The following is a 115,343-nucleotide window of genomic DNA, read 5'->3' on the forward strand; positions in this document are numbered from 1 at the left end:
GCGTGTGCTGACATGGCCGTGGACAGGAGTCCATCCGTCGGCGACGACAAGGTCCACCGTGGTCGCCAGGTCGGCGTAGTCCCCGAGCGTCTCGATGGCTTCGGGGGAGGGCTCGCGGTCCCAGAAGCCCTCACCGATCAGTACGCGTCCCCCGGGTGCCAGATGAGTGCGTGCCGCCGCGAGAGTGGGCAGCAGGCCGCCGAAGGCGTGCGTGGCCCCGACACTGAGCACCAGGTCGAAAGAGTGCGGGGAGGTGAAGCCTTCGGCTTCCTGGTGGTGGAGTACGAGGCGATCCTCGACGCCGAGGCGGATCGCGGCCTGGCGGGCGTCCGCCAGGGAGTCCTCGGAGACGTCGACGCCCTCGGCGTACAGCTGAGGGTCTGCGGCGAGAGCGCGCAGAAGCCATTCCCCGCCGCCGCAACCAAGGTCGAGTACACGCTTGCTGCCGGGCGGCAGGCCGCGTTCCAGAAGCCGGCGTACGGAGTCGTCGTCGACGGGCGACTTGATCGGGTGGTCGGCGTGGGCGAGCTTGGATATCTGTTCATGATTCACCGGCGCAGCCTGGCAGTGCCGGTTGGTGCTCGCATCTCATTTTCGGCGGGGAGGAGCCTGGTGACGTGAGGCCGCCTTGCGGGCGAGGATCTGCAGCCCCGCCGATTCATGGCCGTTCATGGTGTTCACGGTGGTCCGTCGGGTGTCGACCGTCTCGAATTCGGCGAGCAGGGAGGTGAACCAGTCGGTCGCGTGGTGGCGGCAGACCGCGCCGTCGCTGGTCTCGAACACCCCGTAGGTGCCGTACTGTTCGGCGAATCGCGCGTAGCGCTCGCGGTTGCGCCGGTCGTCCTGAAGCGGCAGGTCGCTGAGGTAGAGCAGTGCGCCGGGCTTGAGTACGCGGTGCAGCTCGCCGATCAGGCGCCGCTGGGCTTCGTCGCCGGGGATGCAGGTCAGCACCGCGAAGAGCACGACCACGTCGACGCTCGCGTCCGCCCAGGCCAGTGTCGGCGGTGTGTCCAGCACCGCGAAGCGCATCGCGGGGTGCAGGCCGCGGGCCCGGGTGATCATCCCTGGCGATGTATCGACGCCGGAGAGATTGCCGAAGCCCTGCTGTTCCAGCTCTTCGAGGGTTCGTCCGTAGCCGCAGCCGTAGTCGAGGATCGCGGCGCTTCGGCCCACGCCGTCCAGCCACGGTGTGTGCAGCGGGTGCGTGAACCGTTTCGTCGCCGCGGCGGCGTCCCAGTAGGCGGTCTGGCTGTCGAGGTCGGACATGGCGGATCCTTCCATCGGCGTTTCGGGGAGGAGGGTCACGCTGCCATGTACTCGGTGTGTTCCACCAGGTAGTCGCCCCCGGGGCACGACACCTCCATCCGCCGGCCCGTTCGCGCAGCCTGTTACGCGGTGGCCCGTCGCGCGTACACCTCGATCTCGATCTTCATACGGGGATCGAAAAGTTCGCACATCAGCATCGTGGCGGCCGGCCGGACCTCGCCGAAGCAGCGGCGCAGGACCGGCCAGCAGGGCTCGAAGTCCTCGCGGTCGGGCAGCAGATACCGCACCCGCACGACATCGGCGAAGCCGCACTGCGCCTCGGCCAGCGCGGCCTCGATATTGCGCAGGCACTGCGCGGTCTGCTCCACCACGTCGTCGGAGATGGTCATGGTGGCGTAGTCGAAACCGGTCGTCCCGGACACGTGAACCCAGTCGCCGTCGACCACGGCACGGGCATAGCCGATCTGCTCCTCGAACGTCGAGCCGCTGAGGATCGCACGTCGCTCTGTCATGCGCGGAACGCTAAGCAACCAGCGCGGATACGTCTAATACTGCAACAGGCATGACCTGATATCTCTAGGCGTATGGAGCGCCCCGAACTTCCCCTGCAGCAGCTGCACGCCTTCATCGTGCTCGCCGAGGAACTCCACTTCGGCCACGCGGCCGCCCTTCTGGGCATCGCACAACCGCCCCTGAGCCAGCAGATCCGCCGCCTGGAGGACAAGGTCGGCCACCCGCTCTTCCATCGCGAACCGGGACGCGTCACCCTCACCCCGGCGGGCCGGCGACTGCTGCCCGCGGCCCGGCGAGCCCTCGCCGACCTCGCGGACGGCCTCGCCGCGGCCCGGGACATGGGCAGCGGTCGGGCCGGCCGTTTGCGGATCGGCTTCGCCGCCTCCCTCGCCCTGACCGTCCTGCCCGGCGTGCTGCGAACCTTCCGGGAGCGGTTCCCCGCCGTGCACCTGGACATCCACGAGATGACCACCGCACCGCAACTCGCGGCCCTGCACGACAAGACCATCGACATCGGCCTGCTGCGCGAGCCGCCCACCGACGAAACACAGCTCGGCTTCAAGACCGTACTCACTGAGCCCTTCGTGGCCGTGCTGCCCTCCGCGCATCCGCTCGCGGCCCAGCGGACCATCCGGGTAGGGCAGTTGGCGGACTCGCCCTTCGTGCTGCTGCCCCGTCACGCCGGCCCGCGGCTGCACGACCAGATCGTCGGCTTGTGCACCGCGTCGGGCTTCACGCCCCGGGTGGCCCAGCACGCCGTGGAGTGGCAGACCGTCTGCGCCCTGGTGGAAACCGGCCTGGGCGTCTCCCTCGCCCCGGCGAGCATCCGGCGCATCCGCCTCAAAGGCATCGCCTTCCGCGGGATCGAGCCCAGCACCGCCCGCACCCGAGTCGCCGTCGCCTGGCGCAAGAACGACCCAAGCCCCCTGGTCGCAAGCCTTTTGGCGACGGTCAGTCAAGATCCGCCGAAGAGGCCCTAGCCGGCACGGTGCCGGCGTTCTCCGTTGGGCACGGCTGACAACCGGGGGCCGCGGCGAAGAGGACAGCGGGGCGGGCGCTCTCGGTCAGTGCCTCCCGGCTCGGGCCAGGGCGTCCTCGGCCTGCGCGGCCAGGGCGGCGACGAGGTCCGCTGCATGGGGGAGGTCGGTGATGAGGTCGACCGCCTCGCCGGCCCATACGGGCAGCGGGGGAACCTCGCCTCGTGCCACGTCGTCCTGGTAGGCCTGTTGCACCTGGGGATCCGCGGCGAGTTCCGCTTCCCGGCCCCGCCATTGGTCAAGGTAGCGATGGCCCAGGGTGCGAGCGGTGTACCGCGCGGGCCACTGGGAGCCGCGGGCGATGTCGAGGACACGGTTTCGCTCCGTGTCCTGCCCGCGTCCCTCGACGATCGCGGTGGTGATCGCCGGGTGGACCACGGCTTCGGCCGTGGCCTGGAAGCGGGTGCCGATGACCGCCCCCGCCGCACCCAGGGCCAGGGCGGCGGCCACGCCGCGGCCGTCGGCGATCCCGCCGGCCGCCAGCACCGGAACGGGTGCCGCCAGGTCCACCACCAACGGCACGAACGGCAAGGTGGACCGTCCGTGCCGGGAGCCGTGTCCACCGCTCTCTGTGCCCTGCGCCACGATGAAGTCGGCGCCCAGGTCCCCCGCCTGCCTGGCCTCCTCCAGGTCGGTGACCTGAAGGATCAGTGCCGCGCCCGCCCGGCGGATGCGCTCGGCGAAAGGGCTCGGGTCCCCGAAGGACAACATCACCGCCCTGGGGCCGTGCTCCAGTACCCGCTCGACCGCGCCGACGTCGATCGCCCAGGTCCACAAGCCGACACCCCAGGGGCCCGTGGTGCCCTTCGCCACGATGGGCACCTCTCGGGCCAGCCAGTCCGCGTCCCCGTTCCCGGAGCCCAGCAACCCGAGCCCCCCGCCGCGCGAGACGGCCGCCGCCAGTTCACCACCGGCCGAACCACCCATCGGCGCCAGCGCGATCGGATGCCGCACACCGAACAGCTTCGTAAACGCCGTCGACAACGTCATGACCGTCATCATGTCCCGGGCCACCACTGAAGGTCAGCCCCCGGTTATCCTGCCTCGTCCTGAACAAGCCAGGGAGGTCCCCCACCATGAGCAGCACCACATCGTCCTTTCCCGAGCGGATCGAGCTCTCGGGAGAGGGTCTCGTCCTCCGCGACTGGACGGAGGCGGACCTGGCCGCGATGCCGGAGCTGTTCGACCATCCCGACATCGCGTACTGGACGCCGATCGTCTCCCCCTTCGACGACGCGGCCGCCCGCGCACGGCTGGACCGGGACCGGCAGCTGCGGGCGGAGGGCACGACCATCCTGCTCGCCATCACCGTCGACGGCGGCGCACCGCTCGGCGAGGTGATGCTGCGGCGTGCCCCCGAGGGCACGGAGCTCGGCTACGCGGTCGGCCCGGCGCACCGCGGCCAGGGGCTGGCGGCGCGGGCGGTGCGGGTGATGGCCGCGTACGCCTTCGAGCAGCTGGGCGTGCGTCAGGTGATCCTGGAGCTGGAAGCCGAGAACGCCGCCAGCGTCGCCGTGGCCACCAAGGCGGGCTTCCACCTGCTCGACGTGCCGCTGATCACGGGTGAGGAGAAGGGCCGGCCCTACGCCCTGCAGACGTGGGGCCGGAACCGCCCCTGACCCTCAGCCTCCACCACGAGCACCCGATCGCACGCTCACCCCAGGCCCATGACCGCCGGCTTCAGGAGGAACAGACCGGCCCCGGATCCTCCCGGCTTGTGTCCTACAGGGCTATGCCGATTGTGTCCTACGGGGCTATGCCGACGCCGTCGATGCGGCTCCAGGCCTTCTCCTGTGCCGTGGTCAAGGCCGGCCAGCCGAGTCCGCCCGGGCGGGCGGCGACACGGGAGGCGTACGGCGAGGGGTGGAAGCCCGGGTCGTAGAAGCATCCCGTGCCGTAGGCGCGGTCGAACGTGGCGCAGGACGCCGCGATCGACCGCGGGTTCGGCTTCCTTCCGGTGCGGACCCATGTGTCCAGAGCGGAGAGGGAGTTGGCGTACTCGGAGTCGCTCAGTTGGCTGTGGTCGTGTTCCTCGGTGAATGTCTGCACGAGGTACTTGTCCCGGTGGGCGCCCTGAAGGGTGGCACGGTAGGCCGCCTCGTGCTCGACGAACGCCGTCGGGTCGTCGATCGCGTGCAGGGTGAGCACCGGGAGGGCGATTTTGCCCGTGAGGTCGCTGTCGTAGGACAGGTCCCGGACCGCGGTCGGATCGGCGGAGAACCGCTCGACTCCGGCGTTGAGCGCCTCGTCGTCGTGCGATCCGGCGTACGACACCCCCTGATTGCCGAACGGGTTACGGCCGCCGAGGCGGTTGTGGACCAGGTCGCGGAACGTGAAGGTGGCGAAGCGCAGATGGGACTCCAGGGTGCGCTCCGGGATTCTCGTCACGGCGAGGATGTCGTCGAGGTTGCGCTGCTGCTGCGTCGTGCGGTCCTCACGGGCGGAGGCGTAGCCGGTGCACTCCTGGAGGCGGGCACGCAGGCCGTTGGTCGTCAGAGTGGAGTCGGCCCGCAGTCCTTGCCACAGCGGGTACTGAGGTTCGGTGGGCCGGGGGAGGTTGTGGCAGTAGTACTGGTAGACCACCCGCAGGTCGACGCGGTAGTCGTAGCCGCGGGAGCCGCCGGCCAGGACTCCGTTGGTGAGCAGCGCCCCGTCGTAGGGGCCGTTCTTTCCGCCGTAGAGTTCCACGACCTTGGCCGCGACGTTTCCGCCCCAGGACTGGCCGTGCACATACGTCCGCTTCGGGCTGCCGAACTCGGAGACGAACAGACGGCGCACGTTCTCGGTGTCGGCGGCGGCCATCCGCGTGCCGTAGCCGCCGCGGCGGTAGGACGAACCGGCCCAGGCATAGCCCTGGTCGACCATGACTGCCCACCGCCCCAGGTCGTCGAGGCTGCGCTCGGGGTCAGAGCCGTCGCCCAGGTCGGGGCCGCCGTGGGCGTGCACGATGAGCGATCCGTTCCAGTGCTTGGGAACGGCGATCGCGTAGTAGGCGCCGTTGGAGTCCCTACCGGTGTAGCAATTCGCCTTTTCGACGAGATCGACCGGGCACGGGGCGGTTGTGGGGCGTTGAGAGTCCGTCGCAGCAGGTGTTGCGGCAGCCGTCGTTGCAGCCGTCGCGGCAGGCGTCGCGCCTGTGAGCGCAGCGACGACGAGGCTCGCCGCACCGACGGCCAAAACCGTGCGAAATCCCTTACGGAGTCTTGTGCCTGTGTGCTGGGGTGGTTTCCGCCTGATCAAGGTCTTGCTCCTTGCTTTCGTCGGCGCATCCTCGCGCCGCGATGCTAGGAACAGGCGTGCCGTTGGACCATGGTTCGATCACTTCTGTTCATAGTGTTCGCCGTCCTCGGCAACGGGTGTGCCTGAGGCCGTTGACGCCGATCACATGCCGGGAATCACCCGCCGTCGGATTCGAGGATGCCGGTGGTGCGGAGCGCGTCCCCGGTGTCGAGGCCGAGGCGGGCCGACCAAGCCAGGGCCTCGTCGAGCGGGGCGTCGTCGTCGGCCAGGCGGGCGGCAGCGAGGGTGGGCGGCACCTTGCCGTCGTCCAGCAGGACGGTCCACTGCCGTGCGGTGAGGGACAGGTATCGCAGGTCGGGCAGGTCGGCGAGGACGGTCAAGTCGCGGACGTCGGCCCTGGAGAGGTCCAGCCCGCGCAGGTTCGGGACGGTGCGCAGCGGGGCGATGTCGAGAGGGCCGGTGGTCCCCAGATCCAGAGAGGTGAGATCGCGGTGGCCTTCGAGCGGGGTGAGGTCACCGCCGTCCAGGGTCACGCGCAGCGACTCGATGGGCAGTGTGCGAATCGGCGCCAGGTCGGCTGTGGCGCAGCGGTTGAGGTGCAGCAGGCGCAGGTTCGGTCCGGCGATGAGCGGGGTGAGATCGACCGGGCCGACGGCGCCGTTGACGTGGATGGCCTGAAGGGTGGGCGGGATCTCGTCGGGGATCTCGCCGATGATCCTGTGGGGGCCAAATCTGCGGGCGGGCTCCAGCAGGGAGATGTAGTCGCCGTCCTCCTCGTGGGCTCCCTGCTCCAGCAACTCCAGGTAGTGGCCGAGCAGCGAGGTCACCGAGTCGGCGACGTGGGCCGGACCGTCGTGGTAGTCGCGGCCGATACAGATGACCTGCCCGGGGCGGCCGTTCCGGGCAGGGGACAGGTCCACCGCCAGATAGTTGCCGTCCTCGCCGGTGCCGAAGGGCAGCCAGGCAGGGTGCCCGCCGCAGCGCCGGACGGTGCCGGGCGGGTCGGGGTCGAAGACGATCGATTTCCAGGCCAACTCCCAGCCGTACCAGACCGGTTCGCGCTGGGCGGCGTGGATGGCGACCATGGCCTCCAGCGCCAGCCAGGCGTGGCGTCCGAACAGGTACCGCTGTTCGTAGTCGATGCCGTCGCCGTCGGCGATCATGTACAGCGCCCGCAGATCGGCGGGCAGCGGTCGGCCGATGCGGCGTTCGGCCTGGTCGAGGGCCGCTGCGGACGCGGGCGGCGGCAGTTGCTCGGGCCGCCCCAGGATTGCGGCTCGCCGCCTCATGTACTCCCGGAACCGCGCCACCGCCAGCTCGGGATCGCCCTCCGGAGCGGCCGTACCCTCCTCATGCTCGCAACCGGGCTGGGGGAGCCGGTAGTCGGTGTCCAGGACGGCCTGGAAACCGCCGTCCCGTCCGCGCAGGCTGGTGATCGCGTCCGTGGTCGCGACCAGTCCGTACTCGCCGGACGGCCGGCACTCGATCTCCATGCTGGTCCGCTCCCAGCCCCGGACCTTCCTCAACGCCTCCGCCAGGTTGCCCAGTTCCGTGAAGGGGCTGGGCACCGGGCTGCGCCACAGGGGTGTGCCGGGGACGGTGTAGCCGCCGGACACCGAGACTCCGCCCCGGCCCGCCGTGCTGGTCAGTATCGCCCGCGTCCAGCCTGCCGGCGCGCTCGCGATGATCCCCTCGGCGATCCGCCGCGCGGCCCGCTCAACCATGTGATGCCCCCGTCTTGTCGATGCTGCCGGTCATCATGGCAGTGGGCACTGACAGGGCTGATAGGCCACCGTTTCTGGACCGGCGCGCGCTCCAGGGTCAGCTGATGAACACACACGCGCACCCCATAAACGGGGCCCCGGACCGTGGCGTGGCCGGCACCGTGCGGCGCCGGCCACGCGGGAACCTACGGACGGTCAGCCATCGCTACCGCTTGCCCGGCTGCGCTGGCGCAGCGAGATCTGGTTGCCGTCCGGATCCACCGCCTCGATGCGGACGCCGAACGCGTAGTCCTCCGGTTCGGGCCGGTCGAATGTCACACCGCGGTCGCGAAGCACCGTGAAGTCCTTCCTCAGATCGTCCGATTCCAGGAAGACCGCACCAAGCCCGGTGCCCGGCTCCACTTCGGCCGACTGCCCCGAGGCGGCAGGGCGAGGCCAAAGGATGATCTCGAGTGAACTGCCAGGGACGCCTATGGTCAGGAAGCGTCCTTCAGGACCCGGATGGTCGACGCGCTTCTCCAGGCCGAGCTGATCCGTATAGAACGTCAGCGCGCGGTCTTGATCGGTGACATGCAGCGTCACATACATGATGTTTGTCAGCATCGTGTTGTCCCGTCCATCTAGGGGGTCGTGTTGCTTCGTCACTTCACTGACGGACCCCGACGGGAGAATGTGACGGATGGACGGGAAGACACTGCGGGTCGACGGCTGCGAGGAGCGCCGGACCCGCAGAGAAAATCGCTTCGAGTGCCGTGGCGGTTGCCTCTAGCGTGACCTGATGACAACTCAGGTGATCGTGTTGAACGGCGGGTCCAGCTCGGGCAAGTCCGGGATCGTCCGGTGTCTGCAGGCGGTACTGCGGGATCCGTGGCTTGCCGCCGCGGTCGACTCGCTGATTGAGGCGATGCCCGCTTCCCTGCAGACATCGGACGCAGGAATCGAATTCGCCGCGGATGGCGGTGTGAATGTCGGATCGGCGTTCCGGGCGCTGGAAGCAGCGTGGATGGAGGGGGTTGCCGCGATGGCCCGTGCAGGTGCCCGGGTCATCGTCGATGACGTCTTCCTCGGCGGAGCCACGTCCCAGGAGCGGTGGCAGAAGGCTTTGGGCGGACTGGACGTGCTGTGGGTTGGCGTCAGGTGCGAGAGTACGGTCGCCGCGGGCCGCGAGATCGCCCGCGGGGATCGGGGCCAGGGAATGGCCGCATCGCAGGCGGAGATGGTTCACCGGGGCGTGGTCTACGACCTGGAGGTGGACACCACGCACACGGAGTCCCTGGACTGTGCGCAGGCTATCGCCGCCCAAGTCAAGTGATCGAAAGCCCGACTGTCGGCCGTGAGGGTTCGCAGGGTTGGTCAGGCCTGCGCCTGGCCGCCACGCACCCTGGACATCGGCGAGGACGTCTCACCGCCCGCCCTTCCTGTCACGCAGCCAGCCCTCGAATTCAACGGCGACGATGCGCTCGTCATGCACGCCGACCGCGTAGTCGGACGCCAGCCAGACGATGGGCGGGCCCATCACCGTGGGCTCCAGGAACTCCCGGCCCTCGGGCATGGTGTCGAGGGGGAGCATCCCCGTTACGGTCGGGCCCCCGGGCAGGAGCAGGTTGACGGTGATGCCCGTGTCGCGCAGGTCGGCGGCCATGATCCGGGACAGCGACTCGCTGCCGGCACGCGACGGCCCGTAGGGGACGAACCCGGCCCGGTGCATGGTCGAATCACTCACCGAGATGTTGACGATGCGGCCGCCGCCGGCGGCCAACATGCGCGGCGTGACCTCGCGGGCCACCAGGAAGTAGCCGGTCAGATTGGTCTCGATCACCGCACGGAAGCCGTCGACCGGCACCTCCCAGAAGCCCTGCGGGTGCGTCATGAAGCGCGGGTTGACGGTGCGCATGCCGATCCCGGCGTTGTTCACCAGCATGTCGATGCGCCGAGCCGCGACCACGCCTGGTCGACCGCCCTGGCCACCGATGACTCGTCTCGCACGTCCATCTCGATGCCGACCGCCCCCGGCAGTTCGGCGGCGGCCGAGCTCGCGCGCCGGCCGGATCGGCCGGTCAGCGCGACCGTCGCTCCCGCCGTGGCCAGGGCGGAGGCCATCGCGAGTCCCAGTCCGCTCGTCCCGCCGGTCACCAGCACCTTCATCGGATACCCCAGTCCCACGAACGGCCCCCTCGCGCTCGCCGACCGTGGTCGTCGGCCGCGTTGAAGCACTCATGACCGCGACGCTAGGCCTTGGAGAACGCTCGAAGTCAAGCGCTCAAGAAGTGACCGTGCACGGCATGGCTGGTTTCGTCGACGCCCCCTTCCTCACCTGCGGGTCAAGCACTACTGCTTGACGATGTACAAGGCGGGGTCCAGATCGATCGAGAGGGAACACATGCGATGACTCATACGGGGAGCACCGGCGAGAGCGATCTGAGGATCACCAAACCCGAGGAGCGGGCCGCCTCCAGCCAGGAGGAAATGACTTCGTTCGACGAGATCTACGACCAGCCGGACCCCAGAGACTTCTTTCGCGTCCTGGGCCGCTGGGACTACCAGACGCCTCAGCACGCCCAGGGGGTGTTCCGCCGCATGGCCGCAGCCCGCGCGCGAACCGCCCGCGCCACCGACCCGGTCACAGTGCTGGACATCTGCTGCTCGTACGGCATCAACGCGGCCCTCCTCAACCACGATCTGACGCTGGAAGACCTGTATGCCCACTACACGTCCCCTCAGGCAGCAGCGCTCACCACGGCTGAGCTGATCAAGTGGGACCGGGCCTACTACGCAGCACATCGACGTCCCGACGCGGTCCGAGTGATCGGACTCGACACAGCTGCGAACGCCATCGACTACGCGCTCGCCGTCGGTCTGCTGGACGAGGGCTTCGCCGAGAACCTGGAAGTGGCTTCTCCCACCGCTGCCTTCCGGCGCGCCGCGCAGCCCACACGGCTGATCACCATCACGGGCGGAGTCAGCTTCCTGTCCCCCCGCACCTTCCAGCCGCTCCTTGCCGCCGCCCAGCGACAGGTGTGGGTCGCGGCGTTCGTTCTGCGTACGGGCTCCTACCAGCCCATCGCCGACGGGCTGACGCCCTACGGTCTGATCACCGAGAAGGCGGCTGCCCCGACGTACCCGCAACGCCGCTTCACGAGCGCGCGCGAGCAGCGGCATGCCATTAACGCGGTGACCGCCGCCGGCGAGGATCCTTGTGGGAAGGAGACCGCAGGTTACTTCCACACCGCGGTACACCTGTCACGGCCCACGAACGACGCCACAGCCCACCCGCTCGCCACCTTTCTGCGAGATGTCTGAGACCGGTGCGCGTAAGCGCGGACGAGCGGCGCTCGGCCAGTGTGAGCATCGTTGTCGGGTCGCGCGCCGCCCGTGTCGTTATCATCTGATTGAGGAGCAATCCATACTTTTGCCTTGATAGTGCAGCTTTCCTCCCGGGGTGGTCGATGTCCCGCAAGCGCCCGACGGGCGACGGTGACGAGCTGCTGGCCAGACTCGGGTGGCTGACCGCTCAGGCGCGTGAACGCGCGGAGTTCCAGCGCTCACAGGTCGAGCTGGCCATCGAGCTGCAACGCGGCATGCTGCCGGTAGACATGCCGACCGCACCCGGGTTCGACGTGGCCGTCCAGTACGCGCCGGCCTGCTACGGCCTCAATGTGGGCGGAGACTGGTACGACGCCTTCAAGCTGCCCGATGAACGCATCGGTCTCTCCATCGGCGACGTTCAGGGGCACAACATCGAGGCGGCCGCGTTCATGGGTCAGGTCCGGGTCGGCCTGCGCGCGCTCGCCTCCGTCACGAGCGAGCCGGGAGAACTCCTCGCCCGGACGAACGAACTCCTGCTGTCGATCGGCGCCGGGCTCTTCGCCACCTGCACGTTCATGCGGCTCGACCCGTCCACTGGAGTGCTGGAGAGCGCGCGGGCCGGACACATCCCTTGTGTCTGGGCGACGGCGGACGGAAAATCCGGCATCGCCGAGGACGAAGGAGGGCCGCCGCTCGGCATCCAGGTGGGCATGGAGTACCCGGTGACCCGGTACCGGCTCACCACGGGCGGAGTGTTCGTGCTGCTGACCGATGGTGTGGTGGAGGGGCCTTCGGTGAGTGTCGACGAGGGGCTCGACCAGGTGGTACGGCTCGCGGGTATCGCCGCCGTGGCGGGTATGTCGGCAAGCTCGCTCGCCGCCGCGGTGATCAAGGGTGCCGAGCGCGTGGGACACGAGGACGACGCGGCCGTACTGGTGGTCGGCCACGACGCGGCCGGCCGTCAACCGTAGGGCCGGACGCCACTCTCGCCTCGCCGACATGATGGCGTAGGTGTCTGATGGCTGCTGTGGTGGCTACACCTGAGCTGCGCCGACCGGTCGTCGTCGCTCTCCAGACGCTGGCGGTCGCGGCCTGCTATTACGCGGCGGGGCGGCTGGGACTCCTGCGGCAGCTCGTTGTCGAGGGCGCGGTGTTCACGCCCATCTGGCCGCCCACGGGCGTGGCGGTGGCCAGTCTGTTGATCTTCGGGATCCGTTGCTGGCCCGGGATCGCAATCGGTGCCCTCCTCGTCATCCTGTCCCTCACCTCGTTCGAGCCCTCCGCGATCGGCATCGTCGCGGGCAATACCGTCGCCCCGGTCTGCGCGTATCTCATGCTGCGCAAGGTGGGGTTCCGTATGGAGCTCGACCGCTTGCGCGATGGCGTCGCACTGGTGTTCCTGGGTGCCCTGGTCAGCATGCTGATCAGCGCGACCGTTGGCGTCGGCCTTCTGGTCCTCACGGGCAAGCTCGCCGCGGACGGCTTCTGGACGGTCTGGTTGGGATGGTGGGTGGGCGACGCGATGGGTGTCCTGATCGTCGCCCCCGTGCTTCTCATGCTGTACGTGGCACGCCGGCCTCTGAACCTGTCGCGATGGAAGGAGGCGACGGCGATGACTCTGGTGGCCGGCGTCCTCGTGCCGCTGGCCACGCACAGTCCGATCAGTCTGCTGTTCCTCGTCTATCCGCTGCTGATCTGGGCGGCACTGCGTTTCCCGCATACGGGCAGCGTGCTGTGCGCCCTCTTCGCCTCCGTCATGGCCACCATCGCGGCCACGGACGGCGTCGGCCCGTTCGCCCGGCTGAGTGACGTCGAGGTGATGATGAAGCTCCAGGCCTTCAACGGATCCATGGCCCTGACCGCGCTGCTCCTCTCCGCCGTGATCACTGAGCAGCGCAATACAAGACGCTCAGTGGAACTGGCCTGCCAAGAGCTGGTGGAAGTCCTGGAACACCTCGGGAATCCATCGGCCACGCCGCCGCCTGCGGCCGACGACGGCCGACGGCGACAGTACGGAACGCAGTGAGGCGCTCCCGTCCTCACGCAGCAGTCTCCGCGGCTGTCCCGCGGAGGGCGGCCCGGCGCGGTTGTGCCGAGAGCGCCTCCCGGCGCGCCTGGAGTCATCCTCCCCGCACACGGCCGCGGCGTTCGCTGAGGAAAGATGAGACCACAAACGAAGAAAAACCGATGTGGAGGTGCGGGCACATGCAGCACGAGCGAGCGGGCAGTCCGGCAGGCCCCGAGGATCTCGTCGACATCGCCCGGTTGGTCACCGCGTACTACGCGCTCCACCCCGACCCGGCAGAGCCCGGCCAGCGCGTCGCCTTCGGCACGTCCGGACACCGCGGGTCGTCACTGGCGACCGCGTTCAACGAGGACCACATCGCCGCGACAAGCCAGGCCATCTGCGAGTACCGCGACAGCCAGGGCATCGACGGCCCCCTCTTCCTGGGCGCCGACACCCATGCGCTGTCGGAGCCCGCGAAAGTCACTGCCCTGGAGGTGTTCGCGGCCAACGAGGTGTCGGTGCTGCTCGACAGCGCGGACGGCTACACGCCCACTCCGGCGGTTTCGCACGCCATTCTCGCCCACAACCGCGGACGGTCCTCGGGCCTCGCGGACGGGGTCGTGGTCACCCCGTCCCACAACCCGCCCGCCGACGGTGGCTTCAAGTACAACCCGCCGAACGGCGGCCCGGCAGGCTCCGAGGCGACCTCCTGGATCCAGGACCGGGCCAACGAACTCATCGCGGCCGGCCTCAAGGACGTACGGCGCATTCCCTACGCCAGGGCGCTGACCGCCCCCGGCACCGGCCGCTACGACTTCCTCGGCAGCTACGTGGCCGACCTGCCGAACGTGCTGGACCTGGACGCGATCCGCGCGGCCGGGGTACGCATCGGCGCGGACCCCCTGGGCGGGGCCTCGGTCGCCTACTGGGGACGGATCGCCGAACAGCATGCGCTCGACCTGACCGTGGTCAACCCGCTCACCGACCCCACCTGGCGATTCATGACGCTGGACTGGGACGGCAAGATCCGCATGGACTGTTCGTCGCCCTATGCCATGGCCTCGCTCATCGAGCAGCGCGACCGCTTCCAGATCGCCACGGGCAACGACGCCGACGCCGACCGCCACGGGATCGTCACACCGGACGCCGGGCTCATGAACCCCAACCACTACCTCGCCGCCGCCATCTCCTACCTGTACTCCCACCGGGAGCAGTGGCCCGCGGACACGGGGATCGGCAAGACGCTCGTGTCGTCCGGGATGATCGACCGGGTCGCCGCCGACCTGGGCCGTCGACTGGTCGAAGTGCCCGTGGGATTCAAGTGGTTCGTGGACGGGCTGGTCAGCGGCTCACTCGGGTTCGGCGGCGAGGAGTCGGCCGGCGCGTCGTTCCTGCGCCGCGACGGCTCGGTGTGGACCACCGACAAGGACGGCATCATCCTGGCCCTGCTCGCCTCCGAGATCACCGCGGTGACCGGGAAGACGCCGTCGGAGCACTACGCCACACTGACCGAACGCTTCGGCGAGCCCGCGTACGAGCGCATCGACGCCCCGGCCTCCCGCGAGGAGAAAGCCCTCCTCGCGAAGCTCTCGCCCGCACAGGTCACCACGGACACCCTTGCCGGAGAAGCGGTCACCGCGGTCCTCACCGAGGCTCCGGGCAACGGCGCGCCCATCGGCGGCATCAAGGTGACCACCGCCAACGCGTGGTTCGCGGCCCGCCCGTCGGGCACCGAGGACGTCTACAAGATCTACGCCGAGTCCTTCCTCGGAACCGATCACCTCCGCCAGGTACAGGAGGAGGCGAAAGCCGTGGTCTCGGCGGCATTGGGCGGCTGACACACGCGCGCGATCGACGACGTGTCGCACAGCGCGCTCGGTGTGCGGCGTCAGAGCCATTCCTGAGTGGGCCGACGAGGGCTGGTTCCGGTAGCAGCCCTCGTCCGCCACAGGAATGGATTCGCGCCTTCGTGGGCGAGGTCGAGAACCCGGGTGCGGGTTCCGCCCACACGACCGATGAGTTCCGCCTCGCCGCGTCGTCTGCATGTTGGGAACGTTCCCCTCCGCGCCTGCGGGAGGCCTGAGATGAGATGACAAGGAGCGTGCACACCGTGGACCAGGAGAACGTGAGCGCCACCCTGACTGTCACTGCGCCCGCCGAGAAGGTGTTCGCGGTGCTGGCGGACCCGACGATCCATTCCGCGATCGATGGCACCGGCTGGGTTCAGGAATCTGTCGACCGGACGCCGCTGACCGAGGTGGGGCAGATTTTCCGGATGGACATGTACCACGCCAACCATCCAAACGGTGACTACCAGGTGGTCAACAAGGTCCAGATGTTCGATCCGCCGCGTGCCATTGGCTGGCTGACGGGGCAGCAGCAGGGCGACGGTCACCTGGAGTTCGGCGGCTGGATCTGGCGTTACGACCTTGCGCCGCTCGGTCCGTCCGAGACCGAGGTCACGCTCACCTACGACTGGTCGGCGGTGCCGCAGTTCATCCGCGAGCGCGGCATCCAGTTCCCTCCGTTCGGCCCTGACCATCTCACCAACTCGTTGCACCACCTTGCCGAACTTGTTTCCGGTAGGTGATGTCGTCGCCCAACATGACCACTCAGTGCCGGAGACCTCTGACGCAGACGATGCCGGCTGGCGTCCGCTTTGATCTGACCGACGCTCAGTGGGCGGTGCTCGGACCGTTGCTGCCGGTCGGGGCGGGACCGGGGCGGCGGCCCGTTCACCTGCGGCGGCATTTGGTCGACACGGCGCGCTGGCGGGTGCGGGTCGGTGCGCCCTGGCGGGACGTGCTCGAACGCTACGGTTCCTGGCTATGCGTGTCCACGCACTACAAGCAACGTCACGCGGTCGAGTGCGGGATCAACAACTCAAGCGACACCGCCCGTTAGCCACGAGGTACGACAAGCTCGCCGTCCGCTACGAGGCCACCGTGCAGATCGCCGCCATCAATGACGATCAGCACGGCACCGGCGGTCCGCCGGAGGTGACCATGCTTGGTGCGGGTCGTGTCCGGTGCGCTGTACGACGGCGTTGAGCCGGACTGTTTGTGTCCTCTTCAGGGGCGCAGTACAGCGGCGGCCGCGCGCAGGAGCGCGGACACAGGTGGTCTCACCCACCGGGTGAGGTCACGTGGCAAGGCGGGGTCCAGCTCGATGGTCACTCGGACGTATCGGGTGTGCAGCTGAGTGACCTTGGTGTGGCGGGAAGCGGCGGCGACGTCCGGTTCGCGCTGCAATGCGGCTCGGTAGGTGTCCTTGCGCTGATTCACATCTTGTCCTGACGCTTGATGAGTTCGTCTGCGAGGTCCATGTACGCCGAGCCTTTGACCTCGACCGGGCTGCCGAACGACTGGGAGTACAAGTCGAGCCGTGGGATATGGGTGGACAACACGTCGAAGCCTCGCTCGGTGAGAGCTTCGCGGGCGTCGGCGTCGGGACCCGTGCGCGTGGCCTCGGGACGGTTTGTGCGGTTCAGCAGGACAGTGGCGCGGGCCGGCTGGGCGCGCAGGGACTGTACGTCGCCCATCTCGCGCCCAATAGGTGCCATGCGATCCAGCTCGATGGGGGCCGGGGTCACCGGCACGATCCACTCGCTCGCGTACCGCATGATGCTCCGGGCGATGTGGGCGTGGTCCTCCAGCTGCGGGGCGTCGAACACGACGGCCTGCCTGTTGCCGAGGAAGTCGTTGACGCGCCGGTGCACGTCGCCCACAGGAAGGGCGATCACGGGAAACGGGAAGCCACCTGCCAGTTCGCTCCAACGCAGCGCGGAGGACGCGGGGTCGCTGTCCACGAGTAGCGGTGAGAAGCCCGATTCGTGAAGCGCGTGAGCCAACCAGACCGCGCTGGTCGTCTTGCCCACTCCGGGTTTCAGGTTCACAAAGGCATGGCTCATCGACACAAGAGGCGACGTTAATGGTCGCGAGCGGCCGGCTGCCGTCGGCGCGGGGCACACAGTCCCATCGTTCACCCGGCGGCGCCGGCGAATCATTCGTATGGGCCAATGGGGACGTCACGAGTCCGCTCACGTGGCGATTCCGCGGCACGGCCACCCCCGCCCCCCCAGCCTCAGGCGTCGCGGGCTCGCCCTGCGTTGCTCGTTCGGCAGGAGACGTTCCAAACTCCCAAGCCTGGCTGGAGGTGCTCGATTCGTTGGAGCCAGGCGCGGCAGGGGAGGGGGACTTAGAGGGTCCGGGCCACGAGGAGGGCGACGTCGTCGTGGTCGTCGGGGTGGCGCAGGCCGTACAGCAGGAGGTCGCAGGTCTCTTCGAGCGGTCGTTGGGGCTCGTCGAGGAAGGTGAGAAGCACGTTCAGGCGGTCGTCGATGGGGTGTTGCCGGGTCTCGACAAGGCCGTCGGTGTAGAGGACCAGCAGGTCACCGGGGCCGAGGTCCAGCGTCGTGGTCTCGAAGGTGATGCCGCCGACGCCGAGCGGGGCTCCGGCGGGCAGGTCGAGCAGTGCGGGGGCCTGGCCGGGGCGGGCCAGGGCGGGTGGCATGTGTCCTGCGTTGGCGATGCGGCACTGCCTTGTGTGGGGGTCGTACACGGCGTAGAGGCAGGTGACGATGTAGTGCTCCAGGTCGCAGGTGATTTTGTCCAGGTGCTGGAGCACTGCGTCCGGGGCGAGGTCGAGGTCTGCGTAGGCGCACGTGGCGGTGCGCAGCCGGCCCATGGTGGCGGCGGCGTCGATGCCGTTGCCCATGACGTCGCCGACGACCAGCGCGGTCTTGTCGTCGGTCAGCGGGATGACGTCGTACCAGTCGCCGCCGACCTCGCTGGTGGCCTGGGCGGGCTGGTAGCGGGAGGCGAGCTCCAGGCCTGTCTGGTGCGGCGGGTGGTCGGGCAGCAGGCTGCGCTGGAGGGTGAGGGCGGTGTTGCGCACGCTCTGGAACCAGCGGGCGTTGTCGATGGCCACGGCGGCGCGGCTGGCGAGCTCAGTGGCCAGCACGACGTCGTCGTCGTCGAACGGGAGCGGGTTGCGGGTGCGCTTGAGGTCGAGGGCGCCGAGCACCTCGCCGTGGGCGATGAGCGGTACGGCGAGATAGGAGTGGACGCCGGCGCGGGCCAGGAGCGTGGTGGCCTCGTCATCGCGGGCGATGCGCCGCAGATCGTGGTTGCCGACGTGTCGTACCAGGACCGGTCGGCCGGTGTGGACGCACAGGGTGACCAGGCGGTCGCCGTCGTAGGCGGCGAGGTCACCGGGAGCGTCGGCGGCGTGCAGGGCCACGGTGGGATGGGCCGCTTTGAGGGCGACCGCGCGGAAGAGCTCCGGGCCGTTGTCCGGTTTGCGTGCGCGGCGGCAAGCCAGTGCCGAGTCGAGAATGTCCACGGCGACCACGTCGGCGAGTTCGGGGGTGGCGATCTCGGCCAGTTCGTGGGCGGTCTGCTCCACCTCCAATGTGGTGCCGACGCGGGTGGAGGCGTCGGCGATGAGGGCCAGGCGGCGTCGGGCCCGGTCGGCCTCGATGGCCGCGCGGTGCCGCTCGGTGACGTCGACGACCGAGGTGGCGGCGCCCAGGACTCGCCCGCCCGGGTCCTCCATCCGGTAGAAGGACAGGGACCAGGCGTGGTCGTGGTCGGGGTCGGTCGGGGGGCGGCCCACGTGGTACTGGTCGAGCAGGGGGGTGCCGGTGGTGAGTACCTGGCGCAGGGCGGACTCGATGGTCTCGACGTCGGTGAAGGGCAGGGTCTCCCTCAGATGGCGGCCGATGTGGTCTTCGGCGGGTATGCCGTCGATGCGCTCCAGCGCGGGATTGACCAGGAGATAGCGCAGGTCGGGGTCCAGGAGGGCGAGGCCGATCGGGGACTGGTTGATCAGCCTCTCGGACAGGGCCAGGTCGGTCTCGACGCGCTGGAGCAGGTTGTGGTCGGCCGCGATGCCGAGGGCGTAGACATCCCCGAGATCGTCCAGCAGCCGCATGTTGCGGAACTCCATCAGGCGCGTGCTGCCGTCCTTGTGCCGGATGGGGAAGGCGCCGGCCCAGCTCCGGCCGGTCGCCATCACCTCCGCGAACAGACTCTGGACGGCCTGCAGGTGCTCCGGGTGTATGAACAGTCGCGCTGCGTACTCGCCCAGGGCCTCTTCCGCGGTGTAGCCGAAGAGCTCCTCGGCCTGCGGGGTCCAGAACACGATGCGCCCGCTGGTGTCGAGGACCACCGCGGCAATGCTCAGCACATCCAGCAGACCGATCCGCCGGGACGGCTCGGTGCCCGACTCGTCGGCGCTGGACGGGAAGGATTCGGCTGTCATCCCAGATCCTCCTCCACCAGCCGGCAGGACATGCCGGCCTCCGCCGGCAAGGCCGCACGCTCGGGTTCTGAATACCCGTGCTTCCATGCTGCCCCTTGCCTTGCGTAACGGCAGCGCGCTGGCATGTCCAAGCCGAGGCAAGTAGGCGCGACGCCGGCTGGCGACTCCTGCGTGGCCGAACCGCTGCTGCTCGCCGGTGAGGGCCCTTCGCCTGTGGTCCGCTACGGCTCGGGCCCTGTCTGCTCCTGGGGCGTGCTTGACGGCAAAACCGGTGCCGTACCCCGCTGTCGGTCGACGGGGAGGCCAGCGGCACGTCCCGGGCGGCCGGTCCGTCCGGGACGCCCGGGGGCCGGGCCGGGCACCGTTGACCCTGCGGGTATTCGGCCGTTCTCCCGGATCTCCTGCCGCCTGCCGTCATGACGGCAGCACGACGACGTGGATTGTCTCGGGCCGGTCGCAGGTCCCCTGAGTGTGTGCGGATGCGTGTGTGCGGACGTGTGCGGGCATCGGCCAGGCCGGCGGGCCCCCGCAGCCCGCTGGGGCCGTGCACATCGGCCGGACAAGCAGGAACATAGTCGTGTAGAGGATGGGATCGATGGATTCTGTGCGAAAAGGCTCCGATGCGCCCACGCCCGCAGGACCGGGCGACTTCCTCGACGCGTCCACCGACGCGGCAGCGGTGGTGTCCGCGGGCGGTGTCGTGGTCGGCTGGACACGGGGCGCAGAAGCACTTCTCGGTTACCCCGCGCCCGAGGTCGTGGGCAGCTCCGCCGCCCGTCTACTGGCGATGCCCGGGGATCCGGCACGCGTGGCCGGCGTCGCGGAACGCTGCCGCGCCGGAATGGGGTGGAGCGGCCTCATCCCCGTACGGCACCGCGACGGCGACCGTATCGAAGTCGACCTGCGGGTGTCCGCGTCCTTCCGCCTCGGCGGAGACGAGTGTTTTCTGATCTCGGCACGGGAGCGGAGGCCGCAATGGGCCATGGGCCAGTCCGTCCTCGACGGCTTCCTGACGCGCTCGCCGGTCGGCATGGCGGTGATGGACCTGCAGCTGCGCTACGTATGGCTGAACGACACGCTGGAACGCTTGGGCGGTGTGCCCCGCGAGCAGCGGCTGGGGCGTCGTCTGAGCGAGCTGTTGCCGGGGCTGCAAGCGGACACCATCGAGGGACTGATGCGCAAGGTCCTGGAGACCGGAGTCCCGGTGAGCGACTACGAGTACGTGGGATGGAGTTGGGCCGATCCGCACCGCCAACGCGCCTACTCCACTTCCTTCTTCCCCCTGGTGGACGCCGAGAACTCCATCACCGGGGTCTGCTACATGGTCCTGGACGTCACCGAGCGGTGGAACGCCCGCCAGCTCCTGACACTGGTCAACGAAGCAGGGGCCAGCATCGGCAGGTCGCTCGATGTGATGCGGACTGCTCAGGAACTGGCCGACTTCGCTGTTCCCCGCTTCGCGGACTTCGTCATCGTTGATCTCCTGGAACCTGTCCTCAGCACCGAGGGACACGGAACGTGGCTGACCGACGCGGGACCTGCCCCCGCCAGGCCGGTGATGCGCCGCGCCGGATTGAGCTCAGTGCGAACGGGCTCGCCAGAGGCAGTGGCGCGGATCGGGGACAGGGTGTACTTCCTTCCTCCGCCGCACGGCCTGGACCTGCTCATCAACGGCGAACCGATCCTCATCCCGGTCCTCGACCCGGACGACGTACTGTGGATCGCGGAACAGCCCGCCAGGGTGGCAAGCATCCGCGAATTCGGACTGCACTCCCTCATCTCCGTGCCGATGCGGGCGCGCAACACCGCCCTCGGCCTCACCACGTTCGCACGGTCGGTCAATCCCGTCTCGTTTCAGCCGGACGACGTCCTGTTGGCCCGAGAGCTCGTGGCGCGAGCAGCGCTGTGCGTCGACAACGCTCGCCGCTACACCCGGGAACACACGGCAGCGGTCACCCTTCAGCGCAGTCTGCTGCCGCACGCCCTGACAGGCGGATCAGCACTGGAGGTGGCTTCCTCCTATCTGCCGGCGGACGCGACAGGCGGGGTCGGCGGCGACTGGTTCGACGTGATCCCGCTGTCCGGCGCCCGGGTCGGCCTCGTCGTCGGCGATGTGGTCGGCCACGGCATCACTGCGGCAGCGACCATGGGCCGACTGCGCACGGCGGTCCAGACCCTCGCCGACATGGAGATGCCTCCCGACGAATTGCTGGCTCACCTCGACGACCTCGTGCTTCGGCTGAGTGAGGAGGAGACCGGTGGCGAGGCGGCCGGCAAGAGTCCGACGACCTTCCTCGGAGCAACCTGCCTGTACGCCGTCTACGATCCGGTCACAAGGCGTTGCACGATGGCCCGGGCCGGACATCCGCCCCTGTCGTCGTCGACCCCGACGGGCACGTCCACTTCCCCGAGCCCCCTGCCGGACCTCCGCTCGGGCTGGGCGGGATGGCGTTCGAAGCCACCGAGATCGAGCTCGCCGAGAACAGCCTGTTCGGTCTCTACACCGACGGTCTCATCCAGGGAACCGGCGACGACATGGAGCTGGGCATGTCCCGACTGGGCGACGTGCTGTCCCAGCCCGAATCCGACCTCGGAACACTGTGTACGTCAGCGGTGCAGCAGCTGGTGCCCACGCCTCAACCCGACGACATCGCCCTGCTCCTGACCCGCACGCACGCCCTGGGCGCCGATCACGTCGTCTCGTGGGACGTGCCTTTGCTCCCGGCCGCCGTCGGTGAAGTCCGAGCCCAGGCGACCCGCCAGGTGGAAGCCTGGGGTCTTGGGGAACTGGCCATGACGACCGAACTCATCGTGAGCGAGCTGGTCACGAACGCGATTCGCTACGCCGCACCGCCCATACGGCTACGACTGCTTCGCGACGCCCGCTTGACCTGCGAGGTCGCCGACGCCAGCAGCACCGCCCCTCGGCTGCGGCATGCCCGCAGCATGGACGAAGGCGGCCGTGGCCTCTTCCTGGTAGCCCAGCTCTCCCACCGCTGGGGTGCTCGGTACACGGCTGGAGGAAAGGTCATCTGGTCCGAGCAGGAGATCCCGTGACCGGGACGAGCCGGTGCCGAGGCCCGGAGTCGATGGGGAGGACGTCAAGCCTGCGTCGCTCAAAGGATCCCGCGTCCGCGTTCTCGATCTGGCCCGTGGCGGCATTTTGCCAGGACGGCGGGCAGGCGTCAGGCGGCCCTCCCGTCTGCCTGACGACTCACGCGTCGCGCCGCCTCAAAGGTCGTTTTCGTTACGCAGCATGGACGGCTGTCGTCGGCCAGACCGCTGCGGTGGTGGGGTGGTCAGTCGCCTGAGTATGTCGGGTGCAGCGCTGGCTGCCCTCGCCTCTGCTGCGGTCGAGGGTGGAACATGGGAGATGAGCGACCAAGGGAGGCCCACAATGAAGACCGGAGCCTCGGATTTCGACGAGGGGCTGTATTCGCACACACCCTCCCAGGCTGAGGGAGAGCGCGACGAACCGGCCGAGCGTTCGGCCATGGAGCAGCACCCGGACGTCCCCAGGACCGAGCCGTCCCAGGCGGAGGGCGAGCGAGTGGACGACGCGAGGACCGCATAACCGCAGTGAGCCGGACCGGGCGGCCATAGGTCCGGCCCACCGCTGCCCGGGCGACGGCCAGGTACTCGGCACCGGGCTCCATGCGGGGCAGCAGATCCGCCGGAGCGCGTCGTCCCGGCCCGGCACGGCCTGCCGCCGATAAACGATCAATGCGCTGTGCACGCGGAAGAACCTCATTGAGATGGTCCTCAAGCTTGTCGAGCCTGCCCAGCCGCGGGATAGGTTCTGGGGCACCATGACCGACCACCACACCTACGGCGCCGGCACGGGCACCCACACCGTCGGCGAGCTGGTCCGACTCGTCAGTGACCGCCTCGGGCTGGTCTTCACCGAGCGCGACAGCTATTTCCGAGGCGCCTACCACCGGGCCAGCAGCCCCGACGGGCTGATCGAGATCCGCGGCCGCAGTCGCGGCTCGGCGGATCTCGGCGGAGGAGGCGCAGGCCGCGCTGCAGGAATCGCCACGCCCCAGGTCCGTCCCCGGACACAGCTGGACCTGTGCTCGCAGCCGCCGTGGGCGGGGCTCGAGGGGCCGACCGAGATGACGTACCCGCGGCCGGTACCGGGGTTCGGCCCCTACTCGCAGGCGCCGTGGCACGTGCAAGGCGTCCCCGTCCTCGCCACCGGCAGGCGACCCCGCGTCCTGCGAGCTCTCGTCTCCTCTTGCCTCGTGCTGGGCAGCGCTGCTGCGACTGCCGCGGTGTTGGCTCCGCGGAACGGACCCGAAAGCCTCTCGAAGCTCGGCTGACCAATCGCTGCCACGGGTCACCCTGGCCTGCACCGAACTTCCAGTCAACGATCTAGGGGGCCCCGCTCGGGGACGATGCCTACGGCGTGCCGGGAAGCCGGACCGTGACGAGGAGACCGCCGGCGGGGCGGGGGACGAGGTCGAGGGTTCCGTCGTGGGCGCGGACGATGCTGTGCACGATGGCCAGGCCGAGGCCGGCGCCGGCGTGCTCGTCCCTGCGTACGCGTTCCGTTCCGCGCTGGAAGGGTTCGGTGAGGGTCGGTACCAGTTCCGGTGGGAGCCGTCGGCCCGTGTTCTCGACCCGCAGCACGCTCGCGTCGCCGTGCGTCTCGGTGTGGACCGTCACGGTGCCGCCGGCGGGGAGGTTGTGGACGATGGCGTTCTGGACGAGGTTCGTCACCATCCGCAGTATGAGTTCCGCGGAGCCGCTGGTCTGTGTTGTCTCGCCGGTGACGTCGAGCGTGATCCGGCGCTGTTCGGCGAGGGGAAGCAGCGTTTCGGCGGCTTCTTCGGCGATGAGGGAGAGGTCGACGCGCTCGCGGGTGAAGGTTCCGCGGTCGCCGCGGCTGAGCAGCAGGAGGGCCTCGGTGAGGTCGATCGCCCGTGTGTTGACAGCGTGCAGGCGTTCGATGAGTTCGCCCCGGTCCCGCGTGGGGTCCTTGCGGGCGACGTCGAGGAGCGTCCGTGAGATCGCCAGCGGGGTGCGCAGTTCGTGGGAGGCGTTCGCGGCGAACCTCTGCTGCTCGGCGACGTGGGACTCGAGTTGTTCGAGCATCGAGTCGAACGCGTCGGAGAGTTCACGGAATTCGTCCTGGCGGCCCTTCATGTGGATCCGGTGGGACAGCGACCCGTTCCCGGCCATCCGCGCCGCATCCGTGATCTGTGTGAGCGGTGCGAGCATCCGGCCGGCGAGGATCCATCCGCCGACGAGGCCGAACACGAGCAGGAAGGCCATCGCCACGGCCGCGGCGGGGGCGAAGGTGTGCACAAGGAGGTAGCGGTTGGGCGAGATCCCGAGAAGGCCTTGGGAGTTGTCGGGTACGTAGCGCAGCAGGAACATCCACACCACGGCCAGCAGGAGGGCGCCGGCGACGGCGAGGAACCCGGCGTAGCTGAGGGTGAGTCTCAGTCGGGCGCTGAGCCCTGGGCGTCTATGCATGCATACTGCCGGGGTTGGTGGTGTCCCTGCCGGGGGCGATGGTGTCCGTACCGGTGTCGATCCGGTAGCCGACGCCCGGCACCGTGGCGATGATCCAGGGTTCGCCGAGCCGTTTACGCAGGGCGGAGACGGTGATGCGCACGGCGTTGGTGAGGGGGTCGGCGTTCTCGTCCCAGGCCCGTTCCAGCAGCTCTTCGGCGCTGACGACCCCGCCCTCGGCGGCGACGAGGACTTCCAGCACGGCGAACTGTTTGCGGGTGAGCGCGACGTAGCGTCCGTCGCGGAAGACCTCCCGGCGGAAGGGGTCCAGCCGCAGGCCCGCGATCTCGCGGACCGGGGGCCTGACGTACGCGCGTCTGCGGTCGAGTGCCCTCAGCCGCATGACGAGCTCCCTCAGCTCGAACGGCTTGGTGAGGTAGTCGTCGGCGCCGAGCTCGAACCCGGAAGCCTTGTCGTCGATCCGGTCGGCAGCGGTGAGCATGAGGATCGGGGTGCCGCTGCCGGAGGCGACGATGTGCCGGGCGACCTCGTCGCCGGAGGGGCCGGGGATGTCGCGGTCGAGGACCGCGAGGTCGTAGGAGTTGACGCTGAGCAGTTCCAGGGCGGAGTCGCCGTCGCCGGCGATATCGGCGGCGATCGCCTCCAGCCGCAGACCGTCCCGGACGGCTTCGGCCAGGTAGGGCTCGTCCTCCACGATCAGTACGCGCATGTCAGAAGCCTAAGCGGCACAACTTATCGCCGACGTATGCAAAGACGTGTGCACACCGGACACGCGACTCAGCCTGCCGGTGCCGGCGCGGGGCGAGGCTGGTCCGACGGCGCTTGTGCCGTAGTGCGCCACCAGCGGCGCGACGCCAGCGCGGCCAGCACGGCACCGACGGCGTTGACGAGTACGTCGTCCACGGAGGACACCCGGTCCAGCCGCAGGACGTACTGTGCGGTTTCGACCAGGACCGAGCAGCCCGTCCCGAGGGTCAGGATCCGCGGCACGGACGCCAGCGCCGCGAACCGCATCGGGGCGAAGAACCCCAGCGACGCGAAGACCAGCAGGTTGCCGACGATCCCGAGCGGCCCCATCGTGACCAGGTCCCGCAGCGGTACCAGGCTCACCCGGGCGGGGACGATGCCGGCCCCGGCGCCCGGCATCATGGTCAGCCACAGGAATGGCACCGTCCCGTGGACCATGCCCACCTCGGCCAGCGACATCCGCCACGGCGATGTGACGCCGGCGGCACGCCGACGGTGCGCCAGAACCCACACCACCAGCGCGGCCAACGGCAGCGCGACCAACGTCATGAGCACCACACCGTTGAACGTGTCGAAGCAGCCGTGCCACCGCCCGGCCATGCACCTCGGAGCGGACATCATGAGCGGCCCCCGCACGACGAACGCGGCGCTCGCCACGCCGAAGAACGCCAGGCTGAGAAGCACGATCCTGCGCGTGCGGCGGGGCGGTGCAGGCAGGGATGCGTCGTGGTTCATGCCCCCATTGGAGACGGAGGGCCGTTGCGGTGGCGTATGCGATTTTCGATACGCCCGCGATACACGGAATCCCCGGCATCAAGGAACTCGCGCAAGCCTGCGGTGAGTTGGTCCCGCCGCCGGTGATCGCGACAGCCCAGCTACTTCCCCCGGGAGGCCCCGGTGCTGCAGTCGGCGATGTCTCCACTGCGCGCGGCCACCACCAGAGCAACTACCAGAGACACGGACCAGATGAGGAGGTGAACTGAAGGCGGGTAGCTCGTGAGGGAGTAGCCGTCTCCGACCAGGAAAGCGACGGACAGCGCCACGAGCGGCAAGCCCGCGGTGAGCGCCGCGAGGAGCCCCCGCAACAGCGGGCGTGTGAGCAGCCAACGGGGCGCGATCGCCAATACGAACCCGGTGGCGGTGCCCAGCGCAAGGCCTACCGCCATGCTGCCGAGTACGGCGAGGGCGCCCACAGAGACCAGCGCCCGCACGGTTCCCCATTGGCCCCCGACCAAGAAGACGAACGCACCCACAAGACACCCAGAACCCATGATTCCCGCGGGCCATGCCCCGATCCACGCACCCATGCGCATACCCCGCCGGACCATGGTTTGGGCCGTCATGTGTGACCTCCCCTGCGGGTGGATGTTCGACGTTACTGGCCTTGCCCGCCCTCATGTCCCGCCGTCCGGCCCGGCCTCACCACCGGCCGCGGCAGCAGATGCCCCTCTCGCGGCAGCCCCTGCAGCCGGGATGGATGCGTGGCCAGTCGGCGGAACTGAGGCAGGTGTCACGCGTGCTGCGTGTGTTCCTGGAGGCGAGGGAAGAGCGGGTGGGCGGTCGGCAGACTCCCGTCGACCGGCGTGACCTGCTGCGCGATCCGTGTGGCGGCATCGGGGATGAAGGGCCGTAGTTCGTCGGCGAGCACGCGGCACGCGGTGACCAGCGTGGCGAGCACCGCGTCGAGTTGACTGGTTGCCACGTCCTCGCCCTGCCGCTCTGCTCGGGCCAACTCCCAGGGCCGCGCGGTGTCGATACATCGGTTGGCCTCCTCCACAATGCCCCAGGCCGCACTGATGGCTCGGCGGAAGTCGAAGTCGGCCAGAGCGGCATCGATCAGGCCGGGAGCCTTCTGGCACACGTCCACCAGCGTCGCCACAGCAGGCTGACCGGCATCGGGAGAGGGAACCGCACCGCTGCGGTAGCGGTGGACCATCGTCACGATGCGGTGGACCAGGTTGCCGAGCCCTCCGGCGAAGTCCGCGTCGGCACGCGCGGTCAGCCGGTCCGTGGTGAAGTCGGCGTCCCCGACCCGAGGAACGTCGCGCAGCAGCCACCAGCGCACCGCGTCGGTGCCATAGACCGCGGCCAGAGAGACCGGGTCGACGGTGGTCCCGCCGGACTTGCTGATCTTGCGGCCGCCGACGGTGAGGTAGTCGTGTACCAGGATGTCGGTGGGCAGCGGCAGTCCGGCCGACAGCAGCATGGCCGGCCAGTACACCGCGTGGAAGCGCACCACTCCCTTACCGACCAGGTGGATGCGGCGCTCGCCGGCCACCCACCACTCGCCGTACGCGACGTCGCCACTGCCGTATCCGAGGCTCGTCACGTAGTTGCCCAGCGCGTCCCACCACACATAGACGACCTGGCTGGGGTCGTCGGGCACAGGGATGCCCCAGCCCCGGGCGCGGCTGTGGGAGCGGGAGACGGAGAAGTCGTGCAGGCCGCCGGCGATCAGGGCGAGGACTTCGTTACGGCGGGCCGCGGGCTCGATGCGCAGGCTGCCGCCCGAGATCAGCTCGTGAAGCCGGTCGGCGTAGCGGGACAGCCGGAAGAACCAGTTCTCCTCCGCCACGTGCTGAGGCTCGGTGCCGTGCTCGGCGCACCGCCCGTCGACCAGTTCGTCCAGGGTGTAGAACTGCTCGCAGCCGACGCAGTACAGGCCCTCGTACTCCTTGCGGTACAGGTCGCCCGCCGCGGCGCACTGGCGCCACAGCCGTTCCACCCCGACGCGGTGGCGGGGGTCGCTGCTGGTGCGGATGAAGTCGTCGAGCGACAGAGCCAGCGGGCCGCGTAGGGCAGCGAACGCATTCGCGTTGCGGTCGACCAGCGACCGCACGTCGACACCCTCGGCTTCGGCGGCCAGGACGTTCTTCAGGGAGTTGTCGTCGGTTCCGCTGAGCAGCCGGACGTGATCGCCTCGGTGGCGCCGGTGGCGGGCCAGCGTGTCAGCCTGAACGAGCTCAAGGGCGAAGCCCAGGTGCGGGCGCGCGTTGACGTACGGGATGGTCGTGGTGATGTAGTGACGTGGTGTGCTCATCGGTCCTCCAACCGGGTACCGAGGCCCGGTCCGCACAACACGTCGAGGCCCCGTCCCGGGGCCTCGGATTCGGTACGCGTCCGTGCTCAGCAGCCCCGTTGGAGGGGCATCATCCGGTGCTGAGGCGAAAGCGTGATCATGAGGCCGATGCTAGCAACAGGGGCCGGCGCCGAGCATGCGCTTTTCCCGCCCCTCTCGCAGCAGCCGCCTGAAGACGGTTCTGGGTGCGGAGTTGTTCATGCCTGGCGGGCGTGGTCACGCGCCGGCGTGAAGGTAAGCCGCCCATAGGGACGGGGTGCGGATCCTGTTGAGGTCGTCGGGTAGGTCGAGGCCGTCTCGGACAGCCCGAATGGCGTAATGCAGAGCGTAGGCGGCCCGCCCGGCGTCGAGGATGCCCTGGTCGTTCTTGAGATGGGTGTAGAAGGCGTCGGCGATGGTGGCGGCGATCTGGTCGTTGATTTCCCACAAGGTCCCGATGACATGAGGGAAGCCGGCAAGCTGGAAGGCCGAGGCCAGGTGAATGGACTCGTCGAGCAACCTGGTCGCCTCGATGGTTGCGGTGCGGCAGGCGGACAGATAAGCCAGCTGCGCCCGGCCGAGACGGATCGGAGCGAGGCTCGCGACAGTGAATGGATCGTTGTCGTGATCGTGGAGCAGCAGCAGGCTCTTTGACGGGTCGGCAGGGTGGCTGGCGCCGTGGCAGGCGAAGTGTGCGATGGGACAGCCAGGCAGCTGCGCCAGGACGTTGGACTTGGTCGGAAGAGGCACCGAGATCTCTGCGGGATCGCTGTCCGGGTCGGGTTCGCGCAGCAGCACCACCTCGGGCAGGTGCTTGTGCAGCATGCTGACTTCGGCGGGTACGTAACGCAGGCGGCCGTGGTGGGCGAGGTGAGGCGTGGTGGGCATGGCCACGACGAGCGCCCGGGTCGACTCCGGGGGTGCGGAGGTCGCCTGTTGGCGGGAGTAGCGCAGGGCGCGCACGGTGGGGGTGTAGGACGAGACGACCCGGTCCAGGACGGTGCGTCGTTCCGGGGCGTCGGCCGGGTCGGTGTGGTAGCCGGCGGCGTGGACAGGCAGAAGGCCCAACAGGCCGCCTGGCGCCCACCACACTCGGGGCCAGGTGCCGCTCCCCGGGTGTCGGTGGTGGTGACCCAGCACGGTCAATACCGGTCCGGTGGCCACGTCCCACAGCCATTGGAGGATCTGGGTCAGCGTGGCTTGGGCCTCGCGTCGTTGAGTCGCGCTTGTACCTGAGACTGCGGAGTGCACGGCTTGATGGAAGGCGTTGATGCGGTCGATCAGGGCGGCATGACCTAGTTCGGGCAGCGGGACGGCGTTGATGCCATCCGAGGTGAGCAGCAGGGCGTCGCTGCGGTAGGGACTGACGTTGAACACCACTACGGGGCCCTGGTCTGTCTGTGTGAGGAGTTCGTCGGTGCTGGGCGGGAGCCCGAACGAGCTGAATTCGTCGTCGGCTCGGATTTCGTTCAAGGTGGCGGCAAACTCGCGAGCCAGCCGGAGCCGGTCCTGTCCGATGCGGTCCTGACCGCTTAGCAAGGTGTCGACGCTCCCGTTCGACATGCCGGTAGGAGCGTTGGCCTCCGCAGGGTGGTCGAGCCGGTTGCGCAGCTCGACAAACCGCGCAGCCAGCGAGGGGTGTTGCTGCTGGAGGTCGGTGAGGTCGCTGCGGGTGTCCAGAGCCTGGCTCAACAGGACTGCTCGGCCCGTCTCCAGCAGGCTCAACGCCCGTGCCACGCGTTCCCTTTCGCTCCTTCGCGGATCGGCCAGGGCCAGCGCGGCGGCGTCACCGGCCAGGCCTGCGTACCCGCCGAGCTCAAACTGTTGGTCGTCGCGGTCCAGTTGGCGCGGGGCCACCTCGGGTAGCAGTCGCACTGCGGCCTCCAGGAGATCTGCCGCCCGCCCAGGGTCGGACTCTGCGAGCAGGGCAGCCGCCGCCCCAGCCGCCGAGATGCGCTGCGACGGCGTCGCCGCGTCGGACTCCCACGCCCTCACAAACACGGACACGGCTGCGCCTCGGTCCGCCTCTTCCCCCGTATGCGCGAACCGGGCCTCCAACGCACGGCCCAGGTTGTGCAGATATTTCAGCCGGTCGTGGTGGTCGGCGGGGACGAGCTCGACCGCGGCCCGGAGACTGTCGATTGCCGCATCCAAATCCACCGCATCCTGTGTGCGCTCATATGTGGCCTTCAGCGCGTTGCCCAGACTGGTCAGATAGATGGCCCGGTAAGGGAGGTCGGCGGGAGTTGCGTCAACTGCCTCCCGGAACATACCGACCACCGCGTCCAGATCCGCTGCCGCCCCCGTCTTCCGGAATCGGGCCTGGAGCGCGTTTCCCAAGTCGTTCAGATGCGACGCCCGGTCGGGGTGACCTGCGGGGGTGGCGGTGACGGCCTCCCGGCAGGCCGTGATGGCCGCGTCCAAGTCTGCCTGGGCCCCCGTGCGTTGAAACCGGACCAGAAGAGCCCTCCCCAGAAAGTCCAAGTGCCCCGCTCGGTGAGGGTCGTCGCCGGGTGTGCCCTCGACCGCGGCCCGGAGAGCGCCGACCGCCGCATTCAAGTCCGCTATGGATCCCACGCTGTCGAACCGGACCCGCAGTGCGTTTCCCAAGTAGGCCAGCATGCCTGCGTGGTCGCGGCTGTTCGCTGGGGCGGCTTCGGCCGCCGTCCGGAACATGTCGATCGCTGTATCCAAGACCGCCGTATCCCCGGTGCGCTCAAAACGCGAGACGTGCAACACGCCCCCGAGGAAGGTGGATGCCACCCAGCGCGGGTTGTCCACTGGGGTGGCCTCGGCCGCAGCCCGGAACGCCTCGATCGCCGCACTCATATCTGCCAACTGCCCAGTGCGCTCAAATCTCGCCCGCAGCACTCCCCCCAGATTCAACATATTGACAGCACGGTCGGGGTGGTCGGCGGGGGTGACGTCCAGAATCCGCTGCCACAAATAGACGGCTGCGGAGATCAGGTCCGGGTCAGTGGATGCCGCTATCTGCCGGCGAAGGTCTACGGCGACGGGCACCGCGGCCTCGGCCAGGAGCGGCAGCAACGGTTCGGGCAGATCATCGGCGCCGGCCATGAAACACGGTGTGAGCATCCCCACCGCGATGCTCAAGTCCGCCTGATCTTCACCTGTGGGCAGCGCCTGGTACCGGAACCAGTAAAGCCAGCCGAGCACATGGCAAGCTTCGAGGTCTTGCTCATCGTGCCGGAACGTTGCGACAAGCCGTCGCGCCTCAGTGAGTGCCTTCGGTTCTACCGCCAGAGACAAGTCGCCCGTTTCTGCCACCCGTTGCAGTCGAGCGCGCACCGCGGCAAGTCTCTTCTGGCGGGCCGCCTGAGCTCTTCTCTCGCTGCTCACACTTGGTGATCGTAGTATGACGATCTGTCTGTGTGGCCCTCAACGACTGTCGTTTGTCGATGAGTTCGGATGCCACCCGAGGGACTGTGTGCCCGTGAATGTCGGCGAGTTTCGATGTCACTCAGGTGCGCGAATACTGCTCCATCACGGGCGACGGAGCCTCACGGACAGGAAGGACGGCTGGTTGTGGGTCTCGTCATAGCGACGAGGGTCAACCAGTCGGGCATTCTGCGGCTGGTGCCGCCTGCAATACGTCTCTTAGTGTGGCGCTCAGCCGCGAGGCGCGGGTAACTCGTGCGCGGGGTGTAGCGGCAGAGGTGGAGGACCGTCCGGTCCTTCCGGCTCGCGTGACGCGGCGGCGCGGCTTTACAAGCCTGTTTCGGGCGCACCGAGACGCACCCGCCCGGTCGCGGTAGTTGGTGGCGCTTGCCCGGGCTGTCACGGGGGGAAACGCTCCGGGCGGAAGTCCGCAAGCAGCTTATCTCTCTTCCCGCTGAGGATCTCCGAAGCAAGCAGTCGGCCGATTACCGGCCCGAGCGTGATGCCGCTGTGGGAGACGGCCTCGTAGTAGCCCGGCACAGACGGCACCGCTCCCACCGAGGGGAATCCGTCGGCTGGGATGGGCCGGTTGGCCACCCGTGTCTGTGTGATGCGGGAGTTGCCGAGTTCGGGCACGACGTGCCGCGCCGATTCGTGGAGCATCCGTGCGAGTTCCGCTGGTTCTTCACCTGTGTCGATGCGTGCGTCGATCTCGCGGCTGTGGAGGACCACCGAAGCGTCTCCGTCAGGACGGATCTCGATGTGAGGCGCGTGCATGGCCCGGTGAACCGGGACCTGAGCACAGCCGACCCGGGTGACGGCGCCGGGTTCCCGGCGCATCGGCAACTGCCGTGCGATGAGCCCGGCGACGTGGGAGGCGCTGGGGCCTGCTGCGTTCACGACGATATCTACGTCGAGACAGCTCCCATCGGACAGAGCAACTGACCGGATGCTCCCGTCGGCACCGGTGCCGATGTCACAGACCGCGATGCCGGACCGGTGCTCGGCGCCGGATGCAACGGCCTGGCCGACCAGGCGGCCGACGAGATGACGTCCGTGCACCCAGGCTTCGTCGGGGTAGAACACGACGGGAACCTCGTCGGGCATCGTGAGAGCGGGTTCGAGGCGGCGGCGCACCTCGGCCCCCGTGCACACCTCGACCCGGTAGTCCCAGCTTTCCAGCAGTCCGGCTGTTTTAAGGAGTTTCGCCTCCGCCGCGGGATCGTCTGCCCAGCGCAGGTGGCCGTTGGGATACCACCATGAGTCCGGCCCGATGGTCTCGGCAAGCTCACGGTGCGCTGCCATGCCCGCGACGTTCAGGTCGAAGTAGGACTTGCGCGCGGTCTTGTTGCTGGCGTTGACCCACGAGAAAGACCAGTTGGTGACGCCTTCGCCCGGCTGGCCTGCGTCGATGAAGACCACCTTGGCGCCGTGCCGGGACAGGTTCCAGCCCACACTGGCTCCGAGGATGCCCACTCCGATGACAGCAACACGTTCAGGCCGCTTCACGGACCCGATCCTCACGAACGTCCCCTTCCCAGATCACGGGCGAACTCCCGTCTCCAGCATGCACGCACGCGAATCGGCTAGCACTATGAACGGGACAGGCAAAGGCTCCGGAGCCGGGTGCCGAAGCGGCGGGCGCGGTGCCGGCCTGGTGTCGTTGAAGCGCACTCCTACTCCCTTCGCGATGACGGGAGCCGGGGCGTGCCCTGCCTACTGGTCGCGGAAGGCAGAGAGGATGGGCCAGTCGGCGATGAGGTTCCCGAGTCGCCACATCAAGGCATCGAGTTCTCCGCGCATCTCCTCCAGGCGAGCCTTGTTGGGGAAGTCGCGGGCGTTGAGGAGCACGGCCCAGCAGCGGTTGTCGGCGGTGCTGACCAGGAGGGCCATCGTGCCCGGGAGGTCGCCGTCGTGCCAGCGGGTTCCCGCGTCGTTGATGTGCCAGCCCTTGGCGTATCGGACTTGAGTGCCATCGGGGGCGTGCGCGGTGGTGCGTGTGAACATGGTGGCCAGGGAGTCAGGCGAGAGGATGTTCCCTACCTCCGGGAACCCGTCGACGTGCACCAGGAAACGGACCAGATCCTCCGCGGTGGCCAGCCAGCCGCCATGTGCGTCCATCCGGGAGATGCGGAAAGCGTAGGGGGTGATGTTGGTGCTGGGATGCTCGGTGTAGACGACCTCGTCGGGGCGCCGGTCGCCGAGGGTGTCGCCGGCCAGCTGCATGTCCGTGATGCCGCAGGGTTGAAGTACCAGCTCGCGTACGGCCTGCTCGTAGGACTGGCCGGTCCGGGCCTCGATGACACGACCGAGCACGCAGTAGCCGAAGTTGAGGTAATCGTGGACCTCACCCGGAGGGCGGGTGAGCGGGGCGTTGAGGGTGCCGTCGGCCTGGCGCCCCAGCATCCAGTCGATCAGTTCGTGCTGACCCAGCTCAAGATGACCGAACATCGGATCCTGGCCCGCCGCCCAGCCACTCGTGTGCTCCAGCAGGTTCTGAACCGTGATGCGCAACACGTCGCTCTCGTAGGGCTGGGTGCCGAACGTGGTGCCCAGCAGTGCGCCGGGTCCGAACACCGGGTCTGTCAGAGCCAGTTGGCCCCGCTCGATGAGCCGAAAGACGGCGACGGCGGTCAACGGCTTGGACACGCTCGCGATCCGGAACAGCGACGTGGGGCGGACGGGAACGGCCGTGTTGGACTCGACCACGCCGAACCCGCGAGAGAGGACCAGGCGGCCGCGCTCGGCACGCGCCACGGCCGCACCGGGTACCTGGTACTTGGTCATGAACGGCTTCATCAGGTCGTCCAGCGACGCCTCCTCCGAGTCGGTGAGGTACGTCTTGCGCCAGATCCCGGCGTACTGCGTCAGCGGACTCCCCAGCACGTTGAAGGCGCGCATCCGCGCCGGCCGGAAGCCACGGGCCAACAGAGCGTCGTGCTCCACACTGAACGCGTCCTGCCACAGCCCTACCCGCACCTGGCTGTTGGCATCGCCGCGCTGCCAGATCCCCGTGTACCGCGCCTCGCCGAAAATGTCGTATCCGGTCAGCGCAGTCAGCATGTAGCCCGCCGGTTCCCAATCATGACGCCGCAGCTCCAGCAAACCCTCCGACATCAGGTGCTCGACGAGTCGCGCGGAGGGCGCCGCCGGCTGCCACAGTGCCGCGAAGGCGAGCCGGCCGTCCGGCGCCATGTAGGCCGACACGTCGTACGGCAGAAAGCCGCGCGAGGACAACTCGTCGTTCACCGCCTGGAACTCGTCGAGGCTCAGGCCGTGCCGAGCGATGAGCGGCGGTACCGAAGCGGCTGTCGCCCACAAGGAGGTGAAACGGGGACCGTCGTCGGTCCCGTAGGCGCTGACGGTGAGCGGAATGTATCCCTGCGGAACGAGCTCGTCGAAGAGCGCACTGTAGGCCTCGCCCGTCAGGCCGGGCAGCACCCGCCACGCGTACGGAACTGGGGACTGCTCCCAGATGGACGCGTGCCGGTCCATGTCGTTCACGGTGTACCCGGTCACATCCAGCGGATAGAACCCCTGGGCTCGCAGCGTCGCGCTCTCCGCCTCGTGCTCGACCAGCGACAAACCGCGCAGGACCCTCAACGCCGGATTCCGCTCCGCCATACCCGCACGCTATGGCCCCCGATCCGTTCGCGCCTCACCAGATGTGTATCCGAGGGAATGGCTCGCGAGCGGCGCCTGGGTCCCGCAGCGTTGTCGGGCGATTGCGGCCATTGGGCGCCGGGCGGACCGGTGGTGTTCTCCAGGGAGGGTGGTGTGGGGTCACTCTGCAGCCCGAGGAGCAAGTCAACGCTTGACGCGTCCGCGGACGGCGAGGACGGCCAGGCCGAGTAGCACGGGTTCGAAGTGGCGGGAGGCCATCTCGGTGTAGGTGCCGGCCGTAGCCAGGTCCTGGCCTGAGGAGCGGAAGATTACCGAGTTCACGACCACTCGTAGGCCCTTCTCGAACCCTGGGTCGAGACGCGCTCGTGCAGCGGGCCATCGGGGTTGGCAGGCTCGGGGCGTTGGCGGTCAGCCAGATGCCCTGACCCGTCACTTTCCCGGTTGGCTCCGGTTTCGTCACTGCGGCCGTGTAGGCCTGACGCCTACCTCGCTGCCCTTGCCCCCGGCAGCGACGTCGACCACCGGGGCACCATGGTCGATACTTCCCTCCCTACGACTCCTAACAAAAGGAGGCTTCTGAACGCATACGTAGCAGTCGGGCCCGCGCAGCCTCACATTCGGGATCTCAGCACGTCGACCTCACAGCCCGGCGCGAACGGGTCGAAGCCGTGCTCGATCAGCCAGCGAACCACCAGCAGGCTTCGCAACGACCACCACGCGTGGATCACGTCGAGGTCGATGTCGGTGCCATAGCCGACGATGACGTCGTCGAGGTGCTCCTCGTGTCCGAGCGTGAAGGTGGCGAGGTCGTACAGGGCATCCCCCTGGCCCGCCTCGGACCAGTCGATGATGCCGGTGACCTCGTCGCCGTCGACGAAGACGTGCGCGATCTGCAGGTCGCCGTGCGTGAACGCCGGAGTCCACGGCCGGAGCGCGGCCTCGGCGACCTGGCGGTTGCGGGTGACCAGGTCGGCGGGCAGGACGCCGTTCGTCACGAGCAACTCGCACTCGTCGTCGAGTTCCGCCGCCAGCGCGACGACGCTCCGGCCGGCCCGGCCCGGCAGGGGCGGCAGGGGCGCTTCGTGTAGCTTTCGGATGGCGGCGCCCGCCGCGGCCCACGCCGCCGGCGACCCGGTCGACGGCCCGCCGAGGCGCCCAAGCGTCGTCCCCGGGAGTGCAGCCATCGCGAGCACGGGCGGCTTGCGCCACAGGACCTCCGGGGTCGGGACCGGCGCGAGGGACATCGCCTCGACCTCGACGTCGATGCGCGCCTGATCGGCGTCCACCTTCAAGAACACGTCACCGACGCGCAGAGTCGCGCGCTCGGAATGGGCGACGACGACTTTGACCTCATCCATGGGCGACCAGTATCCCGGGGATGATCGCCGACGTCGCCGGGTTTATCGCGTGCGATTACACGGCTGACCGCGTCCCGCTACCCGGCGGCCTCGTGCACGACACCTGCCTCTGACCAGGTCAGGCCCACCACTTTTGTTAGGAGTCCTTACCGCCTGCTGGACCCGCACGTGACCCCGCGACCGGATCTGTGAGCGCCAGGGCATCCCGGTCCTCGCCGACCGTGCCTACACGGGAGCCGGCCCGGGGGTGACGACAACCCTCAGACGCCCGCAGGGCCGCGACTCACCCCAATGCGGCGAACCGTCAACCGTGCACTGTCCGCGGCACGCGCACCGGTCGAGCGGGGTGTGGCCCGTCTGAAGTCCTGACGCCAGACGCAGGTAGTTTCGTTTGGATCAGCTGGTCGTTGGTCCGGGTGTGCTGTTGGCTGATGCGCAGTGGGCGCGGATTGAGCCGTTGCTCCCGGACCGGACGCCGAAGCGGGGTGGCCGCTGGCGGGACCATCGTGAGGTGATCGACGCGATCGCCTTCAAGTTTCAGACTGGTACCCAGTGGGTTCATTTGCCGGAGAAGTATGGCAACTGGCGAGGTGTCTACAACCGGCTGCGGATGTGGGCCGTCGATGGCACCTGGGAGCGGGTGCTCACCGCCCTGATGGCCCAGGCCGACGCGGACGAGGACCTGAGCTGGGCCGTTTCGGTGGATTCCACGATCGTGCGGGCTCACCAGCACGCGGCCGGGGCCCGCAAAAGGGGGCCCCGGCCGGCGAGCCGGACGACCGGTGATCCCCGTCCCGGTCGACCAGCGACGTCACCGGCTGCGCCGGGGCAGGCGGGGTGGCAGGCCACCGGCCTTCGACCGCGAGACCTGCAAGCAGCGCAACACCGTCGAGCGGTGCATCAACCGCCTGAAGCAATGGCGCGGCATCGCCACCCGTTACGAGAAGACCGCGACCATCTGCCTGGCCGGACTCCACGTCGCGGGCATCTCAGGTCCGCTCGGTGATCCAAACGAAACCGCTTAGTAGCTGTCGTAGCTGGGCTTACCGTTCGGCCGGTAGACGCCGACGATGGTGCCGCCCTTCGTCGTCGAGACGCTGACCGGCTCCAGCGCGGTGGGGATCGCTCCGTCGGCGAACAGCCGCTTGCCGGTGCCGATGATCACCGGATGGATGGTCAGCCGGTACTCGTCGACGAGGCCGTGCTGCATGAGGGTCTGGGCGAGGTCGCCGCTGCCGACGACGTTGATGTTGCCGCCGTCGGACGCCTTCAGCTTGCGTACGGCATCGACGATGTCGCCCTCCAGCAGCGTGGAGTTCTGCCACTCGACGGACGTCAGGGTCCGGGACGCCACGTACTTGTGCATGCTGTTCATCCGATTGGTGAACGGGTTGTCGGGATCGGCGGTCGGCCAGTACGCCGCGAAGATCTCGTACGTCTTGCGGCCGAGCAGCATCGCGTCGGAGTGCTCGTACCAACCGGCGATGGCCGTGCCGACCTCGTCGTCGGCCACCGGTTTCTGCCAGCCGCCGTGCTCGAAGCCGCTCTCAGCGTCCTCGTCCGGACCGCCTGGCGCCTGCATGACGCCGTCCAGCGTCAGGAACGTGCAAACGATGATCTCGCGCATGGTGCGCTCCCTTCGTCGACGGGTAGACCGCACAACCGCCGGAAACTCATCGGCGGGACTTCCGCGGCGCAGCACACCTAGAGGTACCGACTCCACCCGCAGGCCCGATCCGCAGATCTTGGCTGCCTGAGAAACGCGCGCCGCAGACGACCAGACGGGGAGGCTGCGCCTGCCGTCCGCCGCCAAAGGCGCGGGACCACCGCCACCCTCTCGGACAAACCGGAGCGCGGCCCGTCTCATTCCGTCAGGAGCTCTGAGCAGGGGTCCTTCCTTCGGTCTCGCGTCGGGCTCTACGCTCGGGCGGCGGGCTCCGTAAAGCCGGAACCGAGCGGCTGTACAACCGGGGGAAGTCGTGGACGTGCCGATGCTGATCCTGCTGGGTGCGGCGGGGGGTGCACCGCGTGGGCTTCTTGACGCTTACAACCGGTTTCTGGACTGGCAGTCGGACCGTCGTGCCCACCGGCGGCTACCCGTCCGGCGAGAGAGCGAACCGCCTCGGTTCCAGGACTACTGCTGCTCACCGCAACGCGCAACGGGGCCTCACTCGAATCCGGACCCTATGACGAGGACGACATGGGCGCGGAGGTGGCCCGGGCCAGGGAAGCCTGGAGCGAGGCCCTCCTGGAGCGTGGCATCCTGCCGTTCCTGCAGGAAGCGCTCGCCGACCCGAGTCCGAGAGGTGCGATTGCTTTGGATGGGAACAGAGATGCTGTACGCCTTCGGGGCCTGACCGACCTTCAGGAATGGCTGGCGCGGCAAGGGATTCCGCATGAGTCGTGGGGTGCTGGCGGCAGCAAGTCGGTGCGGCACCTGTGGAACGAGATCTCGTCGGGTGAGTCGACGTTGTCGGAGAACCCGCCGCTGCGTCAGGTCGCGGTCGTCAGCCTGAACATCCAGGTAGGCGGCAAGCAGCTCACCGAAGCCAGGCAACTCATGGCCGACGGCGCCGTGCGCGAGCGGAACTCGCCACCCACCGAGAAGATGAAGCCGGGCGAGACCGTCACCGCCGCCGCGCTGCGGTGCGTGGTCGAGGAACTCAGGGTTGATGAATCGGCTGTCGCCATCGCCCCGGAGCCCGCGTCAGTGGCCGTCGAGGAGCTTGAATCGCCCTCTTATCCCGGCCTGCCGTCCAGCTACCGTCTCTACACCATTGCCGCACAGGTACGCGGCCTTCCACTGACGAGCTTCACGACGGAAGAGGCCCCCAGTGGCAGCGACGCAACTGTGACCACCCATTACTGGGAGTGGCGCTAAGGTCCGTCGTCAAACGTTTTCAGCTGGTTGAGCCACGTGATGACGCTGGGCTGGGGATCGCCGGCCACGGCCGCGGCGGCCGCACTGGCGAGTTGCTCCAGCACCGCGAGCTCGTACTCGAGATCGGCGCGCATCGTGCCCGTGTCGAAGTCGGCAGCCGGGCGGTGGCGGAAGTCCCGGCCTGGCGCCTGCAGGCCGGGCAGGGGGTGTGCGCCGCCGAGGTAGTGGTCGACGAGTGTGTTGTGGTCCAGCTCCTCGCCGTCCTCGCCGCTTGGCCCGGTGGGGGAGTCCAGCAGCTGGCGGATCTGCTTCTTGAGCGTTTGAGCAGACCCATGCGCAGCACGCCGAGCAGCAGGGGCAGTCGGCGCGGCTCGTCGGGACCGACGCGCGGACAGGTGGTCGCCTTGTAGGTCGCCAGCCGCAGGGTGTTGATCCGCGGCGTCGGCCCGCGGGGCTCCTGTGGTGAGGCGTGCCGAGCCGGGACAGGTGATCGCGGAACGCTATCGGCTGGACGAAGTACTGGGCAGTGGCGGCTTCGGGCGCGTCTGGCGCGCACGGGATGAAGTCCTGGGCGTCGACGTCGCGATCAAGGAGGTGTGGCTGCCGGAACCGATGAGCGATACCGAGGCCGCTGAGCGGCGGGTGCGCGCCGAACGCGAAGCCCACCACGCCGCCAAACTCCGCGATCACCCCAACATCGTCGCCGTCCACGACCTCGTCTTCGAAGACGGCGTCCCCTGGACAGTCATGCGCCTGGTGACAGGCACCCCTCTGGACCAGCGCCTGAAGGACGGCCCGCTCCCCACCGGCGGGACGGTCGGCATCGCCCGCGCTCTCCTGTCCGCTCTTGAAGCTGTCCACGGCGCCGGCATCGTGCACCGTGACGTCAAACCCGCCAACGTCCTCCTTGCCGACGGCGGGCAGATCCTGCTCACCGACTTCGGGATCGCCGCCCACGAGACCGACACACGCATGACCGCCTCCGGCATGGTCATAGGCTCCGTCGAATACATGGCACCCGAGCGCATCGATGGAACCCATGACGGCCCGGCCGGTGACCTCTTCTCCCTGGGTGTGACCTTGTACGAGGCTGCGGTGGGTACATCACCGTTCCGCCGCGACACACGCACAGCGACGCTGAACGCGATCTGCGTCCACACTCCGCACCCGCCCCAGCCGCCTGGCCCGCTCGCCACACTGATCACGGCTCTGTTGGACAAGCACCCTGAACAACGCCCCACAGCCTCCGAGGCGCTACGGCTGCTGGACGCCGCCCCGGAATCGCGGACGAGGGCGATGACCGAGCCGGTGCCGGAGGTGAGCCGGCAGCACGCGGGCGACGGAGCACCAACGGAGCCGCCGATCCCTGGGACCGCTACGGAGACCACCGAGCCGCGCACTCTCCCCGCTCCGCGCGGCACGAGTGTCCCCGCAGAGGCGGCGCTGGTCCCCGACGGGCGCGCAGGCCAGCCACCCTGGCCGGCGATGCGGAGCGGCCTGGTGTCCGACGCCGAATCAGCCGACGTCCGCTGATCTTCGCGCTGGTCCTCATCGTCCTCGCCGCCGCCGGTATACGCATATACCTGACCGACCGTCACAGCTCCGTTGCCGCGTGCGCCGCATCGAAAGACGAAAGCGTCAGCAGCGTCGCGAAGATACCGAAAGTGACAGTGCCATCGGGAACACCTCACCCTCCTGCCTTGGCGACTCCAGCTGACCAGGCGACTTTTGTGGTGGGTCAGCCCATCAAACTCGTTTGGGACAACGCCGGTGAAGTCTCCGGCGTTGACATAGCGTTCAATGACAACGGATGGAAGTATTCCGCCTGGAAGACCCGGAACAGCTGCGTCTTCACGCCCACCGCCGCGGGTCAGTACCGCTGGTCGGTGTTCGTGAAGAGGACGCACGCCGAAACGGGCAGCGCGGGAAGTGAGGAGCGCATCCTCCTCGTCAGGCCGAAGGATGGGGCGGCCGGCAGTTACTCGCAGGGAGCTCCGCCCCCTCCCTCCCCGATCTCGCCCTCCGACCAGACGGAAGTGAAGGCCGGTCGCCCGGTCACTCTCACATGGAAGGCAGCTGGGAAATACTCCCAAGTGGCCGTCTGGTGGCCGGACGAGAAGTGGCGGTACATGGATTGGCGGAGTACAGCGAGCTATGCCTTCACTCCGTCATCTCCCGGGGTCTACGTCTGGCAGGTCTTCACGGCGAACAAGTCGGACTGTGAAATCGATTGCTCCAGTGGGGGGAGCGTGCAGCGATATCTGATGGTGCGCTGAGCCCCTTTTGAGCTGACGGCGGTGAGCCATCGCCGCTTGCCTGGCCTTCCTCGACCGATCTACAGAGTGCCGGAGCGATGCGACAAGCGGGCGGACAGCACTTGGCCCAGTGCCAGCACGCTCAGGCCGAACATCATGACGCCCAGGGGGACATGGAGCGACGGCATGTGCGCGATGCCCAGCACCACCTGCACCGAAGCGAGTACGAGGAAGCCGGACGCGTACAGGATGGGGCGGGGTGCCCCGCCGCCCGGCCGCCACGCCAGGATCGCGGCGAGCACGTACAACATCGATGCGCCGTACATCACGCGCGCTCCGGCGCTGTGCAGTACCTCGCCGTGGGACGAGGAGAGCAGCAGTCCGGCGGTGGCCGCCTGGAAGAAGATGGCCAAGGTCTGCAGGGCGATCGCGACCTGCAGGAACGTGACGCTGCCCCGAACTGCCGTCGTCTGTGTGGCCATGACGTGGTCCCCTCTTCTGCCTCGCGGCGGTGGATCAGTAGTGTCTCGGTGGTCCGACGACGTGGGCCCGCGAAATGTGAGGCGAAGCGCCGCCCTCACAGTCCGGCGCGGTGTTTCGCCGAAGTGCCGAGAGCGGAAGCGGACGAGAAGAACCGATGAGAAGAACCAAGGAGCAGTCGCGGCCATGAGTACCCCGTCCGAGCCAGGGCATGACCGGTCCGAGCCGGGGCTGAGCGTGATCGTCGGCGAGCGGCGCCAGCTGATCAATCTGGCCTACCGGCTGCTCGGTTCGCTGGTCGAGGCCGAGGACGCCGTGCAGGAGGCCTACGCCCGCTGGTACGCGATGTCGCGGCAACAGCAGGAGGCCATCGAGTCGCCCGGCGCCTGGCTGACGACGGTGGCCGGCCGCATCTGTCTGGACATGCTCGGTTCGGCGCGGGCCCGGCGCGAGCGCTACGTCGGCGCATGGATACCGGAGCCGCTGCCCGACCGTACGGAGTGGTTCAGTGGACGGGCGGGCGGCGGCAGGGCCGAGTCGGCCGACCCCGCCGACCAGGTCACCCTGGACGAGTCGGTGAACATGGCCTTCCTCGTCGTACTGGAGTCGATGACGCCGGCCGAACGCGTGGCGTTCATCCTGCACGATGTCTTCCGGTACCCCTTCGCCGAGGTCGCCGAGATCGTCGGCCGGACGCCCGCGGCCTGCCGGCAGCTGGCCTCCTCGGCCCGTCGACGTATTCGGGCCGCACAGGCTCCGGCGGTTCCGACGGCAGGGCAGGCCGGTCTGGTGCGGCATTTCAAGGAGGCGTGGGAGGCCAGCGACATCGAGGCCCTCGTCGACCTCCTCGACCCCGAGGCCACGATGACCGCCGACGGTGGCGGCCTGGTCGGCACCGTCCTCCGCCCGGTCGAGGGCAGCGAGCGCATCGCCCAGTACCTGATCCACATTGCCGGCAAGGCCCCTGGGCTGACGCTCCTGGAGCGGACGGTCAACGGCCGGCCCGGCCTGGTCGCCCAGCATGCCGGCGTCACCGTGACCGTGGCAGCGTTCAGCCTCACCGGCGGCCGCATCACTCACATCTGGGCGGTCCGCAACCCGGAGAAACTCCGTCCGTGGATCGAGAACGGACAGAGCTGACCCGGCGCCATGTTCTCCACCGGACTCACGCGGACGAGTGTCGGCGCACACGCCAATGGATCTGACGCTGGTCTTGTCACGGTGTCTGCTTGAGCTGGGCATCCTTCGGGTGTGCGGTCAGTGGATTTGAGTCGACTGCTGCCGCATCTGTCGGGCGTGGTGGTGAAGGCGGCCGAGCGGTGTGCCAACGTGCTCAACACTCAGGTGTGTTGTGGTGTGTTGCCGGTGCGGTGCAGTCGCTGCGGGACCATGCCCCGCCGGGTGCATGGCCGTTGTGTGCGACGACCGGCTGACGCGCCGCGGGATCGCGGAGCCGGCTCGGCCGACAGAGTGTTCGCGCCGGTCCTTTCGAAGGAGAGCAAGGAGAGTCATGTCCTTTCCCGAGCTTCCCCAGCCCGCGCCTGGTGAAGTGCTGTTGGTCTGCACGTGCTACGAGGACGGCAAGGCTCTGTGGGGCGGGCTGCTCGACGAGATCGGGGGCAGTGAGGTGCGGCTCCATCCGGTCGAAGGCCCCGGATGGGACTACCTGCACGGCGGTAACGTACCGGCACTTGTCCCGGGCGGAGGCCTCGTGCCGCCGGTCGCCGTCTTGGCGGACATCCCTGTCGTGTACGGCGGGGACGGGCCGTTGTTGGTGGACCTGGCGGCGATGCCCGGGCGCGGCGTCCGGGTCCCGTCAGCCCGGCTCGGCGAGATCCTGGACGCTCTGCTGGGCGGCGCGCTCGCGTTCGACGACCTGGTGCGCGACATGGACAGATGTGGCATGTACCAGGGGGACGGTGGCCGACCGGCCTTCCCCGCGCCGACGGCGCCGTCGCGCCGGTCCTTCCCGGCACTGCCCTCCACCGGCGCGGCCCTGCTGGTCCGAACTTCCTTCGACGACGAGGGGGGCTGGCGCGCTCTGCTCGACGAGCTGGGCGGGGCCGACGAAGACGGCTGGGTCGGCTCGGACCTGGACCCGGATGAGATCGACGTGGAGCACTACCCGTTGGGGGCGCTCGTCGTCGACGACCGGGCCTTCGAGGACCTCCTGCCGGGCCAGGTCCCGGCGCTGGTCCCGCCCGAGGAACACACCACGCTGGTCGCGCTCGCCGATGCCAGGACCTTTGCCGAGCCCGGCCGACCGCTGACCGTCGTCGACCTGTACGACACCCCGGGGCAGTCCGCCGTCCTTCCGTGCCGCGAGGTCGGATCGATCGCCTGCAACCTGGAGATCGGCAACATGGACTTCCACGAATTCGTCGTCGTGGAGGGCATGGAGCCGTGGTGGGAGGGATGATCAGCGGATCTCCAGCCGGAGTAGGTTCGTCCGTGGTCACCCCGCGGCGTGTCGGCTCCAGGTTCCGCCCGCTTCCGTGACCAGCCGGGTGGCGGTCTTGTCGTGGTCGAAATCAGGGGCCCCGGGGCCGCCTGCAATGGGCTCGTACGCGGCCTCGGCAGGCCCCCGGCCGCACTTTCGCCACGGTTCGCGACCGCTGGGCCGACCGCCCGCGAGAAGGCGCTGACCCGCCTGCCCACGCCCTCGGCGAGTCGGCTCTGACCTGGTGTTTTCCTGAGATCCGCCTAGGGTGGGGGACCTCTGCTGGACACCATCGGAGGGGGACTTCGTGAGCGAGGAAGCCATCAGGTACGACGCCAGCCACATCCAGGTGCTGGAGGGATGGGAAGCCATTCGGAAGCGGCCGGGGATGTACGTCGGCTCGACCGGCGAACGCGGCCTGCATCAGCTGGTGTTCGAGGTCGTCGGCCGGGCGGTGAACGAGGTCCTGGCCGGCCGCGCCGGCTCCGTTGACGTCGCCCTCACTCCCGACGGCGGTGTGCGTGTCGCCGACGACGGGCCGGGTGTCCCCGTCGAGGCCACCGCCGGGGACACCGGCGGTCCCGGCCTCGAAGCCCTGCTGACCCGCATGCACGCCGGGGCCGGGCCTGGCGGCCGCCACACCGCGGCCATGAGCCTCTTCGGCATGGGGCCCTGCGTCACCAACGCCCTGTCGAGCCGCCTGACGGCCGAGGTGCGCCGGGAAGGGGTGCGCTGGGTCCAGGAGTACGCGCGCGGTGTCCCGCTCACCCCGCCCACCGCCGTAGGGCCGGCGACCGGAAGCGGGACGACCATCGCCTTCTGGCCCGACACCGACATCTTCGGGACGGCGGAGTGCTCGTTCGCCGTGCTGGAGGAGCACTTCAGGCAACTGGCCTGCCTGAACGAGGGCCTGAGCATCTCTCTGACCGACGAACGTCAACTGGGCGGGTCCCGGCCGGTGCGGTTCCAGTTCCCGGGCGGGGTACGGGACTTCGTCGCCTTCCTCGACACGCGGGCCGGGGCCCCCGTCCACCCGGACGTCATCGGCTTCGAGCGGGAGGACCCGCGGATGGCGGGGACCGTGGAGGTGGCCCTGCGGTGGTGCGGCTCCCGTGAGGAGCGGGTCCGGAGCTTCGCCAACAGCGTGCTCACCCCCGACGGCGGCACACACGCGATGGGCTTCCGCGACGGGGTGGCGGCCGCGGTCACCTCGTACGCACGGCAGCGGCGGCTGCTGGCGGCCGCCGACCTCGACCTCGGCGCCGACCGGATCGGCGAGGGCCTGACGGCGGTCGTGTCGGTGAAGCTGGACGGTCCCGTGTTCCTCGGCGCCACGCACGGCATGCTGGGCGGCGCCGCGGTGCGTGCCTGCGTCGCGGAGGCGGTCCGGGAACACCTCGGCACGTGGCTGGAGGGGCACCCGGAGCAGGCCGAGGCCGTCGTCGGCCGGATCGTCCGCGGCACTCGCCGGAACTGAGCGGCAGCAGACGGTTCCCGTCGGTCCCCGGAAACGGGACCGGCGGAAGCGAGGATCCGGGCCGTGCCTGCCGGGGGAATCAGTCAGCGACGGACAGTCCGTGCCACCAGTGACCGCACCCGTCGGCGCAGAAGCGCTCGCGACGCCGTCCGTCGGCAATCGCGAGCACGGCGATCAGCAGCCGTAACGCCTTGCGGCGTTCGTCGAGAGGGATGAGGGAGGCGATCTTGCCCAGCTGCTGGTCGATCCGTCCGCGTGTGATCAGTACTGCGGGCGTATGCGTGGGGCGCAGCCCGGCACGACGGATGCTCTCCGGACCGTCTTCCGCGACGGCGCGAACCTGGATGCAGTAGTGGGACAAGTATCGCAGCGTCTCGGACTGCGCCTCCGGGCCGAGGGCGTCAAACCACTCGATGCCCTGGGACATCGGGCGGAGCCCCTGCGCGAGTTCGTTGAGCATGACGTCTCGCTCGGTCATGACTGCTCTCCCGTGGACAGGCGGTGCTCCGCCGCGGATGTGGGGTCAGTGGAACCAGACGACAAGTCGCACGTTCTCCGCTCCATGGAGCTCGCTGAGTGTTCGCATCACGCTCCAGACAGGTCCCCAGTGGGTTTGGTCTCCGGCGGCCAAGTCTCGGCTTCGTGTGCCTGAGCTCTCTGTTTCCTGCCAGTCGACGGAGGCGAGCTCGGCCCAGGTGATCTGCGTTGTGCCGTACAGGTCGGCCGAACTGCCGTAGGCGGCGTACTCGGTTCTCAGCCCCTCCGACGCGTCGCTCGGAAAGCCGCGGCCTTCGGCCAGGGGGCGGAAGCCGAAGGAATTGCGGATACCGAAGAGGCAGGCGAGGGCGTCGTACGCGTTGCCGTTGTTGAGCAGGAAGAGGTCGATGGCGGCGTGCCACACGGAGTCCTCGTCGTCGGGGCCCCATAGACGGGCACCGGGCCGACACTCGATCATCCCGCTGACTTCGGTGGACATGCGGGCATCCTGCCTGCACGACTCACGGCTCAGCACCCGCTTTTCCGGTACGCATCGGCGTTGCCCGGCTGCTACTGCCAGGCCCTCGCGGCCGCGTGTTGTGTCTGTACGTCGCGGGTCCAGGTGGCGATGGTGGCGACCCAGCTGGCGTGCCGAGGTCCCAAACACCCTGTGTCCTTCCCTCGCCGGTGTTCGGCCCAGCTGAGGCAGGGCATCGAGCGCGGGGTCTGTCGGCGGGGGGATTGGACGCGGCCATCCACCCACCGCCAGCCATGTCTGCTGGGCAAGGGCGTGTGCCCACAGGGCGTGTCGGTCCGGGGGCACAGTCCCCTCCGCAGCCACATACGGATGTACGGTCAACGACCCCTGCTTGTACCGCCCTTGGCGCCGAGCGTCCCGTGAACTGCGGCACCCCCCGCCCTGGCGAAACGGGGTCAGTCGACGTAGTCGGCGATGAGGGTGGCGAATGCGTCGGGGGTGGCCAGGCGGATGCCGAGGGTTTCGGCCTTGGCGCGCTTGGAGCCCGCGCCTTCGCCGGCGACGACCAGGGTGGTCTTCTTGGAGACGCTGGAGGAGGAGCGGCCGCCGGCGCGTTCGATGAGTTCGTTCATCTGGTTGCGGCTGAGCTTCTCCAGCGCCCCGGTCATCGCGCCCGTGACGACGACCGTCATCCCGGCCAGCGGCCCTCCCACCGACTCCACGCTCTCCGGACCGCCGTCGGCGTCACCGTCGTCACCGGCGGCAGGGGAGGGCGGGGTGGCGCCGGGCTCGGTCATGTTGACCCCGGCCGCGGCGAGTTTGTCGATGAGCGGGGCGAGGTCGGCGAGTTCGGCGACGATGGACGGCGCCTTCTCGGTGCCGATGCCCTCGACCTGCTGCATCGTTTCTGCGTCGGCGGTGCGGATGTGGTCCATGGTGGCGAAGTACCGGGCGATGCGGCGGGACATGGAGCGGCCGGTGCCGCGCACACCGAGCGCGCAGAGCACCCGCGACAGCGGCTGCCCCTTGGCCGCGGCGATCGCGGCGAGGAGGTTGTCGGTGCTGGTCTCGCCCATCCGTTCCAGACTCAGGAGCTGGTCGCGGGTGAGGGTGAACAGGTCGGCCAGGTCGGCGACCAGGCCTGCTTCGACGAGCTGGACGACGCGGGTGTGGCCGAGGCCTTCGATGTCGAGCTGGTCGCGGCCGCAGGCGTAGGAGAGGGCGGCGACCAGGTGGCAGTTGCGACCGTTCTCGCAGCGCCAGCGCTGCTCGCTGGTGTCGATGCCGGAGCCGCACCGAGGGCACACCTCGGGGAAGACGATGGGCTGCTCGTCGCCGGTGCGCAGGTGGGCGACGGGGGCTTCGATGCGGGGGATGACGTCGCCGGCCCGGTGGACCATGACGTGGTCGCCCAGGCGCAGGTCGCGGCGGGTGATGTCGGCCGGATTGTGCAGGGTGGCGTAGGTGATGGTGGAGCCGTCGATCTCGACGGGTTCCAGCACGCCCCGCGGGGCGATGATGCCGGTGCGGCCCACGTTCCACTCCACCTCCAGCAGCCGGGTGATCTTCTCCACCGCGGGCAGCTTGTAGGCGATCGCCCAGCGCGGGGCACGCGTACCGGATCCGGCGGTCTGCTGGTCGGCGGCCAGGTCGGCCTTGATGACGATCCCGTCGATTCCGAAGGGCAACTCCGCACGCAGCGCGGCAATCTCCTTCACCCGGGCCAGAACCCGCTCCGCGGTGTCGGCGGTGATGCCGGGCACGGCGGTGGTTGCGGTGGTGTTCACCCCGTACGCGGCGGCCTGGAGCATGAGGTCGCTGTGCGCGGCCTCTGCCAGCCGCCCGGCCGGCCCGGCCTCGGTGTCGGCCAGCGGGAGCAGGCCGTAGCCGAAGAACGTCATGGGCACGGTGTAGGCGCGGTCCTTGGCGCGCAGTGTGCCCGCAGCGGCGTTGCGCGGGTTCGCGAACGGCTGCCCGCCGTGCGCGGTACGTACCTCGTTGGCGTGCTCGAACTGGGCTGTGGTCATGAGGACTTCGCCTCGTACCTCCACCGTGACCGGCTCGGCCAGCTCATTCGGCAGACCCTCGATGGTGCCGATCGCGTGCGAGACGTCCTCCCCGGCCGTCCCGTCGCCACGGGTGATCAGTCTGGTGAGGCGGCCATGGGTGTAGCGGGCGGCGATCGCGAGGCCGTCCAGCTTCGGCTCGACACTGAACCGCTCCACGTCGTGACCGATCCGCCGGGCCAGCGACGCATTCCACGCGGTGAACTCCTCGGGCGAGAACACGTTGTCCAGGCTCAGCATCGCCACCGTGTGCGGGACATCTCCCTCCACGGCACCGCCAGCGACCTTTCCGGTCGGCGAATCGGGCAGCACCTGCCCGGGATGCTGGGCCTCCCACGCCGCGATGCCGCGCACCAGCTGGTCGTAGGCGTCGTCGTCCAACGCCGACGTGCCGCCCGTGTAGTAGGCGGCCGACGCCTTCACCGCGTCCTCGACCGCCCGCGCGTAGGCGGCGGCATCCACGATCACTGCAGCATGTGTTGTCATGCCAGCCATCCTGCACGCCACCACTGACAACGCCTCGGTCCGAGGATCATGCCGAGTCCGCAGTTGACGGGGGAGGGGGCAATGTCTTCGGCCATGGCCATGGCCCCGGTCGACCGTCGTAGGAAGCAGGCTGGCAGGCCGTACGGGACGACGGACGCGTACGCGTCGAACTCCTGGTAGCGGCCTACGCGGAGCCGCGCTTGCGACAATTGTTTCCCTGGACAGGGATGGGCGAGCTGCACTTCAGCCGCTGCGCTGAGCAGCGATGGACCTGGGACATTCCCTATATCCAGCCCGCCGCCGAAGGTACCTACTGGGTTTCCGGGCCCCTCCGCAGCGAGTCCGTGGGCCCGGCGTCCACAGCGCAGGAGGCCATCGCCATCGTGGTCGAACTCCTTCCAGCGGGCTGCGGCGCTGCATTCGTCGGAACCCCAGAAGAACTCGCAGCTCACGAAGGCGCAACGCGGAAGCCGTAGACGGACTGAGGCCAAAAGACAAGCCGAGAAGCTGTGTCTGCACCCCTCTGCTGGTCAGCGGCCCATCACGATCTCCAGGATCTCCTGGCATGATCATGGCGTGACCAATGAGTTTGCGCAGCCCGCCCCCAGGAAGTACGTCCTCTTCGATGTCGACGGCACGTTGATCGACGCCGTGGACAACCAGCGCCGGGTCTGGGCAACTTGGGCGGGGCGATACGGACTGGACGCAGATGACGTCTATCGGGTGGCGCTGCGGACGCGGCCGATGGAGACCTTCGCGAAGGTGGCTCCGGACCAGGATCCAAAGGAGTGCCTGGCAGCGCTGCACGAACTGGAGGACGACGACGTCCGGTCCGGCGTCTATGCGGCCTTCGACGGTGCGTCGGAGCTGCTGGGCACCCTTCCATCGGGGGCGTGGGCGCTGGTGACCTCGAACTACGAGCACCGGGTGCGTGGCCGATTTGCTCGGACGGGTCTGCCGGTTCCGCGCGTCCTTGTGGACGCCGCCGCAGTGGCGGAAGGCAAGCCGTCGCCCGTGCCCTACTTGTTGGCCGCCGAGCAGCTCGGTGCCCAGCCTGAGAACTGCCTGGTCATTGAGGATGCCCCGTCCGGAGTCGAGGCAGGGCTACGGGCCGGCATGACGGTATGGGGGGTCAACGCCGCGGTTGCGGTGGCCGGCGTGCACCGTCACTTCGGGAGCCTGCGCGAAGCGGTCCCCGACATCCTCGCCTTCGCCAGGCTGGAGGGATCGGCCGGAGTGGGGTGATCACGGTGTGGCTGGTGTGATCACGTCGGCGGAGTCGTTTCGGATAGCCCTGTTCACCGGGCTGAGCCCGCTCCGTTGGCTCGATGACCAAGCCGGTGATGTGTGGTGCTGTCAGGAAGCGGCCTGACAACTCCCGAACGGGACCGGGCTGGTGAAGGCGTTCTGTTCGCTGATCGCCGAGATGCCGGAGTCCGGCGCCCATCGCGAGCCCGAGTGCAGGGGTGCCGTTCTCTGCCGCTGACACCGCACCCGCCTGCCAGGCCGCTGGAGAACTACCTCCTGCAGATCTGGCCGGGCAGGCGTGAGGTCGATGCCGTACATAAGGGCGATGCCGTACACAAGTTGACCGATCAGTGCGGGCAGCATCGACGCAGGGCTGCCTCGCGCCAGCCGGAACCACCTGCGCCTCGGGCCGTGCCGGACTGGCAGCACGCGGATGTACGCCCGAGGATTCGGGCTCCCCAGGGGAGAGCCTCCGTCCTCACCTGACGGGCGGGCGGCGATCGGTCCAGGGATGTGCGAGTTCGAGGGTGCGGGACACCTGAAGCAGGAGGTCTTCGCGCCACGGTGCGGCGACGATCTGGACGCCGACGGGCAGGCCGGTGCTGTCGTCGTGGTGGATGGGGATGGAGATGGCCGGTTGGCCTGTCACGTTGAACACCGACGTGAACACACCCATCGGGTAGCTGTTCAGCAGTGGCCTCAGGGGATCGTCGTCGGTGCCTGCCCGCCAGGCACCGACGAGCGGCGGGAGGCACGCCATCGTGGGCGTGACGAGGAGGTCGAAGCCGGCGAGGAAGCCTTCGACGATGCGCCGCGACAACTGTTCGGTCTTCCTCACCCCTTCTGCGTAGGACCACGAGTCGATCGATCGTGCCGCGGCACGCAGGGCACGATTGTGGGGCTCGACGCGGTCGGGGTCCGCGAGCGCGATCCCGCTGCCGGCGACGTTCCAGATGGTCGTGAACGCCGCCACCAGCTCGTCGGTCGACGGGAGCGGAAGGTGCGTGTCGACGATATGGTGACCGGCCGATTCGAGCGTCCGAAGAGTGACGGTGACGGCTGCGGTACACGCCGGGTGCACGCGTATCCCGTCGATCGGAGAGTCGTGGAGCGCACCGATCCGCAGTCTGGTCGGCATGTCCGTCTTCATCGCGGCGGCAAAGGACCTGTGCGGGGTCGGGGGTGACCACCACGCGCCCGGATCATGGCGCGCAAGCACATCGAGGGCGGCCGCGGTGTCTGCCACCGTGCGGGTGAGTACGCCGCTGGTGCCGAGACCTTCTACGCTGACGGTCCCGTTGGTGACCAGGCCGCGGGTGGGTTTGAGCCCGACGAGGCCGTTGCACGACGCGGGGATGCGGATCGACCCGCCGCCGTCTTCGGCGTGGGCGATGGGCGCCATCCCGGCGGCGACGGCGGCGCCCGCTCCGCTCGACGACCCGCCCGGCGTGCGATCCGGGTCCCACGGGCTGCGCGAGATGCCCAGGGCTTCGCTCTCGGTGAAGGGCAGGGCGCCGAACTCGGAGGTGGTGGTCTTGCCGAGCAGGACGAACCCCGCGTCCGCGAACCGTTGCACGACCGGGTCCGATGCTTCGGCCGGCTCCTGCCTGGCGCCGGCGGACCCATGGGTGGTGGGCCATCCGGCCACGTCAAGGAGGTCCTTGATCGGCAGAGGGACGCCGTGGAACGGGGGGAGGTCTTCGGCCGACCGGGCTCGCGCCACTACATCGGCCGCGGCAGACGCGGCTTTGCGGACGTCGTCGTCGGCCCGGTGACAGAAGGCGTTCAGCCGGGGGTCGAGCTCGTCCATCCGCTCGAGATAGCAATCGGCCACCTCGACCGGGCTCACCTCCTTTCGGCGTATGGCTGCGGCGAGTTCGACGGCCGATGTGAACGGGTCAATCGGAGAGCGCGTCACGAGTGGTCCTTTCCGGTCCGGGGTCCTTGCGGATGCCGTCACTGTCGTCGCGACTCGGCCGTCGTGTCTTGGATGAATGTCGCTTAGCCTGGCGACATGCGATGCGCTGAGTCGGCTCATGACTTTGCGGCGATGTGGGACATCGCCACCCCGTCGCGGCCCGGTCGGCTGCCGGGGGTCAGCATGGCCGGGTTCCGCGCTCGTACGACGGAGCTCGTCGACCTGGGTGTTGTCCCGTACCCGGCTGTCACGGTGGCCGTCGACTTGGGCGATGACCCGCTTGCCGTCGACGACGTCACCGGCGGCCGGCAGAACGGCAGTGTCGTCGTCGGACTCGCGGCGAGCGGCGTTCGGGGGCGTGGCCGTGACGTCGAGTGCCTGCAGGTGCGGCTGTCGCCGGTGGTCGCGCACGCGGTGCTGGGCGTCTCTTCGGAGTTGGGTGAGATGGTGGTCTCCCTCGACGACCTCTGGGGCCGCGATGCCGCGCGCACCCAAGAGCGACTGCGCGCTGCCGGGTCATGGGACGACCGGTTCGCGATCGCGGAGGCCGCGCTCGTTCGACGACACGAGGCAGGCCGCGCGGTCGAGCCTGAAGTCGCCTTCGTGTGGGGACAGATGGTGACGAACCTGGGAGGGGTTCGGGTCGAACGGCTGGCAGCCGAGGTCGGCTGGAGCCGTAAGCGTCTGTGGTCCCGGTTCCGGTCCCAGATCGGTCTCAACCCCAAGCGCGCTGCCCAGCTTGTCCGTTTCGACCACGCGGCCCACCGTCTCGCCGCGGGTCACAGCGCCGCACAGGTGGCGGCGGAGATCGGCTACGTCGACCAGTCTCACCTCCATCGGGATGTCAAGGCCTTCGCCGGTGTGACGCCCACGGGCGTTGCGGTCACGCCGTGGCTTGCGGTCGACGACGTCGCGTGGGCCGCCCCCGAATACCTCTCCAAGGCTTGATACGGCGGTCTGCACCCGGCCGGCGCGAGGCCGGTGGCGCTGGTCCCGGGGGGAACATTTCTCCAAGACGCCCGGCAGTCGAGCTTGTGACACTGCGCGTATGTCCAAGAACCGGGATGACTCCCCACTGCCGCGCTTACAGCGGCCGCGCTACGGCGTTGACGCTCCAGCGTTCCCGGCGGTACTCGGCGCTGCCGGGACTGCCTGCTGCCTGGCCGCCGGCCGGTGGCGGCCGGGACGCAACGCGATGGTGAGTGCCGGGACGGTACTGCTTGCCCACACCGGCATTTACCTGCACACCACACTGCACGGCAAGCTGCGCATCTGGAGGCGGGAGCTGGACCAGGCCGACTTGAAGGGTAACGAGCAGCTGCTGGACCTGGGCTGCGGTCGTGGCGCGGTGCTGATCGAGGCGGCCAGGCGGCTGCCGACGGGGCGCGCCGTGGGCGTGGACCTGTGGTCCGGAAAGGATCAGAGCGGCAACCGGCCCGAAGTCACGCTCGCCAACGCCGCCGCGGCAGGGGTCGCCGACCGGGTGGAAGTACATACGGCCGACATGACCGCGTTGCCGTTTGCGGACGGCTCCTTCGACGTCGTGACGAGCGCGCTGGCGATCCACAACATCCCGTCGGCCGAGGGGCGATACCGCGCGGTGGACGAAGCCATGCGGGTGCTGCGCCCGGGCGGGCAGTTGCTCGTCGCCGACTTCTGGAACATGGCCAGGAAGTACGCCGCGCACATCGGCCAGGGCACGCTGCGCGGACTCGGCCCCGGGTACTGGTACGGCGGCCCGTGGCTCGGCATCACACTGCTGCATGCCGTCAAGGAGCGCTAGGCATGTTGCACAGCCCCTGAGCTCGGCATCTCCCCGGCACGGCCGGTGCGTTACGGGCTGACCGCGTGCGGGCGGACACGTTGCCCGGGCTGCAAGTGACGCGGCTTGCACGCCTCTTGAAGGTGGCGGGGGAGCGGGTGGACACACTGCTCAGGGTCCGAGCTCGGCGGGGTGCCGCCCGGGAACGGCAGCGTCCAGCCGTAACCACCGGTTCTCCGCGACCGTGCAGGTCACCGTGGACGTAGACACCCGACGGGTGATCGCGGCCGCATGATCTTCGTCGTAACCGAGCCCTACTCGTCTGAACTGCCGTCCGCCGAAGCCGCAGCGGCCTTCAGCCGGTCGCGAGTGTGGCCCATCCCCCTTCAGAGTGCTCGGTCGGCTTCAGCCACAACTGGGGCTGGGACTGCAGATAGTGCTCGTCGCCCCCTGGCTGCCAGAGGAAGCGGCCCTTCGCATCGGGCCACACCACCTGCAGGACCGGGAACGGAGGGCGTCGGTAGAAGGAGATCGCGCGCCCGAAGAACTCCCGGTACCAGCGGAGATCGGCCGCCTTCAGGACTACCGGCCGCCCCTCGATGACGTCGTGACATGTACGCCCGTTCTCCAGTACAGCCCCGGCTGCCGCCTGGTGGCCAAGGGTGTTGAGCATGATGTGCATCGTCTGGATGTCCAGCCCGAACATCGCCAGCTCGGGCACCCCGTGTGTATGCCAAAGCCCGATCGTGTAAGCGAAGCCGGGCCCCTCGTCATCCGCAGGCACCATCACGACGCTCCAGCCGTGCTCCTGGACCTGGTCGACTGTCCGCAGGTCCATACGGTCGGCCTCGTCTCGATCGCCATAGTCATGGCAGATCACACATCGGCAGGCAGGATGATCACCGGGCATGTCCGTGACAGTACCCCGCGCTTCGATCGCGCGGCCTGGGCCCACTCGATCACGTCACCAACCGCATCCCAACTGCCCGGCACGTGGCACTTGGTGACGTCCCACAAAACCTGTGCCAGGACATCCCTTGGGGCATCCCTTCCGAGCCTGAGATGATCAATGGGACCGTAGGAATCAGGGGTGGGGAACATGACCGTTCTGGTGCTGCTCGGCGTCTTGGCGCTCGCCGTCGGCGGATGCGTATGTGTGGTGTGGGCCGAGCGCGGCGGGCCCCGCTGGGTCCGCGTCGTGGCGACCCTGACGCTCACCGCGGGCGAACTGCTGCGCAGCTCCGGGAAGGACCGGCGCCGGAGCCTGAACCGGAGCAGCAGCGACGACGGCGACTAGGGATTGTGGTGAAAGTGCTGGTCACAGCGTCTCGTTGAGGACTGTGACCAGCACGGTCACTTCTGTGGCGGCAAGTGGGCGGTCAGTTCAACAGCAGGTCGATCACTCCCGTCAGGTCCTCCTCGCCGCTGCCCTCGGCCAGGCGGCGGCGCATCAGCTCGAAGTACGGGCTGAGCAGTTCCCGGCTGACACCCTGTTGTTCGGCGGTGCTCAGGAAGGTAGGCGTGCCAGCCACCTGCATGGCAAGGCTGGAGACGACGCCCTTGGTGTAGTCGCCGCTCCGCAACTGGTCGGCGGTCTGGTGAACTGCCGGGGCCGTCGCGACGAGCCAGTCGGCGAGCAGCGGGGCGAGCGCCGCGGGGTCGATGTCCTCCTTCCGGATCAGGGCGAAGGCGTGCGCGGCGCCGGCGAACATCCCGTACATGGCGCTGAGAAGGGCCACGTCGTGCAGGGCCGCGAAGCCGGCGTCTCGCCGACGTAGATAGTGCCGACCGGGACGCTCAGGGTCTCCTGGTGCCGCTCGAACAGCTCCCGCGAGCCGCTGTAGAAGACGTAGCCGCCGGTTTCCCGGACGCCGATCATCGGGGGGACGGCCATGATCCCGCCGTCCAGGTAGCGGGCGCCGCGCTCGCGGGCCCACTCGGCGCGGGCGCGGGCCTGGGCGGGGGTGCTCGTGGTCAGGTTGACCAGGTCCCTGTCGGCCAGGTCGGTGCCGGCCAGCACCTCATCGACCGAGGTGTCGTCCAACAGGCAAAGGACGATCAGGGTGTTCGCTGCGACCGCCTCAGCGGCGGTGTCCGCGACACTTGCACCCTCGGTGGCGAGCGCTGCGGCGCGGGCTGGGGTGCGGTTCCAGACGGTGAGTGGGTGGCTGGCGGCAAGCCAGGTGCGGGCCAGCGCGGTGCCCATCGCACCGAGGCCCAGCATCGTGACGGGAGTCTTCTCAACAGTGTTCTGTGCCATGCCGATTAGGCTGGTCACAGGTCCGGAGGTGATCAAGTACGCACTTGGTAGTGGGTGGTTACCTCGGGGTGAGCGAGCACGTCAGAAGGGTGGGGCATGACGACGCTGAACCGGCCGGGAACACCAGACGGACACGTCTGCGGGATCGATACCGCGATGGAGGTGATCGGCGGCAAGTGGAAGGTGCTGATCCTCTGGGCGCTCCACGAGCATCCCCACCGTCGCTTCGGCGAGCTGCGTCGACTGCTTCCGGGGATCACCGAGAAGGTGCTGGCCTCTCACCTGCGTGAGCTGGAAGCGGACGGCGTCGTGCACCGCGTCTCCTACGACGAGGTGCCGCCCCGAGTCGAGTACTCGCTGACCGAGGACGGCATGCGCCTCAATGACGCACTCCAGCCGCTGGCCGCCTGGGGCCGCGAGCGGCCGACCATTCGACGGAGAAGGCGGGCTAGGGTCTGCTGTGAACGTGCTGGTCACAGCCACTCGTTGATGGCCGCGACCAGCACGGTGGCTTCGTAGCGGACGGCGAGTTGTGTCGTATCGAGTGGCCACCGCCCGATGGCGTTTCAGCCGCTTGATGCCGCACTCCACGGCATGGCGTTGTTCGTAGTCGTTCTTGTCGAACTTCGGTGGTCGTCCGCCGTGGGAGCCGTAGGCTTTCTCGGCGCGGACCTTGTCCGGCTTGGTGCGGGGGCGGCCCTGACTGGTGCGGGGGACCCGAATTTTCTCGAGCACCCGTTGAAACTGCGGTCTGTCGTGCCGGTGCCCGGCCGTGATGATCAGGGACATGGGGTTTTGCCCCTGTTCGGTGGCGAGGTGAATCTGCGTGGTCAGCCCGCCGCGGGACCGCGCGAGGCCGTGGTCGTCCGGCTCGCTGTGGATGCCGCCGGGAGGCTCTTTCTGGAGATCCCCTTTTTGGGGGCGCCACCGAGCACCACGAAGCCACCGTCGCCTTGGACCTACTGAGCGAGGAGGCCGGCCGCCTGGACGTCCTGGGCGACACCGCCTACTCCAGCAGCCGGGCCCGCCGGGCCCTGGAGGAAGCCGGCCACCGGCTCTTCGTGGAAACGGCACCCCTGCGGCCCGCCGTCCCCCGGCGGCTTCACCCTGGACGACTTCGCCGTCGACACCGCCGCCGACACAGTGGTGACCTGCCCCCTGGGCCACACCGTGGCCTGGATCGTCCAGCACAGCAACCGCCGCCTGCACTACCGCGGCACCCTCAAGAACGACACCTGGCTCCACACCCGAGCCGCCGCCCCCAACCTCCGCCGCCTGATCAACCTCGGGCTCACCCACACCGGCACCACCTGGCAACTCAACCCAGCCACCGCATAGAACTCGTGACACGATCTTGTGACCTCAGAGATGGGGCACCGGTGCTCATCTCTCGGGGTCGGACCAAGTCGCCACAAGTGCTCGCCGATCTGGAAAGCGGGGACCGGAGACCGTCTCCTGGGTGGTTTCACCGTTGAGCCAGCACACTTGCTCGGGGCCGCCGTCGCCGGTGTCGAACAGGCAGCACACTGCGCCGCTGGCGGCGGCGAGGTCGGTGAATACCTTCCTGATGTTGGGCGACCGCGCGAACAAGCGGCTCATCGTCGACGTCGCTGCCCAGCATTCCACCGACGTGTAGCCAGGGTGCAGGAAGGATTCGAATCGGATCGTCGCGTAGATGTATCCGATCTGGCTGCGCCCGTCCGCCCCGGGTTCAGGGCCGTCCGTGCTCGCGTACTCGCGCAGCGCGTCATCGACGTCGAACATCAGGGATGTGTCGAGCGCGAGTGTGCTGCTCGTGGAGCAGTCGACCGGCTCGCTCGTGAAGTGGGACGTGAACGGGAGGACGAGCCGCTCACCGCCGGGAAGGGTGATCTCAAGCGGCGGCACAGCACGGGTCGGTGGGGCCAGCTCGGCCAGATTGGCCAACGCCCTGGCGACGTTCCGGGGACGCAGATAGATGTCGTAGCCGTAGATCAGCCCCATGCTTCCCCTCTGCCGGATCGAACCGCACCCTCTCATGCCCCGCCCCTGGGGTGCCCGCTGGTTTCGGGCATGCCGGTCCGGCGCCACAGTGGTTTCCCGCTGCTCCTTGCCTGCGTAAGTGCTTGGAACCTTGGCTGAGATGAAGGCGTCATGGAGTTCGGGTCTGCGTTCCCAACGGACGGCGAGGCGTTTGAAGTGGTGGAGCAGGGCGAAGGTCTGCTCGACGACGTAGCGGAGTTTGCCGATGCCCCTGATGTTCGGGGCGCCCTTGCGGGAAATGACCGGCAGGATCCTGCGCTTGCGGAGTGCGGCCCGGTTCGAGTTCGAGTCGTAGCCCTTGTCGCCGAGCAGGGCGTCCGGTCGTCTTCGCGGCCGGCCGGGGCGGCCTGCGACAGGCGGGATGCCGTCGACGAGCGCGAGGGTCTGGGTAACTTCGTTGACGTTCGCGGCGGTGGTGATGACTTTGATCGGGGTGCCGCGTCCGCCGCAGATCAAGTGGTGCTTGCTGCCGGTCTTCCAGTCGAGTTCGCCGGCCGCGTTCAGCTCGGCGAGCAGAACGCAGTGCAGCTGGTCGAAGACTCCGGCCTGCTGCCAGCGGCCGAGGCGCCGCCAGCAGGTCCGCCCCGAGCCGAACTCCAGCTCCAGCGGCAGGAGTTGCCAGGCTATGTCGTTGTAGAGGACGGAAAGAGGCCGCCCGGCCAACCAGCATGGCCACTTGTCTCTGCTGCGGCTGAGCGCGCCGGCGGGTTGTGGCCGCGCCTTCCGTGACGGCTGTGCGGCCTGATGGAACGCTGCCGTGATTGCAGCGTGGGGTCATCGTGGCCAAATCCCGTTGAGATACTGCCGTGTTGGGGAGAGTCTGTGGGCATGGAGTTTCTTTGCTACCACCGCGATAGGCCCGCCTCGGTCACGTTGCGCGACAAACTGCTGGAAGAGCACTGGTCGTACATGGACGGGTTCGCGGCGGAGATGATTGCTCGCGGCCCGACCCTCGCCGACGACGGCGAAACGGCCACCGGCAGTGTGCACATCGTTGACCTGCCGGATCCCGCTGCCGCCCGCGCGTTCGCCTTCGACGAGCCCAACTATCAGGCCGGCGTGTACCGGGACGTGCTGGTGCGCCGGTGGCGCAACATGCTGGGGCGCACCATGTGGGATTTCCCTGGTGGCCGGACCGGTGGCAACCGGTACCTGGTGCTCGGCCTCGGCTCGGAGCAGGCCGCCGACCTCGTCGTGCCGCCCGACCGGGACGAGCTGATCGCGTACGGGCCGCTGCTGTCCGACGACGGCGCCACCTGGCTGGGTACGGCGGTGTTGCTCCGGGCCCCGGACCCGGACACGGCACGCGCCGTCCTGAGCCCGGACCGGTATGCCGACATCGAGGTCCACGACTGGCAGTTCGGCGGGCGGCAGTGATGAACCAAGGACGCGCCGCGCGGACGGCATCTGGCGGTTGACTGCAAGACATCCGGTTGTGGTGGTGCTCGGAGTTCTTGGCCGGGACGGGGATGTCGGGGTCCGATTTGGGGCGGGCCGCGTCAGCTCGGGCTGCATGGCTGCGGCCGGATGTTGTGGTGGTCAGGCGTGGTCGTGCCAGGAGAGCGCTGTAATGCGCCAGCCTTCTGGGGTGCGGACGAATTGAATGGTTTTGGTTCCGCTGCCTTCGAACGGTTTGCCGTCCAGCGTTCCGGATTTTTGGTAGTCGCTGAATCGTGAAGCGATGTCGCCTGCGATTTCGGTGCGTTCGGTGGTCTCCCGTTCGGAGAACTCGATCAGCCGGCCGTCGGTCAGGAGCTGTTGGCGGGGTTCGATGAACTCGTCCAGGGTGTACACGGTGAATTCCGGGCCGGTTTTGACGATGATGCCGGAGGGTAGGACGAGCCGACGGATTCGTGTCACGTCGGGTGTCTTGCCGCCCCGGTTGTCGAAGGCGCCGAAGAACTCGGCGGTCACCAGGTCAATGTCGGTCTTGGGCATCGCGCGACAGTAACACGCCCCCGAATGCCCTGGTAGTGCGGCGGGAGTTGCGGCGGCCGGTGGCTGCGGTGGTTGTCGTGGCCGGCTGCGGAGTTGCGTGCCGGCCGGTTCTGCCGATTCGCGCACCACCCCTGACCAGGTTGGTCCCGGTCGGTCGGGAGAGTGGCGGCCGGCTGCTGATGGCCTGTGTGTGAAGGATGCGAAGGCCGCTGTGTGACGGCTGCGGCCATGTGACCGCGGGGCGGGGGTGGGGGAGGGGCGGCTGTTTGTGGTGGGGTCACGGTCGGTTCCGGTGGTGGGTGTCCGGGGCGTGGTGTGACGTCCTGTGCACGTGGGTGTTCACCCGAGTGGGTCATTATCTTGCGGCATATGACGCACTTATGCGTTTCGCTGGGTGTGGAGTGGTGGTCATTCGGGTGGCTGCCGCGCCTGTTGTCGCTGGGGGGTCGCTGGGGGGCGGTGCGTGTGGTCTGTGCCGTCCCCTTTTCCTCTTCGTGAAGGGACACCCTCGTTGATGGTCACGAACACCGGTAAGAAGGCGGCGTCGTCATCCGGGAAGTCGGCTCTGGCGCAGGACAAGCTGATTTCTTCGCTTCGGCAGTACATCCGTTCGCGGGGGCCGGATCTGCTGAAGGATCCGAATGTGTCGTCGGTAGGCATCGGGCACAAGGTGAGGAACGGCACGCGGGGCAAGCAGGTCGTGCTGCAGTTCACGGTGAAGAGCAAAGCCGAGCCGGAGGCACTGGAGGCACTGGGTACGGCTCTGATACCCGAGACCGTCATGGTGGACGGAAATGCGGTGCCCACCGATGTCATCGAGCGCAGTTACAAGGCGCATTTCCGCAGGGTGGCCGAGGTTGAGAAGCCTGAGCGCAAGACCCGTCTGAACCCGGTATTTCCCGGGGCGAGTGTGGGCGGTGTGACGGTCACGGCCGGGACGATCGGCTGCATTGTCTTCGACAGAGCCGACGGCACTCCGTATGTGCTGAGCAACTGGCATGTGCTGCAGGGCCCGGACGGCAGGCTGGGCGAGGAGATCGTGCAGCCCGGTCGTTTCGACGACAACCGGATCGACCGCAACCACCTCGGCGCGCTGAAGAGGTCCCACCTGGGCCCGGCCGGCGACTGCGCGGTGGCGAGCATCGACGAGGGGCGGACCTTCGAGCAGAAGATCTGCGAACTCGGTGTGGCACCGCAAGAGCTGGGCGATCCGGATCTCGGCGACAAGGTGATCAAGAGCGGACGGACCACCGGGGTCACCCACGGTGTGGTCCGTCGTATCGACACCATGGTCAAGATCGACTACGAGGGCGATGTCGGCGAGAAGACCATCGGCTGTTTCGAGATAGGCCCCGACGACGACCATCCGCCGGCGGACGGCGAGATCAGCAGCGGTGGCGACTCGGGCGCGGTGTGGCTGATCAAGCAGAACGGCAAGCCGAGCAAGGTCATCGCGGGGGTTCACTTCGGCGGGGAGAGCACGGGCGATCCCGACGAGCACGCGCTGGCCTGCCTGGCCAGCTCGGTCTTCGAGAAACTCGAGATCAGCCTGCAGCAGCCCTCCGCCGAGGAGGTGCAGCCGCTGCAGGGCTACGACGCGGAGTTCCTCGGCACGCAGATAGACGTCCCGCAGCTCACCGCGGACATCAGCAATGACGCGGTGCGGCTGGACGGCAAGGAGGTCATCCCCTACACGCATTTCTCGCTGACTCTCAGCAAGAAGCGGCGTTTCCCGTTCTGGGTGGCCTGGAACATCGACGGCGGCAGTCTCAAGAAGCTCAGCCGGTCCGGTATCCCTTTCACCAAGGACCCGCGGCTTGCCGCGGACGCGCAGGTGGGCAACGAACTGTATGAGGGCAACCGGCTCGACCGCGGCCACATCGCACGCCGCGCCGATCTGCTGTGGGGCAGCCTGCCGGAAGCCAAGAAGGCCAACACCGACTCGTTCTTCTACCCCAACATCACCCCGCAGATGGACGACTTCAACCAGAGCGCCAAGAACGGACTGTGGGGCCAGTTGGAGGACGCCGTCTTCGCCGACGTCGAGGTCGACGACCTCAAGGTCAGTGTCTTCGGCGGGCCCGTCTTCCAGGACGACGATCACACCTACCGGGGCGTGAAGATTCCCCTCGAGTTCTGGAAGGTCATCACCTTTGTCGAGCAGAGCGAGCTGAAGACCAAAGCGTTCCTGCTCACGCAGAACCTGGATCAGCTCGAAGCCCTGGACCTCGACGAGTTCCGCGTCTTCCAGGTCCGCCTCGACGAAATCGAGGAACGCGCCCACATCCGCTTCCCGGCCGCTCTCCACAAGGGCGACCAACTGCTCGTCCCCGAAGCCGCAGCCGACCGGGCACCCCTGGCGGACCTGAGCGACATCCACTGGGACTGACTCCTGCCACCCACCCCACCCCACCCCAGCCCGGCCATGGCCGGGCTGGGCCCCGGCATGCTCTGTCCGATGGCACTGGCAGGGCATGCCGGGACGGCACTTTGAGGACGCGTCACGTTCCCCGGACCGCCCGTGCGGGCCGTGCCGCCCGGCGCCCCCGGTCCGGTGCCTCCGCTCTGCGGCCCATGCCCATGCCCATGCCTGTGCCTGGGACCGTGCTGCCTGCCTGGTGGCGGCTGCGCTATGATTGATCTTGAGCTTCCCGCCGGAACGTGCGGTGGTGAGCCCGGCGTTGGTGGTCCAAGGAAAGACGTCCCGCTTCCTGCGGGGAGATGCAGGTGCAAGGCCTGCCCAGCGCTCCACACAGCCCCGCCCCCCGGTGTACCGGGGGGCGGGGCTGGCCTTTTTCTCACGGGTGCCGTGCCGGCGGTGTGTTCCTGCCGTCTGCCGGCTCCCGCCCTACAAGGGACCGCTCAGGTGCGGTAGGCGTAGTACGCCGCGTTCGGATACGACGCGACGATGCTCGCCACCGACCTGTTGTAGGTGTTGGTGGAGTGGTACGTCACGTACGGCACGCCCTGCGGGCTGCGGTAGGTGACGATCATGGTGTGGTCCTTGGACCCGTCCTTGTTGAAGTCCATTTGCAGCACGTCGCCGACGTCCAACTGGTAGACGTTGGCGAGGCTGGCGACCCGCTTGGAGGACAGGGCGAACCACGAGAACTCGTTGACGCCGACGAACGAGTCCGACTGGATGTCAGAGTTGCCGAACCACTTGTGGAAGTCGTACGTGTAGCCGGGCACATGCTTCCAGCCGCCCGCCTTCAGGGACTGGCTGACGAAGTTCGTGCAGTCGCCGCCGGCGCCCTGCCCGTTGAAATCCGGGTAGGCCGGGTTGTAGTTCTTCCAGTACTTGGCCGCGTACGCCGCCATGGCCTTGTAGTCGTAGCCGGTGGCGGAGAAGTTCTTCGGCTTGGCTGCCGCGGGCCACGTGGTGGCCGAGCGGGCCGCCGCGGGCGGGTTGCCGTCGTCAGCGGTGTTCGGCGCGGCGACGAACGTCGTGGTGGCGACCTGATTGACCGCGACACCGTCGTCGGTGTCGCGGATCCCGGTCAACTGCCAGTCGCCCTTGCGGTCGGCCTTGAACGTCAACTGGTGATGCGCCTGGAAGCCGGTGGTCTTCGGCTCGTTCGGCTCGTTGCCCTGGGCCTTCTCGTACGTCAGCGTCGTGGTCTCGGTGACGTCGACTGTGGCGTGACGGCCCTTCACCCGCGTACGGTCCAGCGCGACGCTCGTGTTGGCCGAGCTGTACTTCTCGCCGAGGGACGCCAGGCGGGACTTGCGGCCCTGTAGCTGCGACAGCGCGGAGTTCTCCTCGCGCGACAGCGCGGAGGACAGCCGCACGTCGCCCGAGAACCGCGATGCCAGTGTCCTGCTCTGCCTGGTCTTGCCGCTGTCCACCAGCGTGTCCGTACGGTCGGTGAAGACCGCGTCCGCCAGCTGCTGGAAGGTGGCCCTGGTCGACGGATCCACCTTGACGTCGCCGGCGACACTCGCCGCCCCCGCACTCCAGTTGGGCAGCAGCGCCGCGCCGGCGACAACCGAGGCAGCCGCTGCCGTGACTATGGTCGCCCGTCGCCGCTTACGGCTCAGTTTCCTTGATCTCAATGGTGTTCCCCTCTACGCCGGTACTCGATACCGGGAGCCGCATCCTCGCATGACATGTGAGCCTCCTGTGAAGGGGGTTGCTGAAGGGACATGGCAAGAATGCGCAAGAGGGCCTCGGCTCCACCGTTGCGAGGGGCCGCCCACAGGAGGTCGTCGCGGTGCGTCCCCGTACCGGTTGCGATACCACCGTTCGTTTCCACACATCCTCGGACCGTTGATCCTGGGAAGAAAGCGCTGTTCCTGAGCCGTTGACTGCGACGGCACGGTCGATGTGTGGCCATCGGGGGCCTGGCCGTCCAAGGCTTGTCCGAACGAGGAAGAGCGGTGATCACGCGATGAAGGCGGTGCGGTTCCACGAGTACGGCGGGATCGATGTGCTGCGGGTGGAGGAGGTGGAACGGCCGGCGCCCGGCCCCGGGCAGGTGCTGGTCGAGGTCCGCGCGGCCGGGATCCAGCCCGGCGAGGCGATGATCCGCAAGGGCGCACGGCACGGACGTTGGCCGGCGACGTTCCCCTCCGGGCAGGGCAGCGATCTGGCCGGCGTCGTGGTGGAGCTCGGTCCGGAAGTGCGTGGCTTCGCGGTGGGCGATGAGGTCCTGGGCTTCACCCATAACAGGGCGAGCCATGCGGAGTTTGTCGTGGCCGACGACGTGCAGCTGACCTCGCGTCCGGAGGAGCTGTCCTGGGACGTGGCCGGGTCGTTGTACGTGGCCGGCACGACCGCATACGCCACCGTGTTCGCGGTGGACCCCGGACCGGCCGACACGGTCGTCGTGTCGGGTGCGGCGGGCGGCGTCGGGTCCCTTGCCGTGCAGCTCGCGCGGCGGCGCGGCGCCACGGTGATCGGGCTGGCGAGCGAGCGGAACCACGCCTGGCTGAAGGATCGCGGTGTCGTCCCGGTCGAGTACGGGGAGGGCGTGGCCGAACGGATCCGGCAGGCTTCCGACGGGAACGTCGACGCGTTCATCGACACGTTCGGCGACGGCTACGTGGAGCTGGCAGTGGAGTTGGGCGTGCGGCCCGAGCGGATCAACACGATCCGCGACTGGCAGGCCGCGGCCAGGGTTGGTGCGCGAACCTACGGAGAGGGCGCGGCGGCGTGCGCGGTCGTGCTCGGCGAGCTGGCCCGGCTTGCCGCGCGCGGGGAGTTGGAGGTGCCGATCGCCCGTACCTACCCGCTGGAGCGGGTGCGGGACGCGTTCCGCGAGCTGGAAGGGGGGCACGCCCAGGGCAAGATCGTGCTCCGGCCCTAGGGACTGTCCGCCGGACAGTCCCTGGCTGCGAGATCAACCGCTCAGTGCCAACGGCCGTTCCATGGTTTCTACCGTCCCAACACCGGTTCCAGCGCCCGGCTCAGGCGCTGAAGCCACTCCTCGGCCGTACCTCGTACCTGTGGGTGGTCCGCGCGGAAGTCCTCCCAGTCCACGGCCCACAGTGCCACCGCGTCCAGGCGCAGGGCGTCTGCGGCCGCCGTGTTGCCCCGCTCGTGGCGGAACACCTTGCGCAGCAGCCGTGGGGACAGCTTCGTGGCTTCCGCCTCCGCGAGGAGTACGGCGTCGTAAAGGTCCTTGGCCTGCGCCCGGCCCTCCGTGGCGCAATCGGCGTGCAGCCACAGCAGTTTCCAGGCGAGCGACAGTTCACGGCCCGCGGTGCGCACGACGGTCGGCCCGGCGCCGTCACCGCGGGGTATCGCCGTCAGGACAGGGGGCTCCGGGAGCCACTCGTCGCGGGCGAAGTCCAGCCGCACCTCGCCGGGCGGGAGGCCTTCCGCTTCCCAGGGGACGATCAGGCGTATGCCCGGGGTGTCGTACTCCGAGTAGGTCCAGGTGCCGTCGTTCCGGGCGGCGTCCGCGTCGAGCACCACCCCCGGCGCGGCCACCGGCCGCTCACGCACCAGGCCGAGCAATGTTTCATGTGGCGGGCAGTCCTCCGGCTCCGCTTCGATGATCCAGTGCAGCCCTTCCGGCGGCACCACGGGCCGAAGACCCCCGGTGGCGAACTCCTCGAACTTCCAGATCTCGTACCGGTCGGCGCCGTCGGCCGCCTCTGGCCACTGCTGCACGACCTCCACGTCCTCCACGTACGGATACGGGTGCTCGGGATCGACCGGGACCAGTAGAGGCCGGGGAATGATCCAGTCGAGGTCCGCCGGATCCCGCGCGTCTGCCCCCACCCACGCCGGCATCACCATGCTGCCCCGCAGCACCAGGGCGTCGCCCAACGGGGACCCGACGACGAGGCCGAGTAGGTGATCGAGCACAGCCCGGTGCGCGATGCGCCATCGTTCGTCGTCCACGGACCAGGTCACCGGACGTCCGTCTTCTCGTCGATCCACCCGCTGTCCAGGGCTGGATGGTCGTCGTGCACGACGAACTCTTCCTCGACCTCGACGGCCTTGAATCCCGCCGTCGCGAGGGCATCGAGGAGGGCGTCGAGACGGCGGCGGGCCTCGGTGCGGCCGACGCCACGGCAGCGCTGGGTGACGAAGCGTTCGTGACCGCGGTCGCCCAGATCGCGGCGGGCGTTGCGCGACACATGGGCGGTGTGCCGCTCGGCGAGTACGCGCACCGCCGCCATCTCGCTCTCGTCGGGGAGGGCGAGCTTGACGTGGTGCTCGAAGTAGCAGCCGGGAGGGAGCCCCTGGGCCTCGGCGGCCGTCCGCGGCACGTCCTCGTTCCACGGTGCCGCCTCGATCTTCACACGGGCGACGCCGAACCCCTCGGCACCCAGCCGCTCGATCCATGTCAGCGCGGCCTCCCGCTGTGCCGACAGGACACTGTGGCCTCGCACCGTCAGCATCGGCTGGTCAGGGGTCGCGCCCTGGTCGAGCACGATCCGCGTGTACTTCACACGGTGGCGCTCCGCCCAGCGGCGTATGCGGCCCTCATCACCGGCCATGGAGGTGCACACCACCGTGAGATGAGTTTCGAACTCCCCCGCGAAATCCTTCACTACCGCCCCACCCTTGCCCGTCTGCTCACCAGCGGCCAACGGTACTGACAGCCACTGACAGCGACGGCGAGGCGACGGCGTCCTTGCCCGGCACCGACCTGCGCTTGTTCTTGACCTGGGGCGTCGAACGGCGCCTCGAACCGGGTCGCCCCGGGGCTCATGCTTCGCCCAGGCACTCACGCTCGGTCCGCTGAGCCTCGCTTGTCCTCAACGTGGACGACGTGAAGTTCGGTGCCATCGCGATGGCGCTTGGAACGTCCGAACAGCCCGACAGCGATCTCCGACTGCTCGTGCGGCTCATCAGGGCCGACATAGGTAAGGACGTCGTTGTGGTGCCCGGTGACGGCCCATCCCTCGGCGTCCTTGAGGTCGATCACCCCAAAGTCTCCTGCCGAAGATCCGGCATGCACCGGGCCGAACTCCTTCAGGATCTCGGTGGCCTGTTCAGCAAGGTCTCCATCCGGAGCGGTCAGCACGACACAAGTGCCGTGCTCGAACAGCACCCACGACTTGCGAGGGTCGGCGAGAAGCCGCTGCCAGACGTCTACGAGTATCTCGGTGTCCACGGCGGTCATCATGCTCCACGCCGTGGCGGCGCTACGGCCCCGCAGCGGACGAAAATACGTTGGCCGGCCGCCGCCGAGCTGCGACGATGCCCCTGTTTGCCCAGTGGAGGACATTTGTTCGTTTTCGCGTGTGCGGGGTGCGGCGCCACACTGACCACCCCGCTGTCCCAGGTCGCCCTGCCGGTCCACGCCCATCAGAAGTATGGGAACGGGATTCAGCTCCCGGTGCTCATGGAGTCGGGCACGTTCGCCGTGGACCCGGAGCCCTGGGGGCCGCCGTGGCGGAGGTGGGAGGAGATCGACCCGGACGAGGCGGTGGCCCGCGGCGTCTATGCACCGGTCTACGCCCTGTCCGACGGCGCGCCGGGCGCGATCGTCATGGCACCCGGAGATACCCGCGGCACCCTGCTGATCCCGGAGAAGGGCGGCGGCTATTGCTGCGGGCTCGACGGGGCCGACGGCCCCAACATGGCCTGCGAGGCGTGCGGCCTGCCCGTGGCGAGCAGGATCGACGACTGCTCGCTCTGGCAGGCGGTGTGGCTTGCCCCGAACGCCGTGCGTCGCCGCCCCGTCGACGACGCCGACGCCGCACCGCTTTCCTGGGCGGAGTTGATGGCAGAGGGGAAGGGCACGCCCCCGTTCGAGCCGATCGCCACGTGGGGATCGCGGGTGGGGTCGAACCGCTGGTGGTCGTGGAGCCCGCAATGGGAGGCGGCAGCCGGCCGGGCGCTCGCCCACCTGCTGGCGGCTTCGGAAGGCCGGTCGGTGACCGTCCCGGACGGCCTGATCGAGGAAGTGTTCCAACGCGCCCTCGACGCCCTGCTGCCCGCGGGTCCGCCGGCGCGGCGCGCCGTCCTGGCCGGACCGGGACTGCCCGCACCCGACGCGGACGCCGGCATCCTCCTCGTGCCGGACCATCCGCAGACGGGGGAGACCTGGACCCCGGCCAACCCGGCCGCCTCGGCATACTCGGTGCCACTGCCGTTCGGGGTGTGGCTGTGGTTGGTTTTCCCCGAGCCGTACCTGCCCGTCCCCGCGTCGGGCGGCATGCCCGACGGCGTCCTCCGCGACGACCTGCCCGCGCCGCGCCCGCGTCACCGCTTCCGGGCTGACCCGGGAGCGTTCCGGCACACCCTGGTCCGGCTGCCGGCCGTCCGCAGCCCGTGGCTGCGCGAGATCCTCGAGAACCTCACGCAGCACATGCGCGCCGGCTACTTCTAGCCGGCTGACAGAAGGCGCCGACACCCGATCTCCTACGGTCCCGTCACGGTCAGCCGCCCTTCCTGACCGTCATCGAGTGAACCGAGCGACGTGCCCGGGGTAGGGAGGTAGGAGGCCCTGGAGCAGGCGCGGGGCAGCGGTGTGACCGCGGACGTCTTCTGTGCGGCAGCCGGCGTCGCCGGGATGCTGACCAGAGTCGCAGTAGCCCACCTACAGACCCGGCGGGCCCGGGGATTGGAGCGCGGAATGGCAGACACCACGAAGAGAGCAGCCCCCGATGTCGCCGAAGCCGGCCGGACGGATCCTCTCGTTCAACTGTCTCTGGAACAGTTGCGACAGCGCACTAGCATGAAGTGGCGCGCCCACCCCGAGGACGTGCTTCCGCTCTGGGTGGCGGAGATGGATGTGCCGATGGCTCCGCCCATTGCCGAGGTGTTGCGCACCGCGATCGACCTCGGCGACACCGGATACGCGTACGGGACCGGCTACGCCGAGGCCCTCGCCGCGTTCGCTGTGGAGCGTTGGAAGTGGGACGGGCTGCGTGTCGAGCACACGGCGATCGTGCCCGACGTGATGATGGGCATCGTCGAAGTGCTCCGGCTGATCACCGGTCCCGGTGACGCGGTGGTCGTGTGCTCCCCGGTGTACCCGCCCTTCTACGCGTTCGTCGCCCACGACGCCCGTGAGGTCATCGAGGCACGCCTCGGTCCGGACTTGCGCGTCGACCTGGACGCCTTGGAGGACGCCTTCGTACGGGCCCGATGTCAGGGCCGCCGCGCCGCGTTCCTGATGAGCAACCCGCACAACCCGACCGGTGTCGTCCACACCCGCCAGGAACTGGAGGCCATCGCGGCCCTCGCCCGCAAGCACGGCGTGCGGGTGGTGTCCGACGAGATCCACGGTCCGCTGGTGCTGTCGGGGGCCACTTTCACCCCCTTCCTCAGCGTTCCCGGGGCCGAGAACGCGTTCGCGCTGACCTCCGCGTCCAAGGCGTGGAACCTCGCCGGTCTGAAGGCCGCCCTGGCCATCGCGGGCCGCGAAGCCGCCGACGAACTCCGGCTCCTGCCGGAAGAAGTCAGCCACGGCCCCAGCCACCTCGGGGTCATCGCTCACACCGCGGCGTTCCGCGAGGGCGGGGACTGGCTCGACGAACTACTGCTCGGGCTCGACGACAACCGGCGCCTGCTGGGGCAGTTGCTCGAAGAACACCTCCCTGACGTGTGGTATCACCGGCCCCAGGGAACCTACCTGGCCTGGCTGGACTGCACCTGGCTGGGACTGCACAGCGAGTACGGCGCCGGTGGCCCCGGCGTGGTGAGTGAACTGTCCGGACCCGCGAAGTTCTTCCTCGACGAAGCCAGGGTCGCCCTCAGCTCCGGGCATGTCTTCGGCTCCGGCGGCGAGGGATGCGTACGCATCAACTTCGCGACGACACCGGCCGTCCTGCGCGAAGCACTGATGAGGATGGGACGCGCGGTACGCGACCTTTGAGAAGTCCTCTTGGAAGGCTGCTGCTCATGGCTCAGGAGCGTGGATGGGGTTGCCCGCTGTCGTTCAGGCCGGGCGGGTCCGCAGGCGGAAGGTGCGGCGGTAGGTGTCCGGAGGCACGCCGACTGTGCGGTTGAAGTGCCGGCGCAGCGTCGTGGCGGTGCCCATGCCGGTGGCCGCCGCGATGGCGTCGACGCTGTCGTCGGTGGTCTCCAGCAACTCCTGGGCGTGGCGGATCCGCTGGGTCAGCAGCCATTGCAGGGGGGTGGTGCCGGTCACCGATCTGAAGTGGCGGCCCAGGTGACGCGAGCTCATCCGCGCCTGGCGGGCCAGGTCCTCCACAGTCAGCGGATGGTCCAGGCGTTCGATCACCCAGGGGAACAGATCGGCGAGCGGGTGGTTGTCCGGGGCGGGCACCGGGGTGGTGACGAACTGGGCTTGGCCGCCGTCCCGGTGCGGCGGCACGACCAGGCGGCGGGCGAGGATGTTGGCGATCGACGAGCCGTGGTCGAGACGGACCAGGTGCAGGCACAGGTCCATGGCGGCGGCTTTGCCTGCGGAGGTGAGCCCGCTGCCGTTGTCCACGTAGAGGACGTCCGGGTCCACCGTCACCTGGGGGTAGCGGGCGGCGAGGGCTTGGGTGTGCGCCCAGTGCGTGGTCGCGCGCTTCCCGTCCAGCAGGCCGGCGGCGGCCAGTACGAACGCGCCGGTGCAGAGGGAGGCCACGCGTGCGCCGGCATCGTGGGCCGCGCGCACCGCGTCGACCAGGTCGGCGGGTGGGTCCTGGTCGACGTCGGCCCAGCCCGGGACGATCACGGTGTCGGCGCGCGGGAGCTGGTCGAGGCCGTGGTCGGGCTCCAGCCGGAAGCGGCCGACCTGTACGGCGTCCGGCCCGCAGAGGGCGATGTCGTACCAGGGGCCCGTCACGGCGGCCGGGGCGGGGCCGAAGACCTCGTAGGCCAGGGCCAGTTCAAAGTGCAGCATTCCGTTGGTGACGGCCAGCGCGACTGTGTCCATGTCCGGAATTGTGTGGGGCGTGTCGTTCCGGACACTAGTGTGGGGTGCCCGCCCTTGCCAGGATGTCCGTGACGGATCGCGGCGGATCATTTTGAGCACGGAGGAGAACCATGGGGTCGGGGCAGGCAGTGGCGGTGTTCGGCGCGTACGGGCACACCGGACGTTTCGTGGTGGCGCAGCTGCGGGAGCGCGGGTTCGTTCCGGTTCTTTCCGGCCGAGACGCCGACAAGCTGAAGGAACTGGCGGCATCCGAGCCCGGTTTGGACGTCCGTCCGGCGTCGGTCGACGATCCGGCTTCGCTCGACGACGCATTGGCCGGTGCGGCGGCTGTGATCAACTGTGCCGGGCCCTTCGCCACGACCGCCGCTCCCGTGATCGAGGCGGCACTGCGCGCCGGGATCCCGTATGTGGATGTGGCAGCCGAGATCGAGGCCAACGTCGACACGTTCGCGCTCTTTGCGGACCGCGCTCGCGCCGCGGGAGCGGTGGTCGTCCCCGCGATGGCCTTCTACGGCGGCCTCGGTGACCTGTTGGCCACCGCGGCGATGGGCGACTGGACGGCCGCCGACGAGGTGCATGTCGCGTACGGGCTCAGCGGTTGGCACCCGACCGCCGGGACGCGCGAGGCAGGCGCGGTCTCCCGGGAGCGGCGGGGTGGCCGGCGCATCCGCTATACGAAGGGGCAGTTGGAGTACCACCTGGACGCCCCGCCGGCCCTCACGTGGCCGTTCCCCGACCCGATGGGCCCGCGGGCTGTCATCGGGGAGTTCTCGATGGCTGACGTGGTCACCGTGCCCAGCCACCTCGCCGTCCCCGAGGTGCGCAGCTACATGACCGTCGAGGCGGCCAAGGACCTGTCGGCCCCGGACACCCCGGCGCCGAGTGCGGTCGACGAGCGGGGGCGGTCCGAGCAGACCTTCCTCGTCGACGTCGTAGTGCGCTCCGGCGGCACTGAACGGCGCGCTGTGGCGAGGGGCCGGGACATCTACGCCGTTACCGCACCGCTCGCGGTGGAAGCAGTCGAGCGCATCCTCACGGGACGGACCAGGACGGTCGGTGTCGCCTCCGCCGGCGAGATCTTCGACGCGCCCGACTTCCTCCGCGCGTTGGCCCCGCACATTTCCCTTGAACTGAGCCATTGACTTGCTCCTCGGGCTGAAGCCCGAGGATTCTGGCCTTCCCTACCGGCTGCTGTGCCGCTACGCGGCACAGGGGTCGGGAGAGAGTCCGTGGCTTCCTGTTTCGTAGCGCTGTGCCGGGACGAGTCCTGGTCTTAACTGCGCTCCGCAGGCTGTAACCGCCAGTCCGGCGGCCGTTTTGACGTTTTTCGCGGCGTTGTGGTCCCGGTCGTGGAGCGTGCCGCAGGCGGCGCAGGTCCATTCCCGGATGAGCAGGGGTTTGGGGCCGTCGTTGGCCCCGCACTCCGAGCAGACCTGGCTGGTCGGCTCGAACCTGCCGATCTTCACCAGGTCGATGCCGACCATCTGGTCGGTGTCGGGCATCCGGGCGGCGTCGGCGGCCGGGTCGGTGTCGATGACGAAGGAGGGGAAGTACCGCCCGGCCGCGTCCTTGATCACGGTGACCGAGCTGGGCTGTGTGGGCAGAGTCCGTGACCACTTCACCCGCACCGCGCCGATCTTCGGCAGGTTCAGTCGCCCGTTGCCGGTGATCGACCAGCGGGCGTTGGCCGTGAAGCGGATCGACTGCCTGCTGTCCTTGCGGGACTTGAACCGGGGCGCACCGATCTTCGCGCCCTGGCGCTCACCCTTGAGGGAGGCGAAGAAGTTCTTGTAAGCGGCCTCCACGTCGCGCAGCGCCTGCTGCAGGATCACGACGGAGACCTCGCCCAGCCAGGACCGTGCCTCGGTCCGTTTCGCCTCGGTGATCAGCCTCTTCGACAGCTCGCCCGCCTTCGGGAAGGCCTCGCCCGCCCGGCGGGCGTGTTCGCGGGCGCGCACGGCGTCGTTGAACACGACGCGGGCGCACCCGAACGCCCTCGCCAGCGCGACACGCTGGCCGGAATGGGTACAACCTGAGGGCGTACCGAAGCTGCATGACAGCCACGCTAGACACTTGGATCAATGGGCGGGATACAGGAGATCAGAACTGGCTGGCACTGTGTTCTCCTGATGCATGTGCACGTGGTCTTGGTGACCAAGTTCCGGCACAAGGTGTTCACGGACGCTCATCTGACACGCATGGAGGAGATCATGCGGTCGGTGTGTGCGGACTTCGAGGGCGAGCTGGTGGAGTTCAACGGCGAGGACAACCACGTCCACCTCCTGGTCGACTTCCCGCCCAAGATCGCTGCCACAAGGCTCGTCAACTCCCTCAAGTGCTGGTCCGGGCCCTACTTCGCCGGCACCGTCGGCGGCGCCCCGCTCTCTGTGGTCAAGCGATACATCGAACAGCAGAACCGGCCCGTTTGAGCACCGTCCGGCTCCGCCGGAACCAGTCATTGCGACGCTCCGCGCCACGGTGGTGAAGATGCACCATCCGGCTCCGCCGGACCAGAATCCGCGACGCGCCGCGTCGCCACCATCAGATTCGCTTCACCCCCGGCCTGAAGGCCGGAGCACTGCGAATGAATCCTGGTAGCGGGCCGGCCGCCCACGCTGCACTCCGGGTTGCCGGCCAGCCTGGAAGCCGCCCGACCGGCCGTCCCCTCTCATCCCGACGTCGTCTCACTGCGGAGAAGCCAGTGACCGGCCGGCTCACCGGTTGACGTCACCGGTCACCAGGGCCTGGCGACCTGACGGTCGCCAGGCCTGCCACGCGCTCCCATGAGTTTGCGGAGGTCGGCAGCAGCCGCTGGGAGTGTCGACTTGGTCCGGTGATCGCTGGCACGATGTCCCGATGCCCTCCTCCCTTGCAGAACTGTGGTTGCGGGGCGTCGCGGCCAACCCGGCCGCGCCGTCCGAGGTCCTGCTACGACTGCTGGATCCGGCTGCGCGCGCAGCCTGGAAGGTCCTTTGCGAGGAGCGTGATCTTCCCGCGGACGTCGTCGACGCGGTGATCGCACATCCGGAGCGGGCCGTCCGCCGAGGACTCGCCCGCAATCACCATGTTGGTCCCGCGCAGCGCGGTCGGCTGGTCAACGACCCTGACCCTCGCGTGCGCGCTGCTCTCGCCTCAGGCCCCTACCCGCGACTGGGCAGGGTTGAAGCACTTCCCGAAGATGTCCTGGAAACCCTGCTGACCGCGCAGGGCGACATCGATCACGACCGGATCGTCACAGCGGACGAGATCAGACAGGAACTGGAGTTCTCAGGGCAGATACCGCCTTCCTTCCAGCACAAGATGGCGGATCACCCGAACCCCGAACTACGGGTCCGCGCGGCCAGGTTGTGGCTTTGGCTCACGCCCGGCCAACGCGATGCCCTGCTGGCCGACCCCGACCCCGGAGTGCGCGACGCCGCGCGAGATAGAAGCCGGGTCCTGGATGCCGCGAGGATGGAGGCCGAACTGCCCGAACCCGACTGCCACCACCGGGGTCTCCTGCTCGGCGAATACGCCGTCTCCCGCGCTGTGGTCGAGGCGTGCCTCGCCGCAGGACGTGACCTGCTGAGTCTGGCGCGCAACCGTCACACACCCGCCGACGCCGTCGCGCGTCTTGCGCGCCACCCCGATCCCAGCGTGCGCGGACGCGTGGCCAGCAGGGCCGACCTCGATCCTTCACTGCTGGCGGAACTGGTCGATGATCCCCACGGCGCGGTGCGCACGCGGGCACTGCTGCAGCCGCTGCCGCGCACGTGGGCGCAACGTGGTGCCATTGACCGGATAGTCGGCCGCAGTGCCGAGGAGATCGGGCCGGTCGCCGAGATGCTCGCAGAGCCGGACGCGAGCTGGTACGAAGCGTGCGCCGTCTCCGTGCATCCCCTGCTCCGCCGAGTCGCCGCAACCTCGCCCAGCCTCCCGGAGGAACTGGTGAAGCGTCTGGCCGGCGACCCCGACCCGCATGTGCGGCACCTGCTCGCCTACAACCACCCGCTCGCGCCGCCCGACATCGTCCTCGACGCCTTCCTTGCCGCTCCCCGTCGGCGCCCGTATCTGCTGACGCTGCCTCGTCTGCCCCGCACCGGACTGCAACGCTTCCTCGACCACGAGGACCCCGACGTGCGCGCACTGGCCGCCGCCGACACCACACTGGACCAGCCGCCCATCCACCTGCTCACCGACCCCGAGGCCCGTGTACGCCGAGCCGCCGCCGCCAACCCCCTCCTGCCTCCCGATCTGACCCGGACACTTCTGGAGAACCCCGAGACGGCAGAAGGGGCGGCAGCCAACCCGAGCGTGCCCACCGAGCGCCTTCACGGGCTGCTCGACCTCAGTGGGCTGGCCCGCGCGGCTCTGCAGTGAGTCCACAGCATCGGTTCGACCTCGCGCTCCAAGATCGTTCGACGCCCGCCGCGGGTCGCCCTGCCCGTCTTTCACGGAACTGCGGCCACAGCCGAAATTGCTGAGCGCCATCAGCGAGGCCGGTGTCAGCCACATACTCTCCGTCCACCTCGCGCTCCGCACGACCGCTCGCGAGCAAACGATCGACCCCGACTTTCACAGCGACCGCCTTCACCGCGGCCCACTCGGTGACGTACTCGGGCCGCACCTCACGAGGTTGACGTCGCCCACCGGTCAGAGGCTGGCGAGCAATCCGTCGAGTGGGGCGGGTACGCGGTCGGGGTGGAGGGCCTCGACGAGAACGCGGCCGTAGCGGATCTTGCGCCCCTTCTTCGTGCCGAGGAAGCGCCGCAACTGCTGCTGCGAGGTGCGGCCCTGCTGAGCGGGCTGGCGCAGGAAGGTCTGCAGGGCGCGCAGGTCGCCCTCCGCCCGGACGAGCTCCTCCACCCGTGTCACGCCCAGTGCGCGAATGAGCTCGTCTTCCAGATCCGCCGCGCAGACGAAGAACCCCTGCTGTGCTGCACCTGCCTGCTCCAATGCGCGCGCGTAGTAGCTATGCTCCGCCTCGTCGCACAGTCCCGTGAGGCGGAGGCCCAGGCCGGGTGGCCCGAGGCGGCGGGTGAAGTGCCCAACGCTCATCGCACCGCCCATCGGCAGGACGCAGACTCCTTCGTCCGCCAGGTTCCGGCCGCGGCTCGCGGCCAGCGCGCTGACCGCTGCGACGTCGCTCGGCCCTTCGAGCAGGACGGCTGCCCGGACGGACAGCCGCGCGGCCAGCTCGCGCGCGGGATCACCGGGGCCACCGGCTGCCCACGCGATGACCGCCTCCCGGAACGCCCCCATGTCAGCCACGAGACGAGTCTGCGCCCTTCCCGGCCACGGTGGTAGGGAATTTCCGCCGACGTGCCGCTCGGCGGTGAGCAGTGGGGCCCGACGGACCGATCACCTGTCTACCGCCCCATCCCCATCCCCATCCCCATCCCCAGCCAGAGCAGCACAACAACCAGACTCGTCATGCCGACTCGGCACACGCCCTCGTGATTCCGTTGTGTGGGGTGCGGCAGCCCGATCGGCTGGAGATCTCCTGGCAGTCAGGTCGGTCACGGCCTTCAAGGGCTCGCCGCCAGAGCCGCTCAGTTCGTCATGGCCTCACGGACGAGTGCGGTATCGACGAACTGCTCGAAGCGGACGATCCTTCCTCCGCGCACGGTGAAGTGGTGGGCGACGCGGACGGCGAGCCGCTTTCCGGTCGCCTTGTTGGCGGCGGTGTAGCGGGCGAGGACGACGACGTTCTCGCCGTCGACCACGTATGTGTCGTCGTGTGCGGTCCACTCGTCCCAGTCTTGCGCGAGCTTCTCCATGACGTTGGAGGTGACTCCCGCGGGGGTGCGGTACGTACCGGCCAGGGGAAAGCCGGCCATCTCGGTCCACTCCACGTCGGGGGCCAACGTGGCGCGCAGGGCCTCCAGGTCGCCTGCCGCCGAGGCCAGGTACTGCCGGCGGACGACGTCGGCCGGGGCGTCGGAGTGTGCGAAGTCGGTGCTCGGTACGGTCATGGTCGTCAGCCCCAGGTCATTTCGCCCTTGGCGACCTTCGCACCGATCTGCGCGGCGATCAGCATGCCGTGGTCGGGGTAGCGGCGGACCAGTGCATCGGTCAGCGCGGTTCCGTCGGTGGCCTTGCCGAGTTCCTCTTCGAAGGCGGTCAGGTAGTCCCGAGTGGCTGTGATGGCGGAGGCGTCGGCCGGGGTGTCCGGGAGGCGGTGGCCGGGGACGACCAGCTGCGGGTCGAGAGCGGCCATCTCGTCCAGCAGGTCGATCCAGGCGGCGCGCTGTTCGGCCTTGGCGGTGTCGGCGACCCAGACATGCTCCTTCTGGAACAGCAGAACGCCGCCTACGATCGCGCGGTGCTCGGCCTGCCACAGGTAGTGGCGGTCGGGCAACTCCCCGCTCCCGCCCCGAAGTTCGAAGCGGTGGTCCTCGAAGGTGATGTCGCCGGTCAGCGGCTCGAGGCCGACCAGGCGGGTGGGCAGGTTCGCCCCGAGCGCCTCCCATGCCTTGAGCTTGCCCTCGTACGAGTGCTGGATGTGCTCGATGACGTGCTCAGTGGCGAGGAACCTGGCGTCGGGGAAGGCGTCGGCGAGGACTTCGGCGCCGAAGTAGAAGTCGGGGTCACCGTGGCTGATGAGAACCGTGGTCAGCTTCTTGCCGGAGTCGAGTACCTCGGCGGCCAGCCGGTGGCCGTCGGCCCGGGTGAAGCCGGCGTCGACGAGCAGCGCCTCGCTCTCACCGGTGACGAGGGTGGCGGTCTTGTTCTTGATGCCGGCGGGGAAGTCGAGGTCGAGGACCTTGAAAGAAAGCGTGCTCATGAGTGCTCCTGGGAGGGGGGACTAGGGGCGGAGAGTCAGGACGTGTGGGCGACGCCGACGGCAGCAAGGCGGTGGTCCACCTCGTCGGCGGTGGCGTGGCCGCGGGCCAGGGCGACGGCGCGCGAGTCGTCGACGGCGATCAGGGTGGGGAAGGCGGTGACGCCCAGCTCGGAGGCGCGGCGGAAGTCGGCCTCTGCCGCCTCCTGGGCCTGCGGCGCTTCGAACGCGGCCACCACGGCGTCGGCGTCCAGGCCTGCCTCACTGGCGACCTGCCGATAGGTGGCCGAGGCGGCCAGGTCGAGCCCGTCGGCATAGAAGGCGTGTTGCAGCGCCACGGCGAGTTCCACCGCGCGGGAGGGGGCGGCCTGCCGCAGGGCGGCGACGCCGCGGGCGGCGGCCTCGGAGTCCATCACGAACGAGCCTTCGACGGCGAGCCGCCGGTAGCTCTCTCCGAAACGGGCACCGGTCAGCCGGCTGATCGCGTCGTTGGCCTCCTGGATGTGGCCGAACCGCGTCATCGGCACCCGGCGTTCTCCGGTGAAGAGGCCGCCGGAGACGACGTCCACCGGCAGTTCGGGGTGGCGGGAGACGACCTCGCGCAACGTTCCGGAGAAGCCGTGCGACCAACCGCAGTAGGCATCGAAAACGTAGACCAGCTTCATCGACGACCTCGACAGGGGTGTGACGCCCACCGGATGCGGGCGATTCACCTGACAAAACAGTAACTGACGCGTCAGATATTTCCACCTGCTTGTGAACCACGCCACACCTGTGCGGCCGATCTCATGGAACCAGCGCTGAGCCCTCGGCGCAGGTCAGGGCAGTCGGGGCAACACGTCCCGAGCCGAGTGGCTGAGGATGCGCAGGTTCTCCGCGAACCGCTCGCGGTCCTCGGAGGGGAGCGGCTCCAGGAAGTATCGCTTGAGGTTCTCCACGTGGGCCTGAGAAGCGCGGACCGTCGTCTCCTCGCCCAGCGGAGTGAGCCGCACCAGCTTCGCGCGCCGGTCGTCGGGGGCTTCCATACGTACCACGAGCCCCGCCGCCTCCATGCGGTCCACCAGTCTGGTGGCGCCGCCCGTGGTCAGGACCTGTTCCTGGGCGATGGCTCGCATGGAAAGGCCCGGCGCGCCCGCCCGCCCGAGGATCAGCAGCACCTCGAACATCAGATGGCTGATCCCGCACTCCTCCTCGAGCGCCCGCCCGAGGATGTACTCCAGCCGGTTGGCGGCCCCCTGCAGCCGCCCGAAGGCGAGGATCAGCTCGTGGTCCGCAGCCTCCTTCGCGGTCTTGATCCCCGCGTGCTCGCTCACAGCCTCGCCGCCTCTTTCATCGCCCCGGGTGTCACCGTACCGATCATGCCCGGGGCGGCGGGGGTGACGGCGGATATGGGCCGCCCGGAGCTGCGGGGTGAGGTCGGGAAATCCTCTGCGGGCGGCCTCGGGGACGGCTGCGGCTCTGTTGTCGCCCGCAGAGTTCTCGGCCGACGCGCAGCGGATGCGTGCGGTGTCGAGCGGCCTACTCCGGTGGCCGGGCCGTGGTCCGACGCGGTACCAGCGTGGGGGCCAGGCTGACCTGGACCGAGGGGGTGTGCCGGTCGGCGATCCGTTCCAGGACGAGACGGGCGGCGTTTCTGCCGATCTCGTGCCCTGCCTGGTCGACGCTGGTCAGTGAGATCAGGCCGAACGCGGCGAACGTGGTGTTGTCATAGCCGGCCACCGAGACGTCGTCGGGGACGGAAAGCCCCGCTTCGGCGACCGCATCCAGCACACCCATCGCCACGACGTCCGCTCCGGCGAATACGGCTGTCGGACGCTGAGGGCGTTCCAGCAGTTCCTTGGCGCCCCGATAGCCGCCTTCCTGGGTGTAGCTGGTGGAGACGACGTCGATCCACTCCGCCAGGCCATGGGCACGCATGGCCTGCCTGTATCCCTCGGCGCGCCGGGCGTTGGGCATCTCGGCGAGGCGCGTCGGGTCGGTTTCGTGGTGCTCGATGTGGGCGATCCGCCGATGCCCGAGACCGGCGAGGTGGCCGACGACCAAGGAGGCGCCTTCGATGTCGTCGTTCACCACCGCGTCGTACCCGGGGGAGGACCCGTGCCGGCCCACGACGACGGTCGGTACGGCGGAGGCCACGTGTTCGAGGTGGGTGCGCGAGGACACGGGTGCGACCAGGATCAGGCCGTCCATACCGCGGTCGATCATCGCCTCGGTGACTCGGGCCTCCGCCTTCTCACCGTTGCAGCCGGGTCCCAGGAGCACTTGGTACTCCGTGTCCTCCAGCGCCTGGGTGATGCCGTCGAGGACCTCGGGGAAGAAGGGATTGCGGATGTCGGGCAGCATCACGCCGATGGTGTACGTCTGCCCGCGCAGGCCTCTGGCGCCCGCGTGCGGCCGGTAGCCGAGCTCGTCGATCGCGCGGCGCACCTTCGCCCGCATCTCGGGGCTGGCCCCGTACGCGTTGCGCAGCACCTTGGACACCGCGGTCGTGGACACCTGGGCGTGGCGTGCGACATCGACGATGGTGACGCGGCGGCGCGGTGCCGGCGGCTTCATCCGGTTCCTTTCTCTTTGGGGAACGTTGCCGCCGAGTGTACGGACGGGACCTTCGCCCCGGTAAGTGCCTCGGCACGGCTGCGTGGTGCCTCCGTCGTAACAAGCGCGCAGCGTGCGCGGCATCTTGACGTCACGCGGGAGGCTCTCTAGGGTCTGGCCACACCTTGTGGGCAACGTTACCCATTGACGCTACGACCTACCGGCCCGGCGTCGGACCAACCATCCGCGACGAAGAGTCGGACCAACCATCCGCGACGAGGAAGAGACAGTCGCTTCCCCCTACGTACCGCTGACCGCAGCCTCGGCCCGGCAATCAATATGAAACGTTTCAAACCGGAGGTGCGTCAGTGACCCTCGCCCCGAACGAGCAACTTCCGGACCACGACCGGCCTCCGGACGCGGAACCGGTTCCACGCGTCCGGAGGACGCGCCCCGCCCCGCCCTGGTGGTTCGCGCTGCCCGCCCTGCTGCTGTTCGCCTTCGTCGTCCTGGTGCCGAGCGTTCGCGGTGTCTACTACGCCTTCACCGACTGGGACGGCCTGGATCCCCACTTCTCCTTCGTGGGCCTGGCCAACTTCTCCGACATGCTCCGCGATCCCGACGCGACGCAGGCGATCGGGCACACGCTGCTGATCGCGGTCTCGATCACAGTCGTTCAGAACGCACTGGGGCTGCTGCTGGCCCTCGGGGTCAATTCGGCCATCAAGTCCCGCAACGTGCTCAGGGTCCTTCTGTTCGCTCCGGCCGTGATCACCCCGATCGTCACCGCTTACCTGTGGCGCAACCTGCTGGGCCCCGACGGCGCGGTCAACAGCCTGCTGGGAGCGGTCGGTCTCGACGGCCTGCGGCAGGACTGGCTGGGCAGTCCGCGACTCGCTCTGTGGGCGGTGGTCGGAGTGATCGTCTGGCAGTTCGCGGGCTACTCGATGGTGATCTTCCTGGCCGGGCTCCAGTCGGTGCCCAAGGAGGTCCATGAGGCTGCGGCCATCGACGGGGCCGGCCCCGTACGGCGCTTCTGGTCGGTCACCAGGCCGCTGCTGGCCCCGGCCCTCACCATCAATCTGATGCTGTCGATCATCGGCGGGATCAAACTCTTCGACCAGGTCTACGCGTTGACGGGCGGCGGCCCGGGGCACGCCACCGACACCCTGTCGACGCTGATCTACAAGGACGCCTTCACGCTCGGCGAGTTCGGCTACAGCATCGCCCTCGCGGTGGTCCTCACGATCATCGTCGCTGTCGCCTCCACGAGCCAGTACCTCGTACTGTCCCGCAACGAGAGGGCAGCGTCGTGAACCGATACCGGCGACGCACCCTCGCCCTGGAACTGGCGATGATCGCCATCGCCCTGGTCGTGGGCTTCCCGGTGTACGTCCTGGTCAACCTGGCCGTGCGGCCGGCGTCGGACACGTCGTCGCCGATCAGCCCGACCACCTCGCCGACCCTGCACAACTTCACGCAGGCCTGGCAACAGGGCGCGCTGGGCGGGGCGTTGGCCAATAGCGTGCTGGTGACGGTCGGCAGCGTCGTCATCGTGCTGGCCGTCTCGTCGCTGGCGGCGTACCCGCTGGCCCGCGTCACGGCCCGCTGGTCCCGGGGTGCGTTCCTGACCTTCCTCCTGGGCCTCGTACTGCCCTTCCAGCTCGCCTCGCTGCCGCTGTACCAGACCATGCGCGACATGGGGCTGCTCGGTACCCCGTGGGCGTTGATCCTCTTCTACTCCGGCTTGCAGGTGCCGTTCACCGTCTTCCTCTACGTCGGCTTCCTGCGCGCACTGCCTCGTGACTTCGAGGACGCGGCCCTGATCGACGGCTGCACATATCTGCAGGGCTTCAGGTACGTGGTCCTGCCGATGCTCAAACCGGTCACGGTGACGGCCCTGGTGCTCAACGCCGTCGCCGTCTGGAACGACTTCTTCACCCCGCTTCTGTACCTCAGCGGCAGCGCTCAGCAGACCATGCCCGTCGCGATCGCCGGCTTCGTCGGTCAGTACGTCACCGACTGGAACCTCATCTTCGCCGCGCTGGTGATCAGCATCCTGCCCGTCCTGCTCGTCTACTTCGCGTTGCAGCGCAGCATCATCAACGGCTTCGCGGGAGGGCTGCGCGGATGACACGCGACGCCCACCCGTCACCGACGTCCGGTGGCTCTTCCCCGAGGGGGACATCATGAAGACACGCAAACTGCCGGTCCTGATCGCCGCGTTGACGGCCGGCGCCTTGCTGGCCGCCTGCAGCGGCGGCACCACGGCAGGCTCTGGCGGTGGTGGTTCCAAGACCCTGACCTTGGCTTCCGTGGACCAGGGCTCGATCGCGGACGTCGTCAAGGCGTTCGAGAAGGCCAACCCTGGCGTCAAGGTCCGCTACACCACCAGCGGCGCCGACCAGTACCAGCAGCAGATCCGCACCCAGTTGTCCTCGGGCACCGCACCCGACGTGATGTCGGTCTGGCCGGGCAACGGCAACCCGGCTGCCACCTTCGTACTGGCCAAACCGGGCTACTTGCGCGACCTCTCGGATCAGCCGTGGGCCGCCAAGCTGCCGGACGCCATGAAGAGCGTCGCCCAGTACAAAGGGAAGACCTACAACGCGGTCTTCGGGCAGAACGGCATCGGCGCGGTCTACAACCAGCAGGCCATGGCGAAGGCCGGGCTCACTCCGCCGGACACCTGGACGAAGCTGCTGGCCTTCTGCCGGGCCGCGAAGGCCAAGGGGACCCCCGCCTTCGCGCTGGGGAACCAGGACAACTGGGTGACCCAGCTCGTCCAGTACGCGCTGGTCGCCACGACCGTCTACGGCCCCGACCGCGACTTCGACAAGAAGATGCAGGCCGGGCAGGCCACCTTCGCGAAGTCCCCCTGGACCACCGCCCTGGACAAGTACCTGACGATGGAGAAGACCGGCTGCTTCCAGAAAAACCCGCTGGGCACCAACTACGAAGCCAGCCAAGGACTCGCCGCCACCGGCAAGACGCTCGGCATCGTCCAGGGCAACTGGGTGATCGCCCTCCTGAAGGGGAAGAACCCGAAGGGCACGTTCACCTTCAAGGCGCTGCCGGCCACCGACAACCCGTCCGAGACCCTCATACCGGCCGCGGCGGGCGCCGGCTACGGAGTCAACGCGAAGGCCAAGAACGAGGGCCTGGCCCTCAAGTTCGTGAACTTCGTGATGTCGCCCGAGGGCATGAACCTGTTCGTCAAGAAGCAGGGTGGTCTTCCCTCACTCCCGGACACGGGCTTCGCGGTCGACCCGTCCCTGACCGAACTCTCCACCTTCATCAAGGCGGACCGCACGGTGCCGTTCATGGACCAGCTGTGGCCCAACGCGAAGGTCCAGCAGACCATGCTCAGCGGGCTCCAGGAGATCTTCAGCGGCCAGTCCACGCCCGACAAGCTCCTCAAGGAAATGGACGCCGACTACACGGCCGGGAGCTGACCATCGCGCCGTCGGCCGCCGGTGGTGGTGGCCGACGGCGCCCTTCGGCCCGTGATTGAAACGTTCAAATGACCACGTGCCGTATCCCGCGGAATCCCTTTCCGACAAAGCAACCAGAAGCTGCATCGCACCATCGGAGGTTTGGCATGCCTACTATCCCCAACGGACCCCTGAGCCGTAGACAAGTGGTCGGCACCATGGCCGTCTCCGCGGCCGGGCTGGCCCTGCCCGCGGTCCCTTGGCTCCCCGCGCAGGCCGCCCACGCCGACGAGGAGGGTGACGGTCAGAGGGCGAGGGTCACCGGTCTCGCCGTCGACGGCCGCGAGGACGCTCCGCTCGGCGTCGACGACCCCGCCCCGCGACTGAGCTGGCGGGTGGCGGGCGGCGGCGCGGGATGGACACAGTCCGTCTACCAGGTGCACGCGGCGCGCTCCGAAGACGATCTCGACTGTGGCCGACTGCTGTGGGACAGCGGCAAGGTCCGCTCCTCGGCCCAGACCGACGTCGCGTGGCGCGGACCCGCGCCGGCCTCGCGCGACCGGGTCGTCTGGCGGGTGCGAGTGTGGGGCACCGAGGGCCACGCGACACCGTGGAGTCGCTCCGCCTCATGGGAGACGGGGCTTCTCAAGCGCTCCGACTGGGGCGAGGCCCGGTGGATCGAGTACCCGGGCCGCACCGTCGACCAGCCGCTGCCCGTGTTCGCCCAGGCCTTCCGGGTGGATGAGCGCCGGGGAAAGGTCGCCAGCGCGAGGCTGTACCTCTCCGGCGTCGGACTGCACGTGGCCCGGCTCAACGACAGGCCCGTCACCAGCGAGGTGCTCGCCCCGGGCTATTCCAACTACCAACTCTCCACCGAGTACCGGGTCTGCGACGTCACGGGCCTCATCCGCCATGGCGACAACACCCTGGGCGTCGAACTGGGCCACGGCACGGCGTTGGTGACCCGGTCCGTGACGAATCCCGCCACCGGCCGCACCGCCCCGTACAGCTGGTGGCAGAGCCAGTTCAAGGGCAGCGGCACCCTCGTCGCGCCCGCCGCCCGGGGCGCCACCACCATCAACGTGAGCAGTGTGGCCAACTACCACGTCGGCGGCACCGTCAACATCGACACCGGCGACGGCGGCACACGCCTGGAGTCGCGCACCATCACCGCGATCGGCAGCACCGATATCAGCTTCCAGCCCGGTCTCACCTCAGGGCACGAGAGCGGGGCCACCGTCACCGCCTCCGGCAACTCCCTTGCGAGCACCGACCCGAGCGCGGGCGCCGCCGTCACGCCACGTCTGATCGCCCGCCTGGAACTCACCAAGGCCGACGGGACGGTCCAGACGGTCGTCAGCGACGGCTCGTGGAAGACTGCCCTCGGCCCGACCATCACGGCCAACTGGTACTCAGGCTCCGACTACGACGCCCGCCGCGAGCAGCCCGCCTGGACCGCTCCCGGCGCGGACCTCGGCGCGTCGGCGAAGCGGCGCGACGGCACGGCCACGGGCTGGGTCGACGCCGGAATCGCCCCGCCGCCCAACCTGACCACCGAACTGGTCTGGCGCGTGGCGGAGCCGGTCAAGGTCGCCGACAAGCTCCGCCCGGTCAGCGTCACGCAGCCACAGCCCGGCGTGTGGGTCTTCGACTTCGGGCAGAACTTCGCCGGCTGGCCGCTGCTCAGGCTCGACGGCCCGCTCCCGGCCGGAACCTCGGTCAAGCTGTATCCCGCCGAGTCGCTCAACGCCGACGGCACCGTCAACCAGGCGTCCATCATGGGCGGCGGTGCAGCCCGCGGTACCAACGTGTTCGCCGCCTACACGACGTACGGCGACGAGCGCGGCGAGAGCTGGCACCCGCAGTTCCACTACTTCGGCATGCAGTGGCTCCAGGTGACCGGCCTGCCCGAGGGCTACGTACCGACCCTGGACACGGTCACCGGCCTGCAGATCCACGCGGACGTTCCGGACGCCGGCTCCGTGCGGACCTCCGACGACCGGATCAACCGGATTCACCGCATGTCCCGTTACTCGATCATGAGCAACACCATGTCCACCTTCACGGACTGTCCTGGTCGCGAGAAGCTCCCCTACCCCGCCGACTACGTACAGCCCTTCGGCTCCCTGCACCGCACCTTCGGATACTCGGCCTACCTGCGCACCATGCAACGGCACTTGGCGGAGGGCCAGTCCAGGGCCGGCGACAACATCGGCAACGTGGCGCTCAAGGCCCCGGTCTACGACTGGGGTTACACCGGCCGGTTCGGCGACGAGATCAACTGGGGTGACGGCATCGTCCTGGTGCCGTGGCTGCTGTACGAGACGTACGGCGACACGCAGCTGATGAGCCGCTACTACCCGCAGATGCAGGGCTTTGTGAACTACATCAGAACCAAGAAGGTCGGCACGGGAGCGGACGCCTACATCGTGAACGCCGCGCTGGCCGACTGGATCGCCAGCGAGAACACCTCGGGCCGCATCACGGGAACCTGGGGCTACTACCAGATCGCCGACCGCATGGCCCGGATGGCGGCACTCATCGGCCGCGATGCCGACGCCTCCGAGTACCGCAACCTGGCTTCCAACATCAAGGACGCCTTCAACGACGCCTTCTACGACGCGAGCCTTGGCCGCTATACCGCCGAAGGCGAGCTGGGCAGTACCGGGGCGACCCAGGCCGCGCAGGCGCTCGCGCTGGACGAGGGACTCGTACCGGACGGCGAACGCGGGAAGGTGCTCGACGCACTGGTCGAACTCGTCTGCGCCCACCAGCCGTTCGGCGGCGGACCGCATCTCAGCGGCGGCACCATAGGCCTCGCGCCGATTGTCAGGGCTCTGCACGAGGGCGGCCGCGACGACGTCCTCTGGGACGTCCTCCAGGAGGACACCCGTCCCGGCTACGGCTACCTGATGGCGCCCACGACAGCCAATCCCGGTGGCCTGACGACCGTTCCCGAGCAGTGGGACATGGGCAACTCCAAGAACCACATGATCCTGCTGCAGATCGAGGAGTGGTTCCACAGCGGCCTGGCGGGCATCCGCCAGCCGCGGGGCAAGGCCGGCTATCGCGAGCTGGTGATCGACCCTCGCCCGGTCGGCGGACTCACCCATGTCGAGGGCAGCTACCGCACCCCGCACGGGCTGGTGTCCACGCGGTGGACCCGTGAGGACGGCAGGTTCCGGCTCGACGTCGAGATCCCGCCCAACACCACGGCAGAGGTCCGGGTTCCCAGCGGCGGACACGCAGCCCAAGTGGCCGGAGACGGCGCGGTGTTCCAGGGCGTGCAGGGCAACCGTGCCACCTACGTCGTGGCCTCGGGCAGGCACACGTTCACCACCCGCGAGACGCCGTAGATCCGCGGCTCCAGGAGATCTTCAGCGGACAAGTCCATGCCCGAGCCGGCTCTTGACCGATGACGGGAAAGCGAAAGGAAGCTGGTGTGAACGATGAAGCACACAGTGCAGATGGCACCGACCGCGATGACGAGCAGGGAAGCCCTCCCCGCGGGGACAGAACGGGGTTCCGCCGCCGTACGGTGCTCGCCGCGACGGTCGGCGCCGTGTCTCTAGGGGCTGGTGCCGTGGGAGGCGGAACGAGCGCGGTGGCGCAACCGGCGCACGGCGCGGAGGAGGGCGCGGTATCAGGGCTGACCGTGGAGCACCGCACCGATCCCCTGGGCGTGGACGTCGCCCGGCCGCGCCTGGGGTGGCGCATGCGGTCCGCCGCCCGTGGGCGGGGCCAGGGCGCGTATCAGATCCTCGTCGCCAGTTCTCCGGACAAGCTGACCGGCGCGCGTGCCGACGTCTGGAACAGCGGCCGTGTCACCTCGCCCGACTCGGTGGCCGTCCGCTACGCGGGCAAGGCCCTCCGGCCCTCGACCCGCTATCACTGGACCGTCAGCGTGTGGGACGCGGACGGCCGTACGGTGGGTACCGCCCCCGCGGCCTTCTTCGAGACCGGCCTCATGAGCACCGACGGCGCCACCGGTTGGGACGGCGCGCAGTGGATCGGGATGAAGGGGAAGGCCCCCACCTCGGCCGGCGCACCGATGCTGCGCAAGCAAGCGGCCCTGAAGAGCCGGCCCCAGGTCCGCGAGGCACGGCTGTACGTCTCGGCCCTCGGCGTGTACGACGCCTACGTCAACGGACGCCATGTCACCGTCCCGCAGGACGGCGGCACGACGACCGAGCTGCTGCCGCCGGGCTGGACCAACTACGACGCGCGGATCAACTACCTGACCTACGACATCACGGACCTCGTGACGTCGCAGCGGGCCGTCACCCTCGCCGTCGTCCTGGGCAACGGCTGGTACAACGCCCGCATCTCCGACGGCAGCACGTACTACTCCAAGGACGGCAACGCCCTGGCGGTCAAGGCAAAGCTGCTGATCCGGTACACCGACGGCACGTCGCAGACGGTCGTCACCAGTGCGGACGGCGGCTGGAAGGCCACGGACACCGGGCCGTACCGGGCCGACGACATCTACGACGGCCAGACCTACGACGCCCGGAAGGAGCTGCCGGGCTGGACGGCGCCCGGGTTCGACGACTCCGCCTGGTCGGACGTCGCACGGGTCGCCTTCGAGGACAAGTACCCGGACGTGCAGCTCCTCGCCTACCCGGGCGAGACCGCGCGCTTCATGCACTGCTGGGACCGCCGGCCGCAGTCGGTCACCGTCGCCACCGGAGTGACCGGGCAGGACGGCAGCCCGAACGGCAGGGGACGCATCGTCGTGGACCCGGCCCGGACGGTGACGGACCCCGTGAAGGCGGCCTCCGCCCCGGTCACGATCGGCAGCGGCGAGACCGCCGTCTTCGACCTCGGCCAGAACATGGTCGGCGTGGCCCGCTACAGCCTGCGCGGACCGGCCGGGGCCCAAGTCGAGTTCAGATTCGGTGAGATGCTCAACGACGACAGCGCCGGCGCGGACGGCCCCGAGGGCTCCGTCTACCGGGCCAACCTCCGCAGCGCCAAGGCCACCAGCACATACATCCTGAAGGGCGACCGGCAGGGCGAGACCCACCAGGACTCCCTGACCTTCTACGGCTTCCGCTATGTGTCCGTCACCGCGACAGACACCGTCACGATCACCGGCCTGACCGGAAAGGTCGCCACTTCCGCGATCCACGAGACCGGCACCGTCACCACCAACGACCCCGACATCAACCAGCTGGCGAGCAACATCCGTTGGGGCCAGCGCGGCAACTACCTCTGGGTCCCCACCGACTGCCCGCAACGCGACGAACGCCTCGGCTGGACTGGCGACACCCAGGTCTTCTCCACGACCGGCCTCTACAACGCGAACGCCGCCGCCTTCCTCAGCCACTTCCAGGACACGGTCGTCGACTCCCAGACCATCTACGGCGAGGACAAAGCCCAGTTCACCGGGGTCGCCCCCGGCGGACGCTACAACTTCCCGGGCGGTGGCAGCGGTTGGGCGGACTGCGGCGTCATCCTCCCCTGGACCATATGGCAGATGACCGGCGACGCGACCGTCGTCGAGCGCAGCTGGCCCGCGCTGACCCGCTACCTGGACTGGATCCGGCAGCAGACCAGCGACACCTACGCCGGACAGGGATCCCTCACCGGCGACTGGCTGGCGCCGCAGAAGACCAGCGCCCAGCTCATGAGCGACGTCTACTACGGCTATGTCGCGCGGCTGATGGCACAGTTGGCCCGCGCGATCGGCCGGCCGGCGGAGGCAGAGTCGTACGACCGGCTCTTCGGACGCATCAAGCAGGCGTTCCTCACCAAGTACCTGAGTACCGAGGGCGGCACGGTCACGGTCAGGTCCAGCCTGGGCGACGCCTCCCCGATCGAACCGGGCGCCGACCCCAACGAGAAGACGGAGGACAACAGCCAGACAGCGCTGCTGTGGGTCCTCAAGCTCGGCTTCTACGAGACGGAAGCCCAACGCCGCACGCTCGTCGGGCTGTTGGCGGACAACATCGGCAACGACGAGGCCTACAAGGCGGCGCACCCGAACAGCAGCCGGGTCAAGTACGCCGAGAACACGCTGTCCGTCGGCTTCCTCGGCGTCAACGTCCTCGCCCCCGTCCTCACCGACGAGGGCCGCGCGGACCTCGCGTACAAGCTGCTGCACCAGAACGCACTGCCGTCCTGGCTGTTCTCCGTGAAGAACGGTGCCACCACCGTCTGGGAGCGCTGGAACTCCTACTCCAAGGACGCGGGCTTCGGCCCGGTCAGCATGAACTCCTTCAACCACTACGCCTACGGCGCGATCATGGAGTGGATGTACGCGTACATGGCCGGCATCGCCCGCGACCCGGACAGCCCAGGTTTCAAGCGCTTCCTGCTCCAGCCCCACATCGACCCGACGGGCAGGATCACGCAGGTGTCGGGCTCGTACGAGTCGCCGTACGGCCTGATCAGCAGCGGGTGGAAGCTGGAAGACAGTGGCCGTCACCTTGTGTACGACGTGGCGGTGCCCCCGAACAGCGAGGCGGTACTGCGACTTCCGGCGGCTTCGGCCGATGCCGTCCGCGAAGGACGAACTCCACTGGCAGGAGCGGAGGGCGTGAGCTTCATCGGTTACGCCGACGGTGTCTACGTTTGCCGGTTGGTGTCCGGTCGATACGGCATCACCGCCAAGCTCCGGTGAGGGACGGCTGCTGAGAGGACGGGCGAGGCGTCCGCGGTGCCACCTGGTGCCGCGGACGCACGCTTCGGCGGCCGAGGCTTGTGCTTCAGACCTGCGTCAGCTCGTCGTAGCGTGTGCGGGCTGTCCGGATCGTGTCGTGGAACACCTTCTTCACGGGGGCAGGAGGAGGGACTGGTTCAGCCCCGGAGGACGCCGATGCGTCCTAGCCACGATTGGACATCGGTACCGGCGTCCCGGACTTCCTCGCCGCGTACCGCGAGCCCTTCGCCGATGGTCGCGCCTGGGCAGGACGCCCTGTAGTCGCGTTCGGTTCGTGCCCAGTCCGCTCATGGCGTATGTGGTGAACGGGAAGACCGTCTTGCCATGGAAGTCGAACGTCGCCGTGAAGGTCGTCATGATCATGGGTGCTCGGACGTTCCAGATGGGGCTGCCGAGCAGGACGGTGTCGTAACGCTCCATCGAGGAGGGGAGGTTGGCGATGGCCGGCCTTGCGTCGGCATCCTGTTCGCGGGCGTTGCGTGCGACCGTCTCGTCGTAGTCGTCGGCGTAGGGGTCGACGGCTTCGATGCGGTACACGTCGCACTCGATGCGGTCACTGATCATTCCGGCGAGGACTTCGGTGTTCCCGATCCTGAGGTTCGTGCGCCCGCCGTAGGAGTAGTTCTCGCCCGGCCGCGAGAAGTAGGCCAGCAGAACCCGCTTCCCGGCCGAGGCCGCCGAGGCAGGTCGCTCGGCGGACTCCCGCGCCGCCCCGCTCGGCGAGGACGTGGAACAGCCGGCGATCTGGACACCGGTCATGACCGTGGCTCCTCCCAGAAGTACGCCACGGAGGAGCGTGCGTCGCCCCAGCGTGGCGGGTTTCGCTTCCCCGGTGTTGAGTCCGCTCGCTGTCCTCCGTCGGTTCCGCGAAGGAGCGATCCCGCCGTCGACCGTGCCGCCCTGTTCCAGGACGAGGTGCCGCTGGGTGGGGCCTGTGTGGTCGAACCAGCCGGGCCGGACGATCGTGTACGGCAGTCCGCCGGCAGGCAGTAGCCGCTCGGAGCGCCGCTTCCAGGGGGAGTCGCCCGGGATGTCATTGAGGGTGGCGTAGATCGAGGTCATCAACGCCCACCCGCGGCCAGGCGCCGTCGAGCGCCTGCGGGGGGTTGCGAGACGTCCGATGCTGCCGGTCGCGCCGACCATGAGTACGTCGGTGATGTTCTGCTTCTGGGACACCGTGAAGCCCTCGCCGTCGCGCCTGCCGGGTCAGTCGTGGATGCGGAGGTTGCCGATCCGGCTGACGGAGGCCGGGTCGCGGTGGTCGAAGAACAGTGAGCCGCCGGTGTCCAGGGTGGCGATGGACGCCATCTGGTCGTCGGTGAGCTCGAAGTCGAAGACGTCGATGTTCTCCTTCATCCGGTCGGCGCGGACCGACTTGGGGATGGCGACGACTTCACGCTGGACGAGCCAGCGAAGGACGACCTGCGCCACGGATCTGCCGTGCGGGTCTGCGATACCGCTGAGCACCGGGTGCGTGAAGAGGTTGTTCTTGCCCTCGGCGAACCCGCCCCACGACATGATCTGCACGTCGCGCTCGCGCATCAGCTCCTGGTCGGCGTTGCGCTGGAAGAACGGGTGGGTCTCGATCTGGTTGACCGCGGGCGTGATCTCGTTGCGGTCGATGAGGTCGACGAGCCGGTCGGCGAAGAAGTTGGAGACGCCGATCGCCTTGGCCCGGCCTTCGCGGTTCAGGCCCTCCATGGCACGCCAGGAGCCGTGGACGTCACCGTAGGGCTGGTGGATGAGATACAGGTCGAGGTAGTCCAGGCCGAGCTTGCGCAGCGATGTGTCGAAGGCGCGCCGGGTGTTCTCCTCGCCGGTGTCCTGCACCCACAGCTTGGTGGTGACGAACAGTTCCTCGCGCGGGATGCCGCTGGCCTTGATGGCACGGCCGACGGCCTCCTCGTTGCCGTAGGCGGCGGCGGTGTCGAGGAGCCGGTAGCCGGCGGCCAGGGCATCGGTGACGGCCTGCTCGGTCTGTTCCGGGGCGATCTGGAAGACGCCGAAGCCGAGGATCGGCATCTTTACGCCGTTGTTGAGGGTGACGGTCTGCATGGGATTTTCCTTTTGCACGGGAAGAGCGGATGCGGATTGGGGGGCAGGTGGTCGTTCAGAGTCCGGGCCGGGTCGCCGTGGTCATCACGCCTTCCGCGCGGGCCGGAGCAGCACGGTGGCCACGACGCTCACCGCCACGGTCGCCGCGGCGATCAGCAGGCTGGTGCGCAGGCCGGAGACGAACCCGGCCCGGTCGGCGACGAGTGCGCCGAAGGCGGCGACGGCCAGGGCGCCGCCGAGCTGGCGCGCCGCGTTCAGCACACCACTGGCGACACCGGCTCGCTCGGCGGGCACGTTCTCCAGCAGGAGCGCCACCAGTGCGGTCACGGCCATCGCGCCGCCGGCACCGACCGGCACCATCAGCACCACCGGCAGCCATACCGGCGCGGCGGCGGGCACGGTCACCATCGCCAGCAGCCCCGCGGCCATCAGCAGCTGTCCGCTGATCACCGGCATCCGCGCACCGAACCGCGTCGACATGCGGGCGGCGACCGGGCCCATGAAGGACGTGAGTACGGTCATCGGCAGGAACGCGACACCGGTGGCGAGCGCGGTCAGCCCGTGCACCTGCTGGAGGTACAGCCCGAGCAGGAAGATCATCCCGTAGAAGCCGACGTTCAGGGCGAACCCGATGGCGGCCGACAGGGACATCGTGCGGGAGCGCAGCAGCGGCAGCGGTGTCATCGGATGCCGGCCACGGGCCTGTGCGACGACGTAGACGACGGCCGCCACGACCGCCACGGCGAAGGCGGTCAGGACCCGCGCGGCGCCGAACCCGTCCGCACCGGCCTCGATGACCGCGTACGTCAGCCCGTCCAGGGCGGCGACCGCGGCCACCTGGCCGGTCCAGTCGAAGGGAGCCTGCTGCCGGGGAGAGGGCTGGGCGCGCCTGAGGAGCATCAGGGCCACCGCGCCGACGGGCACATTGACGAAGAAGATCATCCGCCAGTCGACGACGGTGAGCAGCCCACCGGCCACGGGTCCGGCGGCGGCGCCGACGGAACCGCTCACGCCCCACAGGGCGATCGCCTTCGCACGGGCCGCCGGGTCGGGGAAGACCTCCCGCAGCAAGGAGAGGGAGGACGGTACGACCATCGCGGCGCCGGCTCCCTGCACAAGTCGCGCCGCCACCAGAACGCCCAGGTTCGGGGCTGTCCCGCACACCGCGGATGCTGCCACGAACAGGCCCAGGCCGACGGCGAACGCCTGGCGCGCCCCGATACGGTCACTGATCGCGCCGGCGGACAGGAGGAACGCGGCGAAGGCGAGCGTGTAGCCGTCGACCACCCACTGGAGCCCGGTCATCCCGCTGCCGAAACCGCGCCCGATCGAGGGCAGGGCCACGTTCACGATCATCGCGTCGACCATGATCGTGAAGAAGCCGAGCAGCACGGCGGCCAGCGCCATACGCCCACCCGACCGGCTCTGCGGCGGCAGTCCGGCCGTTCCTGCGTGGAGTGGTGTGGGCGAGGCGGACACGGACACGGGACGATCTCCAGTGCTGGAGGGACAGGACGCTGACAGACAACGAGCCTGTCGCTCTTTCAGATCCAGTGGCAGGCCGGGCTGTGCAGGGGTGTGGTGTTCGGGGGGCATGACAGTGCCCCCCACGCGCCTGTCATGCAGGTCAGCGCGGTGTGACACTGGCGAAATGGCATCCGAGCAGAGCACCAGCAGGAGCGGCGGCATGGAGCTGGGCAGGTTCCTGTACGCGCGCCGCACCCAGACCCGCCCCGACCAGGTCGGCCTCACCGTGGGCACCGGCCTGCGCCGAACCCCCGGTCTGCGCCGCGAGGAGCTGGCCACGCTCGCCGGTATCAGCATCGACTACTACGTCCGTCTGGAGCGCGGCAAGGAGACCCGCCCCAGCCCCTCCGTCCTCGACGCCCTGGCACGCGCCCTGCGCCTCGACGACGCCGAGCACCGGCACCTGCGCGAGCTGGCCACCCAGGCCGCCCGGTACGCCCCCGAGCCCCCGCCGCCGCCCAGCCGGACCGTGCGCCCGCACCTGAAGCTGGTCCTGGACACGCTACGGCCGAGCCCTGCCTACATCATCAGCCGCAGCATGGACCTGCTCGCCTGGAACCCCGGCGGCCTCGCCCTGTACGCGGACCTCGCCGACTGGCCCGCCACACAGCGCAACCTGGCCCGCTACCTCTTCCTCCACCCCACCGCGCGCACCCTCTTCCGCGACGACTGGGAGTACCAGGTCCGCGGCTGCGTCGCCCGGCTGCGCGCCCAGGCCGGCCTCGACCCGGACGCCCCCGACCTCACCAGCCTCGTGGGTGAACTCCTGCTCAAGAGCCCGGAGTTCGCCAAGTTGTGGGAGCGCTACGACGTCGTCGGGCGCAAGAAGACCCGGAAGACCTTCCACCACCCCGAGGTCGGCACCCTCACCCTCAGCGGCCAGAGCATGCACCTCGACGACACCCCGGGCCAACGCCTCGGCGTCTACACCGCCGATCCCGGCACGCCGGACCACGACGCCATGCTCCTGCTCGACCTGACCGCCCCGCCGACCGCCGGGCATTCCGCTACCAAGGTCGAACAAGAACGGCGCACACAGTCCTGAGGCGCACGCAGTCCTGACCAGAGCGCTGCCTGCCCGCAGCCGGAGCCAGGGGCAGGCGGAGGGCGACGTGGCTTCGTCCGAGTCGGGGGAGGGTTCGTGCGGTGTCGGCCGGGAGCCGAGGGTGGGGTCGCCGACCTCGGGATGGTGGAGGTCTTGCGGCTGTGCCTGTGGCCACTGACGTCGTAGCGCTCGCACAGGCGGGCGAACTCCGGGCTCTTGAGCAGGAGTTCACCGGCGCGCCGGGTCAGGTCGGGAGCGTAGGGGTCGGTCCCTGCCAGGGCGCGCGGACGGGCGACACTGCCCTCGTCACCCTCGTCCGTGCCGGAGCCCGCTTCGAACGCGGCCACCTCGTCGAACGTCCCGAGGCTCACGCAACCTCGACCGACCCGCAGAACTGACAATTACGTGATGCAACAGCGCCGGCGGCACTACGCTGCCGTGTCGTGCAGGAGACGCGCCTCGACACCGCTCGGATCTGGGCGGCTCGCCGGGTAATCGACCCGATGTTTCTCGACACTCCGCTGTACCGCTGCGAGGCGCTGGAGCCCGACCTCGGGTGCACGGTGAGCATCAAGCTCGAAACGGCGAACCCGGTCCGCAGCTTCAAGGCCCGCGGAACCGAGGTCGTCGCGAGCCAACTCGCCGACCATGGCTCGCGAGCCGTGGTGTGCGCCAGCGCGGGCAATCTTGGCCAGGCCCTCGCCTGGTCCGGTCGCGGCCGGGGGCTCGATGTGACCGTGGTGGCCTCCCGCTTTGCGACGGTGGCCAAGCTTGATCGCATCCGCGCGTTGGACGCCAGGCTGGAGCTGGTGGACGGCGACCACGAGATGGCTCGCGAGCGGGCGGCGGCCATAGCGCGGTACGACGGCATCCGGCTGGTCGAAGACAGCCTGGACATCGAGACCTGCGAGGGCGCGGCGACCATCGGCCTCGAACTGGTGGACACCGTGCCGTCGTTCGACGCCGTCCTGATCGCTCTCGGCGGCGGGGCGCTGGCCACGGGTGTGGGTCATGTGGTGAAGGCCTTGGCACCCGAAGTCGAGGTGATCTGCGTTCAGCCGCTGGGTGCACCGGCCATGACACACTCGTGGCGCAGGCGGCGCGTCGTCACCACCGACTCGACCGACACCATCGCTGACGGCGTCGCCGGCCGGTGTCCCATCCCGGCGGTCCTGGACGACCTCCTCCTGGTCGCTGACGACGCCGTCCTGGTCCAGGAGGCGTCGATCACCGCCGGTATGCGGATGCTCCTCGACCATGCCGGCCTCGTCGTCGAACCGTCGGCCGCGCTCGGCATCGCGGCGATCCTCGAAGACCGCGACCGCTTCGCCGGCCGGCACGTAGTCACCATCGTGTGCGGCAGCAACGTCGACGTAGACGCCTACCACCGCTGGGTCGGTGCGGCTCCCGTCCACAGGTCTTGACGATTGCTCCGCGCGGCGGGGGTGCACGGAGAACCGCTGTCCTGAGCGCACCGTAAAGATGCTTCAACGTCTGCGCTCTGTTTGGCTGACCGTGGATGCGCGGCCATGGCACATGCCGCAGGGTTATTTGAGGAAGCAGATATTTCGTTTGCTGTGGCCGCGCCTCCGCATCGGGCTACACCCCTGAGCTGCCGTCCCCGAAGGAGCCCTGACATGCAGATCACTTTCATCGGTCCCGGCAACATGGCCGGCGGTATCGCGACCCGCGCGCTCACCGGCGGGCATCGTGTCCGCTTGGTCGGCAATGACGCGACCAAAACCGAGGCGCTCGTCGCCGTGCTGCGCGAACGGGTCCCGGGCGCCGACGTGGAGGCAGCGGACGGCGTCGACGGTGCCGACATCGTCGTCCTCACGCTGCCGTATCCGGCGGGCAGGGATGTCGTCGCCGCCCGTGGCGACGAGCTCGCCGGCAAGGTCGTCGTCGACATCTCCAACCCCGTCGACTTCGCCACGTTCGACTCGCTGGTGACCTCGCCCGGCACTTCGGCCGCCGAGGAGATCGCTGCCGCCGCCGCTGACGGCGTCACCGTCGTCAAGGCGTTCAACACCACCTTCGCCGGCTTGCTCGTCGCGGGCGAGGTCGACGGCACGCCGTTGGACGTGTTCATCGCCGGCGACGACGAGATGGCGAAGAAGAAGGTGTCCGACCTGGTCACCTCCGGTGGCCTGCGGCCGCTCGACGCCGGCCCGCTCCGGCGCGCCCGCGAGTTGGAGGCACTCCAGTTCCTGCACATGGCCATGCAGCAGACGCTCGGCACCAACTGGGGCAGCGCGATCAAGATCCTGCCCTGAACGCGGCCTCCTGCGGCGACGGCCTGATCGGGCCGCCGCTGCTGCGCATTGCCGACCAAGGCCCACCTCAGGGCCTTCTGGCGGAACGCGGCTCTTCCTCTCGCCCCCCACCTCGTGCCCCGGCCAGCGATATTGGTCAAATCATCGATTTCCGTCACGGAAATGACACGCTTTCTGGGGTCGAGGCGGCTCGCGCCCGCTCCGGGCCTACGCTGTGGCGGTGACCAGTGTCGATGTCGCAGCCGGAGCCACCGCCGAGAGCGGTCCCGAGCCGCGCACCCAGTCCCTGATGCTGACCTTCTTCGGCGCTCACGTGCTGGGGCGGCCCATCGCCGTGTCGTCGGGCAGCGTGATCGCCGCTCTCGGGCGGGTGGGCAACACTGAGGACGCGGTGCGGACCACGCTGAACCGGATGGTCAAACGAGGTCTGCTGGAGCGTCACCGCCAGGGCCGGAAGACCTACTTCGGGCTGACGTCACACGCCGTGCAGGTGCTGACGGACGGCAGGGACCGCATCTGGCGCACCGGCGCGGTCAACCGGGACTGGGACGGCCGGTGGACCATGGTGGGCTTCTCGCTGCCCGAGGCGTGGAGCCGTGAACGGCACGATCTGCGTTCCCGCCTGATCTGGGCGGGCTTCGGTCCGCTGCAGAACGGCCTGTGGGTGGCCCCGGCGCGCGTCGACGTCCGCGAGATGGTGGCGGGTCTCGGCCTGGAGGCGCATCTGAGGGTGTTCCGGGCCGAGGTGGAGTCGCCGACCGACGTCCGTGAGGTGCTGGAGCAGGCGTTCGACGTGCCGGCCATCGGCGCACGGTACCGGGCGTTCCTGGAGCGCTGGGACCGCACCGACCCGCTGCCCGCCGCGGCCTCCGGCGACGAACTCGCAGGCCAGCTCCTGGTGCACACCGACTGGCTGGACCTGGTGCGACGGGACCCGCATCTGCCCGCGGAGCACCTGCCGGCGGACTGGCCCGCCGCCCAGGCGGAGACCGTCTTCCGCGGTCTGGCCAGCCGCTGGGAGCGCCCGGCGGCGCGCGAGGCCGCACGCCTGCTGGACACCCTGACGCTGGACTGACCCCCGCTCCCGGGCTCCGCGCATCCGCACGCGGACCCGCCTGGCTCATTATTGGTCAGTCTATTGACGGCGATGAAAAAAGAGCCCTACATTCGCAGCGCTCTTCCAGCTAGCTCCTCCACTCGGTCCCCACTCGACCCGCGGAGCCGCCGCCATGCCCCGACCCCGTCTCTCGACCCTCGCAGCCGCCTGCGCGACCGCCCTCACGACCGCCCTGCTCGGGCCCGCGACCGGCGCCCACGCCACCACCGCCGAGCACTACTCCGGCGCTCTGTCCGACGGCGCCACCTGGATCGCGGACAAACCCGAGCAGTGGAACGGCACCCTGCTGCTGTTCAGCCACGGCTTCGGACCGACCACCGCCGCCGACGCCCCGTCGACCGCGGCGCACCAGGCCCTGCTGGACGCGGGCTACGCCCTCGTCGGCTCCTCCTACGACCCCAACGGCTCGATGTGGGCGCTCGACTCGGCCGAGCGGGACCAGTTCGCCGCACTCACCGCCTTCCGCCGGCAGGTCGGCACCCCGACCCGGGTCATCTCGGTGGGCCAGTCCATGGGCGGCTTGATCAACGCCCAGATCGCCCGGGACGGCGCGGGACGCATCGACGGTGCGCTCGGCCTGTGCGGCCTGGTCGCGGGCGGCGTCGACCTGGACAACTATCAACTGGACGCGGAGTACGCCCTGGCCACGTTCTTCGACCCGGCCGACGCCGACGCCCTGGTGAACCCGGACAGCCAGGCCGACGCCGCCGCGCTCGCCGACCGTCTCACGAAGGCCGTCGAGGCGGCGCAGCAGACCCCGGCGGGACGTGCCCGGATCGCCCTGGCCGCCGCCTACCTCAACCTGGCCGACTGGGCTCCCGGCCAGCAGCCGCCCGCGCGCGACGACTTCGCGGGCCAGGAGCAGCAGCAGTACGCCTGGCTCGCCCAGGGCCTGCTCGGCTTCATCGTCCCGGCGCGCTGGTCGGTGGAGCAGTCCGCCGGAGGCAACACGTCCTGGAACAAGGGCGTCGACTACGCCGGGCTCCTGCACAAGTCCGCCCACGCCAAACAGGTCGCAGCGCTCTACCGCGACGCCGGGCTCAACCTGCGCACCGACCTGAACCAGCTCACCCGCGGTGCGGACATCACAGCCGACCCGGCCGCCGTGGCTCATCTGAAGCGCACCTCCACCGCCGGACAGGGCTTGGCCGTGCCGCTGCTGGACATCCACACCACCGCCGACCAACTGGTGCCCGTCGAGCAGGAGTCGGTCTTCGCCCAGCGGGTGCGCAGTGCCGGTGACTCCGCGCTGCTGCGCCAGGCCTACGTCGCCCGCCAAGGCCACTGCAACTTCACCACCGCCGAAGTGGTCGCCGCCCTGCACGCCGTGGAGCACCGGCTGGACACCGGGCACTGGGACAACGCCGCGACCGCAGGCGAACTCCAGCACAGCGCCGACGAGTTGGGGCTCGACGGCGCCGCCTTTACCGACTACCGGCCCAGTCGCCTGACGGGCACGCGCTGATCGCGAAGCACCCCCTCCGTACCCCGAGCTTCCCGCCCCTCAGGAGCCCTCCGTGTCAATGACGACCGAACCCTCCGCCAAAACCGCCACCGCCACCGGCCCCGGCCTGACCACCGGCACCCTGGTCGCCGGTCTCCTCGCCGTCTGCCTCGCCCAGATCGGCCTGGCCATACCGGCCACCCTCAACGGCCTGTTCCAGTCCGACCTGCACCCGGTCGGCTCGCAGCTCACATGGATCTCCGACGCCTTCCTGCTCCCGGTCGCCGTACTGGAGCTGACCTTCGGCCTGCTCGGCGACCTCTTCGGCCGCAAGCGGCTGCTGGTCGGCGGCGCATCACTGCTGACCGTGGGCGAGTTGGTCAGCGCCACCGCCTCCGGCGTCCACCAGCTCTGGGCCGGACAGGCCCTGGCCGGCCTGGGCGCGGCTGCCCTGTTCCCGACCTCGCTGGCCATCCTGGCCGCCGGCACCACCTCGCCCGCACAGCGGGCCCGGGTCATCGCGATGTGGGCGGCCCTGCTGTCCACCGGCGGCTTCCTCGCCCCGTTGCTCGGCGGCGTCACCGCCACCTACGGCTCGTGGCGCTGGTCCTTCATCGTCGTCGCCGCCGTCGCCGTGGCGAGCGCCGCCATGAGTGCCCTGTTCGCCGTCAACTCCAGTGCCCCCGAGGGCCGTTCACTCGACATCGCAGGCCAACTGACCATCGGCCTGGGCCTCTTTTCCCTGCTCTACGCCATCATCCAGGGCCCGACGGACGGCTGGGCCTCGCCCTCGATCGTCATCGCCTTCGTGCTGGCCGCGCTCTTCCTCGCCGCGTTCGTCCTGGCCGAGAAGCGCGCCAAGTCTCCGCTGCTGCGCCTGGACCTGTTCCGCAACCGCGCCTTCGCGGTCGCCTCGATCGTGGCCGTGGTCGGCATGTTCGCCTTCCTGGGCACCGCCTACTCCGTCAGCATCCGCCTGGGCCCGGTGCAGGACCAGGCGCCGATGCGGACGGGCCTGGCATTCGTCCTGCTCAACGGCATCACGCTCGCGATGCTGCCGCTGACGGAGCGGCTGCTGCGGACGGTGGCACCGGGACTGTTGCTGGGCGGCGGACTGCTGCTGATCGCGGCGGGCGACTACGTGGCGGCCACCCTGCCGATCACCGACACCGCTTTCACCTCGCTGATCCTGCCGCTCGGCCTGGTCGGCCTGGGCTTCGCCATCACCGTCTCCTCGATCACGGCAACGGCCGTCAACACCGTGCCGGTGAACCTGGCCGGCATGGCGAGCGCCACCACCAACCTGCTGCGCGACTTCGGCTTCACCCTCGGCCCGGCCGTCATCGGCGCGGTGGCCCTGAGCCGCGCGGCGAGCAGCTTCTCCGACTCCCTGCACGACTCCGCCCTCCCGCAAGCACTGAAGGGCGCGGGCACGGCCGTACTGGAAGAGGGCGGCCCCCTCGCGGTGAACGGCGCCTCGGAGGCGTCACCGAAGCTGGCCGACCTGCACCCACTCGCCATGGACGCCCTCGGCCACGGCTACTCGATCGGCTTCGTGGTCTGCGGATCGGCCGCACTGTTCTCCGCCCTGCTGGCCCTCGTCACACTCCGCGGCCGAGCTGCTTCACGTGACGAATCGCCAGAGCAGTAGTACGGCAAGGGGCGAACACCTGACGTCCCTGATCGTGCCGACGCAGGGCCGGGTGGAGAGGCGCGGCTCCTCACGCCTGGCCCTGCTCGGCGACAAGGTCTTGTGGCTCCCGCGGCGGCTGGTGCAGGAACTGGAGTGCCTCCAACTCGTCGATTTTCCCTGGCCGGGGCATGTGGCCGGGATCGGGCCGGAGTTGAGGGCACCTGACACACGCTTCTCTGACCTTGCGGGATCGTGATTCTGGCGGCCCGAATCAGCGCCAGGAACTACTGTCGCGAGCATGGTCGAACACGATGCCCTCAGTGTCACCCGCGAGGCCTACGACGCTGCTGCCCCCACCTATGCGCAGCTGTTCCGCGACGAGCTGCGGGACAGGCCTTTGGACCGCGCGATCTTGGGTGCCTTCGCCGAGGTCGTACGTGCGAGTGGGGACGGTCAGGTCGCGGACCTGGGGTGTGGTCCTGGCCATGTCACCGCTTATCTGGGTGAGTTGGGGCTGGCGGCGTCTGGCGTTGATGCTTCGTCTGCGATGATCGAGTTGGCTCGACAGGGTTATCCGGGCCTGCGGTTCGACGTGGGCTCGATGGCCGCGTTGAACATCGCTGACGGCGTGCTGGGCGGCGTACTCTCACGTTGGTCCATCATCCACACCCCGCCGCAAGAACTCCCTGCCATCTTGGCGGAGTTCCACCGCGTGCTGGCACCTGGCGGCCACCTTCTGGTCGGCTTTTCGGCAAGCGATGATCCGTCTCACCCGACGCAGGTCTTCGATCACGCTGTCGCCCTGGCCTATCGATGGTGGCCTGATCACCTCGCCGCGATGCTGCGCGAGTCCGGGTTGGCCGAGGTAGCCCGTATGGTTCGCGAGCCTCAGCCCACCGACCGACGGCAGTTCCAGGAGATTCAACTGCTCGCCCGCAAAGCCTAAGGACTGTCCTGCAGTGATCGAAGTGATGCGTGGGGACCAGTCGTCACGCCTCCTGGTAGAGGTTGACGATGTTGCCGTCCGGGTCACGCAGCCACACCGATCGGCGTCCCCACGGCTGGGTTGTCGGCGGCTTGAGGATCTCGACACCCCGGGCCAGCAGACGTTCGTGGCGTGCGTCCACGTCAGTGACCTGGAACTCCAGAGTGAACCCTCCGCTCGCGGCGGCGGCCATCGACCCGGGCACCATCGACTCCATGCTCTGGGTGGAGAAGAACGACAGGACGGCACCGGAGACCGTCACTCGGGCGAAGGGGTCGCTGCCTTCGACATCCGTGTCCAGGACCGCGGAGTAGAAGGCGGCGAGGGCCGGAACATCGTCGGTGATCAGGGAGGTGCCGGTGAAGTGTGGCTGCATCCGGGCATCGTAGGCCGATGGTCAACACGCGGGCTCGTGGGCTGACTTGGCGCGGCGTCTGCTGGTCGCGGCTGAGATGATCTTGATGTGGGTGGTGTGAGCACGGCGTCAAAGCCGTCCTGGACAGCCCCTTTCACCGGGCTGAGCCCCCGACTGTTCCGCAAGCTGGTGACCGCGCTGCGCCGCGAGGGCGATGATGCGGTGCGGTGCGGCACGGCCGGCCGTGGAGCCTGCCGCTGGAGGACCGGATCCTGCTCGGTGACGAAGATCCTCCGGAAGTCGTGGGGCGAGAAGGTGATGGCCTCGCTGTCGGCGTTGGTCAGGCCGGTGGCAGCCAGGGTGTTGATGGGCAGTTTTCGGATGGCGGTCGGCGTGAATGCGCGGTGCTCGGAGCCGATGTCGCGCTGGAACAGCAGCGGCGTTGCGGGTTCCAGACCTTTTCGCGGACGTCGTAGGAGGCCACCAGCGGTATCGCTCCGTCGGGGGCGCGCAGGCGGTTGATGATGGCGCTGAGGATGTCGGCGAGTGCCCGGCTGACCAGGAGAAGTCGATCGGTGTCGGTCTTGGACGGGGCGAACTGCAGCAGCGGCACGACGTCGGTGGTGGACGGGAGCCGGTACTGGGTCACGCTGTGATGCCTCAGTTCCAGGAGCTATTTGTTGCGGATGCCGGTCAGGCGGAGGACCTTGAGCGTGGCGAAGAACCAAAACGCCTCCTCTTCTTCATAGGTCAGGTTCCGTCGCCGCTCGCTGGACATCCCTTCAGCCCAGGTGAGGTGGCCTGCGGCCTTGGGGGCGACGCCTCTGCGCAGCGGAGCTTCGGCGCCGGGATTACAGCCCGGGGTTGGTGCTCTTCGCCGCTTGGAGACCTCGTCCTGTGCGGTGTCAGATACACCTCCGTCCGAGCACCCATTGCACGTTGGTCAACGTCAACTCCGGGTCGCACGCCATACGTGCGGCCGCGCTGTGCCCTGTGTCCGCAGAGGTCGTGCGCGGGTGACCGTGTGGCGATTGAGCAGGTGTGTGGCTGCGGACCGCTTTCGCGACGCAGGCAGTCGGAGGTGCCGCATTCCGATACCGTCGATGTGAAGTGGATCACTCTCCCGGTCCTCTGGGTCAGGCTTGCGCGATCATGACCGGAATGGACGCTAGTTTCCTTGGCATCGCTGAGCTGGTCGAAGCCCCGTCCGTGGCGGTCGTAGTCGACGTCATGCGTGCTTTCACGGTGGCTGCCTGGGCCTTTGCCCAGGGGGCGGAAAAGATCGTTCTTGCTGAGTCGCTGGACGAAGCCCTGGCGCTCAAAACCCGGCACCCGGATTGGGTGGCGCTCAAAGACGGTCCGCCCGCGCCCGGGTTCGACATGGTCAACTCGCCGGGCCTGCTGCGGTCTGTTGATCTTGGCGGACGGACCGTTGTGCAGAAGACCACGGCAGGGACGGTAGGCGCCCTCGCGGTCAAGGAGGCGCCGCTGGTGCTGTGCGCCAGCTTCGTGGTGGCAGAGGCAACGGCTCAGCTCTTGCGGACGCGCGAGAGTGACAGTGTCACGTTCGTGGTCACTGGCGACGATGGGCAGGCCGATGAAGATCTGGCGTGTGCTCAATACATTGCTCGGCGGGCCACCGAGGCTGGAACGGATGCTACTGAGTTCCTCCGTCGCGCTGCCGAGTCGCGCGCCGCCGCCGAACTGGCGGAGGGGGTGCGCCAAGGAGTCCATCCTGATGACGTTGCGCTCTGTCTTGAGGTCGACCGGTTCCCCTTTGCCATGATGGCGACCTTGGAGGGCTCGCTCATGGTCCTGCGTCCACACACGTTGCCTTCGCTGGCTGACGGGGACCCGGCCTGATCGCTGGTGGGGTCTACTTCCAGCATGCGAGAGCGAGCATCCTGTCGGGCTTGCGGTATCAACTGCATGTCACGATGGCGGTGGTTCGGGGCGGCGGTAGGCAGCAGACCCGAGTTGTCGCAGCGGCGGCTTCGCGGAGCCGGATGATCTCCTCGTGCCGTGCGGCGAGCCGGGCGATCTCCATGGACGCAACCGCAGGAGGCTGCGTGGCCGGACGACTGCACGGTCTGAACTGGTAGCGCTGTCGGGATACCGGGTCTTGGCGTCGCAGCGGCTGAGTCCGGTCAGCCGGCTTGCTCGTGGAAGCGGGTCAGCAGTCCGTCGAAGATCTACTCGTCAGCCTTCTTCGGTCGTAAGAGCCTGTAGGTGGGAGAGGGTGATCCGACGGCGTGGAGGATCGACCTCAATGACCTTCACGGGGAGCGGGTCTCCGACCTGGACCACGTCCTCGGGTCGGTCTGCCCGTCCTTCGGCCAACTCGGTGACGTGCACCAACCCTTCGAGACCGTCCGCTCCGTCTTCGACGCGGACGAAGGCGCCGAACGGTACGAGTTTGGTCACCACTCCGGTCGTTACCTTGCCGACCTGCTGTATGAACCGCAGCATCGGGTCCTCTTGCAATGCCTTCAGAGACAGCGGCACACGCTCGCGCACCAGGTCGACGTCGAGGATCTCGGTCGAGATCCTCTGCCCGACGGCGACGACGTCGGAGGGGTGATCGATGTGTCGCCAGGACAATTCAGGAAGGTTGATCATGGCGGTGAAGCCGCCGATGTCCACGAACGTGACCCCGAAACTGGCGATCTGCGTGACTGTGCCAGTGCAGATCTGCCCGCGCTGGAGCGTCTTCAGGAAGGCCCAGTTCCGGTCACTCGGCGTCGGCTCGGTCCTCCACCGGGCCCGCAGGACGCCGTCGCTGTCGGGCAGAACGGCAGTCAACAGCGGGTGACGTTCGGCGACGTACAAAGACAGGGCGGCAGCGGCACGGGCACCCTCCGTCTGTGCCGCCAGTTCCTGGTACTGGGAGTGGTCGGCGATCGTGCTGGTGACAGACCCGTTCTGGTCCTCCCAGACGAGCTCTACAGAGCCTTCGTCGGGAAGTGAGGCCAGGACTGCACCGACATCGGTGGACAGGTCCGGCCAGACGGTCAACCGGGCACGCGGGGTGAGCCGGGCGCGTACGGTGTCGAGGTTCTCCTGGGTGAGGCGGTGCCAGTGGGAGGCGTTGTCGATGTATGCCTCCTCCAGCAGGTCCGCTTGACGCGTGGCGATGCACCAGCGCAGTCGGGCCCAGAAGTCCTCGTCGGCGGGTCGCTGCACACCGGGTTCGTCGCAGTGCGCAGCGTAGGGCGAGGCCGGCAATCGCTCAGGGAAGAGGCCGAGTGCCCGGGTGCGGGCCAGGGCACTGTCGCAGGGCTTGTCGCTGCTGACGTAGACGTACTGATCCCACCCGACGTGCACGGCAAACACGTCCTCCACCTCCAGACGGCACCAGGCGCCGCTGTCACGGAGCATGGCCCGGACCAGCTCCAGACCGACGCGGAGGGACACCTGTGCTCCGTCGTGGAACCCCGTGAGGTCGGGTGGGAAGAGCCCGGCGAGGCCGTGGCCGTCGGCCGCTGGCTCCAGGCCGAAGTGAGCAAGGCCGGCGATCTGTGGCTCGCGGATGGCGAAGGTGTCGATACCGGTGTCCTCGGCGAAGGCGGCGATCGCCTGCAAGTATGCGGACTCGACGGGCCCGTGGTCGCTGGTCGAGTCCTCAGCGCCGGTGTAGCTGCCGTGCTCGTCGCGGTCGGCAGGGTCGTACTTGGTGATCCGGTAGACGAAATGCGGCACGTGGCTCCCTGTGGTTTGTCGACGATTTTCGCTCTGCGGTCGATCTCATGATCGGGAGCGTGGGGCGGGATGGTCCGGCGCATCACCGCACGATCTGCTTCGTCGCCTTCGCGGATGGCCATCAACGGGTCGTCGGAGGAGACGCCGAGAATCGGGAGGATCAGACGGCCATCCTGAGGGTCTCCGGGCACGGTACGCGGAGTCGGCAGGCTGCGGGTCAGCGAGTGGTGCTCCTCCTGGTCGAGTCGGCCAACGCCCGCTGGTTCTCACGTGAGTTGGATGCTGGATGGTGTCGAGCTGAGGTGATCAACTCATGTCTGATGCTTCAGATTCCACCCCAATGTTTCCCGCTGTGTCCCTGGTGAAGGGCGCTGAGCCTCCCAAGAAGCATCGTGCCGCGATATGGGCAGTCGCTGCTGCCGTTGCCGCGGGGGCTTCTCTGTGGATATGGGAGCCATGGGTGGATCGCGGCCCCTTCACCGCGCTGGTCACTGGTGCGTCACCGGTAACGGATTCTGAAACCAATGCGGAGAGCGGCGAGTGCACGCCCAACCTTGCCGGTGAAGCCGTGGTCATCTACGACGCCGAAGGGAAAAGGAAGTTGGCCTCCGGCGTCGAGTCCAGTATCGGTGAGGTGCTGCCCAGCTCGTACGGAGACTTCGAGGGATGGTGCTTCTCCGCGACGCGCATCGAGGGACTGCCCGGTGGCGAGGGCACGTACAAGGTCCAGGTCGGCGGGGGCAACCTGGTCACTGTGGAAGAGGACCATCTTCGGCAGTCTGTGGATCAGCAGCGGAAAGCGATGAGGAAGACGAAACTGCCGCCGGACGATGCTCCCGCCCTGGAGCTTCCTTCCGATCAGTGATCCGGTCGACCTCCTTCCGTGCGTTTTCGATCGGGTATCCGGCGTCCTGCAGCATGCGGATCCCGGTCGCCAGTGACAACACCCCGGCGGACAGACCGTTGAAGACGACCTCGTCGGAGATCGCTGTCCGGTCGGTCGGGGTGTGCTGGTCGACCATCGCGCGCGGCCGTCGCCTTCCCATGGGCGGCCCTCGAAGATCCGATACGGCAGAAGTCGTCCTGTTCGAGGATGTGCGGGGCAAGGTTCCACAGACGCTGCGGTTCGTGCCGTCCTTGGTGCAGTTCGTCGGCCAAGTCGCGCATGGTGACTGCTTCGGCGCCACGGCGGAAGGGGGCGCAGGCGGCGTAGCGGGCGCGCAGCCCTTCGTCGTGGGTGCTGGAGGCCCTCGCGTCGTGACCTGGCCTGTACGAATGTCAGCGCGGTGATGGCCCGTTATCAGGCGTCGGCCGGTCGGATCGACCAACTGCCGGGGGGCCAACGGTCACTGCGGGTTGATGGAGTTGGCGCTCGGGCGGCGAAGGTAGGTGTCGATGTGGGCGAAGGTGGCTTCCGGTTGTTCTATCTGCGGCAGGTGGCCTGCTTCAGGGATGACCTGGAGTCGACCGTTGCCGAAGGCGTTGGCGTATGCCGCGCCGTAGGCGGGGGTGACGATGCGGTCGCTTTCTCCCCAGAGCAGGAGAGTGGGGAGGTCGATACGCCGCAGTCGGCGGAGCAGTTTGGGGTCATGCATGGAGGGGTCGCCCGCGAGGACGCGCATGGTGGCCATGTTGCCCTGCTGGATGGCGAGTTGTTCGGCGGGTATGCCGGCGGGGTCACGGTAGAAGCGGGCCGAGTCGTGCCAGGCGTACTCGGCTACGCCGTGGGCGTCGAGGGCGAAGAAGTCGGTGATCGGTTCGGCCTCGACGTGCACGCCGACAGCGTCGATCAGGATGAGTCCCGTGATGATTCCCGCGGTGTCGCGTACGGCCATCTCGGCGGCGGTCCAGCCGCCGAGCGAGGAGCCGACGACGAGCACATCGCGTAGCCCGAGGTCTTGGAGGTAGTGCAGGTAGGCGAGCGCGAGATCGTCGATGCCGGTCAGCCATGCGGGGCGGGGGGTGCCGTCCCAGCCAGGGTGTGTGGGCGTGATGGTGTGCATGGTCTTCGCGAGATGGCCCGCGAGCCCGGCGACGGTGGCCGGCCCTCCGCCGCCGTGCAGGATCAGGGCGGGCCTGCCGGTGCCGGTCTCGGACAGGGTGAGGGACAGGTCTGGGTACTGCGCAACCGCGTGGTCTGTGAACATGCCCCCACCATAACTAAGGATGTTTATATAAGCTAGCTTAGTCATCATCTAGACTTGTTCCATGTCCGATGAACTGCAAGCCCTTGGAAGAGCCGTCAAGTACGCCCAGTACCAGCAGCACCGAGCTCTCGACAGTCGGCTCGCAACTGTCGGCACGACGCTGGCCCAGTGGGATGCCCTCCGTGCGATCAGCCGCTCACCCGGGGCATCGGCCCGCGCACTGGCTACGGCGACGTTCCAGAGCGAGCAGGCATTCGGAACGCTCGCCGGCCGCTGTGCGGCCCAGGGCCTCATCGAGCGCCGGCCGGGCAACGGCCGACGGATCGAGCACTATCTCACCCCCGCCGGTGAACGGGTCCTCAAAGCAGGGCATCAGATCGCCGACGAGGTCCTCGCCGCGTGCTACTCCGCGCTCTCCCCAGCTGACCGCGCGACCCTGCTCGACCTGCTGCAACGCATCGACGAACGCGGGGGCGCGTAGTCGCAGCCACGTCGACGTCGGCCGCCAGGGTCTGCTGTCCGCGTACTCTGGGATGTGGCCTGCATGGTACGAGTGAACGTGCCCGGCTTGGCGACGGGTTGAATGGCCGGCCGGGGGCTCGGGCTTCTTGTGGCCTCTGCCCGAGGAGTGGATGAGCGGGTTCATGGTCATGGCTGGTGGTCCCTTGGATGCTGTCCCGCTGCCCGCGCCTTTCCCACAGCTCTCGGCCAGTGAGATAGAGGTCCTGCGGCGTGCGGCTCGCACGATTGATGAGGCACGCGTAGGGGAGCCTGAGCCGGAATGGCTGTGGGCATCAACTCACGCCTCGTTCCCCGGCCCTGGGCCAGGTGCTGCGGTGATCTTGCTCGCGGACATCGTCGGGCATGCCGGACCCGGCGATCAACTTGAGTTCCTGCTCGATGTCTCCTGGACGGACCAGGGACAGCTGTCGGTCAGCGCGGCGGTGAACGTGGCCTGTTGGCGTGACGTCGACCATGCGACTCATGACGCCGATGCTCTGCATGTGGTCATCGGCGCTGAGCCATCGCTGAGTCAGGCGTTTCAGGCAGGCGCCGACCGGCTGGTGGGCTGGCTGGCAGACCCCCGCGATCCGGACTACTGGCGGCACCGGGCCGGGCTTCCCGCCCGTTGAGTACGCGGCCGCGTTTCTCGTTCAAGCGACGTTGGTGTCGCGTTCGATGGCCTTGAAGCGGTTCTTGAGCCGGTAGCTGGGGCCGTTGATCGTTACGACGATGAGCTTCGCGCGTTGCACTGTTGTCTGCTGCGGTCGGCGGCTCCGGAAAACGGTTCGACGGCTTTGCAGAGTCCTGACACAGTGGCGCGCCATGACGGACGTCGAGGTCTTGACCGCCGCGGACATACCGCTCATGCAGGGTCTGGCTCAGCGTGTCACCGCCACCCGCCCAGACCTGATCAGCGCCGGCGCTTCGTATGGGGAGCTGGCCTGGATCTGGGGCCAGGGGCGCGCCGCCTACGGCACAACCTGGCCGCGTCGGCTGTGGTCCTCCGGTGACGAATTGGTGGCGTGGGGGTGGGCCTTTCTTCCGCGCCAGGTGAGGCGCAATGACGGCTCGGTCACGGACGTCACCGGCGCCTCTCTGAGTTATCAGGTCCATCCCGACCACACCGAACTGGTCGATGAAGTGATCGAGTGGTACGACGGTGTGGCGGCCAGCCTCGAGCGCACGGTGTTGCCGACGGCCGCCGATGAGTTCGCCCTGAAGCGATGGGCGGCGCACGGCTATGAGACCGACGTGGAGGCGCTCGGTGACACCGGCGACTGGACCCAGCTCAACGAGCGGGTCCTCGCCGATGTGGAGCGGCCGGTGCTGCCGGCCGGATTCCGGTTCCGCACCGCCGACGAGGCCGGACCGGAGGACGCGGTCCGGGCCCATGTGGACGCCTGGACTCCCTCGGCCTACACGGCCCAGAGCTACAAGGATGTCCGGCAGACGGCGGCCTATCGCGGCGACCTTCACGTCCTGGTGGAGGCGCCGGACGGAACAATGGCATCCTCGACGATCATGTGGCTCGACGAGGCGAACAAGACCGTCGAGTTCGAGCCGGTCGGAACGCATCCGGACTATCGGCGACTCGGGCTGGCACGGGCGATGATGCTGCACGGGATGCATCTGGCGCGGGCGGCCGGGGCCACTCATGCGACGGTCGTCTGCCGGGGTGCGCCGGGGCATCCCGAGGCGCGCGGGCTGTACTACGGCCTCAGGTTCCGGGAGCTCTCGCGGGACGCGCCGCTCATCAAAACCACGACCGCGGGCTGAGGAGTGGTCGTTCGGGCAGTCGCTGGTCAAGCCACGTCGGCGCGGGCGACGACCTGACGTAGGTGCTTGTCAGCGGCGTGCTTGTGCCGCCAGATGATGTAGCGCCGAATCACCTCGCAGCCCGCCCCCAAACGGCCTAGCGCCGGCTGCCGCGCGATAGCCTGAGAATGTGGTCGGGCCCGCCACAAAGCTGTGAGCCCGCATGAACAGGTAGACGGGTAGACAGGAAGACAGCCGCAAGTTCGGACAGATTTGGGCAGTCGGACCTTCGTGCTCTCTCAGCCGGCGTGAAGGATCCGAAAGCGATCAGGTTCCGCCGGGTCTCGATCAACGACTTGGATTGGCGGCCAAGCCCATTGCCAAACGCTGATGCTTGGCGTGCGGGAGAACTGGATCTGCCCGCGGGTGCCTTCGACTGCAACGCGCGGCCATGATTCGGCAGTACGCGCCCGGTCCGCGCCGTGAGAACGCAGCACATCGGCGAGGACGGCGATTGTGTCGTAGCCCTCGAAGGCGACGAAGGAGGGCGCTTCGGCCAGCCGCTCGCGGAGGGCCGTCTCGACTCGTGCACCGAGTGGGGTGAGGTGCTCGGGCAGGTAGCGCAAGAACGGGATCCCGGCGCTGTCGTCGCCCAGCAACGTCGCCCATTCGGTGAACTCCGGTTGTCCGGCCGGAGCACCGATCAGGATCTCGGCGAGGCGCTGGTCGCGCCGGACAGACTTGACGATCGACACTGCCGGCTCTGGGTGGCCGACCAGAAGAAGGAGAGCTGTCGCGCGATGGTCGACGACTTCGTCGCACACGGCCGAGGGGGTGAGCGCGCGCATGTCGAGTTCGATGACGGTGCCGCCGCGTGGAGCGAGGTAGTCCCGCAGAATGCGGACCCCAGAAGCCCAGTAGACACTCGGCTGGGTTGCTACGGCGATTCGACTGTGGCCCGCAGCGAGGAGGAAGTCTGCGTAGATCTGCCAACCGTGGGACTGCGCCAGGGCGAGGCGCGCGACCCATTCCGTTGGCTGTTCGGTGAGCGCGTCGAGAACCGCTGACGAGCAGAGGAACGGCAGTCCGAGGGCGTCGGCCCTGGCGGCAGCGGCGCGAGCGACGACGCTGTGATATTCCCCTGCCAAGGCAGCCACGCCCAGGCGAGCCAATTCATCTACGGCCGCCGCGGCCCTCTGCGGATCAGCCGCGGTGTCTCGGACAACCAGCTCAAGTGGTCTTCCGACGATCCCGCCGGCGTCATTGACTTCGCGAACGGCCAGTTCGAGTCCAGCGAGCAGGTGTTGGCCTGCCTCGACCCAGCCAGGCCGAGTCAGCGGAACTAGAGCGCCGATCTGGACGGATGATCCGTCGGTCCGTTCCGCCCCAGGTGGCGATGGTGGCGTATTCATGCGCTGGCGTCTCCCGCGTGACTATTCGGTTGCCGTTTGCCCGGATCGCAGAGTGGCAAGGCCCGGTAGTGCGGGTTCATCTCATCTCGCTGTGGCGGGCGCACCTGGGTGATCATGCCGGACATTGCATCCACCGCCATCACCAACAGGCAACCGATTATTTGTTCGCCGAGTTGCCAGGCTTCAAGAACCTCTCTATCGAGGGCAGGGGGGCTTCGCCCGGGGCCGTCGACCCACTGCGCCTGACGGGGGAGATCTGCTCATGCTGGGCCCTCGGCAAGCTGCGAATGATGGCGGTACCGATCGACACTTCGATGGACGTCGATCCCGCCGAACTGCTTGGCGGCATCCTTGAGGGCCTGCGTGAGCGCGTCACGGTCCAGCACGTCCCCGGGGATGCGGCGGCGGTGATGCCTACCGTGGTGAGCTTGCCGACGGCGACGAGATCGTTGACATCGGCGCGGTTCCGGGAGACCGGGGACGACATCGAAGCCTAAGGGGCCGAAGGTGCGAGCGATTGGGCAAGGCACCCCTAGCGGACCGCCCGCACCGAGGCAGTGAGGGCGCCAAGCAGGGCACCCAGAGTCAGCGCCCCCGCCGCGCACGCGAGGCTGGTGCGCGGGCTGGTTGCGTCGGCCAGCCACGCGCCCGTCAGGGAGGCGAGCAGGAATACGGCGCTGGTGAGCGCGCCGATGATGCCGGTGGCTCGCCCCTGCACCGACTCGGGGACCGTGGTCTGCCGCAGGGTGGTGAAGCCGATACCGAGGGGCGCGGTGGCGAGCGCGACGATCACTACACCGGCCAGCGCGGTGCCGAGGCCGCTGGACGTGGCGAGCAGCAGCCCGCCGACCATGGCCACACCGGCCGACCAGGACACCGCTGAGGCCGGGGCGAGTCTCTTGGCGAGGCCGACCAGCAGGCCCGCGATGAGGATTTGGGCTATGCCGTTGGCGAAGCTGAAGAGGGCGACGTCGGACGAGGGGCGGTGCAGCGCGGTGGGGAGAAAGGCGACGAGCACGGTGTTGTTGATGCCTGCCTGCAGCGCCACACACAGGTAGCAGCCGAGGGCGAGGGCGAGGGTGGGCTCGTGGTGGTTGAACGGGGCGCCTAGTCCGGCCCGGATGCCGTCCGGGGAGGCGTTGGCTGTGCGTAGTGCCGACTTCTGTCCCATGCGTGGAAGGGGGAGCTGCCCTTGCAGCAGTGCCGACGAGAGGAAGCTGGCGGCGTCCACGGTGAGCGCGACGGCCGGACCGTGCCGCTCGAACAGTGCGGCGCCGATGAACGGTCCGACGACGTAGGAGACTTGGGTGGTCGTGGTCATGATGCTGTTGGCGCGTACGAGCAGTTCACGGGGCACGAGTTGGGGCAGCAGCCCGCCGCACGCGGTGGAACTCGCGCCGGCGGCCGTCGCTGAGCAGGCCAGGGCCACCAGGACCAGCGGCAGCGCGTCGGTGAGCATGCCCCAGAGAATGGCGGCGCT

The 115,343-nt window shown here is 68.8% G+C and carries 99 protein-coding genes and 11 pseudogenes (2 of these 110 only partly in view); 55 read left to right on the plus strand and 55 right to left on the minus strand.

The features are described from left to right. The 3 genes from OG975_RS45430 to OG975_RS45440 form a co-directional block, all read right to left on the minus strand. Positions 1-552, minus strand: partial view of an SAM-dependent methyltransferase gene (locus OG975_RS45430; protein WP_406335608.1) — the 5' portion only. Its footprint begins 186 nt before the window's first position; only the first 552 of its 738 coding nucleotides appear in the window; it begins with the start codon at positions 550-552; its stop codon lies off the left edge, out of view. Between the two features lie 36 nt (positions 553-588). Further along, positions 589-1,266, minus strand: coding sequence for a class I SAM-dependent methyltransferase (locus OG975_RS45435; RefSeq protein WP_406335609.1), 678 nt, complete (start codon positions 1,264-1,266; stop codon positions 589-591). A 122-nt stretch (positions 1,267-1,388) separates the two neighbouring features. Next, on the minus strand, positions 1,389-1,778 hold the full coding sequence (locus OG975_RS45440) for a RidA family protein (protein WP_406335611.1): 390 nt from the start codon (positions 1,776-1,778) through the stop codon (positions 1,389-1,391). A gap of 72 nt (positions 1,779-1,850) precedes the next feature. On the opposite strand from OG975_RS45440, the gene OG975_RS45445 reads away from it, so the two are divergent. Further along, the gene (locus OG975_RS45445; protein WP_406335613.1) at positions 1,851-2,759 is read left to right on the plus strand and encodes a LysR family transcriptional regulator; all 909 of its coding nucleotides are present in this window, start codon (positions 1,851-1,853) and stop codon (positions 2,757-2,759) included. A gap of 84 nt (positions 2,760-2,843) precedes the next feature. On the opposite strand, the gene OG975_RS45450 is transcribed toward OG975_RS45445, so the two are convergent. Further along, complete coding sequence (locus tag OG975_RS45450) at positions 2,844-3,806, minus strand: nitronate monooxygenase (RefSeq protein WP_406335615.1); 963 nt, start codon at positions 3,804-3,806, stop codon at positions 2,844-2,846. A gap of 86 nt (positions 3,807-3,892) precedes the next feature. Here OG975_RS45450 and OG975_RS45455 point away from each other — a divergent pair, with 86 nt between their 5' ends. Further along, positions 3,893-4,435 carry a GNAT family N-acetyltransferase gene (locus OG975_RS45455; RefSeq protein WP_406335616.1) on the plus strand — a complete coding sequence of 181 codons (543 nt, stop codon included), beginning with the start codon at positions 3,893-3,895 and terminating at the stop codon, positions 4,433-4,435. Positions 4,436-4,562: 127 nt separating this feature from the next. Here the strand turns inward: OG975_RS45455 and OG975_RS45460 are convergent, their stop codons facing one another. The 3 genes from OG975_RS45460 to OG975_RS45470 all read right to left on the minus strand — a co-directional run bounded on the left by OG975_RS45460 (position 4,563) and on the right by OG975_RS45470 (position 8,383). Next, positions 4,563-5,993: a hypothetical protein gene (locus OG975_RS45460; RefSeq protein WP_406335617.1), complete on the minus strand. Its 1,431-nt coding sequence runs from the start codon at positions 5,991-5,993 to the stop codon at positions 4,563-4,565. Between the two features lie 218 nt (positions 5,994-6,211). Beyond that, complete coding sequence (locus OG975_RS45465) at positions 6,212-7,780, minus strand: SMI1/KNR4 family protein (protein WP_406335618.1); 1,569 nt, start codon at positions 7,778-7,780, stop codon at positions 6,212-6,214. Positions 7,781-7,975: 195 nt separating this feature from the next. Next, positions 7,976-8,383 carry a VOC family protein gene (locus OG975_RS45470; RefSeq protein WP_406335620.1) on the minus strand — a complete coding sequence of 136 codons (408 nt, stop codon included), beginning with the start codon at positions 8,381-8,383 and terminating at the stop codon, positions 7,976-7,978. Positions 8,384-8,558: 175 nt separating this feature from the next. On the opposite strand from OG975_RS45470, the gene cpt reads away from it, so the two are divergent. After that, positions 8,559-9,092: a chloramphenicol phosphotransferase CPT gene (gene cpt, locus OG975_RS45475; protein WP_406335622.1), complete on the plus strand. Its 534-nt coding sequence runs from the start codon at positions 8,559-8,561 to the stop codon at positions 9,090-9,092. 90 nt (positions 9,093-9,182) lie between these two features. Here the strand turns inward: cpt and OG975_RS45480 are convergent. Continuing rightward, a pseudogene (locus OG975_RS45480) lies at positions 9,183-9,925 on the minus strand (SDR family NAD(P)-dependent oxidoreductase). A 240-nt stretch (positions 9,926-10,165) separates the two neighbouring features. On the opposite strand from OG975_RS45480, the gene OG975_RS45485 reads away from it, so the two are divergent. The 6 genes from OG975_RS45485 to OG975_RS45510 all read left to right on the plus strand — a co-directional run bounded on the left by OG975_RS45485 (position 10,166) and on the right by OG975_RS45510 (position 15,998). Beyond that, complete coding sequence (locus tag OG975_RS45485; RefSeq protein WP_406335623.1) at positions 10,166-11,080, plus strand: hypothetical protein; 915 nt, start codon at positions 10,166-10,168, stop codon at positions 11,078-11,080. Positions 11,081-11,226: 146 nt separating this feature from the next. Then, complete coding sequence (locus tag OG975_RS45490) at positions 11,227-12,057, plus strand: PP2C family protein-serine/threonine phosphatase (RefSeq protein WP_406335624.1); 831 nt, start codon at positions 11,227-11,229, stop codon at positions 12,055-12,057. Between the two features lie 47 nt (positions 12,058-12,104). Beyond that, positions 12,105-13,112, plus strand: a complete 1,008-nt coding sequence (locus tag OG975_RS45495) for an MASE1 domain-containing protein (RefSeq protein ID WP_406335625.1) — start codon at positions 12,105-12,107, stop codon at positions 13,110-13,112. A 179-nt stretch (positions 13,113-13,291) separates the two neighbouring features. Beyond that, complete coding sequence (gene pgm / locus OG975_RS45500; protein ID WP_406335626.1) at positions 13,292-14,932, plus strand: phosphoglucomutase (alpha-D-glucose-1,6-bisphosphate-dependent); 1,641 nt, start codon at positions 13,292-13,294, stop codon at positions 14,930-14,932. A 272-nt stretch (positions 14,933-15,204) separates the two neighbouring features. Further along, complete coding sequence (locus tag OG975_RS45505) at positions 15,205-15,684, plus strand: SRPBCC family protein (protein WP_406335628.1); 480 nt, start codon at positions 15,205-15,207, stop codon at positions 15,682-15,684. 50 nt (positions 15,685-15,734) lie between these two features. Then, positions 15,735-15,998 carry a transposase gene (locus tag OG975_RS45510; RefSeq protein ID WP_406336747.1) on the plus strand — a complete coding sequence of 88 codons (264 nt, stop codon included), beginning with the start codon at positions 15,735-15,737 and terminating at the stop codon, positions 15,996-15,998. Positions 15,999-16,165: 167 nt separating this feature from the next. On the opposite strand, the gene OG975_RS45515 is transcribed toward OG975_RS45510, so the two are convergent. The 3 genes from OG975_RS45515 to OG975_RS45525 all read right to left on the minus strand — a co-directional run bounded on the left by OG975_RS45515 (position 16,166) and on the right by OG975_RS45525 (position 19,358). Then, on the minus strand, positions 16,166-16,378 hold the full coding sequence (locus OG975_RS45515) for a hypothetical protein (RefSeq protein WP_406335629.1): 213 nt from the start codon (positions 16,376-16,378) through the stop codon (positions 16,166-16,168). Continuing rightward, positions 16,375-17,004 carry an AAA family ATPase gene (locus tag OG975_RS45520; RefSeq protein ID WP_406335630.1) on the minus strand — a complete coding sequence of 210 codons (630 nt, stop codon included), beginning with the start codon at positions 17,002-17,004 and terminating at the stop codon, positions 16,375-16,377. The genes OG975_RS45515 and OG975_RS45520 overlap by 4 nt, the downstream gene beginning before the upstream one ends. Positions 17,005-17,291: 287 nt before the next feature. Then, a complete protein-coding gene (locus tag OG975_RS45525; RefSeq protein ID WP_406335631.1) occupies positions 17,292-19,358 on the minus strand; it encodes a SpoIIE family protein phosphatase in 2,067 nt (688 codons plus the stop codon). 586 nt (positions 19,359-19,944) lie between these two features. Here OG975_RS45525 and OG975_RS45530 point away from each other — a divergent pair. The 3 genes and pseudogenes from OG975_RS45530 (at position 19,945) to OG975_RS45540 (ending at position 23,680) form a co-directional block, all read left to right on the plus strand. Beyond that, a pseudogene (locus OG975_RS45530) lies at positions 19,945-22,415 on the plus strand (SpoIIE family protein phosphatase). 340 nt (positions 22,416-22,755) lie between these two features. Then, entirely contained in the window at positions 22,756-22,932 is a 177-nt protein-coding gene (locus OG975_RS45535) for a hypothetical protein (RefSeq protein ID WP_406335633.1), read from the plus strand. A gap of 235 nt (positions 22,933-23,167) precedes the next feature. Further along, a complete protein-coding gene (locus OG975_RS45540) occupies positions 23,168-23,680 on the plus strand; it encodes a hypothetical protein (protein WP_406335634.1) in 513 nt (170 codons plus the stop codon). A gap of 79 nt (positions 23,681-23,759) precedes the next feature. Here the strand turns inward: OG975_RS45540 and OG975_RS45545 are convergent, their stop codons facing one another. From OG975_RS45545 to OG975_RS45590, 10 genes are all read right to left on the minus strand, one after another. After that, a complete protein-coding gene (locus OG975_RS45545; protein ID WP_406335635.1) occupies positions 23,760-24,839 on the minus strand; it encodes a sensor histidine kinase in 1,080 nt (359 codons plus the stop codon). After that, a complete protein-coding gene (locus OG975_RS45550; RefSeq protein ID WP_406335636.1) occupies positions 24,832-25,548 on the minus strand; it encodes a response regulator transcription factor in 717 nt (238 codons plus the stop codon). The genes OG975_RS45545 and OG975_RS45550 overlap by 8 nt, the downstream gene beginning before the upstream one ends. A gap of 68 nt (positions 25,549-25,616) precedes the next feature. Beyond that, positions 25,617-26,321, minus strand: a complete 705-nt coding sequence (locus tag OG975_RS45555) for a VanZ family protein (RefSeq protein ID WP_406335637.1) — start codon at positions 26,319-26,321, stop codon at positions 25,617-25,619. A 140-nt stretch (positions 26,322-26,461) separates the two neighbouring features. Then, the gene (locus OG975_RS45560; protein ID WP_406335638.1) at positions 26,462-26,797 is read right to left on the minus strand and encodes a hypothetical protein; all 336 of its coding nucleotides are present in this window, start codon (positions 26,795-26,797) and stop codon (positions 26,462-26,464) included. Between the two features lie 299 nt (positions 26,798-27,096). Beyond that, complete coding sequence (gene metG, locus OG975_RS45565; protein WP_406335639.1) at positions 27,097-28,626, minus strand: methionine--tRNA ligase; 1,530 nt, start codon at positions 28,624-28,626, stop codon at positions 27,097-27,099. Between the two features lie 255 nt (positions 28,627-28,881). Further along, positions 28,882-32,004, minus strand: a complete 3,123-nt coding sequence (locus OG975_RS45570) for a CHAT domain-containing protein (RefSeq protein ID WP_406335641.1) — start codon at positions 32,002-32,004, stop codon at positions 28,882-28,884. A gap of 438 nt (positions 32,005-32,442) precedes the next feature. After that, entirely contained in the window at positions 32,443-33,552 is a 1,110-nt protein-coding gene (locus OG975_RS45575) for an NAD(P)/FAD-dependent oxidoreductase (protein ID WP_406335642.1), read from the minus strand. 207 nt (positions 33,553-33,759) lie between these two features. Beyond that, complete coding sequence (locus tag OG975_RS45580) at positions 33,760-35,667, minus strand: serine hydrolase (RefSeq protein ID WP_406335643.1); 1,908 nt, start codon at positions 35,665-35,667, stop codon at positions 33,760-33,762. Positions 35,668-35,850: 183 nt separating this feature from the next. Next, on the minus strand, positions 35,851-35,988 hold the full coding sequence (locus OG975_RS45585) for a hypothetical protein (RefSeq protein WP_406335645.1): 138 nt from the start codon (positions 35,986-35,988) through the stop codon (positions 35,851-35,853). Positions 35,989-36,278: 290 nt separating this feature from the next. Next, the gene (locus OG975_RS45590; protein ID WP_406335647.1) at positions 36,279-37,025 is read right to left on the minus strand and encodes a phosphotransferase family protein; all 747 of its coding nucleotides are present in this window, start codon (positions 37,023-37,025) and stop codon (positions 36,279-36,281) included. A 181-nt stretch (positions 37,026-37,206) separates the two neighbouring features. Between OG975_RS45590 and OG975_RS45595 the strand changes: the two are divergent. Beyond that, positions 37,207-37,391, plus strand: a pseudogene (locus tag OG975_RS45595) (transposase family protein); the annotation flags it as partial. Between the two features lie 52 nt (positions 37,392-37,443). After that, positions 37,444-38,050: pseudogene (locus tag OG975_RS45600) on the plus strand (IS5 family transposase). On the opposite strand, the gene OG975_RS45605 reads toward OG975_RS45600, so the two are convergent. Further along, a complete protein-coding gene (locus OG975_RS45605) occupies positions 38,047-38,652 on the minus strand; it encodes a dihydrofolate reductase family protein (protein WP_406335649.1) in 606 nt (201 codons plus the stop codon). The pseudogene OG975_RS45600 and the gene OG975_RS45605 sit on opposite strands and share 4 nt — an antisense overlap. A 573-nt stretch (positions 38,653-39,225) precedes the next feature. Here OG975_RS45605 and OG975_RS45610 point away from each other — a divergent pair. After that, the gene (locus OG975_RS45610) at positions 39,226-39,906 is read left to right on the plus strand and encodes a hypothetical protein (RefSeq protein WP_406335650.1); all 681 of its coding nucleotides are present in this window, start codon (positions 39,226-39,228) and stop codon (positions 39,904-39,906) included. Here OG975_RS45610 and OG975_RS45615 read toward each other — a convergent pair. Next, complete coding sequence (locus OG975_RS45615; protein ID WP_406335651.1) at positions 39,903-40,040, minus strand: hypothetical protein; 138 nt, start codon at positions 40,038-40,040, stop codon at positions 39,903-39,905. The two genes, OG975_RS45610 and OG975_RS45615, sit on opposite strands and share 4 nt — an antisense overlap. 328 nt (positions 40,041-40,368) lie before the next feature. On the opposite strand from OG975_RS45615, the gene OG975_RS45620 reads away from it, so the two are divergent. Then, positions 40,369-41,439 carry a serine/threonine-protein kinase gene (locus tag OG975_RS45620; RefSeq protein ID WP_406335652.1) on the plus strand — a complete coding sequence of 357 codons (1,071 nt, stop codon included), beginning with the start codon at positions 40,369-40,371 and terminating at the stop codon, positions 41,437-41,439. A 167-nt stretch (positions 41,440-41,606) separates the two neighbouring features. Continuing rightward, entirely contained in the window at positions 41,607-42,182 is a 576-nt protein-coding gene (locus OG975_RS45625) for a hypothetical protein (protein WP_406335653.1), read from the plus strand. A gap of 59 nt (positions 42,183-42,241) precedes the next feature. Here the strand turns inward: OG975_RS45625 and OG975_RS45630 are convergent, their stop codons facing one another. Then, positions 42,242-42,643: a hypothetical protein gene (locus OG975_RS45630; RefSeq protein ID WP_406335654.1), complete on the minus strand. Its 402-nt coding sequence runs from the start codon at positions 42,641-42,643 to the stop codon at positions 42,242-42,244. Positions 42,644-42,827: 184 nt separating this feature from the next. On the opposite strand from OG975_RS45630, the gene sigJ reads away from it, so the two are divergent. The 3 genes from sigJ to OG975_RS45645 all read left to right on the plus strand — a co-directional run bounded on the left by sigJ (position 42,828) and on the right by OG975_RS45645 (position 46,558). Next, positions 42,828-43,781 carry an RNA polymerase sigma factor SigJ gene (gene sigJ, locus OG975_RS45635; RefSeq protein WP_406335656.1) on the plus strand — a complete coding sequence of 318 codons (954 nt, stop codon included), beginning with the start codon at positions 42,828-42,830 and terminating at the stop codon, positions 43,779-43,781. Positions 43,782-44,151: 370 nt separating this feature from the next. Next, on the plus strand, positions 44,152-45,060 hold the full coding sequence (locus OG975_RS45640; RefSeq protein WP_406335657.1) for a DUF6924 domain-containing protein: 909 nt from the start codon (positions 44,152-44,154) through the stop codon (positions 45,058-45,060). Between the two features lie 328 nt (positions 45,061-45,388). Then, positions 45,389-46,558: an ATP-binding protein gene (locus OG975_RS45645; protein ID WP_406335659.1), complete on the plus strand. Its 1,170-nt coding sequence runs from the start codon at positions 45,389-45,391 to the stop codon at positions 46,556-46,558. Positions 46,559-46,637: 79 nt separating this feature from the next. On the opposite strand, the gene OG975_RS45650 is transcribed toward OG975_RS45645, so the two are convergent. The 3 genes from OG975_RS45650 to ligA form a co-directional block, all read right to left on the minus strand. Beyond that, complete coding sequence (locus OG975_RS45650; protein ID WP_406335660.1) at positions 46,638-47,036, minus strand: DUF5958 family protein; 399 nt, start codon at positions 47,034-47,036, stop codon at positions 46,638-46,640. A 45-nt stretch (positions 47,037-47,081) separates the two neighbouring features. Next, on the minus strand, positions 47,082-47,534 hold the full coding sequence (locus tag OG975_RS45655; RefSeq protein ID WP_406335661.1) for a hypothetical protein: 453 nt from the start codon (positions 47,532-47,534) through the stop codon (positions 47,082-47,084). Positions 47,535-47,968: 434 nt separating this feature from the next. Next, positions 47,969-50,065 (minus strand): NAD-dependent DNA ligase LigA, encoded by a 2,097-nt coding sequence (gene ligA, locus OG975_RS45660; RefSeq protein ID WP_406335662.1) that lies wholly within the window; start codon positions 50,063-50,065, stop codon positions 47,969-47,971. 134 nt (positions 50,066-50,199) lie between these two features. Between ligA and OG975_RS45665 the strand changes: the two are divergent. Both OG975_RS45665 and OG975_RS45670 read left to right on the plus strand, forming a co-directional pair. After that, positions 50,200-50,541: pseudogene (locus OG975_RS45665) on the plus strand (DUF6193 family natural product biosynthesis protein); the annotation flags it as partial. 100 nt (positions 50,542-50,641) lie between these two features. After that, the gene (locus OG975_RS45670) at positions 50,642-51,310 is read left to right on the plus strand and encodes an HAD-IA family hydrolase (protein WP_406335664.1); all 669 of its coding nucleotides are present in this window, start codon (positions 50,642-50,644) and stop codon (positions 51,308-51,310) included. 481 nt (positions 51,311-51,791) lie between these two features. Here the strand turns inward: OG975_RS45670 and OG975_RS45675 are convergent, their stop codons facing one another. After that, complete coding sequence (locus OG975_RS45675) at positions 51,792-53,231, minus strand: amidase (RefSeq protein ID WP_406335665.1); 1,440 nt, start codon at positions 53,229-53,231, stop codon at positions 51,792-51,794. 96 nt (positions 53,232-53,327) lie between these two features. On the opposite strand from OG975_RS45675, the gene OG975_RS45680 reads away from it, so the two are divergent. From OG975_RS45680 to OG975_RS45690, 3 genes and pseudogenes are all read left to right on the plus strand, one after another. Beyond that, complete coding sequence (locus tag OG975_RS45680) at positions 53,328-54,179, plus strand: helix-turn-helix domain-containing protein (RefSeq protein WP_406335666.1); 852 nt, start codon at positions 53,328-53,330, stop codon at positions 54,177-54,179. A gap of 100 nt (positions 54,180-54,279) precedes the next feature. Next, on the plus strand, positions 54,280-55,014 hold the full coding sequence (locus OG975_RS45685) for a class I SAM-dependent methyltransferase (RefSeq protein ID WP_406335667.1): 735 nt from the start codon (positions 54,280-54,282) through the stop codon (positions 55,012-55,014). 187 nt (positions 55,015-55,201) lie between these two features. Then, positions 55,202-55,285 (plus strand): annotated as a pseudogene (locus OG975_RS45690) (IS5/IS1182 family transposase); the annotation flags it as partial. 63 nt (positions 55,286-55,348) lie between these two features. Here OG975_RS45690 and OG975_RS45695 read toward each other — a convergent pair. Beyond that, the gene (locus OG975_RS45695) at positions 55,349-55,831 is read right to left on the minus strand and encodes a DUF4262 domain-containing protein (protein ID WP_406335668.1); all 483 of its coding nucleotides are present in this window, start codon (positions 55,829-55,831) and stop codon (positions 55,349-55,351) included. A 261-nt stretch (positions 55,832-56,092) separates the two neighbouring features. On the opposite strand from OG975_RS45695, the gene OG975_RS45700 reads away from it, so the two are divergent. Then, positions 56,093-56,290: a hypothetical protein gene (locus tag OG975_RS45700; RefSeq protein WP_406335669.1), complete on the plus strand. Its 198-nt coding sequence runs from the start codon at positions 56,093-56,095 to the stop codon at positions 56,288-56,290. Positions 56,291-56,372: 82 nt separating this feature from the next. On the opposite strand, the pseudogene OG975_RS45705 reads toward OG975_RS45700, so the two are convergent. Next, a pseudogene (locus OG975_RS45705) lies at positions 56,373-57,253 on the minus strand (NAD(P)-dependent oxidoreductase). Between the two features lie 96 nt (positions 57,254-57,349). On the opposite strand from OG975_RS45705, the gene OG975_RS45710 reads away from it, so the two are divergent. Beyond that, positions 57,350-57,772, plus strand: coding sequence for a winged helix-turn-helix transcriptional regulator (locus tag OG975_RS45710; protein WP_406335671.1), 423 nt, complete (start codon positions 57,350-57,352; stop codon positions 57,770-57,772). 440 nt (positions 57,773-58,212) lie between these two features. Here the strand turns inward: OG975_RS45710 and OG975_RS45715 are convergent, their stop codons facing one another. Further along, positions 58,213-58,395: a hypothetical protein gene (locus OG975_RS45715; RefSeq protein WP_406335673.1), complete on the minus strand. Its 183-nt coding sequence runs from the start codon at positions 58,393-58,395 to the stop codon at positions 58,213-58,215. Between the two features lie 4 nt (positions 58,396-58,399). Here OG975_RS45715 and OG975_RS45720 point away from each other — a divergent pair, with 4 nt between their 5' ends. Then, positions 58,400-58,591 carry a hypothetical protein gene (locus tag OG975_RS45720; protein ID WP_406335674.1) on the plus strand — a complete coding sequence of 64 codons (192 nt, stop codon included), beginning with the start codon at positions 58,400-58,402 and terminating at the stop codon, positions 58,589-58,591. A 45-nt stretch (positions 58,592-58,636) separates the two neighbouring features. Here OG975_RS45720 and OG975_RS45725 read toward each other — a convergent pair whose 3' ends face one another. After that, positions 58,637-59,938 carry a transposase gene (locus tag OG975_RS45725; protein WP_406335675.1) on the minus strand — a complete coding sequence of 434 codons (1,302 nt, stop codon included), beginning with the start codon at positions 59,936-59,938 and terminating at the stop codon, positions 58,637-58,639. A gap of 165 nt (positions 59,939-60,103) precedes the next feature. Between OG975_RS45725 and OG975_RS45730 the strand changes: the two genes are divergently transcribed. Beyond that, a complete protein-coding gene (locus OG975_RS45730; RefSeq protein ID WP_406335677.1) occupies positions 60,104-60,652 on the plus strand; it encodes a YciI family protein in 549 nt (182 codons plus the stop codon). A gap of 162 nt (positions 60,653-60,814) precedes the next feature. Here the strand turns inward: OG975_RS45730 and OG975_RS45735 are convergent, their stop codons facing one another. Next, positions 60,815-61,213 (minus strand): DUF4440 domain-containing protein, encoded by a 399-nt coding sequence (locus OG975_RS45735; RefSeq protein ID WP_406335678.1) that lies wholly within the window; start codon positions 61,211-61,213, stop codon positions 60,815-60,817. Positions 61,214-61,856: 643 nt separating this feature from the next. Between OG975_RS45735 and OG975_RS45740 the strand changes: the two genes are divergently transcribed. After that, a complete protein-coding gene (locus OG975_RS45740; protein ID WP_406335679.1) occupies positions 61,857-63,602 on the plus strand; it encodes a DNA/RNA non-specific endonuclease in 1,746 nt (581 codons plus the stop codon). Between the two features lie 473 nt (positions 63,603-64,075). On the opposite strand, the gene OG975_RS45745 is transcribed toward OG975_RS45740, so the two are convergent. Further along, complete coding sequence (locus OG975_RS45745; protein WP_406335680.1) at positions 64,076-65,269, minus strand: amidase domain-containing protein; 1,194 nt, start codon at positions 65,267-65,269, stop codon at positions 64,076-64,078. A gap of 335 nt (positions 65,270-65,604) precedes the next feature. On the opposite strand from OG975_RS45745, the gene OG975_RS45750 reads away from it, so the two are divergent. Next, positions 65,605-66,522, plus strand: a complete 918-nt coding sequence (locus OG975_RS45750) for an NADP-dependent oxidoreductase (RefSeq protein WP_406335682.1) — start codon at positions 65,605-65,607, stop codon at positions 66,520-66,522. 68 nt (positions 66,523-66,590) lie between these two features. Here OG975_RS45750 and OG975_RS45755 read toward each other — a convergent pair whose 3' ends face one another. From OG975_RS45755 to OG975_RS45765, 3 genes are all read right to left on the minus strand, one after another. Then, positions 66,591-67,577, minus strand: coding sequence for a nucleotidyl transferase AbiEii/AbiGii toxin family protein (locus OG975_RS45755; RefSeq protein ID WP_406335683.1), 987 nt, complete (start codon positions 67,575-67,577; stop codon positions 66,591-66,593). Next, positions 67,574-68,221, minus strand: coding sequence for a hypothetical protein (locus OG975_RS45760; RefSeq protein ID WP_406335684.1), 648 nt, complete (start codon positions 68,219-68,221; stop codon positions 67,574-67,576). The genes OG975_RS45755 and OG975_RS45760 overlap by 4 nt, the downstream gene beginning before the upstream one ends. 176 nt (positions 68,222-68,397) lie before the next feature. Further along, entirely contained in the window at positions 68,398-68,799 is a 402-nt protein-coding gene (locus OG975_RS45765; protein ID WP_406335685.1) for a hypothetical protein, read from the minus strand. Positions 68,800-68,901: 102 nt separating this feature from the next. On the opposite strand from OG975_RS45765, the gene OG975_RS45770 reads away from it, so the two are divergent. Continuing rightward, a complete protein-coding gene (locus tag OG975_RS45770; RefSeq protein ID WP_406335686.1) occupies positions 68,902-70,008 on the plus strand; it encodes a hypothetical protein in 1,107 nt (368 codons plus the stop codon). A gap of 246 nt (positions 70,009-70,254) precedes the next feature. After that, complete coding sequence (locus OG975_RS45775; RefSeq protein ID WP_406335687.1) at positions 70,255-71,499, plus strand: MalY/PatB family protein; 1,245 nt, start codon at positions 70,255-70,257, stop codon at positions 71,497-71,499. 63 nt (positions 71,500-71,562) lie between these two features. Here OG975_RS45775 and OG975_RS45780 read toward each other — a convergent pair whose 3' ends face one another. Then, positions 71,563-72,513 (minus strand): helix-turn-helix domain-containing protein, encoded by a 951-nt coding sequence (locus tag OG975_RS45780; protein WP_406335688.1) that lies wholly within the window; start codon positions 72,511-72,513, stop codon positions 71,563-71,565. 110 nt (positions 72,514-72,623) lie between these two features. Between OG975_RS45780 and OG975_RS45785 the strand changes: the two genes are divergently transcribed. Then, complete coding sequence (locus OG975_RS45785; protein ID WP_406335689.1) at positions 72,624-73,655, plus strand: saccharopine dehydrogenase family protein; 1,032 nt, start codon at positions 72,624-72,626, stop codon at positions 73,653-73,655. Between the two features lie 57 nt (positions 73,656-73,712). Here OG975_RS45785 and OG975_RS45790 read toward each other — a convergent pair. Next, positions 73,713-74,568 (minus strand): annotated as a pseudogene (locus OG975_RS45790) (RNA-guided endonuclease InsQ/TnpB family protein). Positions 74,569-74,594: 26 nt separating this feature from the next. On the opposite strand from OG975_RS45790, the gene tnpA reads away from it, so the two are divergent. Both tnpA and OG975_RS45800 read left to right on the plus strand, forming a co-directional pair. After that, positions 74,595-74,942: an IS200/IS605 family transposase gene (gene tnpA, locus OG975_RS45795; RefSeq protein ID WP_406335690.1), complete on the plus strand. Its 348-nt coding sequence runs from the start codon at positions 74,595-74,597 to the stop codon at positions 74,940-74,942. 427 nt (positions 74,943-75,369) lie between these two features. Then, on the plus strand, positions 75,370-76,872 hold the full coding sequence (locus OG975_RS45800) for a hypothetical protein (RefSeq protein ID WP_406335691.1): 1,503 nt from the start codon (positions 75,370-75,372) through the stop codon (positions 76,870-76,872). A gap of 273 nt (positions 76,873-77,145) precedes the next feature. Here the strand turns inward: OG975_RS45800 and OG975_RS45805 are convergent, their stop codons facing one another. The 6 genes from OG975_RS45805 to OG975_RS45830 all read right to left on the minus strand — a co-directional run bounded on the left by OG975_RS45805 (position 77,146) and on the right by OG975_RS45830 (position 81,832). Continuing rightward, positions 77,146-77,763: a TOPRIM nucleotidyl transferase/hydrolase domain-containing protein gene (locus OG975_RS45805; RefSeq protein WP_406335692.1), complete on the minus strand. Its 618-nt coding sequence runs from the start codon at positions 77,761-77,763 to the stop codon at positions 77,146-77,148. 281 nt (positions 77,764-78,044) lie between these two features. Beyond that, on the minus strand, positions 78,045-78,467 hold the full coding sequence (locus OG975_RS45810; RefSeq protein ID WP_406335693.1) for a nuclear transport factor 2 family protein: 423 nt from the start codon (positions 78,465-78,467) through the stop codon (positions 78,045-78,047). A 5-nt stretch (positions 78,468-78,472) separates the two neighbouring features. Continuing rightward, positions 78,473-79,279 (minus strand): MBL fold metallo-hydrolase, encoded by an 807-nt coding sequence (locus tag OG975_RS45815; protein ID WP_406335695.1) that lies wholly within the window; start codon positions 79,277-79,279, stop codon positions 78,473-78,475. Between the two features lie 35 nt (positions 79,280-79,314). Beyond that, a complete protein-coding gene (locus OG975_RS45820) occupies positions 79,315-79,941 on the minus strand; it encodes a DsbA family protein (protein WP_406336748.1) in 627 nt (208 codons plus the stop codon). Between the two features lie 153 nt (positions 79,942-80,094). After that, on the minus strand, positions 80,095-80,589 hold the full coding sequence (locus OG975_RS45825; protein WP_406335696.1) for a MarR family winged helix-turn-helix transcriptional regulator: 495 nt from the start codon (positions 80,587-80,589) through the stop codon (positions 80,095-80,097). A 205-nt stretch (positions 80,590-80,794) separates the two neighbouring features. Beyond that, the gene (locus OG975_RS45830; protein WP_406335697.1) at positions 80,795-81,832 is read right to left on the minus strand and encodes a LacI family DNA-binding transcriptional regulator; all 1,038 of its coding nucleotides are present in this window, start codon (positions 81,830-81,832) and stop codon (positions 80,795-80,797) included. Between the two features lie 347 nt (positions 81,833-82,179). Between OG975_RS45830 and OG975_RS45835 the strand changes: the two genes are divergently transcribed. The 5 genes from OG975_RS45835 (at position 82,180) to OG975_RS45855 (ending at position 91,870) form a co-directional block, all read left to right on the plus strand. Next, positions 82,180-83,127, plus strand: a complete 948-nt coding sequence (locus OG975_RS45835) for a carbohydrate ABC transporter permease (RefSeq protein ID WP_406335698.1) — start codon at positions 82,180-82,182, stop codon at positions 83,125-83,127. Further along, entirely contained in the window at positions 83,124-83,945 is an 822-nt protein-coding gene (locus OG975_RS45840) for a carbohydrate ABC transporter permease (RefSeq protein WP_406335700.1), read from the plus strand. The genes OG975_RS45835 and OG975_RS45840 overlap by 4 nt, the downstream gene beginning before the upstream one ends. Before the next feature lie 55 nt (positions 83,946-84,000). Beyond that, positions 84,001-85,266, plus strand: a complete 1,266-nt coding sequence (locus OG975_RS45845; protein WP_406335701.1) for an ABC transporter substrate-binding protein — start codon at positions 84,001-84,003, stop codon at positions 85,264-85,266. 146 nt (positions 85,267-85,412) lie between these two features. Then, positions 85,413-88,601, plus strand: a complete 3,189-nt coding sequence (locus OG975_RS45850) for a family 78 glycoside hydrolase catalytic domain (protein WP_406335702.1) — start codon at positions 85,413-85,415, stop codon at positions 88,599-88,601. A 59-nt stretch (positions 88,602-88,660) separates the two neighbouring features. Then, positions 88,661-91,870: a family 78 glycoside hydrolase catalytic domain gene (locus tag OG975_RS45855; protein WP_406335704.1), complete on the plus strand. Its 3,210-nt coding sequence runs from the start codon at positions 88,661-88,663 to the stop codon at positions 91,868-91,870. 150 nt (positions 91,871-92,020) lie between these two features. On the opposite strand, the gene OG975_RS45860 is transcribed toward OG975_RS45855, so the two are convergent. The 3 genes from OG975_RS45860 to OG975_RS45870 form a co-directional block, all read right to left on the minus strand. Continuing rightward, positions 92,021-93,085: a flavodoxin gene (locus OG975_RS45860; RefSeq protein ID WP_406335705.1), complete on the minus strand. Its 1,065-nt coding sequence runs from the start codon at positions 93,083-93,085 to the stop codon at positions 92,021-92,023. Between the two features lie 30 nt (positions 93,086-93,115). Next, positions 93,116-93,964, minus strand: a complete 849-nt coding sequence (locus tag OG975_RS45865) for an aldo/keto reductase (protein WP_406335706.1) — start codon at positions 93,962-93,964, stop codon at positions 93,116-93,118. Positions 93,965-94,048: 84 nt separating this feature from the next. Continuing rightward, positions 94,049-95,371: an MFS transporter gene (locus tag OG975_RS45870; protein ID WP_406335707.1), complete on the minus strand. Its 1,323-nt coding sequence runs from the start codon at positions 95,369-95,371 to the stop codon at positions 94,049-94,051. 244 nt (positions 95,372-95,615) lie between these two features. Between OG975_RS45870 and OG975_RS45875 the strand changes: the two genes are divergently transcribed. Then, positions 95,616-96,536 carry a helix-turn-helix transcriptional regulator gene (locus tag OG975_RS45875; protein ID WP_406335708.1) on the plus strand — a complete coding sequence of 307 codons (921 nt, stop codon included), beginning with the start codon at positions 95,616-95,618 and terminating at the stop codon, positions 96,534-96,536. A gap of 200 nt (positions 96,537-96,736) precedes the next feature. On the opposite strand, the pseudogene OG975_RS45880 reads toward OG975_RS45875, so the two are convergent. Beyond that, positions 96,737-96,907: pseudogene (locus OG975_RS45880) on the minus strand (transcriptional regulator); the annotation flags it as partial. Positions 96,908-96,979: 72 nt separating this feature from the next. Here OG975_RS45880 and OG975_RS45885 point away from each other — a divergent pair. From OG975_RS45885 to OG975_RS45910, 6 genes are all read left to right on the plus strand, one after another. After that, complete coding sequence (locus OG975_RS45885; protein WP_406335709.1) at positions 96,980-97,960, plus strand: threonine/serine dehydratase; 981 nt, start codon at positions 96,980-96,982, stop codon at positions 97,958-97,960. 213 nt (positions 97,961-98,173) lie between these two features. After that, entirely contained in the window at positions 98,174-98,812 is a 639-nt protein-coding gene (locus OG975_RS45890) for an NADPH-dependent F420 reductase (RefSeq protein WP_406335710.1), read from the plus strand. 214 nt (positions 98,813-99,026) lie between these two features. Further along, on the plus strand, positions 99,027-99,887 hold the full coding sequence (locus OG975_RS45895; protein ID WP_406335711.1) for a PaaX family transcriptional regulator C-terminal domain-containing protein: 861 nt from the start codon (positions 99,027-99,029) through the stop codon (positions 99,885-99,887). A 154-nt stretch (positions 99,888-100,041) separates the two neighbouring features. Continuing rightward, entirely contained in the window at positions 100,042-101,394 is a 1,353-nt protein-coding gene (locus tag OG975_RS45900) for an alpha/beta hydrolase (protein ID WP_406335712.1), read from the plus strand. Between the two features lie 58 nt (positions 101,395-101,452). Further along, positions 101,453-103,024: an MFS transporter gene (locus OG975_RS45905; RefSeq protein ID WP_406335713.1), complete on the plus strand. Its 1,572-nt coding sequence runs from the start codon at positions 101,453-101,455 to the stop codon at positions 103,022-103,024. A 280-nt stretch (positions 103,025-103,304) separates the two neighbouring features. After that, the gene (locus tag OG975_RS45910) at positions 103,305-103,952 is read left to right on the plus strand and encodes a class I SAM-dependent methyltransferase (protein WP_406335714.1); all 648 of its coding nucleotides are present in this window, start codon (positions 103,305-103,307) and stop codon (positions 103,950-103,952) included. A gap of 43 nt (positions 103,953-103,995) precedes the next feature. Here OG975_RS45910 and OG975_RS45915 read toward each other — a convergent pair whose 3' ends face one another. Continuing rightward, complete coding sequence (locus tag OG975_RS45915) at positions 103,996-104,367, minus strand: VOC family protein (RefSeq protein WP_406335715.1); 372 nt, start codon at positions 104,365-104,367, stop codon at positions 103,996-103,998. 87 nt (positions 104,368-104,454) lie between these two features. On the opposite strand from OG975_RS45915, the pseudogene OG975_RS45920 reads away from it, so the two are divergent. Continuing rightward, positions 104,455-104,624, plus strand: a pseudogene (locus OG975_RS45920) (IS5/IS1182 family transposase); the annotation flags it as partial. A gap of 62 nt (positions 104,625-104,686) precedes the next feature. On the opposite strand, the gene OG975_RS45925 reads toward OG975_RS45920, so the two are convergent. Continuing rightward, on the minus strand, positions 104,687-104,995 hold the full coding sequence (locus tag OG975_RS45925) for a hypothetical protein (protein WP_406336804.1): 309 nt from the start codon (positions 104,993-104,995) through the stop codon (positions 104,687-104,689). 512 nt (positions 104,996-105,507) lie between these two features. Between OG975_RS45925 and OG975_RS45930 the strand changes: the two genes are divergently transcribed. Continuing rightward, on the plus strand, positions 105,508-106,209 hold the full coding sequence (locus OG975_RS45930; RefSeq protein WP_406336749.1) for a 2-phosphosulfolactate phosphatase: 702 nt from the start codon (positions 105,508-105,510) through the stop codon (positions 106,207-106,209). 336 nt (positions 106,210-106,545) lie between these two features. On the opposite strand, the gene OG975_RS45935 is transcribed toward OG975_RS45930, so the two are convergent. Further along, complete coding sequence (locus tag OG975_RS45935; RefSeq protein ID WP_406335716.1) at positions 106,546-108,045, minus strand: S1 RNA-binding domain-containing protein; 1,500 nt, start codon at positions 108,043-108,045, stop codon at positions 106,546-106,548. A 460-nt stretch (positions 108,046-108,505) separates the two neighbouring features. Here OG975_RS45935 and OG975_RS45940 point away from each other — a divergent pair, with 460 nt between their 5' ends. Then, positions 108,506-108,910 carry a hypothetical protein gene (locus OG975_RS45940; protein WP_406335717.1) on the plus strand — a complete coding sequence of 135 codons (405 nt, stop codon included), beginning with the start codon at positions 108,506-108,508 and terminating at the stop codon, positions 108,908-108,910. Between the two features lie 481 nt (positions 108,911-109,391). Here OG975_RS45940 and OG975_RS45945 read toward each other — a convergent pair whose 3' ends face one another. Next, on the minus strand, positions 109,392-110,192 hold the full coding sequence (locus OG975_RS45945) for an alpha/beta fold hydrolase (protein WP_406335718.1): 801 nt from the start codon (positions 110,190-110,192) through the stop codon (positions 109,392-109,394). A 61-nt stretch (positions 110,193-110,253) separates the two neighbouring features. On the opposite strand from OG975_RS45945, the gene OG975_RS45950 reads away from it, so the two are divergent. The 3 genes from OG975_RS45950 (at position 110,254) to OG975_RS45960 (ending at position 112,472) form a co-directional block, all read left to right on the plus strand. Next, positions 110,254-110,673: a MarR family winged helix-turn-helix transcriptional regulator gene (locus OG975_RS45950; protein ID WP_406335719.1), complete on the plus strand. Its 420-nt coding sequence runs from the start codon at positions 110,254-110,256 to the stop codon at positions 110,671-110,673. A gap of 355 nt (positions 110,674-111,028) precedes the next feature. Next, positions 111,029-111,325 carry a hypothetical protein gene (locus OG975_RS45955; RefSeq protein WP_406335720.1) on the plus strand — a complete coding sequence of 99 codons (297 nt, stop codon included), beginning with the start codon at positions 111,029-111,031 and terminating at the stop codon, positions 111,323-111,325. 193 nt (positions 111,326-111,518) lie between these two features. Then, positions 111,519-112,472: a GNAT family N-acetyltransferase gene (locus tag OG975_RS45960; RefSeq protein WP_406335721.1), complete on the plus strand. Its 954-nt coding sequence runs from the start codon at positions 111,519-111,521 to the stop codon at positions 112,470-112,472. 278 nt (positions 112,473-112,750) lie between these two features. Here the strand turns inward: OG975_RS45960 and OG975_RS45965 are convergent. After that, positions 112,751-113,988 (minus strand): annotated as a pseudogene (locus tag OG975_RS45965) (ABC transporter substrate-binding protein). Between OG975_RS45965 and OG975_RS45970 the strand changes: the two are divergent. Then, positions 113,881-114,360: a hypothetical protein gene (locus OG975_RS45970; RefSeq protein WP_406336805.1), complete on the plus strand. Its 480-nt coding sequence runs from the start codon at positions 113,881-113,883 to the stop codon at positions 114,358-114,360. The pseudogene OG975_RS45965 and the gene OG975_RS45970 sit on opposite strands and share 108 nt — an antisense overlap. Positions 114,361-114,395: 35 nt before the next feature. Here the strand turns inward: OG975_RS45970 and OG975_RS45975 are convergent, their stop codons facing one another. After that, positions 114,396-115,343: the 3' portion of an MFS transporter gene (locus tag OG975_RS45975; RefSeq protein ID WP_406335722.1), read on the minus strand. It continues 285 nt past the right edge of the window; only the last 948 of its 1,233 coding nucleotides appear in the window; its start codon lies beyond the right edge, outside the window; its stop codon occupies positions 114,396-114,398.

The organism is Streptomyces sp. NBC_00203, from assembly GCF_045206325.1.
In the GTDB taxonomy this organism is placed as follows: Bacteria; Actinomycetota; Actinomycetes; order Streptomycetales; family Streptomycetaceae; genus Streptomyces; species Streptomyces lutosisoli.

Coding starts and splice junctions, on each gene's coding strand:
- OG975_RS45435 (WP_406335609.1), bottom strand. CDS start 1,266: ATGTCCGACCTCGACAGCCAGACCGCCTACTGGGACGCCGCCGCGGCG.
- OG975_RS45440 (WP_406335611.1), bottom strand. CDS start 1,778: ATGACAGAGCGACGTGCGATCCTCAGCGGCTCGACGTTCGAGGAGCAG.
- OG975_RS45445 (WP_406335613.1), top strand. CDS start 1,851: ATGGAGCGCCCCGAACTTCCCCTGCAGCAGCTGCACGCCTTCATCGTG.
- OG975_RS45450 (WP_406335615.1), bottom strand. CDS start 3,806: ATGACGTTGTCGACGGCGTTTACGAAGCTGTTCGGTGTGCGGCATCCG.
- OG975_RS45455 (WP_406335616.1), top strand. CDS start 3,893: ATGAGCAGCACCACATCGTCCTTTCCCGAGCGGATCGAGCTCTCGGGA.
- OG975_RS45465 (WP_406335618.1), bottom strand. CDS start 7,780: ATGGTTGAGCGGGCCGCGCGGCGGATCGCCGAGGGGATCATCGCGAGC.
- OG975_RS45470 (WP_406335620.1), bottom strand. CDS start 8,383: ATGCTGACAAACATCATGTATGTGACGCTGCATGTCACCGATCAAGAC.
- cpt (WP_406335622.1), top strand. CDS start 8,559: ATGACAACTCAGGTGATCGTGTTGAACGGCGGGTCCAGCTCGGGCAAG.
- OG975_RS45485 (WP_406335623.1), top strand. CDS start 10,166: ATGACTCATACGGGGAGCACCGGCGAGAGCGATCTGAGGATCACCAAA.
- OG975_RS45490 (WP_406335624.1), top strand. CDS start 11,227: ATGTCCCGCAAGCGCCCGACGGGCGACGGTGACGAGCTGCTGGCCAGA.
- OG975_RS45495 (WP_406335625.1), top strand. CDS start 12,105: ATGGCTGCTGTGGTGGCTACACCTGAGCTGCGCCGACCGGTCGTCGTC.
- pgm (WP_406335626.1), top strand. CDS start 13,292: ATGCAGCACGAGCGAGCGGGCAGTCCGGCAGGCCCCGAGGATCTCGTC.
- OG975_RS45510 (WP_406336747.1), top strand. CDS start 15,735: ATGCCGGCTGGCGTCCGCTTTGATCTGACCGACGCTCAGTGGGCGGTG.
- OG975_RS45520 (WP_406335630.1), bottom strand. CDS start 17,004: ATGAGCCATGCCTTTGTGAACCTGAAACCCGGAGTGGGCAAGACGACC.
- OG975_RS45525 (WP_406335631.1), bottom strand. CDS start 19,358: ATGACAGCCGAATCCTTCCCGTCCAGCGCCGACGAGTCGGGCACCGAG.
- OG975_RS45535 (WP_406335633.1), top strand. CDS start 22,756: ATGAAGACCGGAGCCTCGGATTTCGACGAGGGGCTGTATTCGCACACA.
- OG975_RS45540 (WP_406335634.1), top strand. CDS start 23,168: ATGACCGACCACCACACCTACGGCGCCGGCACGGGCACCCACACCGTC.
- OG975_RS45545 (WP_406335635.1), bottom strand. CDS start 24,839: ATGCATAGACGCCCAGGGCTCAGCGCCCGACTGAGACTCACCCTCAGC.
- OG975_RS45550 (WP_406335636.1), bottom strand. CDS start 25,548: ATGCGCGTACTGATCGTGGAGGACGAGCCCTACCTGGCCGAAGCCGTC.
- OG975_RS45555 (WP_406335637.1), bottom strand. CDS start 26,321: ATGAACCACGACGCATCCCTGCCTGCACCGCCCCGCCGCACGCGCAGG.
- metG (WP_406335639.1), bottom strand. CDS start 28,626: ATGAGCACACCACGTCACTACATCACCACGACCATCCCGTACGTCAAC.
- OG975_RS45580 (WP_406335643.1), bottom strand. CDS start 35,667: ATGGCGGAGCGGAATCCGGCGTTGAGGGTCCTGCGCGGTTTGTCGCTG.
- OG975_RS45590 (WP_406335647.1), bottom strand. CDS start 37,025: ATGGATGAGGTCAAAGTCGTCGTCGCCCATTCCGAGCGCGCGACTCTG.
- OG975_RS45605 (WP_406335649.1), bottom strand. CDS start 38,652: ATGCGCGAGATCATCGTTTGCACGTTCCTGACGCTGGACGGCGTCATG.
- OG975_RS45610 (WP_406335650.1), top strand. CDS start 39,226: ATGGGCGCGGAGGTGGCCCGGGCCAGGGAAGCCTGGAGCGAGGCCCTC.
- OG975_RS45615 (WP_406335651.1), bottom strand. CDS start 40,040: ATGCGCGCCGATCTCGAGTACGAGCTCGCGGTGCTGGAGCAACTCGCC.
- OG975_RS45630 (WP_406335654.1), bottom strand. CDS start 42,643: ATGGCCACACAGACGACGGCAGTTCGGGGCAGCGTCACGTTCCTGCAG.
- sigJ (WP_406335656.1), top strand. CDS start 42,828: ATGAGTACCCCGTCCGAGCCAGGGCATGACCGGTCCGAGCCGGGGCTG.
- OG975_RS45640 (WP_406335657.1), top strand. CDS start 44,152: ATGTCCTTTCCCGAGCTTCCCCAGCCCGCGCCTGGTGAAGTGCTGTTG.
- OG975_RS45650 (WP_406335660.1), bottom strand. CDS start 47,036: ATGACCGAGCGAGACGTCATGCTCAACGAACTCGCGCAGGGGCTCCGC.
- OG975_RS45655 (WP_406335661.1), bottom strand. CDS start 47,534: ATGTCCACCGAAGTCAGCGGGATGATCGAGTGTCGGCCCGGTGCCCGT.
- ligA (WP_406335662.1), bottom strand. CDS start 50,065: ATGACAACACATGCTGCAGTGATCGTGGATGCCGCCGCCTACGCGCGG.
- OG975_RS45680 (WP_406335666.1), top strand. CDS start 53,328: ATGCGATGCGCTGAGTCGGCTCATGACTTTGCGGCGATGTGGGACATC.
- OG975_RS45685 (WP_406335667.1), top strand. CDS start 54,280: ATGTCCAAGAACCGGGATGACTCCCCACTGCCGCGCTTACAGCGGCCG.
- OG975_RS45695 (WP_406335668.1), bottom strand. CDS start 55,831: ATGGACCTGCGGACAGTCGACCAGGTCCAGGAGCACGGCTGGAGCGTC.
- OG975_RS45700 (WP_406335669.1), top strand. CDS start 56,093: ATGACCGTTCTGGTGCTGCTCGGCGTCTTGGCGCTCGCCGTCGGCGGA.
- OG975_RS45710 (WP_406335671.1), top strand. CDS start 57,350: ATGACGACGCTGAACCGGCCGGGAACACCAGACGGACACGTCTGCGGG.
- OG975_RS45730 (WP_406335677.1), top strand. CDS start 60,104: ATGGAGTTTCTTTGCTACCACCGCGATAGGCCCGCCTCGGTCACGTTG.
- OG975_RS45735 (WP_406335678.1), bottom strand. CDS start 61,213: ATGCCCAAGACCGACATTGACCTGGTGACCGCCGAGTTCTTCGGCGCC.
- OG975_RS45750 (WP_406335682.1), top strand. CDS start 65,605: ATGAAGGCGGTGCGGTTCCACGAGTACGGCGGGATCGATGTGCTGCGG.
- OG975_RS45765 (WP_406335685.1), bottom strand. CDS start 68,799: ATGATGACCGCCGTGGACACCGAGATACTCGTAGACGTCTGGCAGCGG.
- OG975_RS45775 (WP_406335687.1), top strand. CDS start 70,255: ATGGCAGACACCACGAAGAGAGCAGCCCCCGATGTCGCCGAAGCCGGC.
- OG975_RS45780 (WP_406335688.1), bottom strand. CDS start 72,513: ATGGACACAGTCGCGCTGGCCGTCACCAACGGAATGCTGCACTTTGAA.
- OG975_RS45785 (WP_406335689.1), top strand. CDS start 72,624: ATGGGGTCGGGGCAGGCAGTGGCGGTGTTCGGCGCGTACGGGCACACC.
- tnpA (WP_406335690.1), top strand. CDS start 74,595: ATGGGCGGGATACAGGAGATCAGAACTGGCTGGCACTGTGTTCTCCTG.
- OG975_RS45800 (WP_406335691.1), top strand. CDS start 75,370: ATGCCCTCCTCCCTTGCAGAACTGTGGTTGCGGGGCGTCGCGGCCAAC.
- OG975_RS45810 (WP_406335693.1), bottom strand. CDS start 78,467: ATGACCGTACCGAGCACCGACTTCGCACACTCCGACGCCCCGGCCGAC.
- OG975_RS45815 (WP_406335695.1), bottom strand. CDS start 79,279: ATGAGCACGCTTTCTTTCAAGGTCCTCGACCTCGACTTCCCCGCCGGC.
- OG975_RS45820 (WP_406336748.1), bottom strand. CDS start 79,941: ATGAAGCTGGTCTACGTTTTCGATGCCTACTGCGGTTGGTCGCACGGC.
- OG975_RS45830 (WP_406335697.1), bottom strand. CDS start 81,832: ATGAAGCCGCCGGCACCGCGCCGCCGCGTCACCATCGTCGATGTCGCA.
- OG975_RS45845 (WP_406335701.1), top strand. CDS start 84,001: ATGAAGACACGCAAACTGCCGGTCCTGATCGCCGCGTTGACGGCCGGC.
- OG975_RS45850 (WP_406335702.1), top strand. CDS start 85,413: ATGCCTACTATCCCCAACGGACCCCTGAGCCGTAGACAAGTGGTCGGC.
- OG975_RS45855 (WP_406335704.1), top strand. CDS start 88,661: ATGACGGGAAAGCGAAAGGAAGCTGGTGTGAACGATGAAGCACACAGT.
- OG975_RS45865 (WP_406335706.1), bottom strand. CDS start 93,964: ATGCAGACCGTCACCCTCAACAACGGCGTAAAGATGCCGATCCTCGGC.
- OG975_RS45870 (WP_406335707.1), bottom strand. CDS start 95,371: ATGGCGCTGGCCGCCGTGCTGCTCGGCTTCTTCACGATCATGGTCGAC.
- OG975_RS45875 (WP_406335708.1), top strand. CDS start 95,616: ATGGCATCCGAGCAGAGCACCAGCAGGAGCGGCGGCATGGAGCTGGGC.
- OG975_RS45890 (WP_406335710.1), top strand. CDS start 98,174: ATGCAGATCACTTTCATCGGTCCCGGCAACATGGCCGGCGGTATCGCG.
- OG975_RS45900 (WP_406335712.1), top strand. CDS start 100,042: ATGCCCCGACCCCGTCTCTCGACCCTCGCAGCCGCCTGCGCGACCGCC.
- OG975_RS45905 (WP_406335713.1), top strand. CDS start 101,453: ATGACGACCGAACCCTCCGCCAAAACCGCCACCGCCACCGGCCCCGGC.
- OG975_RS45910 (WP_406335714.1), top strand. CDS start 103,305: ATGGTCGAACACGATGCCCTCAGTGTCACCCGCGAGGCCTACGACGCT.
- OG975_RS45915 (WP_406335715.1), bottom strand. CDS start 104,367: ATGCAGCCACACTTCACCGGCACCTCCCTGATCACCGACGATGTTCCG.
- OG975_RS45930 (WP_406336749.1), top strand. CDS start 105,508: ATGGACGCTAGTTTCCTTGGCATCGCTGAGCTGGTCGAAGCCCCGTCC.
- OG975_RS45945 (WP_406335718.1), bottom strand. CDS start 110,192: ATGTTCACAGACCACGCGGTTGCGCAGTACCCAGACCTGTCCCTCACC.
- OG975_RS45950 (WP_406335719.1), top strand. CDS start 110,254: ATGTCCGATGAACTGCAAGCCCTTGGAAGAGCCGTCAAGTACGCCCAG.
- OG975_RS45960 (WP_406335721.1), top strand. CDS start 111,519: ATGACGGACGTCGAGGTCTTGACCGCCGCGGACATACCGCTCATGCAG.